Genomic DNA, 111,704 nt, shown 5'->3' on the forward strand with positions numbered 1-111,704 from the left:
TCTTACTAGCTTTAGGTTTAAAACAACTTTCTAAAATTGAAGATCATCGTGTTCATACTATTATTTCTAACGCAATTGTTGATGTTTGTAGAGGCGAGCTCTTCCAATTCCAAGACCAATTTAATAGTCATCAAAATATTACGAACTATTTGAGACGTATTAATAGAAAAACGGCGTTGCTTATTCAACTTTCAACAGAAGTTGGTGCAATAACATCACAAGCTGATAATGAGACGATTCGAAAATTAAAAATGATTGGTCATTATATTGGAATGAGTTTTCAAATTGTAGATGATATTTTAGATTTTACAAGTACTGAGAAAAAATTAGGTAAACCTGTGGGTAGTGATCTAATGAATGGTCATATTACATTACCAGTTTTATTAGAGATGAAAAAAGATCCGGTTTTCAAAAAACAAATTGCTGAATTATCACACCTGACAAATAAACATCAATTTGACCCACTTATTGATCAAATCAAGAATTCAAATAGTATCACACAATCTCAAGAAGTGAGCGATCATTATTTAAATAAAGCACTCGACTTAATTGATCAATTAGAGGAACCAAATGCTCAAAATTTATTTAGAAAGCTTATTAAAAGAATGCGTTCTAGAAATACATAAAAATAGAAAAAAGTTGAAAGCGCTTTAATAACCTGTTAGTATTTAGTAGTAGTAGGTTGTTTGCTATTAAATGTATTTATACATATTAAATCAATTTTTTAATTAGGGGGATTTGTATAATGGAACGCACTTTTTTAATGATTAAGCCAGATGCAGTACAACGTAATTTAATAGGAGAAATTATTTCTAGAATTGAAAGAAAAGGTTTAAAAATAGTTGGCGGTAAATTTATAATTCCAACTAAAGATACTGTTAACATACATTATGCTGAACATACAGAGAAGCCGTTTTTTCATAAACTTGTTTCTTTTTTAACTTCTGGACCTGTGTTTGCCATGGTTGTTGAAGGAGAAGACGCAGTTGCGGTATCTAGACATATTATCGGAAAAACAAATCCCACTAAAGCCGATCCTGGTACTATAAGAGGCGATTATGGTTTAACAGTAGGGAGAAATATTATTCACGGATCAGACTCTGTAGAATCTGCTGAAAGAGAAATCAATTTATGGTTTAATGATGATGAAATATATAGCTACGAAGCTAATAGAGAAAATTGGCTTTATGAAGAATAATTTTTAAAAAGTAGAATAAATTGGAATTTATTTTCAATTCAACCATTGACTGCCGACATGTTAGAAAGTACCTAAGACAACTGTTGTCTTAGGTACTTTTTTATATAAAATTATTTGAATTTTCAAACACCAATTATTCTACACTAGTTATGTAATTTCATTGAATATGGTATGATAACAAATAATACATAATACTATTTAAAGTGATAAAGGAAAGGAGCTATTAATCATGAGATATTTAACTTCAGGAGAATCACATGGTCCACAACTAACCGTGATTATTGAAGGTGTTCCAGCTAACTTAGAAATGAGAGCTGAGGAAATAAATAAAGAAATGTTTAAACGTCAAGGTGGATACGGTAGAGGACGTCGAATGCAAATTGAAAAAGATGCGGTAGAAATTGTTTCTGGTGTAAGAAATGGCTTTACTTTAGGTAGTCCAATTACAATTGTAGTTAAAAATGATGATTTTACTCATTGGAGAAATATTATGGGTATTGAACCAATTAGTGACGAGGCACGTGAAAATATGAAACGTACAATTACAAAGCCAAGACCTGGTCATGCAGACTTAATTGGCGGAATGAAATATAATCATCGTGATTTGAGAAATGTACTTGAACGTTCTTCTGCAAGAGAAACAGCTGCACGTGTAGCTGTAGGAGCAGTGTCCAAAATTTTACTTTCTCAACTAGACATTCATATGTATAGTCGTGTTGTAGAAATTGGTGGAATTAAAGATGTAGGGTTATACGATACAGAAACATTTAAACAAAATATCGATAAAAATGATGTACGTGTGATTGATGAATCGATTGCTCAAAAAATGAGAGATAAAATCGATGAAGCTAAAAAGGAAGGCGACTCTATAGGTGGCGTAGTTCAAGTTATGGTTGAAAATATGCCAGTTGCAGTAGGTAGCTACGTGCATTATGATCGTAAACTCGATGGACGCATTGCACAAGGTGTTGTAAGTATTAATGCCTTCAAAGGTGTCAGCTTTGGCGAAGGGTTTAAAGCTGCTGAAAAACCTGGAAGCGAAATTCAAGATGAAATTTTATATCATTCTGACAGAGGTTATTATAGAGGATCTAATCATTTAGGTGGCTTTGAAGGTGGAATGACTAATGGTATGCCTATCATTGTAAATGGCGTTATGAAACCTATTCCAACTTTATATAAACCTTTAAATTCAGTAGATATTAATATTAAAGAAGATTTTAAAGCAACTATAGAACGTTCAGATAGTTGTGCAGTTCCAGCAGCAAGCGTTGTTTGCGAACATGTCGTTGCATTTGAAGTTGCTAAAGCTCTTTTAGAAGAGTTCCAATCTAATCATATCGATCAACTTAAAGAACAAATTGAAGAACGTAGAAAGTTAAATATAGAATTTTAAACATCTTTAATTAACCTTTAGAAATGAGGTATATCATGCAATTACAAACCACATATCACAGTGATAATTATCCAATTATTGTAGAACATCATGCATTTAAATATTTATCCGATTATATTCAAGATTACGATAAAGTATTCTTAATTATAGATGAATTTGTTGATTTTAATTTTAGAGATAAATTTGAAATATTATGTCACAATTCAAACATTCAAAAAGTTATCGTTCCTGCCGGTGAAAAAATGAAAACGTTTAATCATTATCAATCAATCATGGAACAACTACTAGGAATGAACCTTACTCGTAATACATGTTTAGTGGCTATAGGTGGTGGGGCCACAGGAGATTTTACAGGATTCTTAGCTTCTACATTATTAAGAGGTGTTGATTTTATACAAGTACCTACAACGATATTAGCGCATGACTCAAGTGTAGGAGGCAAAGTTGGAATAAATTCTTCCCATGGTAAAAATCTTATAGGCGCATTTTATAGACCTAAAGCAGTCATATATGATTTAGATTTCTTAAAAACTTTACCTTATCATGAAATTTTAAGTGGATACGCTGAGGTGTATAAGCATGCTTTATTGACTGGCACAGTTGCTACAGAAGATATTGAAAAACACTTTTCAGATAGGAAAACACTTGAATCACTTAAAGATATAGATCAATTTATTTTTAAGGGTATAAAAACAAAACTAAACATTATTATAAAAGATGAAAAAGAAAGTAATGTTAGAAAATATTTAAATTTAGGCCATACCTTTGGACATGCAGTAGAATATAAGTATAAAATACCTCATGGTCATGCCATTATGATTGGGATGATTTATCAGTTTATTGTGGCAAATCATCTTCTTGGCACACAATTTGATATTCAACATTATATTAATTATATGAATCAATTAAATTATCCGCTGGATTTAATCCAGCAGATTGGTTTTGAAGAAATGTATCAATATATGTTATCAGATAAAAAGAATAACGGTGAAGGTATTCAAATGGTTCTACTCGAGAAATTAGGTAAACCTAATGTATATCATGTAGAAAAAAATATATTGAAGCAATCATTTAAACAACTACAATTATTAGTAGAGTAGGTGAAATACTGTGACAACAAGTCAAACAATAGATATTCATGGTCCATTAAAGGGTGAGATAGAAGTACCTGGAGATAAATCTATGACGCATAGAGCAATTATGCTATCGTCACTCGCTAAAGGTAAATCAATTATTGAACAACCGCTTCTAGGTGAAGATTGTTTACGTACAATTGAAATTTTTAAACTCTTAGGTGTTGAGATTGAAATTGAAGAACATCGTCTTATTGTTAATTCTCCAGGATATCAACATTTCAATATACCACATCAAACGTTATATACTGGAAATTCTGGTACAACAACGCGCTTACTTGCTGGTCTTTTAAGTGGATTGGGCATAGAGTGTGTCTTATCTGGAGATACATCGATAGGAAAACGACCTATGGATCGTATTTTAAAACCTTTAAAATTAATGAATGCAAATATTAATGGTATTGAAAATAACTATACACCACTTATTATTAAGCCTTCAGCCATTAATGGTATCAATTATCAAATGGAAGTCGCAAGTGCTCAAGTTAAAAGTGCAATTTTGTTTGCAAGTCTATTTTCAAAAGAAGCATCACAAATTACAGAATTAGACATAAGTAGAAATCATACTGAAACGATGTTTAAACATTATCAAATTCCAATACAAGTAAATCAAAAAGTGATTACAACATCTCCTTATGCTATAAGCAATATTCAACCTAAAGACTTTGTAGTACCAGGAGATATTTCTTCAGCTGCTTTCTTTATTGTAGCTGCTTTGATTTCTCCAGGAAGTGATATTACAATTCATAATGTTGGCATCAATCCTACACGTTCAGGTATTATAGATATCGTTGAACAAATGAATGGTAACATTGAATTATTTAATGTTACAGAGTCTTCAGAACCAACTGCGTCGATTAGAGTTCAGTATACGAACAACTTGAAACCAATCACAATTGAAGGAGATTTAATTCCTAAAGCAATTGATGAATTGCCAATTATTGCTTTGTTATGCACTCAAGCTTCTGGTACAAGTATGATTAAGGACGCAGAGGAATTAAAGGTAAAAGAAACTAATCGTATTGATACAACTGCAGATATGCTTAATTTACTAGGTTTTAAATTACAAGCTACAGAGGATGGATTAATTATTCATCCCTCTGAATTAACTAGAAATGCTATAGTAGATAGCTTAACTGACCACAGAATTGGCATGATGCTTGCAGTCGCATCTATTTTAAGTGATTCGCCATTAACGATACGTCAGTTTGATGCAGTAAATGTATCATTCCCTGGTTTCTTGCCGAAATTAAAGCTTTTAGAAAATGAGGGATAAAATATTATGGAAGATATCTATAAATTAATAGACGATATCAATCTTCAAAAATTAGATCATTTAGATACACGTGTAAATGAAGCATTAACATCCAATAATGATGATGCTTTATTTATTTTAGGAGAAACATTATATAACTTTGGATTAACACCTCAAGGTCTTGAAGTGTTTAGAACGTTATATCATAAGTATCCAGATGAAAGTGAACTATTAATTTATTTTATCGAAGGCCTTATGTCTGAAAATCAGACAGACGAAGCATTAGAATATTTAAATCAAGTTGAATTGTCACCTGAAAAATTAATGTTAGAAGCCGACTTATATCAACAAATCAATATGACTGAAGTTGCTATTGATAAGTTAACTGAAGCGCGTGAATTAGAACCTAATGACCCAATTATTCATTTTGCTTTAGCAGAATTACTTTATTTTGATGGACAATACCTTCGTGCTACACGAGAATATGAAGTTGTTTTAGATACAGGCGAATATGAAATAAATGGAATTAATTTATTTTCAAGAATGGCTGATTGTGCGTTACAAAGTGGAAATTATAGTGATGCTATACAGTTATTTGATGAGATTAGTGAAGATGAAATGATCTCTGATGACTTTTTCAAAAAAGCAATCGCATATGAAAAAAATGATCTAACTCAAGAAGCTATAAAAATTATGACTACACTTCTTTCTAAAGACCCAGACTTTATTCAAGGTTACTTTTATTTACAATCTTTATATGAAAATGAAAAAAATTATCCAGATGCGATTGAAACAGGTAAAGAAGGGTTACGTCTTAATCAATTTTATAAAGAACTCATGGTTTCTACCGGTAGTTTAGAAATTGAACATGGAGATGCGAATGAGGGGGTAGAACTTCTTAAAAAAGCACTTGAAGTAGATAATGCTTACCATGAACCTTTACTTATCTTAAGTGATTTATTCCGCCAAGAAGAAGACTATGAAGCCATCATTTCACTTCTATCTTATGTAGATGAAGAAGATCTTGACCCTGTCTTTATGTGGCATTTAGCACATGCATATGGGGAAGAAGAAAGAGATACTGAAGCCCAACATTTCTATGAATTGGCTTATCCAACATTAAAATCTCAGAGTCTATTCTTAAGCGATTATTATTTCTATTTAATTGAAATTGGCCAAAAAGACAAAGCTAAAGTATTACTTAACGAGTTACTAATTATCGATCCAACTAATGAAACTTGGAATGAAGAATTGAGCAGATTGAATGACTAGAGTGGGTGTTAAAATTGAATGACACATTAGTTAAAATGAAACAAAGCTATATTGAATATGCTTTGTTTCATTATCATTTTAAGTCCAGAATTAGTGTGTGGCTATTAAATTATTTAAAAGCCTCACCACCAAAATTAAATTGTAGTCATTTTGTAAATAAGAAAATTAAAAGTCATATAACCCTTGAAATTGGCCTAAAACACTCCAATTTCTCTGCGATTAAATTAACAAAAGACGATCAAACATTAATTAATACAAATGAAATATTCAATTATATAGCTTCTAAAGATATTTGTATTGATATATTCATTCACTTTGAATACAACGATAAGCAAGATGGGCGATTAAATGAGCTTATAATTCAACAATTAATATATTCTGATCAATATCTTGCATATCTTAATAATATATATCACTTAAGTCTTGACCTAAATAAAAAGTATTCACTAATCGAACAATTAGAACATCATATCGATGTAAGTTTACAAATGAAAGATCAACAACGTTTTTATCAATTATCACAAATTTTGAGTGTATTAACTCATCACTCATAGATCAAAATTAAAGGAATTATAACTTATGCCTACTTTAAGACAACTATGGGAATTATCATTATATCAACGTTCCATACTCGTAATATTGCTTATATGTAATGTTTTAGGCACCATTTATGGTTTTATATGGTATGGTGATCAATTACTTAAGACACAATGGCATTATCTAATTTTTGTACCAGATAGTCCTATTGCATCGCTATTGTTATGTATATCAATTTGTTTAATTATTTTAAATAAACAAAATAGTATTATTGAAGGACTAGCATTTGTAACATTATTTAAATATGGTTTATGGGCTGTCATTATGAATTTGATAATGATGGTTAATAATGACGATATAACTATTATGAATGTACTTTTAATTATTAGTCATGGAATTATGGTACTTGAAAGTATCTATTTTTATCCACGATTCAAAATTTCTATGCTCAGTTTGTTTATTTCTATGATATGGATATTTAACAATGATTATGTAGATTATATATTAAAGAAATATCCTTATTATGATTTTATACAGCAACACATTCCTTTAGTTGCTTTTATCGCGCTATGGCTAAGTATTATGTCACTTATCCTTTATTATAGTTTTAATAAATTAATAAAGGTTAAATTATTTGATAAAAAATTCGATAGTCAGTAGAATATGATTAAAGGAGAGTGAAATTGATTGTCTATAGTGTCTTATATTATATATATCGTCATTATTATGCTCATTCCAATGTGGGCACAACACAAAGTAAAATCAAATTATGAAAAATATTCACAAGTAAGATCAACAAGTGGTAAGACAGGTCGTGAAGTAGCAGAAGAAATTCTTCATGCTAATGGAATTTACGATGTAGATGTAGTTAAGGGCGAAGGCTTTTTAACAGACCACTATGATCCAAATAAGAAAGTAGTTTGTTTATCTCCTGCAAACTTTGATCGTCCTTCAGTAGCTGGTACAGCTATTGCGGCACACGAAGTTGGACACGCTATTCAACACCAACAAGGTTATGCGTTTTTACGTTTTAGAACTGCTTTAGTACCTTTAGCAAATATTGGTAGTTCATTAAGCTATATCATTATTATGGCTGGTATCTTTTTAACAGCATTAGGTAGTGCTTTTGGCTCAACTGCATTATGGATTGGTGCTGGGTTAATGTCACTAGCAGTTTTATTCTCAATCGTGACATTACCAGTTGAATTTGATGCAAGTTCAAGAGCGATGAAACAAATTACTGCACTTAATATTGTGAATGAAAAAGAATATAAACATGCGAGAAAGGTATTATCAGCAGCAGCTATGACTTATGTAGCAGCAACAGCTACAGCTGTAGCCGAACTTGTTAGAATTATTTTACTGGCACGTGCAAGTGATAACTAAACTACCTTTATAAACTAACTTAATTTTAAATCTTGTGTAACAACATTTAAGATTTTCAAGGAGTTATATCGAGCGAAATATGAATTCAAAAATGAATTCTGTTTCGCTCTTTTTTTATATCTCATAGAATAGAATTGATAAAATGCATTAACAACTAATTTGAGATATACTTAGAAAGAAACGGAAAAAAGGAGAATGATGATGAAATCTTTAAATCAAATGCAAAAAGAAGTAGATGACTATATTAGTCAATTTAAAGCGGGTTATTTTTCTCCATTAGCTAATTTAGCCCGTCTAACAGAAGAAGTGGGCGAACTTGCAAGAGAAATCAATCATTATTACGGTGAAAAGCAAAAGAAACCAACGGAAGAAGAAAACTCTGTTAAAGCTGAATTAGGAGATAATTTATTTGTTTTACTTTGCATTGCTAATTCACTTGGTATTGATATGACAGAAAGTTTTAATGATACAATGGATAAATTTAATACTAGAGATAAAAATCGATTTGAACGTAAATAATGGATAGAAAGGGGGTTATTTTATGAAAATAGGTATTACATGTTATCCGTCAATGGGTGGCTCAGGTATCATAGCAACTGAATTAGGTATAAAAATGGCAGAAAGGGGACATGAAGTTCACTTTATTACGTCAAATATTCCTTTTAGAATTCGTAAGCCTTTGCCTAACATTACTATCCATCAAGTCGAAGTAAATCAATATGCAGTATTTCAATATCCACCGTATGATATTACATTGAGCACAAAAATATCTGAAGTTATTAAAGAATATGATTTAGATATCTTGCATATGCATTATGCTGTACCACACGCTGTATGTGGTATTTTAGCACGTCAAATGTCTGGAAAAGATATAAAAATTATGACAACATTACATGGTACTGATATCACAGTGTTAGGCTATGATCATTCACTTAAAGGCGCTATTAAATTTGGCATTGAACAAAGTGACCTCGTGACTAGTGTCAGTCATTCATTAGCTAAACAAACACAGTCAATTATTGAAACAGATAAAGAGATTATTCCTATTTATAATTTTGTTCGAGAAAAAGAATTTCCTACACAACATGAAAATCAATATAAAGCGCTTTACGATATAAAGCCTGAGGAAAAAGTTCTTATACATGTATCAAACTTTAGAAAAGTCAAACGTATTGACACTATTTTAGAAACTTTCGCTAAAGTTCATAAACATATACCAAGCAAGTTGATCTTATTAGGTGATGGTCCAGAACTTTTAGATATGCGTAAAATAGCAAGGTCATTACATATCGAAGATGATGTATTATTTTTAGGTAAACAAGATCAAGTTAGTAAATTCTATCAAATGGCTGATTTAGTTTTGCTGTTAAGTGAAAAAGAAAGTTTTGGCCTTACACTATTAGAGGCAATGACTACAGGAGTCGTACCTATAGGTTCAAATGCTGGTGGTATCAAAGAAGTCATCAAACATGGTGAAACAGGTTATATTGTAGATGTAGGAGATAGTGAACAAGCAAGTCATTATGCACTAAAATTATTAACAGATGAGCAACTTTATCAAGAATTACAAAGTAATATGCTTAAAGATATTAAACAACGATTTAGTTCTGAACTTATCGTCGATCAATATGAATATTACTATAAAAAAATGTTGAATTAAAAAAGAGGATTAATATGGGTAATGAATTATTTGAAACAGCTTTGCCAATTCTAAATCAAATAGAAAAACATCATTTCGAAGCTTATTTTGTAGGCGGGGCAGTCAGAGATTACATTATGCATCGTACAATTCATGATATTGATATCACTACAAGTGCGATGCCAGATGAAATTGAAGATATATTTGAACACACTATTCCAATTGGAAAAGAGCATGGCACAATCAATGTTGTTTTCAACAATGAAAATTACGAAGTGACAACATTTAGATCAGAAGGTGATTATTTAGATCACCGTCGTCCAAGTGAAGTTCATTTTGTGAGAAATCTCTATGAAGATGTACAACGTAGAGATTTCACTATCAATGCTATTGCTATGGATAAAAATTATAAAATATTTGATTACTTTGGTGGTCAAAAGGATATACAATCAAAATTGATACGTACGGTAGGGAATCCAAGTGAACGATTTAAAGAAGATGCATTAAGAATTATTCGTGGCCTTAGATTTCAGTCACAACTTACATTTGATATTCATACTGAAACCTTTGAAGCAATGCAATTAACTTGTTCGGACGTTAAATATTTATCAATCGAGCGAATTGTTGTAGAATTTAAAAAATTAATCTTAGGAAGTAATGTTAAACAGAGTTATCATAATTTATTATCTTTAAAAATTTTTAATTATATTCCATTTTTTAATGAATTAGATATGACATGTGTTTACATCAATGAACCTCTTGAATTTGAACAATGGTTAGCCATCTTACTTATAAAAAATAATAATCTTCCTTCTTTAAAGCAATTAAAAATTAGTAATAAAGAAAAATCAGATATACATACATATATTGCTATCATTGAAACATTACCTCAAATTACTACTAAAGATGCTTTGAAATTATTTGTTTATGATTATAGTGACTATTATATCTTAAAGGTTTTAAATATTTATTCTGTACTTCAAAATAATCAAATTCCTACCGCTTCAGAACTTATTATCAATTCTCTTTCTATTAAACAAGTCGTTCAACACCTTCAATTACATGAACGTAAAGAAATGGATGTGAATGGAAGAGATTTACTTGCACATTTTAATAAAAATGGTGGCCCTTGGTTAAAAAATGTATTGAGAGAAATAGAATGTGCGATAGTTACTGATAAAATCAAAAATAATAAAGAAGAAATTTTGAAATGGGTGAATGAAAATGTCAAAATATAGTCAAGATGTCGTTAAAATGTTATATGAGCATCAATCAGAATATATTTCTGGTCAATACATTGCGAATCAGCTTAATATATCGAGAGCTGCTGTGAAAAAAGTAATTGATCAATTAAAAGCAGATGGATGTGATATTGACTCAATTAATCATAAAGGACATAAGCTTAATGCATCGCCAAATCGTTGGTATAGAGGCATTATCAATAAAGTACTAGAGTCTAATCATTTAGTATCCAAAATTGAAGTATATGATAGTGTTGAATCTACTCAAACTATTGCTAAACAAGGCCTTGTTGATAATCAACATACCATGTTAATTTTAAGTGATGAACAAACAAAAGGTCGTGGTCGTTTCAATCGTAATTGGTCTTCTTCAAAAGGAAAAGGGTTATGGATGTCTGTTGTTTTAAGACCTAATGTCTCATTTGCAATGATTCCAAAATTTAATCTTTTTATAGCTTTAGGAATTAGAGATGCTATCCAAGCATTTTCTAGAGACAAAGTAGAGATTAAATGGCCAAATGATATTTATATTAATGATAAAAAAGTATGTGGATTTTTAACAGAAATGGTAGCAAATGCTGATGCAGTTGAGGCCATAATATGTGGTATTGGTATTAATTTAAACCATCAAGAAGAAGATTTTTCTGATATTATACGTCATCGTGCTACAAGCATTCGCCTGCACCATTCAGAAGAAATCAATCGATATCAATTTTTGAAACGTTTAATTGAGGAAATTGAAAAGCGTTACCATCAATTTCTTAACTCTTCATTTGAAACGATTAGAGATGAATACATTCGTACATCTAATATTTGGCATCGTAAGTTAACATTTACTGAAAATGGAGAACAATTTATAGGTGAAGCTATTGATATTAATAATGACGGCTTTTTAATTGTCAAAGATGAAGATAATCAGACGAGACGACTTATAAGCGCAGATATAGATATATAAGCATACGGATAGAATTAGGAGAGATAGATATGGCATATACAAGTTTTGCGGTAGTAGATTTAGAAACAACCGGAAACCAACTTGAACATGATGAAATTATACAAATTGGTATTACATTTGTACGTGATAATAAAATATCAGGAACTTATCATTCAATGATTCGTACTGATTTGGAAATCCCACCATTTATCCAAGCTTTGACTTCTATCGAAGAAACTATGCTAGAACAAGCACCGTATTTTCATGAAATTGCTGATGACATATATGAACAACTCAAAGATTGTATATTTGTAGCCCACAATGTTGATTTTGATTTAAATTTCATTAAAAAGGCTTTTGAAAAAAGTAATATTCATTTTAAACCTAAAAAGGTGCTTGATACCCTAGAATTATTTAAAATTGCATTTCCTACTGAAAAAAGTTACCAATTAAGTGAATTAGCAAATGCTCATAATATACCTCTGACAAATGCACATCGAGCAGATGAGGATGCAACAACAACGGCCTATTTAATGATTAAAGCTTTTAAAAAGTTTGAGTCATTACCTATAGATACCTTAAAGCAATTATATTATTTAAGTAAACATTTAAAATATGATTTATTTAACATTTTATTTGAAATGGTCAGACAACATCATAATCATGATATAGATTATCAGTATACTCAATTTGAACAGATTATCTATAAAAAACAACAAGACTTAAAAGTGCCACAAATTGAATTTAAAGGTTCATTAAAAGATTTATATCTAGAAGTTACAACAGCACTTGAACTTACTTATCGCCCACAACAACTCTATTTGTCAGAAATTATTTTAGAGCAGTTAATGCATAATGATAAGGCACTTATTGAAGCACCTTTAGGAAGTGGTAAATCATTAGCATACTTATTAGCTGCATTGATGTATAACATTGAAACAGGCAGACATGTAATGATTTCAACAAACACGAAATTACTTCAACATCAATTACTTCAAAAAGATATTCCTAGTATTAATCGCGCGCTAGATTTCAAAATTAATGCTGCACTTATTAAAAGTAAAACAGACTATATTTCACTAGGATTGATAAGTCAAATTTTAAAAGATGATACAGCTAACTATGAAGTGAATATTTTAAAAATGCAATTACTTATATGGATATTAGAAACAAATACTGGAGATATACAAGAGTTAAATTTAAAAGGTGGTCAGAAAATGTATTTTGACCAAAAATTAGAAACTTATGTTCCAGTAAGACACGATATTCATTACTATAATTATATAAAACGTAATGCTCAAAATATTCAAATTGGTATTACTAATCATGCGCATCTTATTCATTCAGATCAAGAAAATTCAATCTATCAGTTATTTGATGATTGTATTATTGATGAAGCACATCGTTTACCTGATTATGCTCTTAATCAAGTAACCAATGAATTAAACTATTCTGATATCAAATATCAGTTAGGTTTAATAGGAAAAAATGAAAATGAAAAGCTTCTTAAATTAGTAGATCATTTAGAACAACAACGTATTTTGGAACGATTAGATATTCCACCTATTGACGTGTTTGGTTTAAAATCTAATATTTCTGATTTACACGAACTAAATGAAACCCTATTTAATCATATTTTTGATATTGTTCAACACTCAGACGTACATGATGATGATGTACATCGATATCATTATGTATTCGACTTTGATTCTACACGTATTCTAAAAGATTTACATGCAATTGTAGACAAAATCAATAAAACTTTAGAATTTTTTAATGGTATTAACCATAAAACAATCAAATCTATACGTAAGCAATTACTTTATATTAACGATAATTACAGACATATAGAACAAAGTTTAAAACAAAATCATACTGCCTTCATATCTATCAAAAATTTGAATCAAAAATCGACCATACGTCTAATTGTAAAAGATTATGAAGTACGGGATATTTTAACAAAGCAAGTGCTCGAGAAATTTAAATCATTAACATTTATTTCAGGCACACTTACATTTAACCATTCGTTTGAGGCATTTAAAAACTGGTTTAAAGAAGATGTAGAATTTAATACTTATGAAGTACAGTCATCACTTCAAAATCATAAATCAACAAATATTTATATTCCAAGTGATGTTGTTTCTTATGATTTTAAAAATACAGAGGATTATGTAGCGTCTATTGTAGACTATATTCAAGAGTACGTCACTATAACACAATCTAAATGTCTCGTACTTTTCACCAGTTATCGAATGATGCATATAGTACAAGAGCTATTAAATGAATTACCAATATTTGACGATTATGTTATTTTGACCCAACAACAAAATCAAAACTATAAAATCGTTCAACAATTTAATCACTTTGATAAAGCTATTTTGTTAGGTACATCAACATTTTTTGAAGGATTTGACTATCAATCTAACGGTATTAAATGTGTGATGATTGCTAAATTACCATTCATGAATAAATATAATACAAAGCATTGGCTAATGGATTCAGAATTTGAATCTACATTTAAAGATTATGTCTTACCTGATGCTGTAACGCGTTTTAGACAAGGTCTAGGCAGATTGATTCGTAACGAAGACGATAAGGGACTCATTGTTTCCTTTGATGATCGTTTAACAAATAGTAACTATAAGCATTTTTTTGAACAATCGTTAGAATCTTATTCTCAAAAAAAAGGGGATATTCAACAATTTAGTAAATTACTTTACCGCATGCAGGCAAGTAAACTGAAAAATAGAAAAAAATAGTTTATTTTAAATAATGAGAACACTATTCAGGTGCTAGAAGTTCACTTTCTATTTTGATAAAATAAATAAGTATTGTATAAAAAGAAAATAAAGTAGGAGTTTGATTATGAAAACAACAATTAAACAAGCAAAACAATACATTAATCAAGAAGTCACAATTGGCGCTTGGTTAACAAATAAACGTTCAAGCGGTAAAATTGCATTTTTACAATTACGTGATGGTAGTGGATTTATGCAAGGCGTTGTCGTTAAATCAGAAGTCGATGAAGAAACATTTAAACTTGCTAAAGACATTACACAAGAATCATCACTATATGTCATAGGTACGATTACAGAAGATAATCGTTCTGATTTAGGCTATGAAATGCAAGTAAAATCAATTGAAGTCATTCATGAAGCTCACGATTATCCAATTACACCTAAAAACCATGGTACAGAATTCTTAATGGATCATCGTCACTTATGGTTAAGATCTAAAAAGCAACATGCAGTAATGAAAATTAGAAATGAAATCATTAGAGCAACATATGAATTTTTTAATGAAAATGGCTTTACTAAAATTGATCCGCCTATCTTAACTGCAAGTGCACCAGAAGGTACTAGTGAATTATTCCATACTAAATACTTTGATCAAGATGCATTTTTATCTCAAAGTGGTCAATTATATATGGAAGCAGCAGCTATGGCACATGGACGTGTCTTCTCATTTGGACCAACATTTAGAGCTGAAAAATCTAAAACAAGACGTCATTTAATTGAGTTCTGGATGATTGAACCTGAAATGGCATTCACAAATCACGAAGAAAGTTTACAGGTTCAAGAACAATATGTATCTCATATCGTAAAATCTGTATTAGAACATTGTAAATTAGAATTAAAAGCGCTAGATAGAGATACAAGTAAATTAGAAAAAGTATCTGCGCCATTCCCACGCATCTCTTATGATGATGCTATCAAGTTCTTAAAAGAAGAAGGATTTGATGACATTGAATGGGGTGAAGACTTTGGTGCGCCTCATGAAACAGCTATAGCCAATCATTATGATTTACCAGTATTTATTACAAACTATCCAACTAAAATTAAACCATTCTATATGCAGCCTAACCCTGACAACGAAGACACAGTTTTATGTGCAGATTTAATTGCCCCAGAAGGTTATGGTGAAATTATTGGTGGTTCTGAACGTATCAATGATTTAGAATTATTAGAACAACGTATCGATGAACATCAACTTGATACAGAAAGTTATAACTACTATTTAGACTTACGTCGTTATGGTAGCGTGCCACACAGTGGTTTTGGTTTAGGTTTAGAACGCACAGTTGCATGGATTTCAGGCGTTGAACACGTGAGAGAAACATCACCATTCCCACGTTTATTAAATCGTTTATATCCATAAAATATCACGTTTTATAAATCATACATGGGGAGTGAGACTAAATGATGTTATTCATGTCTCACTCCCACTTTTTAAAATAAGAAAGAGAGGGGTATCATGGACACACATCAACTTAAAACTCGTCCTGTTGTAGTTAGAAGGGAACTTTTCGATCATTACAATGAATTAGGTTTAAATGAAAAAGATTTAGTCATTTTGATTAAGTTGATTTATGCCGCTGAAGTTTCTAATAAACAACCCTCAATAGAATTTTTGCAAAAAGGTTCAAATATGGAGTCGAGAGAAATAACATCAATTATTCAAAATTTAATTCAGCGTGATTTACTTGCACTGCATGTAAGTAAAGATGAGGAAGGAAAATTTACTGAATATATGAATTTAAATCGTTTTTACGAAAAGTTAAGTAATATTTTAACTCAAGAAAAAAATGAAACTACACATCATCAAACGCAACAAAACTTTAAGGAATTATTTCAATATATTGAACAGTTGTTTTCGAGACCATTATCACCATATGAAATCGAAACGCTCAACCAATGGATTGATGTAGACCAACATGATTACACTTTAATACGTGCTGCATTAGATGAAGCATATAGTCATGATAAATTAAGCTTTAAATATGTTGATCGTATCTTATTAAATTGGAAGAAAAACAATGTAACAACTTTAGAAGAATCTAACAAAGTGAGAGAAAAATTCAATAAACCTAAATTAACTCATACTGTAAAACATATACCTAAATTTGACTGGTTAAATGGAGAGAATCTAGATGGTAAGTAAGAAAAAAGCATTAGAAATGATTGATGTTATTGCAGATATGTTTCCTGATGCAGAATGTGAATTAAAACATGATAATCCGTTTGAATTAACAATAGCTGTATTATTATCTGCGCAATGTACAGATAATTTAGTTAATAAAGTGACACGTTCACTTTTTAAAAAATATAAAACACCTGAAGATTATTTAAAAGTAGATATAGAAGAATTGCAGAATGATATAAAATCAATAGGTTTATATCGTAATAAAGCAAAAAATATTAAAAAATTGTGCCAATCCTTACTCGACCAGTACGATGGACAAGTTCCTCATACACATAAAGATTTAGAAAGTTTAGCTGGAGTCGGACGAAAAACAGCGAACGTTGTCATGAGTGTAGCTTTTGATGAGCCTTCTTTGGCAGTAGACACCCACGTTGAACGTGTTTCAAAGCGTTTAGGTATTAATAAGTGGAAAGATAATGTTAAACAAGTAGAAGAACGTTTGTGTGATATTATTCCAAAAGAAAGATGGAGTAAAAGTCATCATCAACTTATCTTTTTTGGACGTTATCATTGTATTGCTCGAAAACCAAAATGTAATATTTGTCCATTACTTGAAGATTGTAGAGAAGGGCAAAAACGCATGAAAGCAATGAAAAAGGAAGTCGGATCAAATGATTAATAAATCACAATTTGAATCGCTAGAAAATGAACTTGATAGCTATGCTAAGAAAAGACAACTAAATTCTGATTTAGCCAAACAATATATCGATGATTATTTTGAACTGCTTCTTTTGTTCTTTAGACAAATTAATGAAATAGAGTCTATTGATTTAAATCATTTAGACCAATATCCCGTTGTTCCTATGAATTTTTTAGAACGATATCAATATATGTTAAAAAGAAAATACCACTTTATGGGGTATAGTCAAATGAAAACATTAAAAAATGAGCTTATTAAAATGAATGCTTCATATCAAATTAGAAGAAAAAGTCAAAATAATAATTAATATGAAAGATAGTCTAGAGCAAAGTTGTTCTAGACTTTTTTAAATTTTAAAAAAAACGACATAGCCTTATAAAAGACTATGTCGTTTTTAAAGCTATTACGACGCTTTTCTAAAATTAAAAATTGCATTTGCTTTAAATATGTTAGATAAACCATTATTGTTATTTGTATTATCATTATTACTATTTTGTTGAGTTGATGTGGTACTATTGTTAGCGCTGTTATTCGTAGTTGAATTATTTGCTGAATTACCAGTTGTATTACCTGTATTCGTTGTTGGTGTAGTATTTGAGCTATTATCACTGGTAGAAGTAGAATTACTTGAATCGTTTGATGAGCTACTATCTGAACTACTAGTAGACTTGTTATCATATTTACTTCCTGACGTTGTATTATTATCTGGATGATCTTTAACAGATAGTGTACTTGCCCCTGAACCAACAACTGAATCAGGTTTTTTGAAGTCTCCGTCATTACTTGAAGTAATATCTGACATCACATCTTTATATAGATATTGTGCATATTCTTGTTCAGAATGTCCTAAGAATGAATCTTCACCGCCTTTTTTAATTTGGCTGAAGCCCATCCATATTGACATTGTATATTTAGGTGTAAAACCATTCATCCAAATATCTTTGCCTGCATTGTCAGGTAAGTTATATTGATTATTAACTTCTGTACCATAAGTACTTGTACCTGTTTTAGCACCCATATTAACGCCAGCAACACCGTGACCATAAGCAGAACCATATGGTTTAAATGTACCAGTTAACATTTCTGCAAGCATGTAAGCAGTATAATCTTCCATCGCTTTATGACTTGTATGATCAAATTCGATAGTTTCATCATCAGATGTTACAACTTTGCGAATTGAATGTGCATTATTGTAAGTACCACCATTAGCTATTGATGCGAATGCTGATGCTAATTGAGTAGGTGAGAATTCAGAAGCACCGCCACCTAAAATTTCAGATGGCCCTAAATCAATTTCATAATCTAAACCAACTTTAGACGCAAAATCTTTTGGAGCATCTTTACCTGCATTTGATGATACTTGTTGCCAAGCTTTTAAAGCAGGAATATTAAAACTTTGTCTTAATGCATCGTATGCAGATACTGTACCATGACCTTGCCCATCATAGTTACGGAATGTACCACCATCAATGGAATAACTTGATTCATCTTGCATTGCGTGGTTTGTAGCCCATTGCATATTTTCAATTGCTGGACCGTATGATAAGAATGGTTTCAGTGATGAACCAGTCAAGTGTGTATCTGTAGCAGCGTTACGATCAACGACATCTCTATAATTTCGCCCACCAGAAATGGCTACAACGCCTCCTGTTTTACTATCAAGAATGGTTGAACCCACTTGTTGATCATCATTTTTATAGTAATCACCATTATCAATGCGATCTTGAAGCGTTTTTTGAACGTTTTTATCTATATTTGTATAAATCTTAATACCACTTTGCATTAAATCACTATAGTTTTTATTTTTAAAGTGTTTATTGCCTATTAATTCAGCTTTAACAAAATTAACGTAAGAATCATACTCACTATTAGAATCATCATTAGATATTTGACGTTCTTTTGTTGTACGTTTTACTAAATTATCTTCTAATGAAGTAGCTTTAGCTTCTTTCCACTGTTTATCAGAGATTCTATGATGGTAGTGCATTAAGTATAAAACAGTTTCTTTACGATTTTCAGCTTCTTTCGGGTTATCATAAATGTTATACAGGTTAGGAACTTGTGGTAAACCAGCTAGATAGGCTTCTTCAGCTAAATTAAGTTCATTTAAATTTTTATTAAAGTAATATTTAGCTGCAGCCCTAACGCCATATACACCATCTGAGTAATAAATTTTATTTAAGTACATTTGGAAAATATCATCTTTACTGTACTCTTGCTCTAAACGATAAGATAGATAAGCTTCTTGCGCTTTACGTCCAATAGATTTCTTTTCTGAAAGGAACGAACGCTTAACCACTTGTTGTGTTAAAGTAGACGCCCCTTGAGAACCAAAACCACCAGTTACGTTCTTACCAATAGCACCAAATAAACGTTTATAGTCTAAAGCACCATGTTCATAGAAGCGATTATCCTCAGTTGCTAACACGGCATTTTTCATATTTTTAGGAACATCTTTCAATTCAACATGTTCTCTACGTGCACCATTGTCTAATTTCTTAACCAAGTCACCGTTTTTATCATAAATTTCAGCAGGCTTTGGATCTTGTAATTTAGACTCATTAAATGCTGGAGCTTTCCAAGCATAGTATGCAAATAGAAGTATACCGAGTAGAAGTAACACGATAAAGGCAATGAACAAAAAGCCTATAATCTTAATAATCGTTCTTTTTACATTCTTATTCTTTTTTGATTTGGATTTCCCATTTTTGCCTTTATTCGGTTGGGAAGATCCTTTATTTTCCGTCATACGCGGTCCTCACTTTCATCTAATATCAACTTATCAACAGCCTTGAGATAATTCAATCTAGGTTGATACTGATAAGGAATATAGTAACTATTTTTTTTGATTTCTTCAACTGTTATTGATTTTTTTATTTCCTTTTTATATCTTTCCCAAAAAGGTTCAAACTTCGAAAAAGGTAATAGATATACCTCATCAAGCACTTTAAATCTAATCAATAAAAAGACGAGTCCTTTTTGTAGAAAACAACTTTTCATATGTTCTACTTGATGATCATGGATATTATTTAAAGGGAAAGACGTTTTATTTTTGGTTTCTTTCGCTTCAAAATCAATATAATAGCCTCGATAAACGCCATTATAATCAGTTGTAGAAGGTGTACGAAAGTATGCTTCATTAATTACAGCTTTACTTCTTTTAGGATAATGAACATTTACAATTTGAATAGGAGTAGGTTTCTTATGTATAACAGCCTCACCATGCTTAAAATAATAATTGTTAGATTGCTCAATATCTTTTTCGAGAGTCATACCTCGTCCACCATATTTAATGTTACTAGAAGCCTCACTTTGATTACTTCCAACCTTAGTAGGATTTAGTTTGAATGGTTTTCCATTTGGATAATTTATCATACTCACCACACAAATTTAATATTACACTTTCAATGTCTAAGAGAATAATATTAAACTATAATATGATAATAATGAAATGAGCATAATATTTATATTATACTACACATAATTAAATATATTCATTAATTATCTATTCTATTTTAACGTGCTTTAACAGTGAAAACAATATGTTTAAAAATTTGTAATAATGTAAAATTTATATCTAAACAATACTCTATAATAATTGTAATAAATTGTAAGAATATAGGAGGCATCGTTATGTACACATTAATTAATGAACTACTTAAAGAATTACAGTACATGGCGTCAAGCTATAATGAAATAAAATTGACACAGTCAGAGAAGCAATTTCATCGAGATGTTGTTCCTTATGTAAAAAAAATTGATGGTTTAACTGAAGAATTATCTCATTATGATGATGAACTAATCCAATTTCCTTATATGAATAAAGAAAAATTAGAAATGTTAGTTAAACATATTAAGGAATTATCTGTAGAGTGTCACTACAATAAAACAAGTAAGAAGTTATTTAATGAAAAATTGAAATCCGTTAATTATGATCTTACCAATTTGTTTAAATATATCAAAGATAAAGAGGAATCAATGCATTGAAAACAGTATATGTGACTGGATATAAATCATTTGAGTTAAATATATTTAAAGATGATATGAAAGAAGTGGATTACCTTAAACAATTTATAGAACATAAATTGTTACAGTATATTGACGAAGGGCTAGAATGGGTACTTATTCAAGGACAAATCGGTATTGAATTATGGGCAGCTGAAGTAGTATTAAAATTACAAGACACATATCCCGAGTTAAAATTAGGTATTATCACACCATTTTATGGTCATACCTCCAAGTGGAATGAACACAATATAGCAAAGTATGAATCTATTGCTAGTAATGCACAATTTCTAGATAGTGTATTTCATTCTGAATATCAAGGACCTTTTCAATTTAAACAAACAGACCAATTCATATTAGATCATACAGATATGACGTTATTAATTTATGATGATGAACAAGAAGGAAGTCCAAAATATTTTAAGAGGATGTTAGTTGATTTTATGGAAAAAACGACTTATAATTGTGATATTGTGACATTTGATGAACTTACTGACTTTATTAACGATTTACAATGGCAACAAGACCAAAGTTTTGAATGAGGTGGAAATTAATGGCAGATGTTTCTTTAAAGCTTTCAGCAAAAGATATCTATGAAAAAGACTTTGAAAAAACGATGGCTCGCGGCTATCGTCGTGAAGAAGTCGATGCTTTTTTAGATGATATCATTACTGATTATCAGAAAATGGCTGATATGAATAACGAAGTAGTCAGACTATCTGAGGAAAATAATAAACTTAAAAAAGAAGTTGAAGAATTGAGAATCAGAGTTGCAACTTCACGTCCTTCTGATAATAAGTCATTTGCTTCAAGTAATTCGAAATCAGCGAATAATAACGTAGATATTTTAAAAAGAATTTCTAATCTTGAAAAAGCTGTTTTTGGTAAATAATACATTGGTATCTTAAAGATATAAGCTTGTTACGAAGCATGCTTGATTGCTATTATGTTGGATTTTGATAGCTAATTATTTATCTATTTAAAATTCTATTAAATATTTTAAAATTATGTTATACTCACACAAGTGATATTTTGGGTAATCGCTATAGAAATATAGAGGAAAGTCCATGCTCACACAATCTGAGATGATTGTAGTGTTCGTGCTTGATGAAACAATAAGTCAAGGCATTAATTTGACGGCAATGAAATAACCTAAGTCATTAATTGATACGGTTAAAATAGTTTGAAAGTGCCACAGTGACGTAGCTTTTATAGAAATATAAAAGGTGGAACGCGGTAAACCCCTCGAGTGAGCAATCCAAATTTGGTAGGAGCACTTGTTTAGCGGAATTCAACGTATAAACGAGACATCTTTACTCGCATAGTAAAGATTTGTAGACAGATGGTTACCACCAAAGTACCAGTACAACTAGTGTACGTTATGAGTACAATGGTACAGAACATGGCTTATAGAGATATCACGGACTAGTTTAGCTCTCCCTTTTTATGGAGAGCTTTTTTATATTGTATACATAATTATTTTAATATTTGTTAATATACTAATATGATATGAGACAAAGGAGATGAAATAATGTATCAATTATTAGCAGTGTGTCCAATGGGTCTTGAAGCCGTAGTTGCTAAAGAAATACAAGAACTTGGTTATGATACGCAAGTTGAAAATGGACGTATTTTCTTTGAAGGTGATGCTAATGCCATTGTAAAATGTAATTTATGGCTACGTACAGCTGATCGATTAAAAATAGTAGTAGGTCGCTTCAATGCTAAAACATTCGATGAACTTTTTGAAAAGACAAAAGCATTACCTTGGGAAACAATTATCGATAAAGAGGGGCAATTTCCTGTCCAAGGTCGTAGTGTAAAATCTACACTTCATAGCGTTCCTGATTGTCAAGCCATTACTAAAAAAGCTATCGTTGAACGTCTTAAAAAAGCTTATAATGAAAAAGGATGGTTAAATGAAAGTGGTGCGAAATATCCTGTTGAAGTAGCCATTCTTAAAGATAATGTCCTACTTACCATTGATACGTCAGGTTCAGGGCTAAATCGTAGAGGGTACCGTATTGCACAAGGTGAAGCACCTATTAAAGAAACATTAGCAGCTAGCTTAGTACGTTTAGCCAATTGGAAAGGTGATACACCCTTTATTGATCCATTCTGTGGTTCTGGAACAATTGCTATTGAAGCATGTTTAATTGCTCAAAATATTGCGCCAGGTTTTAATAGAGAATTTGTATCAGAGGAATGGAATATCATGCCTCCTAATATTTATGACGTCATGCGTGATGAAGCTGATCAACAAGCTGACTATGATAAAGATATTCAAGTGTATGCGTCTGATATAGATCCAGAAATGGTTGAAATTGCTAAACGTAATGCTGAAGAAGTAGGCCTAGGTGATATTATTCAATTTAGTGTTAAGGATGTTAATACATTAACTATCGACCAAGAAGGGCCTGTAGCGTTAGTTGGTAACCCACCATACGGCGAACGTATTGGAGATAGAGATGAAGTAGAAGAAATGTATCGATATGTAGGTAAACTAATGAAACAACACCCGTATTTATCAACATATATCCTTACAAGTAATAAAGAATTTGAGTATTTAGTTGATCGTAAAGCAACAAAACGTCGAAAACTTTTTAATGGTTATATCGAATGCATGTATTATCAATACTGGGGAAAAAAGCCTAATATTGATAAATAAATTGATTTGAAGATTTATTTGAAAATAATTAATTTTGTAAATTTTTCTTAATAAATTAGATAATATTTATTTAAAATTTATGTATTTATTAGCACTATAATAGTGACTATTGTAAAGTTATTAGTAAGCGTGTTAAAAACACAGCACATTTAAACAGTATAGTAAGGAGAGTAAGTTATGCAAACAGTTTTAATTGTAGGGGCTAACGGAAAAGTATCAATTGAAGCAACTAAAATTTTCTTAGAGAATTCTAGTTTTAATGTTGATTTATTTTTAAGAAATGCCCACCGTATTCCTGATTACGCTTCTAATCGTATCACTGTCTTTGAAGGTGATGCTAAAAATGTTGAAGATTTAGAAAAAGCATTAGATCAAGTAGATATTGTTTTTGCAAGTTTATCAGGATCCCTAGATAGAGAAGCACAAGCCATTATAGATGCCATGAACAAAAAGAATGTTAAACGTTTAATATTTGTGGCGGCTCCTGGTATTTATGACGAATTACCAGATAAATTCAATACATTTAACAAAGAACAATTTGGTGAAAAATTAACTAAATATCGTAAAGCAGCTGATTTAATTGAAGCGTCTGACTTAGATTATACAATTATTCGTCCTGCTTGGTTAACATTTAAAAATGAATCAGATTATGAAATTACTCAAAAAGGCGATACCTTTAAAGGAACAGAAGTTTCTAGAAGAAGTGTAGCCAATTTAGCAGTACGTATAGCGAAACAACCTGAACTTTATTCTAGACAAAATATTGGAGTAAATAAACCAAATACTGATGGCGATAAACCAGCTTGGTTTAACTAATTCATTCTATATAGGTTTTTATTATTTCTTATGATAAAATTTAATAAACACAGCTAAAGATATTTTAGTTTTATCACCCTAAAAGTGAGGTTATAATTCTTTTTAGTTTTATAACCTTAATTTTTTTATATTTTAGAGTGAGTGAAATAAAGGGGATAACATTATGCAAAATAATGAACAATTAGATGTATTATACAAACTAAAAAAAGAAATAGAAAAATCGAATAACGACGCATTAGTACATACGATAAATCAAGTGATTAAAAAAGTATATTTAAATCAATATACTTTATCATTTGTTGGACATTTTTCAGCTGGTAAATCAACATTAATCAATTTATTATTAGAACAAGATATATTGCCTAGTTCACCTGTACCAACGACGAGTAATACGGCTATAGTTTCTGTTTCAAAAGAAGAAGAGATTATTGCTAATTTAGAATATCAAAACTATGTTAAGTTAAAAACGTATGATGATGTAAAAATAATGAACCGATTAAATATGGATGTGGAATCTATTGAAATAAAGTTCCCTTCAAATAAGTTTAATTCTGGTTTTACATTACAAGACACTCCAGGAGTAGATTCAAATGTTTCTACACACCAATCCACTACTGAACAATTTTTATATACAAGCAATATGATTGTGTATACAGTTGATTATAATCATGTTCAGTCTGCACTCAATTTCCAATTTATGAAACGCATGAATCAAGTAGGCATACCTATTATTTTTGTTATCAATCAAATTGATAAGCATAATGAGAATGAAATTTCTTTTGATACATTTAAACAAAAAGTAGAACAATCTATACAAGATTGGGATATTAAAGTCGATCAACTATTTTATGTTAGTAAATTTGATCATCCAAACAATCAACTTCATTTATTCTCAGAGTTTTTAGAAGAAAAAGATAAACTACGTGAACCTATTGAAGATTTTGTAACACGTATCATTGAATTTATACATCGTACTCAGCTTTCATATATTCAAGAGCATATGCAAAATATACTTGACGACTTAAATATCAATGAATCCGAATTTGAAGAATCCTATAAACAATTTCAACAGAATCAAGCTATAAGTGAAGAAGCACAATTATTAAATCATTCTTCTCAATTATTAATGTACTTAAAAGAAAAACGGAAAAATATATTAGATAATGCTTATATTATGACTCATGATATGCGAGAAGATATTCATTATTATCTTGAAAGCATGGCTTTAGACTTCAAAGTGGGTGGTCTTCTAAATAAAAAAAAGAAAACAGAAGAAGAGAGAGCAAAACGTTTACAAAATGTTGTAGACCGTTTACAAGAAAAAGTGAATCGACACATTCGTCAACCCATGCGTGAAGATTTATCTTTTATAACTCGCTTTATCCATCATTCTGAAGTGAATCAACGAATTTTAAATCAACATTATCAAATTGAACCTACTTTAATTTCTAATTTATATCAAGTACAAACAAGCATTAATAATACCTATGTGCTCACATTTAGTGATGACGTTGTAAAAGCAATTGCACGCGCTGTCGAAAAACAATCAGATTCATTATTTAAAGATATTATTGAACATACTGAAGCAACGGAATTATCTAACATAGATAATAATGATGCACATTTATATGAACAGTATCTTGAGTTCAAGAATTTAAAACAGTCATTAACAACTGAAAATTATAAACATTATTATATACATATGAATGACTCACTCGATAAATTAATTGATCGAACAGAAATACATTATGAACTTAATCAATCAACCATATCTTCAACAAATGATTTAGACGAAGATATTACATCAACTAAGGCTACGAGAACTCATCACTTTGATATTCAGAAAGCACTGGCTATCATTGAGCCTGTTCCTTTATTCAATAAAACAAAGCAAGACATCAAAGAAACATTGCAACGTATAGATAATAAAATTGTAAAAATAGGTGTGTTCGGTACATTTAGTGCAGGAAAAAGTAGCTTGATTAATGGTTTACTTGGAGATCATTATCTTGTAAGCTCACCTAATCCAACAACGGCAGCTACAACTGAAATCTCATATGGTCATGATAGTCAAATTACTTTGAAAACAAATACGCAATTGTTAAATGAATTAAATCAATTGCTTGAATATCAAAACGTTTCTTTTAACTCTTTAGAAGAATTTATGAATAGTAATATTGAGTCTTTAAAACAACAATTAGAAAAAAATCAATTGGCTTTTATAACATCAGTAGAGAAGCACTTTTCAATGTACCAAGATATGCTAAAAGAAGGTATAACACATACTATTTCACAACATGAAATTAAGCAATGGAGTGCTGAAGACGAATACGCTACATTTGTTAAAACCGTTCATATACACCTTCCACTGGATTGGTTAAAAGACAAAATTATCGTTGATTCATTAGGGTTACATTCTAATAATCAACGACATACAAATGAAACTGAACAAATCTTAACTTCTTCAGACCTAATTTTATATGTGAGCTATTTTAATCACTCATTTACTGATAATGACAAAGCATTTATTGAACATATGAAAGATATTAACCAATTAAATGAAGCACAGACATTTAAAATGATTATTAATGCGGTAGATTTAGCTGAAACTAATGAAGATTTAATAGCAGTGGAGCAGTATGTAAAAGATGCTCTATCTCAAGTGAATCTGCCATCTGAATTATTCGGTGTATCAAGTAAACGTGCATTGGAGACTAAAGATGAAGGCATTCTTAAATTAAAAGAAAGTATTAATCATTTTGTCGAAACTGAATCGAAAACGATTTTAGAAAAGCAAATGGTTCATCAAATCGGACAAATGCGCGATAACTTTAATCAAATCATCTATGAATTTAAAACAAATCAAACACGTATGTTAGAACGACAACAACAACTTGAAACTTATAAAGATAAAACACCATTAACTAACCAAATGATTCATACAAGTGAGCAGCATACTAAAAATGAGGTTGAAGAACAAATCTATCATTTAAATAAACGATTACAGCTTCAATTATTAGATGAGGTTAAAAAAGTATATAATAGTCAAATGACACAAAATAATGATTTTAATGATGAAAAGAAACGTGCTACGAAAATGTACTTAGATCAAGTTCATCAACGATTATATTTAGAACAAACTTTATTAGTCGAAAGAATAAAAACATACTTTACTTCTCAATTAGATCAACAAATAGCACCAACAATTCAAAAATTAAATTCAGTTCATGTACTTATCCAATCTCATTTTAAAATAACAGCGCCGTTTACTGATGATGCACTATTACGTATTAGTTTAGAAGAGATGCTTTCAGTTTTACCTAAACAGTTGTCTAAACGTAAAATTTTAAATGCAAATGCGCAAAGAGAACTACAAGAAATGATTTGTTCAAATACATTAGAACTACTACAACCATCACTAAACGCATTAAAACAACAATTAGATTATTATGTTTCTAACTTAACTCACGACGCGAACATCGAACTTAATCAGTTAAATAATAATGTTTTAGAACAAATCAATGACTTATTATCTAAACGTATCGATGATTCACTCATTGAACAATTAGAAACAGTAAATCAACAATTGGACCCACTTTTAAATTAGAAAGAAGGATTAATATATGACTCAACGTGTCTTACTTGTAGATGGAATGGCGCTCTTATTTAGACATTTTTATGCTACAAGTCTACACAATCAATTTATGTATAATTCTAAAGGCATTCCAACCAATGGGATTCAGGGTTTTGTTAGACATATCTTTACAGCAATTAAGGATATTAAACCAAGCCATGTTGCGATATGTTGGGATATGGGGAAAGCGACCTTTAGAAATGCTATGTATACTTCTTATAAACAAAATAGACCTGCACCACCAGAAGAATTGATACCTCAATTCGATTACGTAAAAGACATTTCAGAACAATTTGGTTTTGTGAATATCGGTGTTGCAAATTATGAGGCAGACGATGTCATAGGAACACTCGCTAAAATATATTCAAAAGATAATGAAGTACATATTGTAACTGGAGATAGAGATATTTTACAATGTATCAATGAACAAGTAGAAGTCTGGTTAATCAGAAAAGGTTTTAATATTTATCATCATTATACTCTTAATCGTTTTAATGAAGAGTATGCATTACATCCACTTCAACTTATTGATATTAAAGCATTTATGGGAGATTCAGCAGATGGGTATCCTGGTGTTAAAGGTATTGGAGAAAAAACCGCCATTAAATTAATACAATCTTATGGTAGCGTTGAAAACGTACTAGACAATATCGAATCACTTACACCTAATCAACAGAAAAAAATTGCAATTGATAAAGAAAATTTGATTCTATCCAAACAATTAGCGAAAATCTATACAGATGTGCCTATTGATACAACTGCATTATATGAAGAAATGAAGTATACACATTCATTGAATCATATTCTTTCAATTTGTAATGAACACGAACTTTATGTCTCTGGTAAATATCTTGCTTCAAAATTTTAATGTAAAACAGATAAAAAAAGAAGATAAAAGAATTCAACATAAATTCTTTTATCTTCTTTTTTACATTATTATTGTTTATTCTTAATTAATTTGTATAGAGCTTGTTGTGCTAATTGATTTGCTTCTTTATTTTTATCTCTTGAAACCCATTTTACAAATAGCAAATCAAAACTTGCTTCTAAAATCTCCATATTTTCAAAAAATGGTTTGAAACGCGCATTTTTTACATAACCTTGATTCACGCTATCTTCTATCAATTTAGAATCTGTATGCAATAAAGCATTTGAAACATTTAATTCACGAGCATGCTCTAATGCATGAATGAATGCAGACCATTCAGCACTATGGTTGTCCAATTCTCCTAAATCATGTGTATAATTATATTTAATATCATTTTCTTTAATTACTATCCCACACGTACTACGTCCCGGATTGCCACTCGTCGCAGCATCAAAAAATATTTTAGCCATTAAAAACACCTCTAGTTTAAGCATTAATTAAACACTATTTGTCTATTTAAAAATAGCATATTGCTTAGTAAATCTAAACAATATGCATGTATGATTGTTTTAATAACTTTCGTCTAATTTTTGAATTTTTCCATTTCGATAGAATGACTTCGCAATATAACCAAATGGAACATTGAAAACCGTTGAGACTAATTTTAAAACATACGTAGTAATAAAGATTTCAAATACAACACTTGCAGGCAATGTACCAATAAATGCGATAGTTACAAATAATGCAGTATCAATAATTGAACTTAATACCGTACTTCCATAAGCTCTAATAATAAATGTTTTATCTGATTGGAAAACTTTTTTTATCATTGAAAAGATGAACACATCTACATGTTGCCCTATAATATAAGCAATAATTGAACCTAAAGCAATTCTCGGCACTAAATCAAAAATCGTAGATAATGCTTTTTGAGATATATCTTCTGGTGCGGGTATAAAATGTAATGACATTTGCATTACAATTATCATAACAAGAGTTGATGAGAAGCCTAACCATACAGCACGTTTAGCAACTTTTCGTCCATAAATATCATTTAAAATATCTGTAGCTAGGTAGATAGAGGCAAACATTACATTACCTAGAGTTGCTGAGATACCAAAAATATCAACCGTTTTGATGACTTGGATATTAGCAATAATTGTACCGATAGCTACCCAAGCGATAAGACCTTGTTTACCAAAACAACGATACATTAAAACCATTACAATAAATGTTACAAAAAAAGTAGCAATGCCAAAAAATTCATTATACATCATTTATCCTCCTAAATTTTGATAATGCGGGTGTTTAGAAACCGCTAAGCAACTTTAATATTTTATAGTAAAAGTAATTCAAATTCAATACTCATTAATCAATTCATATTATAAATAATAAAAAATAAAATCGATTATTTTAAAATGATCATCATATAAGTTATAATAACTCCATATTTATAAAATTAAGTATAAGGAGTGAAAGTTATACTTACACATTCCGAACAAAATGCAATAGAAAAAATTGATAAATTAATGAATACTTATTGTGATAAATGTTTACTGAAAACACACATTAGAAAAACAGAAGGAAAAACACAAGCACATCATTTTTGTATTTCTGAATGTTCAATAGGTAAGCAAATTAAGCAATTAGGCAATGAACTTCAATAGGAGGGAATTTTATGCATATAAAGTCAATTGAAGACACACCAAATTATAATACGATTAAAATTAATTTAAGTGAAAAACGTAAAGATAATCAATCAAATACGTATACATCTGCTCAAGATGGGCAACCTGATTTTATTAATCGATTATTTGATATCGAAGGAGTAAAGTCAGTTTTTTATGTCATGGATTTTATTTCAGTAGATAAAGAGGAATATGCCAATTGGGATGATCTTGTACCTAAAATTGAAGACACATTTTAATTTTAGGAGGAACAGTAGTGGAAATATTAAAAATTGAACCAACACCAAGCCCAAATACAATGAAAATCGTTTTAAGTGAAAAACGTGCTGATAATCAGTCGAACACATATACAGAAGTCAAAACATCTCAACCTGATTTTATTAATGACTTATTACAAATTAAAGATGTTAAATCTATATTTCATGTAATTGACTTTTTAGCTATTGATAAGTATCCGAAAGCAAATTGGGAAGAGGTATTACCTCAAATTACTGCGTCACTTCAAAAAGAGGAAACTATTAGTCAATCATCTCAGCTTGATGAACACTATGGAGAAGTGAAAGCAGAGATACTCACTTTTAAAAATATCCCATATCAAATTAAATTAACAAATGCTCATGAAGAAATACGTAAACAACTACCTGATATCTTTATTAATAGTATGCTTAAAGCACAAGAAGATGATGATAATGTTATTTTTCTTAGAAAATGGAAAGAGCTTGGTTTACGTTATGGAGAACTTTCTTTAGTTATGGAAGAAGTTTATGAAGAAATCATTGCATTGTATCCAAAAAGTCGATTGGAACAATTAGTCGTTCAAGCTTTATCTACGCAAACGAAAAGTACATCTCATTTTTATCAACATGTTTCATACGAGGAGTACTTGAATGAATCAGACTGGAAAGTACGTCTCAGAATGTTAACAGAATTTCCAACACCAACACTTGAGGATATTCCACTCTTAGAGCAAGCCTTAAATGAAAATAAGTTACCATTAAGACGTCAAGCGATTGTTTTATTTGGTATGATTGAAAGTAAAGAAATATTGCCATATTTGTATAAAGGATTAAATGATAAGCATCCTGCTATTCGACGTACAGCTGGAGACTGTATCAGTGATTTAGGTTATAAAGAAGCTTTGCCAGAAATGGAAAAAGCACTTGATGATCCACAAAAAATTGTTCGTTGGAGAGCTGCAATGTTTTTATTTGAAGAAGGTAGCAAAGCGCAACTAGCATCTCTAAGGGCGCATGCAAACGACAATGCTTACGAAGTAAAACTTCAAGTGGAAATGGCAATTTCTAGAATTGAAAATGGCGATGAAGCATTAGGTTCCGTATGGAAACAAATCGCTAATCGTAATAAACATTAAAGGAGTTTTTTATATGAATCCGTATGAACAATATATGCATGAACTAGCACAACAAATGCGTTCTGAATTAACTGATAATGGTTTTACAAGTTTAGAATCAAGTGAAGATGTATCAAACTATATGAACAATGTTAAAGATGACGAAACAACATTTGTTGTTATTAATTCTACATGTGGTTGTGCTGCTGGTTTAGCGAGACCTGCCGCTGTAGCAGTTGCTGATCAAAATGATAAAAAGCCAACACATAAAGTCACAGTGTTCGCTGGACAAGATAAAGAAGCAACGCAAACAATGCGCGATTATATCCAACAAGTACCTTCAAGCCCTTCGTATGCTTTATTTAAAGGTACAGAATTAAAACATTTTATTCCGCGTGAACATATTGAAGGTAGAGATATTCAAGATATTTGTATGGATATTAAAGATGCTTTCGACGAAAATTGTTAATATTATTAGATTAATTTACTCTATCTTAATATGCATCTCCAATAATAAATTATCTCAGTTTGATAATTTATTATTGGAGATTTTTAAATATTAAAATGTTTTGAAATAATATATACTCAATAATATAATTCATTCAATATCTTTCTATTTTCTAGTATAATGATAATTAATATAAAATTTAGGAGAGATGTACATATGCTCAATCCTTTTGATTCGGCGTATCACGATTTATGTAATGACATTTTAGAAATTGGTAATCAACGTGATGATAGAACACATACAGGTACCATTTCTAAATTTGGACATCAAATCCGCTTCGATTTAACGAAGGGATTCCCTTTACTCACTACAAAAAAAGTATCTTTCAAACTTATTGCTACTGAGTTATTGTGGTTTATAAAAGGAGATACTAATATTCAGTATTTATTAAAATATAATAATAATATTTGGAATGAATGGGCTTTTGAAAAATATATTCAATCTGAAGATTATCATGGTCCAGATATGACAAATTTTGGACATCGTTCTCAAAAAGATAAAAATTTCAATAAAATGTATCAACAGGAAATGAAAAAATTTAAAGAGAAAGTGTTAAATGATGATACTTTTGCTAAAAAATATGGTGATTTAGGAAATGTCTATGGAAAACAATGGCGTGATTGGGTAGATCAATATGGTAATCATTTCGATCAGCTTAAAACAGTTATTCAGCAAATTAAGACAAATCCTAATTCGAGAAGACACATTGTTTCAGCATGGAATCCGACTGAAATTGATAGTATGGCATTACCACCATGTCATACAATGTTTCAATTCTACGTACAAGATGGCAAATTAAGTTGTCAACTTTATCAACGTAGTGCAGATATTTTCCTAGGTGTACCTTTTAATATTGCAAGTTATGCATTACTTACGCATTTAATTGCTAAAGAATGTAATTTAGAAGTTGGAGAATTCATTCATACTTTTGGAGATGCACATATTTATTCTAATCATATAGAGGCAATCAAGACTCAACTTTCTAGAGAAAGTTTTGCACCTCCTACATTAAAAATAAACTCTGAACAATCAATCTTTGATATTAATTATGAAGATTTAGAACTTGTAGATTATCAATCTCATCCAGCAATTAAAGCGCCCATTGCTGTGTAATCTATCTTTAATTAAAAATAAACTAAAAGGGGATATGATAAATGACCTTGTCAATTTTAGTGGCACATGATCAACAACGTGTCATTGGTTATAAAAATGCTCTACCATGGCATATTCCAAATGATTTAAAACATGTAAAACAACTCTCAACTGGCCATACACTTGTAATGGGTAGAAAAACATTTGAATCTATTGGCAAACCATTACCAAATAGAAAAAATGTAGTTTTAACTCGTGATAACAATTTTAAACCTGACGGCGTTGAAGTGATTCACACAATAGATGATATCTACAACTTAGAGGGTCATGTTTTTATTTTCGGTGGCCAAACATTATTTGAAGTAATGATTGATAAAGTTGACGATATGTATATCACTGTAGTAGACGGAAAACATCAAGGTGATACATTTTTCCCTCCCTACACATTTGAAGATTGGACGGTTGTATCTTCTGAAGAGGGTCAACTTGATGAAAAAAATACTATTCCACATACCTTTTTACATTTAGTGCGAAAATAAAATAAACTAAGAGGAGAAATTATGACTAAACAAGTAATCGTTACAGACTCTACCTCAGATTTATCAGCTGAATATTTAAATCAACATAACATCCATGTCGTTCCATTAAATTTAACCATTGATAAAGAATCATTTGTAGATCAAATAGATATCTCATCTGAGGAGTACATTAAACGTATTGAAGAAAACGCTGACGTCAAAACGAGTCAGCCATCAATTGGTAAATTTATTGAATTATATGAACAACTTGATAATGACAATGACGATGTAGAAATCTTTAGTATTCATATGTCTTCAGGATTAAGTGGAACATATCAGACTGCTTTACAAGCGAGCAATATGGTTGAAGCAAAAGTAAATGTGATTGATTCAAAATCAATTTCATTTGGATTAGCATACCAAATTCAACGTTTAGTAGAGCTTATAAATACTAATCTTTCAAGTATAGAAATTATTAAACATATTTCAGACTTGCAGAAAAATATTAAACTATTTGTTGTTATTGGCCAACTCAATCAATTAATTAAAGGTGGACGCATCAGTAAAACAAAAGGTTTAATCGGAAATATTATGAAAATAAAACCGATAGGAACACTTAGAGAGGGATATTTAGAAATCGTACATAATGCACGTACTCAAAATTCTAGTATTCAATATCTAAAAAAAGAAATTGCTAAATTTATTGAAAATCATACTATTCAATCGATTGGTATTGCACATGCAAATACGATTGAATTCGTTGAAAAAGTAAAAAATCAATTTAACGAAGCATTTGGACAACAAAGCTATGATGTTAATGTAACGACACCAGTCATTTCTACACACACTGGTCAAGGCGCTATCGGTCTTGTCGTAGTTAGAGGATAATAGTTAATAATAGGTGACTTAAGTTATTGACCTCTGAGTTAATTACTTTAATTTAATATCATTATATCGTAAATTTAAAGAAAGATAGAGGAGGTAATATAATGGCATATGCAACTTTAGCAGGAGGATGTTTCTGGTGTATGGTTAAACCCTTTACATCTTACCCAGGTATTGAAGATGTCGTATCAGGTTATAGCGGCGGAAATATAGAAAATCCAACGTATGAACAAGTATGTTCAAATCAAACTGGTCATAGAGAAGCAGTTCAAATTACTTATAATCCAGATATTACGTCATTTGAAAATATTTTAGATGTTTACTTTAAACTATTTGACCCGACAGATAATAAAGGGCAATTTTTTGATAGAGGCGAAAGCTATGAACCAGCAATATTTTATCACGATGAACAACAAAAAAAGGCTGCCGAATTAAAAATCCAACAATTAAATGAAGAAGGTATTTTTAAAAAACCAATCATCACACCCGTTCTTCCTTACAAAAACTTTTATCCAGCAGAAGATTACCATCAAGACTATTATAAAAAAAATCCTATGCATTATGAGCAATATCAACGCGGTTCTGGTAGAAAAGCATTTATAGAATCACATTGGGGGTCTCAAAATGATTAAAAAAGATAAAAGCGAATTAAATGATATGGAGTATCTCGTTACTCAAGAAAATGGTACAGAACCTCCTTTTCAAAATGAATATTGGAATCATTTTGATAAAGGTATATACGTAGATAAAATTTCTGGTAAGCCTTTATTTACTTCTGAAGAGAAATTTGAATCTGATTGTGGTTGGCCAAGTTTCTCAAAAGCATTAGATGATGATGAAATTGTTGAACTCGTAGATAAATCATTTGGTATGATTCGAACTGAAGTTAGATCAGAAGATGCTAACAGTCATTTAGGTCACGTATTCAATGATGGCCCAAAAGAAAGTGGCGGATTGCGTTATTGTATTAATTCTGCAGCCATTCAATTTATTCCATACGAAAAATTAGAAGAATTAGGATATGGCGATTTGATTCAACATTTTAATAAATAGGAGCGATGAAGAATGTTTAAAAAATTATTTGGTAAAGATAAAGAAGTCAATAAAGAAACTCAACTATATGCACCATTAACAGGTGAATATGTCAAAATTGAAGATATACCAGATCCTGTATTTGCCCAAAAAATGATGGGTGAAGGTTTTGGTATTAATCCTACTGAAGGTGAAGTAGTTTCCCCAGTTGCTGGAAAAGTTGATAATGTTTTTCCAACAAAACATGCAATTGGTTTAAAAACTAAAAATGGTCTTGAAATTTTAGTGCACATTGGTTTAGATACTGTGCAGTTAGATGGAAAAGGCTTTAATGTACTTGTTAGCAGTGGTGATACAGTACAAGTAGGCGACCCTCTACTCAAATTCGATTTAGAATTTATTAGAAATAATGCCAAATCAGTTATTTCACCTATTATTATTACAAATTCTGATCAAACAGAATCTATTTCACTCGATGATGTTAAAGCTGTTATTAAAGGTGAAACTAAAGTTGTCGATGTGACAATGAGCTAATGAAAGATCATTCATTTTATCAATTTGCCTTAACGGCTAGAGGACGTAAAGATGATAAAGGTGAATTAGCCGAAGACATTTTCAATGACTTATCGTTTCCAAAACACGAAAGTGACTTCAACATATTATCAGACTATATCGAAATGCAAAGTGACATTACGTTACCTATGTCCGTATTTGATGATTTATATGAAGAATATACAGAATGGTTAAAATTCTAATTTAAATTCGTTTTATGTCTAAATATGATATGGAGTGGTGTTATAAAATCTTAATTTTAGATTTATATGCCACTCTTTTTATTTTTATCTAATTAAAAATAAAATTTCTTATAATTTGCGTTCGCTTAAAAATAAAGACATACTAGGTATGTCTTTATAAAAAGTGATCAAAGACAAGATGTAATTAGAGGAAGTGATTTTATGAATAATCATTCTGAGGAGCACCATGATGGACAATCAGATGAGAAAAGACTTGCATCTACTAAAAAAAAGATGCATTTGAAAATATGGCAGTTTATCTTAATTTTATTAAGTGTTATTATCATTACAACGATTATAGCTGTATTTGCGACGATAGGAATCAATCATAAGTTAAGTGGTTTAACTAAAGAAGAGCGTCAAGAAATGAAAAAAATAGAATTTGCATATAAAACGTTAGATACAGACTATTACAAAAAACAAAACTCAAGTAAACTTTCTGAAGCTGCGATTAATGGTATGGTAAAAGAATTAAAAGACCCATATTCTGAATACATGACAAAGTCTGAAACAAAGAGCTTTAATGAAGATGTATCTGGAGATTTTGTAGGTATTGGTGCAGAAATGCAAAAGAAAAATAAAGATATTATGATTACAAGTCCTATGAAAGATTCTCCTGCTGAAAAAGCTGGCCTTCAACCTAAAGATATTGTCACAAAAGTTAATGGCAAGTCAGTGGTAGGTAAACCTTTAGATCAAGTTGTTAAAGTGGTAAGAGGGAAAGAAGGCTCAAATGTTAAGTTAACTATTAAACGCGGTTCTGAAGAAAAAGATATTAACATTAAACGTGGTAAAATTCATGTTAAAAGTGTGGAATATAAGAAAAAAGGTAACATAGGTGTATTTACAATTACTAAATTCCAACAGAATACTGCGGGTGAATTAAAATCTGCAATGATAAAAGCTCATGATGCTGGTGTTCGAAATATCATCTTAGACTTGCGTAATAATCCAGGTGGATTATTAGATGAGGCAGTTAAAATGGCTAATATTTTTATTGATAAAGGTCAAACTGTTGTTCAACTTGAAAAAGGCAATGATAAAGAAGCAATTAAAACTTCAAATGATGCTTTAAAAGATGTTAAAGATATGAAAGTGAGTATTTTAGTAAATGAAGGTTCCGCAAGTGCGTCAGAAGTCTTTACAGGAGCAATGAAAGATCATCATAAAGCTAAAGTGTATGGCTCAAAAACATTTGGTAAAGGAATCGTTCAAACCACACGAGAACTTAAAGATGGCTCATTATTAAAATATACACAAATGAAATGGTTAACACCTGATGATCATTATATTCATGGAAAAGGTATTAGACCAGATGTTACAATTGATTCTCCAAAGTATCAATCATTAAGTGTTATTCCGTCTGATAAAACATATTCTGTTGGCGATAATAATAAAAATGTTAAATCAATAAAAATTGGTTTAGATGCTTTAGGTTATTATAACGGAGATGAATCAAACCAATTTGATAATCAATTAGCTAATGCTATTAAACTATTCCAATCAGATAATCAACTATCTGAAACGGGAAAATTTGATACCAAAACAAATGAAAAATTCACTCAATTATTAGTTGAAAAATCAAATAATGAAGACACGGTCTTAGACAAATTATTAAAATTAATAAAATAGAAAGGAGTATCTATTATATGATTAGACTAGGTAAACATGACGATATTAATCAAATCGAAACATTAGTGTCAGAAGCAAAAGATTTAATGAAATCATTTGGGAATAATCAGTGGGACGATAAGTACCCAGCTTCTGAACATTTTAAGGCAGATATTGATACTAAGACGTTGTATGTTTTAGAAGAAAATAACACTATTTATGGATTTATTGTTGTCGACCAACAACAATCAGAGTGGTATGATAATTTAGAATGGCCAATTGATAGAAATAACGCTTATGTTATTCATAGATTAGTTGGTTCTAAAGATTATAAAGGTGCAGCAACTCAATTATTTGATTTTGCAGTTAAATTAGCAGAAGAACATCATATCCATGTGATTCTAACAGATACTTTTGCATTAAATAAACCTGCTCAAGGTTTATTCGAGAAATTTGGTTTCCAAAAGGTAGGAGAAGCAGAAATTGACTATCATCCATTCGATAGAGGCGCACCATTCTATGCATATTATAAAAACATATAAGAATAGAGGTTAATAATCATGTCTAAAATTGCGTTTACCGGAGGCGGCACAGTAGGCCATGTGTCTGTGAACTTAAGTTTAATTCCAACTGCATTAGAAAAAGGACATCAAGTTTTTTATATTGGCTCTAAAAACGGAATTGAACGAGAAATGATTGAATCACAAATTTCGAATATTAAATATTACCCAATTTCAAGTGGTAAACTACGTCGTTATTTATCTTTTGAAAATGCAAAAGATGTTTTTAAAGTATTAAAAGGTATCTTAGATGCCCGTCGCGTTCTAAAAAAAGAAAAGCCTGACTTATTATTTTCTAAGGGGGGATTTGTTTCTGTTCCTGTTGTTATAGCAGCACGTTCATTGAATATTCCTACCATTATTCATGAATCAGATTTAACTCCTGGTTTAGCAAATAAAATATCTTTAAAATTTTCAAAAAAAATATATACAACATTTGAAGATACGCTTAAATATCTACCTAAAGATAAAGCTGATTTTGTAGGAGCAACAATTAGAGAAGATTTAAAAGAAGGTAATCAACAAAAAGGTTATGAAATAACAGGGTTTGATTCAGATAAAAAAGTATTACTTGTTATGGGTGGTAGCCTAGGTAGTAAAAAATTAAATGATATTATTAGAGAGAATCTTGAAGCTTTACTACATGATTATCAAATCATTCATTTGACGGGGCATGGATTAGTAGATGAGTCTTATAAACAAAAAGGATATATCCAATATGAATTTGTTAAAGAAGAATTAACGCATTTATTATCGATTACAGACACAGTCGTAAGTCGTGCAGGTTCTAATGCTATCTATGAATTCTTGACTTTAAGAATCCCAATGTTGCTAATACCACTAGGACTTGATCAATCTAGAGGAGATCAAATTGACAATGCTAAATATTTTGAATCCAAAGGATTTGGAAAAATGATTCCAGAAGATCAACTTACACAATTCAAATTACTCGAACAACTAAAACAAATTGAGTCTCACCGTAATGATATTATTCATCAAATGGAATCTTATAAAGAAAGTTATACTAAAGAAGACTTATTTAATAAAATCTTGAACGATGCGCTTTAATATAGGAGGACCAATTGATGAATAGAACGAAACGCATTACATTGCTCATTGTTTTTACATTAATCTTTGGCATCATTGCATTTTTCCATGAATCACGTTTAGGCAAATGGATTGATAATGAAGTATATGAATTTATTTATGCATCGGAGAGTTTTATTACTACATCTATTTTATTAGGTGCAACAAAAATTGGGGAAGTATGGGCAATGGTTTGTTTGTCATTAATGCTTGTTGCTTATTTAATGCTTAAACGTTACAAAATTGAAGCTTTATTTTTTGTTATCACTATGTCACTATCAGGTATATTAAATCCTTTACTAAAAAATATTTTTGATCGCGAACGTCCAACATTACTACGTTTAATTGATATTTCTGGATTTAGTTTTCCTAGTGGACATGCAATGGGTTCGACTTCATTTTTTGGAAGTGCAATGTATATTGCCCAACGTAGAGCATCAGGAAGTACAAAAGGTGTTATTATCGGACTATGTGCGGCACTTATTTTACTCATTTCTATTTCAAGAGTTTATTTAGGCGTACATTATCCAACTGATATTATTGCAGGAATCATCGGAGGTGCTTTCTGTATCGTTCTTTCAACTTTAGTATTAAAAGGATTACATGAGCCTACAATCTTATAAACAATAAATAAGTGCGCCTTATTTGGCGCACTTATTTATTGTTTACGTATCGTTTTAAAACGAACGTTTATTAATATTTACGGACACATAAATTAAGGGGGGAATGGCTTGAAAATGATTATAATTCTAAGTCTTTTGAATTATAGGGGAAACTTAGATTTAATTGACAATCATTTTCAATTAATATTATAACTTATTGATAATGATTGTCAATTAAAATTTTACTTTTTATTTTATTCATTCTAGTAACAAATAATTTTTATGATAAAATATTGGTTATATTACGAGAAGTCATACGTTTATTAAAAAAGAGGTGTCTGAAAAAATGACTCATATTTTAATCGTAGAAGATGAACAAAATTTAGCCAGATTTCTTGAATTAGAATTAACACATGATGGTTATAAAGTAGACATCGAATATGATGGGGGACCTGGTTTAGAAAAAGCTTTAAATAACGATTTTGATTTAATTATTTTAGATTTAATGTTACCAAATATAAATGGACTAGAAATTTGTCGACGTGTACGCCAAGTGCAATCAACACCAATTATTATTATCACTGCTAAAAGTGATACTTACGATAAAGTGACTGGATTAGATTATGGTGCAGATGACTATATAGTAAAGCCCTTTGAAATTGAGGAGCTTTTTGCAAGAATTCGTGCTGTATTACGTCGTCAGCCTCATAAAGATATTATCGATATCAATGGTATCAGAATAGATATTGATGCTTTTAAAGTAACTGTTGATGGTAAGCAATTAGATTTTACTAAAACTGAATATGATTTATTGTATCTATTAGCAACGAATCGCAATCACGTATTACAACGTGAACAAATTTTAAATCATGTATGGGGATACAATAGTGAAGTAGAAACGAATGTGGTTGATGTATACATCAGATATTTAAGAAATAAATTGAAACCTTTTAATAAAGAGAAAGTCATTGAAACTGTTCGCGGTGTAGGATATGTGATTCGATAATGAAAAATCATACATTACAATATAAATGGATGACTATCACTACATTGATTATGTTTACGACAATTATTTTATTTTGCCTGATTATTATATTCTTCTTAAAAGATACTTTAAGAGAAGGAGAAGTGGATGAAGCAGAACATAGTTTAAGTGATATTGTCAATTTAATTCAAACGCGCCCAATTAATAATATATCGATATTAGATTTAAGTGCTTCATTAGAAAATTATGAAGAAGTCATTATTTACAATCATACAGGTCAAAGAATAATGAAATCATCTAATGAAAGTACAATTCAGTTTATACCTAACTACAATTTACAAAAGAGCGATCGAATTCAGGTAATGCGAAATAATGGAAGAGAATATTTAGTTATTACTGAACCACTTCATAGTCCAAACTTTAAAGGTTATAGCGTACTTATTCATTCTCTTGAGCATTATAACAACTTAGTAAAATCACTTTATATTATTGCTGTTGTTTTTGGTCTACTTGCTACAGTGATTACGGCATGTATTAGCTATTTCATTTCTAAAAACATTACAAAACCGCTAGTAACAATGTCTAATAAAATGAATCAAATACGACGCGATGGTTTTCAAAATAAATTAGAACTTGATACAAGTTATGAAGAAACAGACAATTTAATAGAAACTTTCAACGAAATGATGTATCAAATTGAAGCCTCTTTTAATCAACAAAGACAATTTGTTGAAGATGCTTCTCATGAGTTAAGAACACCACTTCAAATCATTCAAGGCCATTTAAATTTAATTAAACGCTGGGGTAAGAAAGATCCTGCCATTTTAGAAGAGTCTTTAAATATTTCACTAGAAGAAATGAATCGAATTACAAAGCTAGTAGAAGAATTATTATTATTAACCAAAGATAAAGTAAATATGCAATCCTTAGAAAAAGAGGACGTTGATATCAATGAAGAAATTCAATCACGAATTAAGGCACTTCAACAACTACATCCAGATTATCTATTTGAGATTGAATTAGAACAAAAACCTTTAGTTTTGGAAATTAATCGTCATCAATTTGAACAATTAATCTTAATTTTTATAGACAATGCTATGAAATATGATAAAGAGAGAAAGCATATATGTATTAAAACACAATTGCGTAATAAACAAATAAGTATTGAAATTACCGATCATGGCTTAGGCATACCAAAAGAAGATCAAGAATTTATTTTTGATCGTTTCTATAGAGTAGATAAATCTAGAGCAAGAAGCCAAGGTGGTAATGGTTTAGGGCTTTCAATTGCCGAAAAGATTGTGAGTCAATATGGAGGTTACATTTCTGTAGATAGTGAACTTAATAAATTCACAACATTTAAAATCAATTTTAAATAAAAACACAGATGATAATAATCTGTGTTTTTTTATTAATATAAAATTAAAAAAATTTATCTTTATTGAATTTTTTCTTTTTACATAATATTCAGTCAATAGTCTTTATCAATAGTCAAAATAGTGCTATGATAGTTTTGTAAGCGGTTTAACTATTTTGTGGAGGGTATAAAATGGCAAAGGATAAAAGGGATGTTACGGAAGCTCCAGTAAATTTTGGGGCAAATTTGGGTCTTATGCTCGATTTATATGATGATTATCTTCAAGACCCAACTTCTGTCTCAGATGATTTACAAGTGCTTTTTAGTACAATAAAAAATGGCGAAGCACAAATTAAAGCTAAGTCTACCACAGATGGGAGTGGTACTTCAGCAGATGATAGCACAATCAAACGTGTCATGCGATTAATTGATAATATTAGACAATATGGTCATCTAAAGGCTGATATTTATCCTGTAAATGCGCCTAAAAGAACGCATGTCCCAAAATTAGAAATTGAAGATTTTAATTTAGATAAAGAGACATTAGAAAATATTTCATCTGGTATCGTATCAGATCACTTTAGTGATATATACGATAATGCTTATGAAGCGTTAAAGCGTATGGAAAAGCGTTATAAAGGCTCTATTGCGTTTGAGTACAATCATATTAACAATAATAAAGAACGTACTTGGCTAAAACGTCGTATTGAAACACCTTATAAAGCTACTATTAATAGTGATGAAAAAATCAACTTATTTAAAACACTTGCTCATGTTGAAGGTTTTGAAAAATATCTACATAAGAACTTTGTCGGAGCAAAACGTTTCTCAATTGAAGGTGTAGATACATTAGTGCCAATGTTGCAACATACATTGAAGCGTGCTGCTCAAGAGGACATTCAGAATATTCAAATTGGAATGGCACATAGGGGACGTCTCAATGTTTTAACACATGTATTAGAAAAACCTTATGAAATGATGATTTCAGAATTTATGCACACGGATCCAATGAAATTCTTACCTGAAGATGGCAGTTTAAAACTTACTGCTGGTTGGACAGGAGACGTTAAATATCACTTAGGTGGCGTAAAAACTACTTCTTCATATGGTATTGAACAACGTATTTCTTTAGCAAACAATCCTAGTCACCTAGAAATTGTAGCACCTGTAGTTATAGGAAAAACACGTGCTGCTCAAGATGATACACATCATGCGGGCGGACCAACTACAGATTTTCATCACGGTATGCCAATTATTATTCATGGAGATGCTGCATATCCTGGTCAAGGTATCAATTTTGAAACAATGAATTTAAGTAATTTAGATGGTTATTCAACTGGCGGAGCACTACATATAATTACAAATAACCGAATTGGTTTTACAACTGAACCTATTGATGGTCGTTCTACAACGTATTCATCAGACATCGCTAAGGGTTATGATGTACCTATTCTTCATGTGAATGCAGATGATGTAGAAGCGACAATTGAAGCCATTGATATTGCTATGGAATTTAGAAAAGAATTCCACAAAGACTTTGTCATTGATTTAGTAGGTTATCGTCGATATGGACATAATGAGATGGATGAACCATCTATTACAAATCCAACATTATATTATAATATTAGAAAGCATGATTCAGTTGAAGTGATTTATGGAAATAAACTTGTAGATGAAGGTATTTTAACGAAAGAACAAATGTCTGAAATGATTGATTCTGTACAAAAAGAAATGCGTACTGCTCAAGATAAAATTGATAAATCAGATAAAATGAATAGTACTGCAATGAATAAACCAGAATCGCTTCAGTTGTCTTTACAAAGTGATGAAAAAGAGTTTAGCTTTGAACATTTGAAAGAAATTAATGATGCAATGTTAAACTATCCTGAAGATTTCCATGTATTTAGAAAATTAAATAAAGTATTAGAAAAACGTAGAGAGCCTTTTGAAAATGAAAATGGTCTAGTTGATTGGGCTCAAGCAGAACAATTAGCTTTTGCAACAATTGTTCAAGATGGCATATCAATTCGTTTGACAGGTCAAGATAGTGAACGTGGTACATTCAGTCACAGACATGCTGTACTACATGATGAAGACAATGGCAATACGTATACACCGCTTCACCATGTACCAAGTCAAAAAGCAACATTTGAAGTGCATAACAGTCCATTATCAGAAGCTGCAGTCGTAGGCTTTGAATATGGATATAATGTTGAAAATAAAAATAGTATGAATATTTGGGAAGCCCAATATGGAGATTTTTCAAATATGGCACAAATGATGTTTGATAATTTTATGTCATCTGCCAGAGCCAAATGGGGCGAGCGTAGTGGTCTAACTTTATTCTTACCACACGCTTTTGAAGGTCAAGGTCCTGAACATTCATCAGCACGTTTAGAAAGATTCTTACAACTGGCGGCTGAAAATAATAGTACAGTGGTCAATCTATCAAGTTCTAGTAATTACTTCCATTTATTACGTGCACAAGCTAAAAGTTTAAATACTGAAGCGATGAGACCATTAATTGTGATGTCACCTAAGAGTTTGCTAAGAAATAAAACAGTGGCTAAGCCAATTAGTGAATTTACAACTGGCGGTTTCAAACCAATTATTGTTGAAGATGCTCAAAAAGCTAAAGTAACAGAAGTCATTTTAGCTTCTGGAAAAATGTTTATTGATTTAAAAGAAACATTAGCAAAAGAACCTAATGAAAATATACAACTTATTGCTGTGGAAAGATTATATCCTTTCCCAGAGGAGGACATTAAAAAAGCTTTAGAAGAATTACCAAATTTAGAATCTGTTGCTTGGGTTCAAGAAGAACCTAAAAACCAAGGCGCATGGTTATTTGTTTACCCATATCTTAAATCTATTGTTGGACATCAATTTAATTTAAGTTATCAGGGTAGAATACAACGTGCAGCACCTGCCGAAGGTGATGGAGAAATTCACAAACTTGTTCAACATAAAATTATTGAAAATAGTGTCAAAAATAACTAGGGGGAAATATAATGGCAGAGGTAAAAGTTCCAGAATTAGCAGAATCAATTACAGAAGGTACAGTTGCAGAGTGGCTAAAAAACATAGGGGATAATGTTGAAAAAGGAGAAGCTATTCTTGAATTAGAAACTGACAAAGTGAATGTTGAAGTTGTATCTGAAGAAGATGGTATACTTCAAGAACAACTTGCATCTGAAGGCGACACTGTAGAAGTGGGCCAAGCTATTGCAATTGTCGGTGAAGGTAAAGGTAGTACAAGTAGTTCAAGCGAATCACAAAATAACGATTCAAATTCTGAAAATGAAAACACAAAAACAGATTCTGCAGAAACTAATTATTCAACACCACGCACTTCTACTGAAGCACAAGGTAGCGATACAAGTTCAAATGACGACTCAGAATCAATCAATAATAAAAGAGTGAATGCAACACCATCAGCACGTCGTCATGCTCGTAAAAATGGTATTGATTTAAATGAAGTAGCTGGAAAAGGTAGCGATGTGATAAGAAAAGAAGATGTTGATAATAGTCAAAAACCAAGTCAATCTAATCAAAATACTCAACCTAATTCACAACAAGAAACATCTAAAAAATCAACTGTTAATACGCCTAATAAACCAGTGATCCGTGAAAAAATGTCTAGAAGAAAGAAAACAGCTGCAAAAAAATTATTAGAAGTATCTAATAATACCGCAATGCTCACAACATTTAATGAAGTTGATATGACAAATGTAATGGAATTAAGAAAACGTAAAAAAGAACAATTTATTAAAGATCATGACGGCACTAAATTAGGATTTATGTCATTCTTTACTAAGGCAGCAGTAGCAGCACTCAAAAAATATCCAGAAGTTAATGCTGAAATTGATGGAGACGATATGATTACTAAACAATACTATGATATTGGTATTGCTGTTTCAACAGATGATGGCTTATTAGTACCATTCGTTAGAGATTGTGATAAGAAAAACTTTGCTGAGCTAGAAAAATCTATTGCAGATTTAGCAGTAAAAGCACGTGATAAAAAACTTGGATTAGATGATATGGTAAATGGTTCATTTACAATCACTAATGGTGGTGTATTTGGTTCTATGATGAGTACACCAATTATTAATGGTAATCAAGCTGCTATCTTAGGTATGCATTCAATTATTACTCGTCCAATTGCTATTGATAAAGATACAATCGAGAACAGACCAATGATGTATATTGCATTAAGCTATGACCATAGAATTATCGATGGAAAAGAAGCAGTTGGATTCTTAAAAACAATTAAAGAGCTTATCGAGAGTCCAGAAGACTTATTATTAGAATCTTAATTCCATTTATTAAAGAGCTAAATATATTGAAATCTTAACCATAAATTGATATAGAGTAGAATAAATTCATTATGAATTTATTCTACTTTTTTATGTTTTAGTTATATTAGCATTTAAAACATAATTACACTAGAATATTTTAATAATATCATTAGTTAAAAATAAATATGTAATATAGAAATAAAAGGAGATAACGTAAATGAATCATAACAATGAGAATATAAAAAATAGTAGAGAAGTGCATACCTCATTATCTATTTATGACTTTTTCAAAGCAGAAGCTAACATGTATAAAATGATAAATTAAGTACTGTAGTTGGACAAAAATTAACAAATATTTTTAAGGATATTCCAAACGAATTCATAAAAAAATAATAGTCATTAAAGCTACAATAATTTAAAAACGAACTTTATATAATTTTTTTAATTTCATTTTCAAACAGTTAAATAACCTATGACACACCCCCCTATCTATATAAAACAAGGTAGGGGAGTGGAATAACATATATATTATCTTATAAATATCTTATTTATTATACATACTTTAATTAATTATAATGTTTTTATTTACGTATATTTTATAATAAAAAACAACTCTCTTATTTAAGAGTTCAACATATTATTCATATATAAAATACGTTATAATAATTAAGAAAAGATATATAAATGGGAGTGTCGATGAATGAGTGGACTAAGAAGTGTTACGATTGGAACAAGTGATCTCTCAAAAACACAGAATTTATTTCATAATATTTTAGGTCTTAATGTTGTAACAAAAAGACAGGCATTACGTTTTGGCGATGCTGAATTAAATCCTGGTACAAGACTTCACTTTGTAGAAGTTCCTAATCCTAATTATAGAAATGTACATATATCAAGCGTGGGATTAAGAACACCATCGAATGCTGGTTTAGAAGAATACCAACAAATATTAGAAAAAAATAATATTCAATTTAGTTCAATCACTGAATTAAACGGTAATCAGCACTTTAATTTTAAAGATGATAATCATCAAATTTTTGATATCTATTCTAATGAATTAAATGTTGGCGTTGGATTAGGGACACCCACATTTGAAAGTGCTGTTAATCCTCTTCATCAAATTCAAGGATTGGGACCAGTAATTATTAAAGTAAACGAATTATTGGTTACAACTTCTATCTTTAAAAATGTATTTAATTTAACGCATTATGCTGAATATGAATCTACTGAATTTCCTGATCAAACTGTCCAAGTATTTAAAATCGGAGATGGTGGACTTGGTGGAGAAATTCATTTATATCAATCTAATGAACAAGTTGAATTAAAAGAAGAAGGAATTGTGGAACAAATTGAATTCAGTACAAATTCAACTGAAGACTTTGAACATGCACAAAAAGAACTGGATGAAATAGGTATTCCTTATCAAATATTAAATCAAGGTGATGCTCAATCGTTACGCATTACTGAAGGTAGCGGCATCTCTTTCATATATACTTTAGAAAAAAATTAATATAAATCATTTTATTGGAGGATTTAAAATGGGAATGTTACATGAAGATTGGAAATCACGCACACCAATTAAACAAGTGATGGTAGTTAATACTGATGCAAAAAAATTCACAGTATCAGATATGCTTACTATTGGAAAACAATATGATGTCATCAATGAAACTGAAGAATATTATCAAATCATTGATAACTCTGGTCTAGTAGGTGGTTATTACAAAGATTATTTTAAAGAAGTTTAAATACATTCAATTTCTAAAAAGATAACGATTAAGTTAAGACTCAGAGTGATGTGCCAATATCTATACATTTATACACGCTCTTGGTCTATTTTTTCATCTTATAAAGGAGAATATTAAAATGCCAAATAATCATTATATCAATTCAGATCAATCTGTATTCAATGATGCAAAAGCATTGTTTAATTTAAATAAAAATATTTTATTAAAAGGCCCTACAGGCTCTGGTAAAACACGATTAGCTGAAACTTTAAGTGAAGTGGTCCAAACGCCGATGCATCAAGTTAACTGTTCTGTTGATTTAGACGCAGAGAGCTTATTAGGTTTTAAAACAATAAAAACAAATGAACAAGGTCAACAAGAAATTATTTTTATTGACGGCCCAGTTATAAAAGCCATGCGAGAAGGTCATATCTTATATATTGATGAAATCAATATGGCTAAACCTGAAACATTACCTATTTTAAATGGCGTATTAGACTATAGACGTCAGTTAACCAATCCTTTTACTGGAGAAGTAATTAAAGCAGCCCCTGGTTTCAATGTAATTGCTGCGATAAATGAAGGCTATGTTGGGACATTACCAATGAATGAAGCATTAAAAAACCGCTTTATTGTCATACAAGTTGATTACATTGGAGGAGACATTCTTAAAGATGTCATTAAACAACAAAGCCAGCTTCAAGATGATGATATAATTAAAAAAATCATTAAATTTAATGAAGACTTACGTACAATGTCAAAACAAGGACAAATTTCAGAAGAAGCAGCTAGTATTCGTGCGTTAATTGACTTAAGTGACTTAATTACAGTTATGCCAATAGAGAGAGCAATTAAGCGTACAATTATCGATAAACTTGAAGATGAACGCGAACAGCAAGCCATCATAAATGCAATCGAACTAAACTTTTAGAGAGGGATTATTATGAGTGATCGTTTTATAAAATTTAATGATGAGCAGCTAGATGCTAAGCAAGTCATGATGTTACAAGATTTAGCGCGCTTACTACTGAAAAACGAACAAACTAAAGTAAAAATTCAAAAGTTCCCTTATTATGATCCTATTAATAATACTTTAATTACAAGTTGGTTTTGGTCTCATCGTCCAAAAGATATTGAAAGTGCAGGGTTAAAAACAGATGTTATGCTCGCTGCATATGGTTATAACATGATGGACGAAGTTATCGTAAATGAAGTCCTTCATGATAATGAATTTAGCCATCCCAAATTTTATCATCAACTCTTTAGATTGCTAGAAGATATGCGCATTTTTAATTTTATTAAAGAGGATCGGCCTAGCACTGCTAAACAAATTGATTTAAGAGTGAAAACTCGATTATCTTATACGGAATCACAAATTAAATTCTATAAAACAAAAACGGTATATACAGATTTACTTTTCTTATATTTAGAGCGCGCATTTTTAAGTCAAAACTTCTTTGATATACCCACGATACATCCACAATTAGATGACATATTAAATCATATGTTTCAATATTTACCTGATTTTTTCCAAAATGAATCATCTGAAGATAATATGTATCTTGCACAACGTATCATGTTCCAAATCGATGAAATGTTATCACATGATATGTTAAATGAATATTATCATCTTCCTAGAAAAGTATATGAAACTATTCATGAAATGTCTTATGAGGATATTAAACGTATGGATGCAAGTAACGTTGATGGGCAAGATAATACAAACGAAGAAACTGACACTACATCAGCCGAAGCTGAAACAAACGCTCAAGATAGTAAATCTGAAGGTGGCGCTTATCTTGAAATGGAATTACATGAAGGTGAAAATAGTGACGTTATGAGTGATAACGACACTGCACGTGAAGGTGATTCAACTGACGATATGACAGATATGATGACGAAAAAAGGACGTGGCTCTAATCATTCACTTGATCGTGACGAAGGCGGTTCTATAGGTTCTAATCCATCATTTGCTTTACGTGGTATTAATGAAAATGTCGAAATAGAATGGAAAGTGCCTGATATAGAGCCAGAGTATATTTCAAGCTACCAACAAGTTAAAAATGAAGTACAATTTGAAACTAAAGATTTAATTCAGATTATAAAGAAAACCATCGATAGAGAACACGTGGACGAACGTCATAATTTGACTAAAGGTCGTCTTCAACGTGATTTAACCAATTGGTTTATTGATGATCAATATAAATTGTTTTATAAAAAACAAGACCTTAGTAAAACATTCGATGCGACTTTTACATTACTAATTGATGTATCTGCTAGTATGTTTGATAAAATGGAAGAAACGATTAAAGGCGTCGTATTATTTCATGAAACATTAAAAGCACTCAACGTTAAACATGAGATACTTGCTTTTAATGAAGATGCTTTTGACTCTGATGATCGAAAACAACCTAATATCATTGATGAAATCGTTCATTACGATCGCTCCATCATGGAAAAAAGTGGACCACGCATTATGTCATTACATCCTCAAGATGATAATAGAGATGGCGTAGCTATACGAATTGCAAGTGAACGTTTATTAAGAAGAAGTCATCAACAACGTTTCTTAATTATCTTTTCAGATGGGGAACCTTCAGCATATAACTATGCTCAAGACGGTATTTTAGATACGTATGAAGCTGTGGAAATGGCACGTAAATTTGGAATCGAAGTATTTAATGTCTTTTTAAGCCAAGATCCAATTACTGAAGATATTGAAGAAACCATTCATAATATTTATGGACAATTTGCATTATTTGTAGAAGGTGTTGAAAATTTACCGAGTCACTTATCACCATTGCTAAAAAAATTGTTATTAAAATCTTTCTAATCATAATCAATAATTAAACTGTATATTGATTTATAATATTCAAATTTTTGTGACATACATAGACTTGTAAATTCTTTTTGTGCTAGAATGTTAAATATTGCAAACATATACATAAAAAGGAGCAAGTCTATGAATAAACATACTTGGATTATCGGCTTTACGCTATTTGCTATGTTTTTTGGCGCAGGTAATCTAATTTTCCCTCCTAATTTAGGGCAAGAAAGTGGTGCCTATTTTTGGCCAGCAATTTTAGCTTTTTGTTTGACTGGAATAGGCTTACCATTACTTGGAGTAGTCGTTGGGGCACTTGATAAACAAGGATATATTGGTGCCTTTAATAAACTGTCACCGAGATTTTCAGTTGTCTTTCTAATTATTATTTATTTAACCATTGGACCTCTATTTGCTATACCACGTACTGCATCTACGTCTTTTGAAATGACTATTACACCTATTACTCATTCAAATAGTAATATGTCTTTATTCATTTTTACACTTATTTATTTTATGATTGTTTTATATTTATGTATTAATCCTGGTAAAATAGTAGATCGAATTGGATCTTTATTAACTCCTTTATTATTAATTACAATTTTGGCTATAATTATTAAAGGATTTGTAGATTATAAGGGACACGGTTTATCTCATGGAAATCCAGAAACATATTCTTCAAATATAGAAAGTTTTTCACACGGCTTTATTGAAGGATATTTAACAATGGATGCAATTGCTGCAATTGCATTTTCAATGATTGTGGTTAATGCCATTAAAGCAACAGGAGTTAAACACACCAATCAAATATTTAAACAAACAGTTATAGCTGGGTTTATTGCCGCCTTAGCATTAATTTTTATATATGTTTCTTTAGGTTATATTGGTAATCATATGGGAATAAATCAAAATACGATTACATCTCTAATGGCTAAAAATCAAAATATAGGAACTTATTTACTTACTACAATGGCTACAAATGGCTTTGGTGTTTTAGGAAAATACTTACTAGGTATCATTGTTGCCTTAGCTTGTTTAACTACAGCTTGTGGACTTATTGTATCTGTGAGTCAATACTTTAATAGTATATTTTCAAAAATTAGTTATAAGGTATATGTTATAGGTTTTACAATTATCAGTTTTATATTGGCTAATTTAGGATTAAATTCTGTTATAAACATGTCTGTTCCTGTATTAAGTATTATTTATCCTGTAGCCATTACTATGATTATTTTAATCTTACTTGCGCGTTTTATTCCAACTAAACCTATTGCGCAACAAATACCTATTATTATTGTTAGTCTTGTTTCAATTGTAAGTACAATAAATACGTTAGGTTTAATAAAATTAAATGTTATAAATCATTTACCCCTTAAGCAATATTCTTTAGAATGGTTACCTATAGCTATTATTTCAATCATAATTGGGTATATCGTATCTAAGTTTATAAATCAATCGTATATTGTTTATCAAAAGGAATAGATATACTAAACACCGGTTACTTCTTTAAATGAGAGCAATCGGTGTTTTAATTTTATCTATTCTTTTTTCATAGTAAGTAAACGTTCTTTTAATTCATTCTCGAGTTGTGATAATTCTCTTTCAGCTTGTTGACGTTTTTGACGTCCATTATATTGAATTTGCAGTGTTTGTTCAATCGTTTCAATGATGTCATTTTGAGTCGCTTTAAGCGTTTCGATATCTACGATACCACGTTCATTTTCAGTAGCCGTTTCAATTGCATTTTGTTTTAACATGGCTGCATTTCGAGTAAGCAAGTCATTTGTGGTATCAGTAACTGCACGCTGAGCTGTTACTGCATTTTTTTGTCTCATTAAAGTGAGGGCAATAGCCATCTGATTTTTCCATAAAGGAATACTTGTGAGAATAGAACTTTGAATTTTTTCAGCTAATGCTTGATTCACATTTTGAATCATACGAATTTGCGGCGCTGTTTGAATTGCAATTTGACGTGATAATTGTAAGTCATAAATTTTTTTATCTAATCGATCAACAAATTGCTCCATATCAGCGACACTTTGAATATCCATTTGATTACCAGATTGTTCTGCATGTTGACGCAATTTAGGTAATTCATTAGCATTTATGTCTTGTTTTTTATGCTGTGCAGCAGCAATATATAGAGAAACATCATCAAAATATACTTTATTTTGTTCATAAAGATGGTCGAGTAACTGAATGTCTTTAGTTAAATTTCCTTTATGCTTATCCAATTGAATGGTGATTCTATCAACTTGTGAACTTACAGATTGCATTCTAGAGAATACTTCATTTATTGAAGCTTTTGTTCGTCTAAATAAACGTTTAAGTTTAGATTGATTGTCTTGATTCAAGTCATCAGGATTAACTTCTCTTAACTTAGACATTAATTGATTTAAAGTATCACCAATAGGACCCACATCTTTCGATTGAACGTCATCTAACATTTGATGTGAAAATTGAGACATGTTCTGCTGTAGATGTGTCCCAAAAGATAATAGGCCTTCACTATCTAATGGTTTGATTTGTTGACTAATTGAATCAATTTTTTTTAAATCTTGTTCGTTAAATTGTTGTTCAAAGTCTTGCTTAACATTTTGAGTTGAAACATCATGCGGTTGATGTTCTATATAATCATCTAATGGATGTGAGTTAATAAATTGGTCTTTTTGATTCATTTAAAAATTCTCTCCATTCTTATCTTAACTTTAAATTATTATTTTTTATATCGTTTTTGTTGTAACCGATTAAGTTCTATTTCAATATCTAAACGCTCATAATCATCTTCATTAAGTCTTTTTAAATCTGCAATAAGTGTACGTTTCACTTCATCTAAAGTAATACGTGTTTGCTCTAATTTTTGCTTTTCTTTATCAGATTTTTTTGGCATTTTAGATAAACGGGTATATGCATCAATTAAATTTAGTGCATTATCTATATGCGAATAAAAAAAACTCTCTACCTTGAAGAATGATGAAGGTTTCTGTTTAACAGCAAAATGAATAGACTTAGAAATTTTATAAATATCATTAATTTGACGAAAATCTTTAATCGATCTGATATTAATATATGATTTTAAAATATTACGAATTTTATTATGTGATTGATTGAGTTGCTGATTAACAAAACGATAGTCTCTACGTGATAATCCAATTTCATTTAAATATTTTTTGGATGTCAATCTTTGAGTAGGAAAATAAGATACAAAAAACATTCCAATACCTATTAGGGCATCAAGTATAAAGGATAAATCAAATCCAAATACACTTGTCACCCATGAGATAATAGCTATTGGAATTCCTACTAAAACACCCAGAAGTCGAGAAAGGTTATATCTCAATATTCATCTTCCTTTATTTAATAAATCGTTTTAAATTCTGAGTATCTATTTGTTACGTCTAAATCTTCAATACTATAATCAGAAACTGAAGATGCAGGAGAAGCACCAGCAATCACTTTATCAATAAATGATTTTATTTGTTCCTCGTCACCTTGAGCATATATATCTACATAATCCTCAACATTTTGAACAGTACCAAATATATCAAGTTTTTTTGCAATTAATTCAGTATGATGACGGAACCCTACACCTTGGACAGTTCCAAATACTTGTATATGTTTACGTTGCATCATTATCACCTCTACATTATATTATACGTATTTTTCCTACAAAAAACTAATAATTAATATACATATCATTTCTATCTCAATTAAAAGAACAAAGTCTTTAAGCTTGAATTCGTCTAAAAAAAAGTTACAATATTGATTAGAGTTTTAATTTGAGAGGGGACTTAGTCATGTGGACAGTTGCAAAGATTCGTGCTGACTACGAGGGATGGTGGTTATTTAGCGACTGGACAGAAAAAATCGTAGAACAACATCATTATAGTAACTATGAAGAAATGTTAAAAGATTATCAATCAATTATTAAAAAAAGTAAAAAATATTATAATAACTATGTTATTGGGAAATATAATATTTATGCATTTTATAATAATTGTGATTTAAATTTTTGTGAAGATTGTGATGAAGATTTACAAATATTTTATAGTTTTATTGTTTTAAATAATAAAGAAGTTTATTATAATCTACCAAAAATTAATTAAAAGAGAATTTTCTATAATTGTATTGCAATTTAGTTCAAACTAACATATAATAGTTATCAAGCAATAGTTTTATTCCATATTGCAAAGAATATCTGTAATATTGATTGATAGCATTTTGTTATTTATACATATTTATAACACGTATTTTTTGTAATATGCGAATAATGCATATTGAATGAATTTTAGTCTTGGAGGTTTCACAATTATGAAACAAGGTACAGTTAAATGGTTTAACGCTGAAAAAGGTTTTGGCTTCATCGAAGTTGAAGGAGAAAACGACGTATTCGTACACTTCTCAGCAATTAACCAAGAAGGTTATAAATCATTAGAAGAAGGTCAATCAGTTGAGTTTGAAGTAGTTGAAGGCGATCGCGGTCCTCAAGCTGCAAACGTTGTTAAACTATAATTTATAGATTGCAAAAATTGACTTTAGTAACACCTTACCAAGATGTAGGGTGTTTTTTATATATAATTGAGATTGGGACATAATCCAAAAAAATAGCCAGTAAATGAGTTTTTTGAAACTCATTTACTGGCTTCTTTATTTATGATACTTTCTGTTGTTGGATCATTTTCTTAAAGAACAGCTTCATCCTATTCCTTCAAGTGTTTCACCAAAATATTTTATCTTCAATTAAAACAATTCTTGATATCTGAATTCAATGAATTCAGATATCATCATGGTGCAACATTAACGGGTAAGTATAAACTTTTTCGTTATTTTATTTTGTATCATTAATTATTAATTGACGTAATGATTGACGTTTAATAACTTCACGTGCTTTTCCATCTTTTAAGAAGAAAACAGGTGGTTTTTGCATCTGATTATAATTAGATGCCATAGAGTAATGGTATGCGCCAGTAGATAAAATGGCTAAATAATCTCCACGTTTTACAGAAGAAGGTAACATAGCATCTCGGATAATAATGTCTCCAGATTCACATAACTTTCCGGCAATAGTTACCGTTTCGTCTGCCTCCTCATGACGATTTACAAGTAATGCTTGATATTTTGCTCCATATAAAGCAGTTCTAATATGATCACTCATACCACCATCAATAGAAACATATTTATTTACTTCAGGAATGTCTTTAATTGTTCCAACTTCATATAAAGTAATGCCCGCTTCGCCAACAATTGAACGTCCTGGTTCAATACCAATTTCAGGAACGTCGTAGTTTAATTTTTCTGATTCAGATTTAATCGCATCTGTAATTTCAGCAATACCTTCTTCAATAGGGAAGCTCACATCACCTTCGACATATTTAATACCAAAACCACCACCTAAGTTAAGTAATTCAACTTGGATATGATGCTCATTAAGCCAATTTAAAACAATTTTAGCTGTTTCAATCATAGCTTCAGTACCCTCAATTTGTGATCCTACATGGAAATGTATTCCTTTTAAATGAAGATGCTTTGATGCTTTGACTTTTTCAACTGCTTGAATTGCAAGACCATGGCGAATTGAAAGACCAAATTTACTATCTTCTTGACCAGTTTGAATAAATTCATGGGTATGGGCCTCTACTCCAGGATTCACACGAATGACAACATTAACTGTATCACTTGCATAGCGATCGATTAATTCAATTTCTTCTAAAGAATCAATAACAAAGTAGCCAACGCCACTTTCTAAAGCATATTGTATTTCACGTTTCGTTTTATTATTGCCATGGAAGTGGATGCGACTAGGATCAAATTTAGCCTCTAATGCTGTATAAAGCTCACCTTCAGATACGACATCTAATTGTAAGTTTTCTTCTTGAACTAACTTTACCATTTGAATGCAAGTAAAGGCTTTAGAAGCATATGAAATATTGTATTTTAATCCACTTTTTTGAAAAGCATTATGAAATCGACGCATTTGATTGCGAATTTCATCTTCATCATAAACAATGGTAGGCGTATCAAAACTTTGAGCTAGTGTTTTCAAACTTGTACTCGCCATTGTTAATTCACCGTAATCATTATATTTAACTGACATTTTATCTAAACTCCTTTATAAGAGAATCATGATTCATCGCACTAAGTTGTTCTGAATTAGCTCCAACACCTTTGAATGTGTATTCATCAATGCGTATATCATTATTATATAGTATCACTTCATCTTGTGCATGAACATCATCATCGACTTCAACAAACATGTGACTCATCATTAATGCTCGAATAGGGTAACGTTTACCATTAATTAATGCTTCGTGTGTTGCACGTTTTTTTAAAATACCATCACCATAGCCAATATCAACAACTGCAAGATGTGTATGATCATGCATTGCTTCAAATGCAAAACTATAACCACAATAATCACCTTTATTTACTTCACGAACTTGAATTACATTTCCTTTTACGGTTAAGGCTTGTTCAATCTCATGTTCATCTAATTTGCTATATGGTCTTGAACCATATAAAGCGATACCTACACGTGCATGTGTATGATAGGGAAGAAGTTGTTGTCCTTCGCGATAATAACTCGCACTGTTTTGCGCATGGATAAGTTCAAATTGGTATCCTTCATTTAATAGTGTATTAACGACATTTAACCATGCTTCCCGTTCAATCTCATACTCTGGAACATCAAATTCATCTGCATACCCAAAATGCGTCCATAGGCCAACGATATTCATTTTACTTCCATTATCATTTTCATGATGATGAAGTACTTCTTTAATTTCATCAAGATTTTTGAAACCTGAACGATGGAGTAAATTTTCAAATTCTAAGTGAACATTAATATCTTTTAATTCACTTTTGTACTGATAATAATATTCTAAAGAGGGAAGCGTCATTTGAATATTATTATTTCGAACTGTATCAAAGTCATAAACTGCATTCATTAAAAAAATTGTAGCATGAGGCGCAAGTTTACGAACTCTCACTGCTTCTTTTAAGGAAGTAGTACTAAATGTATGGATACCCGCTTCTAAAAATGTTCTTACTGCAAACTCTAATCCATAATGATAAGCATTATTTTTTACAACTGCCATTATTGATTGATTATTCTTTACTTTAGTTGCATTTCTTAAAAATATTTTTGAATCAACTGACCAAACTGCTGTCAATTTAATTTACTCCTTTCCATAATGGTTCAATATTTGTTCATAGTAATTGGCAACATCAATAAGCACTTTTTCGTCAAAATTTAAATGCGATGTATGTAAGCCTGTGATAAAGCCTTTATCTTCATTTCGAGTTCCTACAAAAGCAAAGTAAGACGGTGCTAATTGTTGGCCATAAAAACTAAAGTCTTCGCCGAATAAAAATGGCAGAGGCTTTTCAATAACTTCTAAATTAGCAGATAGAATAGATTTTTCAACGATATGATGTAGTTTAGGACTATTCATTGTAGCAGGATATCCTTCTTCAAATTTGACTTCACAATCAACATTGAATAATAATTTCACACTTTTTGCAATTTTATTCATTTGATTTTTCACAATATTTAAATCAGTGGCATCATAAGTACGAATAGTTCCTTCTAAATAACCGTTACTAGGCACCGTGTTAATTGCTTCGCCTGCATTAAAGTGGCCCATATGAACAATATTACGTTTTAGTCCATTTAAATGATATTGCTGTATTTGACCAACTTGATTTAAAACATGAATCAGTGCTTCGCCACATGAATGACCTTGTTCTTTATCAGCTACATGACTAGATAATCCTTTTAAGAAAAAGCGATATTCAGTGGCACTTGCTGTAATTTCTTCATCGCGTATCACGATTTGTCCTTCCTCAGCGAAAGGATTTACATGAATGCCAAATACTGCTTCAATAGGATATTGATTAAAAGCACCTGCTTTAATTAAGCGATTTGCGCCTCCGCCTGTTTCTTCAGCTGGTTGGAAGATAAACACGACATTATGAGGTAATTGATGTTGATCAGCCATCGCCTTACATCGTTTAACAAATAACATCAATGCTGTTGTATGACCATCGTGACCACAAGCATGCATCACATTATCTGTTTGACTACGATAATCGACATTGTTTTCTTCAAAAATGGGTAGGGCGTCAATGTCTGCCCGAAATGCAATTGTATGGTCACTATTACCTTCTAAATATGCAATAGCACCCGTTTCAAGAGGTTGTTCGTAAGGTACATTTAATTCATCTAGAAATCGAGTAATATATTGAGTTGTCTCAAATTCGTGAAGACTTAATTCTGGATGTTGATGTAAATGTCTTCTATGTTGTGTGACAAATTCTAATTCGCTCATCTTAATCAATCCTTTATTCATTTATTATTCAACTTATGTATTCATTTAATCGTAAAGGCTGAGAACATATTGTCCCAGCCTTTAGCATTCAATTATTCAAGTTTGTCATTAATCATTTAATTTTCTTAACGCTGCAACAATTTCTCGTTTAGAGTCTTGAACTTCAGATGTTTGTTTAATGACTTTAGCAGGTGTCCCAGCTACAACCGCACCAGCAGGAACATCTTGAGTCACGATAGCACCAGCAGCTACAATAGCGCCTTCGCCAACTCTTACACCTTCTAGAATAACTGCGTTTGCGCCAATTAATACATTATCTTCGATTACTACTGGAGAAGCACTAGGTGGCTCAATAACGCCCGCTAATACTGCACCGGCACCTACATGAACATTTTTACCTGTTGTCGCACGACCACCTAATGTTGCATTCATATCAATCATAGTACCTTCACCTACAACAGCGCCAATATTGATTGTTGCTCCCATCATCACAACGGCACCGTTTTCGATAATAGCTTGTTCACGAATGAATGAACCTGGTTCAATACGTGCATTTGTATTGGTTAAGTCTTTTAAAGGAATAGCAGAATTACGACGGTCCATTTCAATTTCTAAGTCAGTAATATGTGATTGATTGGTTTCATAAAATGTTTTCCAATCATCCGCTTCACAAAATATTACTTTTGAATCATCAGATCCGAATACTTTAAATGTATTAGGAAAAGTGACGTCATTGAATTGTCCATTTACGTATACTTTTAATGGTGTTGATTTTTTAGCATCACTAATATATTGAATAATTTCTTGTGCAGATAAGTGTTGTACCATAGTTTAGAATCTCCTTAAGTTATTTTATAAGTTGTCAAATGTATAAAAACCATTTGATTTTGTGTTTAATTTTTCAGCAGCTGTAATTGCGCCATTTGCAAAAATGTCCTTAGATTGCGCTTTATGAGAAATGGTAATTGTTTCATCTGTGCCAGCAAATAAAACATCATGTTCGCCTACAATTGTACCGCCACGAACTGAATGAATACCGACTTCATCTTTTTCACGTTTTTCAGTTCGCTCATGTCGATCGTAAACAGGCGTTACATTTTCACGTAATTCTTTAATAACATCATAAAGTTTGACGAGTGTGCCACTTGGCGCATCTACTTTTTTATTATGATGAGCTTCAGTTAACTCAATATCATAATCGTGTAAAAGGGGAACAGCTGCTTCTAGAATTTTAGTTAATGCATGGACGCCATAACTCATATTTGCACTGAAAAAAACAGGCATACGTTCGCTTAATTGTTCTAATTTTTGAATCAATTTTTCTTTTTCACCAGTAGTAGCAATCACTAAAGGTAATTCAAAATCTTCATCTAATAAAGGTAATAATAGATTAGGATTAGAGAAGTCAATCGCTACATCGGCTTCATTTTGGGCGTCTGCAATATGATGATAAGTTTTATATGGTGAATGTTGATGTTCTTCTCGCTCAATTGTACCAACAATCTCATGACCTTTTTCTTCTGCTAATCTGGCAACGCGTTGATTCATTGTGCCATATCCAATGAGTAAAATTTTCATTTTTATTCCTCCGCTTTAAATGCTTTATAAGCATTCACTAATACATTTGTTTTTTCTTTCTCTAGTGGTAATAAAGGTAATCTTAATTCGTAATTTCCAAATCCTAAATGACTTGTTAGAGCTTTAATTGGAATAGGGTTGACATCAATTGAAAGTGCATCTAACAATTGACCAATTGGTTCAAAGTCTTTCTCAATTTCTTTCCCATTTTGTTTAGCATCATAGAGTGCTTGAAATTCTTTCGGAATAACGTTAGCAATGACAGAAATTACGCCATTACCTCCGCGATTATAGAATTCTACGACATTATCATCATTACCACTGTAAAGAGCAAATTCATCTTGATGAATACGTTTTTTCACTTCTTCGTAATAGTTAAAGTCATTTGTAGCATCTTTAATAGCTACAATATAATCATTATGACTTAATGTTTCGACTGTTTCAGGATCAATTGTCATATTCGTTCTTGAAGGTACATTATATAAAACAACAGGTAACTTAACTTCATTCGCGATAGTTTCAAAGTGTTTAATTAAGCCACGTTGATTCGTTTTATTATAGTAAGGTGTGATTAACATAATACCATCTACACCTAATTCTTTAGCACGTAATGAAGCTTGAATAGATTTAGCCGTATTATTTGTACCAGTTCCAGCGATAATAGCCACTTGATGATTAACTTGTTTAATCACTGCTTGAAGTACTGTTTCTTTCTCTTCTTCTGTTAAAGTAGGGCTCTCTGCTGTAGTACCGTTTACAATAATTGCTTTAACATTATTATCAAGTAAAAATTGAACATGTTGTTCTAACGCTTTATAGTCAACTTCATTATTAGTAAATGGAGTAGCAAGCGCTACACCTACACCTTCAAAAATATGTGCCATATTATCTAGCTCCTTTTAATTTAATGACTTGTTCTAACACTTGAACTGCATTTAAAGCTGCACCTTTAAGTAGGTTATCTGAAGTACACCAAACATGGAAAGTATTATCAAGTGAGTCATCACGACGAATTCTACCTACAAACACTTCATCTTTACCTGTTGAATTAATAGCTAAAGGATATTCATTATTTTCAGGATTATCTACTAAAACAACACGATTATCGTTTTCAAATAAATCTTTAATTTCTTGAACTGTTGCTTCTTTATCAAGAGTGACATCAATTTCTACGCTATGACTATCTTGAACAGGTACACGTGCACATGTTGCAGTCACACGTAAGTCAGGTTGTCCTAAAATTTTTCGTGTTTCATCAATCATTTTTTGCTCTTCTTTTGTATATCCATCTTCTAAGAAAACATCAATATGTGGTAAAACATTATTATAAATAGGATGTGGATAAGCTTCTGGAGCTTTACCATTCGCACCTTCAGCTAAGTCTCTCTTACCTTTAATCCCTGAACCTGAAACTGCTTGATATGTTGTATAAGCTACACGTTTTAATCCAAAAGCATCGTATAAAACTTTGAGTGGCACGACCGACTGAATTGTTGAGCAGTTAGGATTGGCAATGATACCACGTTTAAATTCTGGTTGATTAACTTCTGGTACAATTAAGTCCACATCGTTTGCCATACGCCATTGACTTGAATTATCAATAACAATTGCTCCAGCTTTTTCGAAAATAGGGGCAAATTGTTTACTTGTTCCGCCACCTGCACTCATTAGCACGTAATCAAATTTTTCACTTGCTGCTTCTTCTGTAAGTTCTTGAACTGTATATGTTTTCCCTTGAAACTCAATTTCTTTTCCTGCTGATCTTGCTGATGAGAATAATACTAACTCATCAAATTGAATATGTTTACGATCAATTGTTTCTAACATTTTTGTTCCGACTAATCCTGTTGCTCCAACTACTGCTAATCTTGTCATAAACGAATCACTCCATTTAAATATTAATTGAATTTTAAATTAATTATTTTAACTTAAGTTTAAATATCAAAAGCATCGTATAGAACTTCAACCGCTTTATTTCCATTTTTTGCATCAATAACATAAGAAATACTAATTTCAGAAGTTGTTGTTTGATAAAATGGAATATTAGAATTAATTAACGTAATAAATGCTTTTGAAGCTACACCAGACATATCACGCATTCCTGAACCAATTAACGAAATTTTGACGTATGCTTCATTAATTTTATAATCTAATGCATCAAATGTTGTAGAAAGTTCCTCTAAGATACTTGAAATTTGTTGTACATCACTATCCTTAATAGAAAAAGATAGTTGTAAACCTTCAACATTTACGATTTGAGAAATCATATCCACATTAACTGAACCTTCATCTAAAGCAGTAAATAATTGAGTTAGAAGGCGATTATCTGGAAGAGGATAACTAATTGTTACATGCATCATATGTGTATCTAATGCAACTCCAGTTACGGCTTTTTTTTCTAATATTTCTGTTCTTGGCATAATCCATGTTCCTTTCACATTTGATAACGTTCTACCTAAATACAAGGGGATATCATAATTTTTAGCAAGTTCTACACTTCTTGTTTCTAACACACCAGCACCTAAAGCGCTCATTTCCATCATTTCTTCATAAGACACATAATCTAAACGTTTTGCCTCACTCAAAATTCTTGGATCAGTAGCATAAACGCCATCAACATCAGTGTAAATTTCACAAGGGATTTGATTACTAGCTGCTAATGCAACAGCAGTCGTATCTGAACCACCACGACCAAGCGTAGTTAACTCTAATTCGTCGTTCACTCCTTGGAAACCTGCTACAACTAAAACATCCTTGTCTTTAAATTCCTTGTTAAATGTTTCAGGATTAATTTCTGCAATTCGACTTTTTAAATGATGACCTACTGTTTTGATACCTGCTTGATATCCAGTCATAGCTCTAGCACTTACGCCAATATCATTTAATACCATCGACAAATAAGAAACTGTTTGTTGTTCACCAGTTGTTAATAATAGAGCAAGTTCTTCATCTTTTGGTGTTGTTGTAAGATGAGAAACATTTTCCATTAATTGATCTGTTGTTTTGCCCATAGCACTTACGACAACAATAAGTTGTTCACCGTCATCTACACGGCGTTTAAGCATTTCTGCAATATTTTTTATCTTTGTAAAATCGGCGACAGATGAACCACCGAACTTCAAAACACGTCGTTTCAAGATTTTACCTCCTAGAATTTAGGGGCACACGTCATAAAAAAGAGCAAGTTCGGAATGTGCGAACTTGCTCGTAATTTATATACAAGTGATGCACTCCATTATTAAATAATAATGACAAACTCTCAGCTCTTAACCACAAAGTCCAACGAACGCTTACTGCGGTTGCAATTCGTTTCGGCATCGCACCCTTTCTATATTAGCCGTGGCAGACAGTATTCTAATATATACTAATGATTGATGCGCCTCATCAATTTCTTATTCAATTACTATGTTTTTAATTATACATAAGCCCCTTTTAACTGTAAACCGATTTTTGTGATTTTTTGAAATAAACTGAAAATTATTAAAGTAATATTACTGTTAAAGAAAAGAGATAGTAATAATAAGTAATTTGTGTAAATAATAACAATAATTCGAAAATAATAGTATTTTATAAAAAACTGTCGATAAAGTTCGTTATTTATCGACAGTTTTATGCATAGTTTAAATTTTAAAAATAGAAGATACCTTATTAAAATCCTGTTATTTTATTTTTGTAACACACCAATTTCTTTTAGATATTCTTCATATGGCAATTCTTTAGATAAACTACCTGGTTGGTTTAAGTCAATCACACGATTAGCGATCGTATTAATAAATTCAAAATCATATGAAGTAAAGATAATTGATCCTTTGAATGAAGCTAATCCATCATTAACAGCTGTAATGCTTTCTAAATCAAGATGATTCGTTGGCTCATCAAGTAGTAAAACATTGGCACTTGAAAGCATCATTTTACTTAACATACAACGTACTTTCTCTCCACCTGATAATACACTTGCTTTTTTCTTAACTTCTTCACCGCTAAATAGCATACGTCCTAAGAAGCCACGTAAAAATGTTTCAGTTTGTTCATCTTCAGGAGCATATTGACGTAACCATTCAACTAAATTCATATCTACGCCTTCGAAGAAATCAGAATTATCTTTAGGGAAATAGCTTAATGAAGTTGTCACTCCCCATTTAAATGAACCTTCATCTGGTTCCATTTCACCCGCAAGTATTTTTAATAGGGTAGTTTTAGCAATTTCACTATCGCCAATTAAAATAGCTTTATCATTTGGATTCATAGTGAATGAAATATTATCTAAAACTTTTTCACCATCAATTGTTTTTGAGATACCATCAACTACTAATAAATCGTTACCAATTTCTCTTTCTGGGGTGAATTTCACATAAGGATAACGTCTTGAAGATGGTTGAATATCATCAAGTTCAATTTTCTCTAATTGCTTCTTACGACTAGTTGCTTGTTTTGATTTTGACGCATTCGCAGAGAAACGAGCAATGAAGTCTTGTAATTCTTTAATTTTTTCTTCTTTTTTCTTGTTTTGTTCTTGAGCCATTTTTTGAGCAAGTTGACTTGATTGATACCAAAAATCATAGTTACCAACATAGACTTTGATTTTGCCAAAATCTAAATCTGCAATATGTGTACATACATTATTTAAGAAATGACGATCATGAGATACGACAATGACAGTATTTTCAAAGTTAATTAAAAAATCTTCTAACCAACTAATGGCAGGAATATCAAGACCATTGGTAGGCTCATCGAGTAATAAAACATCTGGATCTCCAAATAAACTTTGTGCCAATAATACTTTTACTTTTTGATTATTTTCTAACTCTGACATTTGCTTATCATGTAAATCTGGGGTAATACCAAGTCCTGATAGTAGGGAAGCTGCATCTGCTTCGGCATTCCATCCATTCATTTCAGCAAATTCACCTTCTAATTCAGCTGCACGAATGCCATCTTCATCACTGAAGTCAGGTTTCATATAAATTTCGTCTTTCTCTTTCATCACTTCAAATAGACGTTCATGACCTTTTACAACTACATCTAATACACGTTCATCTTCATAAGCAAAGTGATCTTGTTTTAATACTGCTAAACGTTCATCTTTCCCAAGAGAAACATGACCTGTTTGTGAATCAATTTCTCCAGATAAGATTTTTAAGAAAGTAGATTTACCTGCACCATTCGCACCGATAAGTCCATAACAATTACCTTCAGTAAATTTAATATTTACATCTTCAAATAGTTTACGATCACCAAAACGTAAACTTACATCCGTAACTTGTAACATTCATTTACTCCTTTATTCATCGTTTATCTAACGCAAAAAATTATATCATATAATGTTCCTATATTCGACCTTATATCATTTATGTCAATGATACTTTACAAAACTCATGTTATAATACTTAGAAATACACTGCTTAAAGGAGACAACTATGGCATTAGACAAAGATATCGTTGGTTCAATTGAATTTCTAGAAGTTCTTGGATTGGAAGGCTCTACTTATTTATTAAAAGGTCCAAATGGTGAACAAGTGAAGTTAAATCAGTCAGAAATCAATGAGGAAGATGAATTCGAAATTGGAGAAGAATATAGTTTCTTCATTTATCCAAACCGTTCAGGTGAATTATTTGCCACTCAAAATATGCCTGATATTACAAAAGATAAATATGATTTTGCAAAAGTATTAAAAACAGATAGAGATGGTGCAAGAGTAGATGTTGGTTTACCAAGAGAGGTGCTTATTCCATGGGAAGATTTACCTAAAGTTAAATCGTTATGGCCTCAATCAGGAGATTATGTATTAGTCACATTAAGAATCGATAGAGATCATCAAATGTTCGCACGTTTAGCTAGTGAAACAATTGTGGAAAAAATGTTTACACCTGTATCTAATGATGATATGCAAAATGAAGTATTAAAAGCAAGACCTTATCGTTTATTACGTATCGGTACTTTTTTATTAACTGAGGATGGTTACAAAGTATTTGTCCATGAGTCTGAACGTAAACATGAGCCAAGACTAGGCGAAGCTGTAGAAGTACGTATTATCGGGCATAATGAAAAAGGTGAATTGAACGGTTCATTCTTACCACTCGCACATGAACGTTTAGATGAAGATGGTCAAGTCATCTTTGATTTGTTAGTAGAGTATGATGGCGAACTTCCATTTTGGGATAAATCAAGTCCGGAAGCAATTAAAGAAGTATTCAACATGAGTAAAGGTTCATTTAAACGTGCAATTGGTCATTTATATAAAAGAAAAATTATAAATATTGAAACTGGAAAAATTACATTAACTAAAAAAGGTAAAACCCATAAAAAAACCATTGAAAGGTAACACTTTCGATGGTTTTTTTATGGGTTTTATTTATATAAAACATAAGTTTTTTGATAAATTAACAAAATATTTACAATTACTCTATTTTACATTAACAAAAAATATGTAATATAAGCATTGTAAGAAATACATATAACATTTTGGGTTATCTATAATTAGGAGGATGTTTTAATGAAGAAATGGCAATTAGTTGGTACAACTGTTTTAGGTGCTACTGTTCTTTTAGGCGCATGTGGCGGTGGAAATAGTGGCGGCAGTGGTTCAGGAGATGGAAAAGACCTTGAAGGTTCTGCAAAAGGTGAAGGTTCATCTACTGTTGCTCCAATCGTTGAAAAATTAAATGAAAAATGGGCTAAAGATCATCCAAGCGCAACTATTTCATCTGGTCAAGCAGGTACTGGTGCTGGTTTTGAAAAATTCATCGCTGGTGAAACAGACTTCTCACAAGCTTCTAGACCTATCAAAGATGAAGAAAAACAAAAATTAGAAGACAAAAACATTAAATATAAAGAATTTAAAATTGCACAAGATGGTGTAACTGTTGCTGTTAATAAAGATAATGACTTTGTAAAAGAATTATCTAAAGATCAATTGAAAAAAATCTACAGTGGCGAAGCTAAAACTTGGAAAGATGTAGATTCTAGCTGGCCTAACAAAGAAATCAAAGCTTTCTCTCCAAACTCAAGTCATGGTACTTATGACTTCTGGGAAGAAGAAGTTATGGATAAACAAGATATCAAAGCTCAAAAAAATGGAGATACTAACGTTATCGTTCAATCAGTTGAGAAAAATAAAGAAAGTATTGGTTACTTCGGTTATAACTTCTATAAACAAAATAAAGATAAATTAAAAGAAGTTAAAATTAAAGATGACGATGGTAAATCTGTAGAACCTACTAAAAAGACTATCCAAGATGGTTCTTATCCTTTAAGTAGACCATTATTCTTATATGTTAAAGAAAAATCATTAGAAGATAATGATGTTATGAGAGAATTCTTGAAATTCACTTTAGATGATAAAGGTAAATCAGCTGAAGATGCTGGATACGTTGCTTCACCAAGCAAAGTTTATAAAGATGGAATTAAAGAATTAGATAAATACAAAAAAGATTCTGACAAATAATAATCATTATTAATATAAAGGGCTGGGAATTAACAACTCATGTAAATGTTACATGAGTTGTTCAGGATATATACATGGGTGATTGTTAAAGTGTTTTAAATTAATTTGAACTCATTCGTTACCTGATAATTTCCTGCTCTTTTTTAAAATCTATTGGGAGAAATAAAAAGAGAGGGTTACATATGGCTTCTAACACTAATGTTAGAGAGATGATAGCTAAAAATAACGCTAAAAAAGGTGGATTTTCTGATAAAATCGTGCCAATTATTTTAGGGATTATTGCTGCCATCTCTATTTTAACAACTATCGGTATACTATTTACGTTAATCACTGAAACAATCACATTCTTTACACGTGTTTCAATTACTGAGTTTCTTTTTACTAAAGATTGGAGCCCTACAAGTTCTGATCCTAAATATGGTATTTGGGCTTTAATTCTTGGTACTTTAAAAATCACTTTCATTGGTACTTTAGTGGCTGTTCCTATCGGATTAGGGGCTGCAATCTACTTAAGTGAATATGCAAGCGATAAAGCAAGACGTATTATTAAGCCTATTCTTGAAATCTTAGCTGGTATTCCAACTATCGTATTCGGTTTCTTTGCTTTAACTTTTGTAACACCTTTATTAAGAACATTTATACCTCAACTCGATAGTTTTAACTCTATCAGTCCTGGTATCGTAGTTGGAATAATGATTGTTCCAATTATTACAAGTATGAGTGAAGACGCAATGGCTTCTGTACCTAATAAAATGCGGGAAGGTGCTTTTGGTTTAGGTTCAACTAAATTTGAAGTTGCAACTAAAGTCGTATTACCAGCTGCCGCTTCTGGTGTAATTGCTTCAATTGTACTTGGTATTTCTCGTGCTATTGGTGAAACAATGATCGTATCATTAGCTGCAGGTAGTTCACCGACATCATCTTTAACATTAACAAGCTCTATTCAAACAATGACAGGTTATATTGTTGAAATTGCTACAGGTGATGCGACATTCGGTTCAGATATTTACTATAGTATTTATGCAGTTGGCTTCACATTATTCATTTTCACATTAATTATGAACTTAATTTCATACTGGATATCTAAGCGTTATAGAGAGGAGTATTAATATGACAGCAACGACTGATCCAAGAGCTAAAGGTTTAGTTGACAAAAATAAAGTCGAAAAAAACCTATCTAGTCGTGATAAAAAAAATAGTCTTAATAAATGGCTATTCTTTGCATGTATTGTATTTGCTTTAATCGTTCTTGCCGCACTACTGATTCAAACACTTGTAAAAGGTGTAGGACATTTAACACCTGAATTCTTTACAAGTTTCTCATCTTCAACACCATCACAAGCTGGGATTAAAGGCGCATTAGCTGGTACATTATGGTTAATGATTACTATTATCCCAATTTCTATTATCTTAGGTGTTGGTACAGCAATTTATCTTGAAGAATACGCACGCGATAATATGTTTACAAGTTTCGTTAAAATTTGTATTTCTAACTTAGCTGGTGTCCCTTCAATTGTATTTGGTTTATTAGGTTTAACATTATTTGTACGTGGCGCTGGTATTGAATCATTATCTTTAGGAAATACTGTTATCGCTGCTGCTTTAACAATGTCATTACTTATCTTACCGATTATTATCGTTTCAAGTCAGGAAGCGATTCGTGCCGTACCTAATTCTGTAAGAGAAGCATCTTATGGTCTAGGTGGAAACAAATGGCAAACAATTAGAAAAGTGGTTTTACCCGCTGCTTTACCTGGTATTTTAACGGGATTTATTTTATCACTTTCACGTGCATTAGGTGAAACAGCACCATTAATCTTAATCGGTATTCCGACTATTTTCTTAGCAGTACCATCTGGTTTATTCTCAATGTTTACTGCTTTACCAACTCAAATTTATACTTGGGCTAAAATGCCACAAGCTGAATTCCAAAACGTGGCATCAGCAGGTATTATCGTATTACTTGTTATCTTATTATTAATGAACGGTTTAGCAATTTTCTTACGTAATAAATTTTCTAGAAAATATTAAGCATTTTATTATTAAAGTTATTTGGGATAGAGAGAAAGGTTTCTGCTTTCTCTCTTAAAATAAAAGGAGTTTTATATATGGCAAAAATCAATGTAGATGAAAAGAAAAAGAACGTTGAACAACATACAAATGATGTTGTTGATCAACACTCAAATCACACTCATCCAACAAACGACACACAACATAACGACAATCAGTCGCAAAAGACAACAATTGTAACAACTAATAATGAAAATAAAAAAGATATTAAACCTGACAGTGAAAGAAAAGTAGTTTATTCAACTCAAAATTTAGATTTATGGTATGGTGAAAATCATGCTTTACAAAACATCAATTTAGATATCTTAGAAAATAATGTCACTGCGATTATCGGACCTTCTGGTTGTGGTAAATCAACGTATATTAAAACATTAAATCGTATGGTTGAATTAGTACCATCAGTTAAAACTGCGGGTAAAATTTTATACAGAGGACAAAATATTTTTGATAGCAACTATTCAAAAGAAAAACTAAGAACGAATGTAGGAATGGTATTCCAACAACCAAATCCGTTTCCTAAATCAATTTATGACAATATTACTTATGGTCCAAAAATCCATGGTATTAAAGATAAAAAATTACTTGATGAAATTGTTGAAAAGTCATTACGTGGTGCTGCAATTTGGGATGAATTAAAAGACAGATTACATACAAATGCGTATGGATTATCAGGGGGACAACAACAACGTGTTTGTATTGCTAGATGTTTAGCAATTGAACCAGATGTTATTTTAATGGATGAACCTACGTCTGCATTAGATCCTATCTCTACTTTAAGAGTTGAAGAACTGGTTCAAGAATTAAAAGAAAATTATTCTATCATTATGGTTACACACAACATGCAACAAGCTGCACGTGTTTCTGATAAAACAGCATTCTTCCTTAATGGTTATGTAAATGAATATGACGATACTGATAAAATCTTCTCTAATCCTTCAGACAAACAAACAGAAGATTATATTTCTGGTCGTTTTGGTTAATGCTTAATGAAAATTATTAGACAAAAATATGAAGGCCAATTGGACGATTTAATTAAAGAACTTCGTCGTCTTGGTCTTCGTGTTTATTCAAATGTTAACAATGCTATTGAATCATTGAGTGAAGATGATAGAAACTTTGCTAGACACGTCATTGAAAAAGATAAAGAAATTAACAAATTTGATTATGACATTAACGAACAAGTAATCATGTTAATTACGAAACAACAACCCATTGCTACTGATTTAAGAATGATGATGGCAGCTTTAAAAATTTCTACTGATTTTGAAAGAATGGGGGATAATGCTGCAAATATCGCTCATATTCGACTAAGAGTAAAAATTACAGATCATTATGTCTTAACACGTTTAAAAACAATGGGTAAACTTGCATTATTAATGTTAGAAGACTTAAATACTGCTGTTAAAAATGAAGATTTAACATTGATTAAAGAAATTATCGAACGTGATAAAGATATTGACGATTTATACGTGAATATTGTTAACACAACTTATCTAATTGATAATGATCCATTTGTAGCTGGGCAAGCTCATTTAGCTGCACGTAACTTAGAAAGAGTAGGGGATCATGTAAGAAATATAGCAGAAAGTGTTTATTATTACTTTACTGGTGAACATTTTGATAAATATGATCGTTAAACTACTTTATAGTTGATAGTTTTATTCAAACTAAAAAAATCAAAGTAAAGGAGTGAGACACTATTCATTTTGAATAGTGTCTCACTCCTTTATAATACATTAATTATGTTCGATTTCATTTGTAAGTATTTCTACTTCATCTACTAATTCTGAAATATACGCAATAGTAGATTTAAGTGGGGCATTTGTTGTTATATCAACACCTGCTACTTTTGCAAGTTCAACTGGATTTTTACTTCCTCCAGCTTTTAACGTTTCTAACCATGCATCGACTGCTTTTTGTCCTTCTTTTTTAATTTTTTGAGAGACCACTGTGCCAATAGTTAATCCAGCTGAATACGTATATGAATATAATCCCATATAATAATGTGGTTGTCTCATCCAAGTTAATTCCATTCCATCAGTAAGTTCAACCGCATCACCAAAGAATTGTTCATAAACGTTTCTCATTAACTTATTAAGAACCGGTGCTGTTAAAGATTCACCGTTATCAACTTTTTTATATACTTCTCTTTGATATGCTGCTTCTAGTAAATGCGTGACCATATTATGATAATATGTGCGAGATATGATTGAGCCAATCACCCATCGTTTAAAACGTGCATCATTACTATTACTAAATAAGTAGTTTGCCATTAGCATTTCATTCATTGTAGAAGGCGCTTCTACAAAATACATAGATGCTTCTGAATCTAATAAATGTTGATGTTTTTGTGACAATGTAAAATGACCAGCGTGACCCAATTCATGCGCTAATACGAAGGTTTCTGCCATTTTACCTGTCCATGAAATAAATACATATGAATGCGTAAAATAAGGGCTAGCACAATACGCGCCAGTATCTTTACCTTTATTTTGAGCAAAATCAATCCATTGATGATTATAAGCATTATCAACCATTTTAATATAGTCATCGCCTAAAACACCTAAAGCACCGTGAATATATTGTTTTGAGTCTTCTATTGAAATATCTGGTTCATAACTTGGATCAACTGATATTTTTAAATCTTCAAATCGCATTTTATCTAAGTTATGAATTCTTTGCAGTATTTTGGCATATTTTTGCATCACAGGTGCTAAATCACTCATGATGACATCAATTTGTCTATCATACATTTCACGTGTAACTTCTTGTTCTTGTAGTAAATAATCTATAACAGAATCATAGCCTCTTAAATTAGCCTCAATTTTTTCTTGTTGTACATGTTGATTATATGTTGCAGCTGTTGTGTGTTGATATTTACGTAATGCATTACTAAAAGCTTCGAAACTTTTACGTCTAAACTCTGGATCTGAACTGTCTTCATATTCGTTTTCAAAAGTTGCATAATCTAAAGGATACGTTTCATGATTATGTTCAAACGATTCAAACGCAATATCAAGCATTTTAGTTGTTCCATAGAGTTCATAAGCACTTTGAAAAGTAGGTGACAAACTAGCAAGCACTTCTTCAACTTCTGAAGATAATTGATAAGGTTTACGTTTTATTAATTTTTCTAGATAATGAGGACTATTGAACTGCTCTTTTAGCTCTTTTAATTTATCATCAGAGAGTATCATTATTTCAGATTCAACAAATGATAATAAACTAGATATCTTACCATAAGATGTTGATAGTTTGGCATTTAACGTTTGCGCTAATTCGTTTGTAGTATCGACACTTAATCTAAGTTCAGCATAATTACCTAATCGATCAAATTGTATAAGTAAGTCTTCATATTCTTTAAGCGCATCTAGAATAATTTTAGTTTCTGATAAATTATTTTTATATTGTTGATTAAATTGAGCGGATTTCTCTAATACACCATTTAAAGTATTATAAAATGCTTCATCATTTGTAAATAAATCTTCTAAATTCCATTTTTCATTATCTGGAACATGTTTTCTGAGTGGTAAGCCTGTGTTCATTTTATTCACTCCTAAATAGTTAGTCTCATATATATTATACATAATATTATTTGTAAACTCAGTTTTAAGCCTTTAGTCTGAGTCATTTTAATAATTAAGAAGGTATAATTATTTATAAAAGTATTGTATATTACATATTATAAAATATAAAAGTTGAGGCGTTTTTTATGACAATATTTGATATGCCAAATTATCTTTGGATTACAATCGTGGCAATGATGATATTAACTGTCTTTTGTACATTAGTATTGAAAAAATGGTTTTCAGCAGCAGTAATTACCTTCGTTGTTTTAGCAGTATTAGCTTTCTTTATTCCTAATTTTTATAATATAACGTTCCAGCCTTTATTAGGCTATGCCGCTTTTCTTGCCATTATAAGTTTAATGATTAGTTTCCTTTTATGGTATTTTACAAGAGGATGGCGCCGAGAACGTAAAGAAAAGCAATTGGAAAAAGAGATGAAAAAATATGATCACGACGAGTACATGTATCATCGTCGTGATAGAAGATAAGTATAAGGGAGTAGGATAGAATTTATTTTGAATTCGTTATTCCACTCCCATTTATATTATTAATGATGTATAACATGATTATTTTTTTAAGGTTTTTTCAATTTTGTTTAATTGATGAATAGTTGTTTCAATACCACCTTCACTAAAATACCAAGCGTTAGCTTCAAATTGATATACTTGGTGATTTTTTATTGCTTTCATATCCTTTATCACTTTATTATTTAAAGTAGATTGGTGGCGATTTCTTTAATACGTGTATTAGACTTGAAATAAGTGCCTTATTGATTATTCGATGATTTTTTAAAAGGGTATATTGTTCATAATACCGAAAAGGTATATTTAGTAAAATCGTCTTAATAGACGATAATCAAACTTATAAGAATGAATCACTTTTTTATGATATTAAAGTCTTTCTTTGAAATAATTGTTCCAATATCGATAAGCCGTAAATTGATAAGGTAAAACAGCTAATAAATTATCTATCTGCTAAAATAATATAATATCCTGGATTATGTAAACTAGCTAAGCATTCAATAATTGATTCATTACTATATTAATTATCAAAATAAATTCTGTCATAAATATCAAACACTAAATTCATATTAGTGTTTGATACATCATATATTATGTATATGATTTTTATCCTAACAAATTATAACTAAGTCAATCATTTTAGATAGATCAATGTTAACCAAAGAATGATAACTAAAATATATCATTGCAGTGTCATTAAAATAGAATAGGTCCCCTAATTGTTATATACATAACTTCCTATAATATATATTATGTAAACTAAATTGTTGAAATCTGTATTTTTATATGAATATCTTCAATTTAAGCTTTTTAACAAAATACAGATGTTTAAAGTTTTAATATATTCCTTAACTCATTTACATATGCCCATGCATTCTAATTTTATGAGTATTTATTTAAAGTTATTATTTTTCTACAGTTCGGTAATCAATATCTAAAGTATTGAATCATGGTTGTCGACATTACGATTCATACAATCATTCTTAATTATTTGATAAATCAATCAAAGCGGAATGATTTCTATTAGATTAGTTATTTGATGATATAATAACTATGTATTTATCATTTGAATTATAAAACACTATAAAATTTATTTTTTATAAAATATTAAAAATAAATTTCTTTTGATGTATCATTGATAAAAATGATTGATATGCTATTATTAATTTGTAGGATGCAACTTGTATTTACAACTTAGAATTTACCTACACTATTTATAATTAGTCTCTATCACTAATTATAAAAAAGCATACTGGCAAGATTGCCAATATGCTTTTTATTCTAATTGTTATTTTTTAATCTTCTTACGTATACGATTCAATGTTTTAAATAGCCAATATTTAGGTTTATTAATTGGTTTATAGAAGTCTCCAATTAACTCCTCGATATACACATTAAACCCTCTTTTAAAGCGATAAACACCATAATCTTCACTATTTTCAGTAAAATCACCAGATAAACCGTAAAAATTATATCGATCATATCCATGGTCAAAGCAATAATTCATCATAAACCAATGCATCATGTATGGTCCCATATAATTATTGTATTTTTCTGATGAGCCACCTGAGAAATAGTTTACTTCATAAGCATTTGCAAAGTATACTCCAGAAGCTAAGTTTAAAATTTGTCCATCAGTTTGACGTAATTCACTTGCATGTAAGAGCTCTTTTTGGTCATGTTCTATTTGTTTATCTAATTCAGCAATTTTTTTCAGCTGTTTGTCACTTTTATTGTCTTTAGACATCATTTGATCACGACGCGTTTCTTTATCATTTAAAGAGGTTTGCAATGATTTAATATAGTCATCTAAATCAATATATGCTAATGGCACTAATGCTTTATCGCCGTATGTATCTATAAAATTATAAAAATATTCATCTGTTTTTGAAACAAAACCGGTACGTGCTTCTGTTTCACGATACAAGTCTAAGAAAATGTTTAGTTCATCTCTTTTAAGAAATCTTACTTTTACTCCATAGTTTATCGCTTTATTTATATTTCTTTTACGTTGACTATCAAACTGCTTTTTCAATGATGCAGGTGTTTCACCTTTTAGATAATTTACACCCATCCATCTCACTTGACTAGAGCGATCATATTTCGTAGTGAAACCATGATGTTCGTAACCATGTGATTTAAATAAATTAACTAAAGCATCATTTTTTTCGTGACTTTCAACCGGATTGATATCTTTATCATAAATTTGATAAATCCAATATGGATCAAGTTTTACATATAAACATTGATGTTGGTGTAGGTATTTTTCTAATTCTCTTAGGTAAAAATCAACAAGACCTAAATCGGAATAATCCATCACCGGTCCACGATTTGAATAGTATACATAACTTCCCATAGTTGGAATTTTTGAGAAAAGACTTGCAGCCATCACTTTATTACTTTCATCTTTTACGCCTAATAACACAACTTCAAATCCGTCATTTTCTCTAGTTTTTATATTTTCAGTAACTTGAAAGTAATGACTCTCTAATGATGGATTTTGTACGAAGGTTTCATATTCTTTAACTGTTAACTCTGTAAATTTCATATTCGCACTATTCCCCTCTTAATTCAATCTTTTTTTAATTTTTTTAAGTGTTGTATATAGTGAATACATTGGTTTATTTATAGGTTTAACGAAATCACCAACATATTCAATTACATCTGCATTAAATCCTTTTTTAAATTTTACAACACCTGCATCTTCAGCATCATCTGTAAAATGACCACTAATCCCATAAAAATTATAACGGTCAATGCCATGATCAATTGCATAATTAATCATAGTCCATTGAACTGCATAACTTCCAGCGAAGTGTCTATATTTATTTGACGTTCCACCTGCATAATATACAACTTCAAATGGATTAATAAAGAAGAATCCAGCAGATATTGGTAATTCGTTACCATGTTCTAATTGAAGTTGTGTTGCTTCATCAATTTTTTGCTCATTTGCTTTTAATTGCTGTTCTAAATTTATTTTTTTATTTTGTGCTTTTTTGTTATCTGGTCGTTTTTCAATATCTTTTAGAGCTTTGTTTAAGTCTTTATTTAATGTCTGACGTTCTGCATGAAGTTCTTCAAGATATTCATCAAATTTTATATATGCGAGAGGTACTAATACTCTATCTTTAAAATGATCAAATCGATTATAGTAAAAACTATCTTCTCTATCAGAAAATTCTTTAGTCTCTGATGTATCTTCCATAAATGATCTGAAAATAGGTAATTCTTCTTTAGTAAGAAATCTTACTTTAACACCATTTTTTTGGACTTTTTTAGTATTTCTTTTTCGTAAACTATCCATTCCATTTAATACATCTTTAGCAGTTTTATCCTTTAAATTTAAAACTGAATGGAACCGAATTTGTAATATTGGATCAAATCCTGTTGTAAACCCTTCGTGTTGATATCCTAATTGTTTCATTTTATCGAAGAACCAATCATTCCCAGCATTTCCTGTAATATCACCATCATGATTACGATATTGATAAGGCAAATAAGGGTCTATACGTACATATAAACAATGTTGTTGTTTTAAATATTTACTTAATTCGTTAAAGAAAAAGTGAACGAGTTCTTTGTTTTCATAATCAATGACTGGACCACGATTTGAATAAAAATATTTAAAAATTTTCATAACGGGTACAGCAGTTAGCATACAAGCAGCAATGACTTCATTATCTTTATTTTTAATTCCTACTAAATGAGTTTCAGTTTTCTCAGCAACTTTTAACTCATAATTTTCAGTCATCTGTGTAAAATGGCTATATGGCATTTTTTCAGTAAAATCGCCAAATTCTGTAGCTGTTAAATTTGTAAACTTCATTATCTCTATAACTCCTAATTTAGAATCTTTATTTAATTTGAGTTGACTAATTTTAAAATTTTAGCTTATGTATATGTTGTGAATACGCATCGGTCTAATCTCAATAAGTATACACTAGATAAGGTTAAAACTAAAATATAAACCTGTATACACTTCCAATTAACCTAAATGCTCTTAAATTCTTGGCTTCTATCTTCTACAAATAATAAGAGCTGAAAAAGAATGATTTTCAGCTCTTAAATTCATATCTAATTTCATTTTAAATCAATTAATACTACATTGCTACTAATTCTTAAGTATTTCATGCTATGAATACTCTAAATAGCTTTTATTTTATACTATGCTAATAGTTATTTAAAATTTGTCTAATCTCCCTTAAGTATTCTCCTGTTTGATTTAAGTCATCATTTTCAAATCTTCGAACGATTTCACTTCCAATAACAACACCATCTACATCTTTTACCAAATCTTTTATATGGTCTGTAGTTCTTATTCCAAATCCTGCTACAACTGGAAGAGCTGTAAAAGATTTAATCATTTTTATCTGGTCTTTAAGCTTTGGATGAAACGTTCCATCTTCTCCTGTAGTAGCATTCATCGTTACAGTATAGATAAATCCTTCAGCATGTTTTGCTATATTTTGTATACGATTTGTATCTGCCGTCATTGCTATTAATGAAATTATTTTTACTACTCTATTATCATTTAATTGTTGTTTTAATTGTTCTATTAATTCAAATGGTAAGTCTGGAATAATTACTCCATAAACACCAATATCATCGCATTTTTTAAAAAAGGCTTTTTCTCCATAACTTAAAATAACATTATAGTATGCCATTAGGACATATTTACAATTAATTTCGTTTTGATGTTTATCTAACTCATCAAATATATAGTCGATTGTTATATGATTTTGAAGTGCTTCATGACCAGCTTTCATAATGATAGGTCCATCAGCTACAGGATCTGAAAATGGAATACCAATTTCTATCATATCTGCTCCACTTTTATCAAGTAATTTTACATTTTCTAAAAATTGTCTATTACCCATGATATAAGGAATAAATAATTTACTCATTTTTATCCTCCTTTCTTTGTTGGATATATTGTTGAATCGTTTCCATATCTTTATCTCCACGTCCAGATATTGTCACTACTAATATATCGTTTTGTTTCATTTGAGGTGCTAATTTTTCTACATAACTTAATGCATGTGCACTTTCTATAGCGGGGATAATACCTTCTATTTTGGTGAAGCGGACAAGTGCTTCCATTGCTTCTTCATCGCTAGCACATTCATAGGTTACTCTTCCAATATCATGATAATATGAATGTTCAGGTCCAATACCTGGGTAATCTAATCCTGCTGAAATAGAATGTGCCAATTCAATTTGTCCATGTTCATCTTGGATTAAATACATTTTTGGTCCATGAAGCACACCAGCCTTTCCTTTCCCTATCGCAAGTGCATGTTGATTAGTATCCTTACCTCTGCCAGCTGCCTCCACCCCGTATAATTTCACATTATCTTTGATAAAAGGATAAAATGTTCCTATTGCATTAGAGCCTCCTCCTACACAAGCAACTACTGCATCTGGCAAACGATGTTCCTTCTCTAATATTTGTGATTTTATTTCTTGACCAATTACACTCTGAAAATCTCTAACCATCGTTGGAAATGGATCCGGCCCTAAAGCTGATCCTAATAGATAATGTGTATCTTCCACGTGACTTACCCAATACTGTAGCGCTTTATTAACTGCGTCAGATAAAGTTCCTTGACCTTCATCCACAGCTTCAACTTTAGCTCCTAATAATTCCATCCTAAATACATTAAGTTGTTGTCTTTTGATGTCTTCTCTTCCCATAAAAACAATCAATTCCATATCAAATAATGCAGCCACTGTGGCACTTGCAACTCCGTGTTGTCCAGCTCCCGTTTCTGCAACAAGTTTATGTTTACCCATTCGTTTAGCGAGCAATGCTTGACCTATAGCATTATTGATTTTATGGGCACCAGTATGATTTAAATCTTCTCTTTTCAAATAAATTTTAGCCCCACCTAATGTTTCTGTGTATGATTTCGCATAAGTCAATGGTGTTTCTCTCCCAACGTAATCCTTTAAATAATATGCTATCTCTTGTTGGAATTTAGGATCACTTTTGGCTTTTTTATACGCTCTCTTTAATTCAATGATAGCTGGCATTAATGTTTCCGGTACATATTGTCCTCCGTACTCACCAAAAAAACCTAGTTCATTTGCTTCAGTTTGTATCTGTTTCATATTCTAAGCTCCTTTTAACGTAATTTATAATTGTTTCCATTTTCAATTTATCCTTGCATTCATTTGTCTCTATACCACTGGATATATCATAGCCTTTATGTGATAAATCTAGCTTTTCAATCTGTTGAATAGCATTTATATTTATTCCTCCTGCAATAAGATAAGGAATGTCTTGGCTTACTGATTCTAATATTTTCCAATTAAACGTTTGACCCGTACCACCAAATTGAATTGAAGGAGTATCAATAATAAATAAATCCACCCATGGCTTATATTGATTAATATCTCTATTCAAATTTTCTGTGGCCGGCAACGCTTTAATTATCTTAATATTCTTAAAATTCAATTTAACTTTTTGGATTAATTCAATTGCTTCATTACCATGAAATTGAATGGCATTCACATTGGTTTGTTGCAACAATGTATTTAATTCTTTATATGTAGGATTCACAACAACTATAACTCGATGAATGTGCTTTGCTACAAATTGATTTAAATAGTTAATTTGTTCTATATTTAAATGACGTTTACTTTTTGGATAATGAATAAAACCTATCATATCTATATCTAAGGAATTGGCTTTTAAAATATCACTTTTTGTTTTAAAACCACAAAATTTTAGTATATTCATTTCTCTTTATTTAATTTTAATGAAGGTAATAACGATGATATATTATTACTATTCATTAAAGCTCCTCCCACAAGTAACCCGTCTATTCCACTACTTACAATTTTTTTTACATCATTTAAAGTTGTAATACCACTTTCAGAAATATAGTAATAACCTTCTTTTTTCATTTCCAAAATGTCATTAGTATGTTCTACTTTAGTAATAAATGTTTTTAAATCTCTATTATTTATACCAATAATTTTAGGTTTAATTTGATATGCGCGTTCTAATTCTTCTTTGTTATGGACTTCAACTAAGACTTCTAAGTTTTGAGATATTGCATAATGATATAAAGACTGAAGTGTATCATTGGTTAAAATATTTACTATTAATAAAATAATAGAAGCTCCAGCTCTCTTAGCAAGATCAATTTGAAGCGGATCAATGATAAAATCCTTACATAATACTGGTAAATATGTGAGTTGTGTTAACGTTTGTAGACGTTCAAAACTCCCTCCAAAATATTTTTCATCGGTTAAAATTGAAATAGCATTTGCTCCATGATTTTCATATTTAGCAATTTGATGCTCTAAGTTAATGTCCTTGAATGCTTTTACAGAAGGACTTTTAGATTTTATTTCTGCAATAATACTCAATGTTGATTCTCTTTTCAAAGTGGTTTCTAGAGCTGACTTATAAGATACATCAACTTTTTTAATATGTTTTATTTTATCGGTATAATACCCATCACTTAGTAATTGTTTTTTATACTGTACAATCTCATCTAATATTGTCACTTTTATTCCCCTTTCATCAACTGATATTGTTTTAAGGCTTTGCCACTATCAATTAAATCTTTTGCTAAATCAACGCCCTTTTTAATACTATCCACTCTATTTGATATATATAAGGCTAATGCTGCATTCAGCACTACGACATTTCTTTTAGGGGAATGATCTTTTCCACTTAATATATCAATGGTAATGTTTTTATTTTCTTCAGGTGTACCACCTTGAAGTTCTATATTATTCGCATTAGCAATGCCGTAATCTCGTGCATTTAAAACATAATGTGAAATAGTTCCATCTTCATGTAATTCATATATTTCGTTATCCCCAGATAACGTTGCTTCATCCATTCTATTCGCGCCATGAAGTACGATACCTCTTCGTCGTCCTAAATCTTTCATAGTTTTAATAATCATGGATAATTGGGAAGCATCGTATACCCCCATTACTTGATAATCTAATTTAAAAGGATTGATTAATAGTCCGACAATATTGAAAATAGTTGGTTCATGAATGAGTTTTCTAATAGGTTGAATATATTTCATAATTGGATAAGATTCCATAGCGCTGATAAATGCTAAATGTGTTTTAGATACTTGTTTGACTACATTTGCTACTTTCGTAGTAGGAATGTGTAATTGTTGTAATAAATCGGTACTTCCAGAATTAGATGTAATGCTTTTATTTCCATGTTTAATGACTGGAACATTTGCACTTGCTACTACAAATGATACTGTCGTTGAAATATTGAAACTATTTGATTTATCTCCTCCTGTTCCACAAACGCATATACTTCCTTTGTATTCAGGTTGAGTTGAATACATCGTATGAATAAGACTTTTCACTATATAAGTTAATTCTTTTTGTTGTATCGACTTATTTGTGAAAGCTTGTAATAACTTTACTTTATCTTGAATATTACATTCTGGATTGATGAGATATTGAATAAATTCAGTAGTTTCATGTTGTGAGAGTGTTACATGGCTTTGAATTTGGTTGAGTAATGTTAAGGTCATCATATTTACCTCTTTCCTTTACGATATCGATAAAATTTTTAATTATTTGTTGTCCTTGGTCTGTTGCAAACGACTCGGGATGATATTGAATACCAAAATGTAATCCATTTTTTGTTTCATAAGATTGAATGCAATCTTTTGTTCTTCCAGTAATTATTAATTGTGATGGAAAAGAGATTTCATCACTTATTAATGAATGGTAACGCATTATATTAAATTGATTTGCTAAGTTGTTATACAATTTAGTTTGTTGAATAACTGTTAATATATCGACTTTACCATGCATGACTTTTTCACCTTGAATAACATGGCCACCGTAATAGCATGTTATTGCTTGTGCACCTAAACATACGCCCAATATCGGTAAAGATTTATACCTTTCAATAATATTCAATAGATGGTTACTATCTAAAGGATGACCAGGTCCTGGAGATATGATGAGACCATCACTTTGGTTAACGTAATTAAGCACATCTTTATCATCTGGATATTTAACAATGACGTCGTCTAATTGACTTACTATATCAACTAAGTTATATGTAAATGAGTCATAATTATCAATGATTAAAATCATGGTGTTACCTCCAATAAACTTTTTGCTTTTAATAATGTTTCTTCTAATTCCTTTTCTGGTACTGAATCATAAACCACCCCACATCCTGCTTCGACTTTCACGGTAGTATCATCGATTAACATTGTTCTTATTGCTAAGGCAAAGTCTAAATTCTGATTGCAATTAATGTAGCCTACACCACCACTATATAGGCCACGTTTATATGGATATGTCTCATATATACGCCTAATTGCTCTAAGTTTTGGAGCTCCTGAAACAGTTCCTGTAGGTAATAAATTAGCAATTACTGTCATAGGAGATAATTCTCGCTTAATCTCACCTCTTACTTCGCTTACAATATGCATGACATGCTCATATTTTTCAATTTCCATTAATTTTGTAATTTTTGAACTACCGGTTCTACTGACTCTATGTATATCATTTCTGCCTAGATCAACAAGCATTCGATGTTCGCTTAATTCCTTTTCATCACTCAATAATTGCTCTGCATTTTGCTTATCTTCTTTTATGGTTTTACCTCTTTTAATTGTTCCAGCGATTGGATTCGTAATGACCGTTCCATCTTGTACAGCTACAAAACTCTCTGGAGAACTGCCTATAATAATTTGTGTATTCATATTAATATAGTACATATATGGACTTGGATTACGTCTTTTTAAGTTTTGGTATAATTGATAACTTAATTGCAATGTATTATTTTTAAAATAATGATTGTAGCTATATATTCTAGATGGTACAACTTGAAACATATCGCCTTCTTTTATAAGTTCTTTCAATTGTTTTATAGTATTTATAAATTCATCATCTGATACATTTGGCATGATATTTGAAGGCGTAGGAGGATGAATATAATCATCTGTATAAGCTTTAATTTGAGATAGTGCCTTTACTCTATTTTTTACTCTTTCTTCTAAATCTTTCTGTTCTACTTCTGAGAATTGATTTGTAGCAATAACATATAATTCATCTTTATAATGATCAAATACATATACATCTTCTATCATGTGAAATTCAATATCATTGCTATCCTTAATTTCTTGTATAGATTGCTGTTTTAACATTGGAAATTCATGTCTTATTAAGTCAAAACTACATGTACCAATAAAGCCAGATACAAATGGTAAATGTTTTAATTTTTCATCTGTAATCTGAATATTAAATTGATTGATATAATCTTTTAAGTATTCATAAGACTTTTCAGTAATTTCAATATTTTGTTTTTTTGTTTTTATCGTTAGTAAGTCGTTGTTTAACACAACAGAACCATAGCTTTCGAATGCTACAATAGAATATCTACCTTTAACTTGTTTTTGACTGGTACTTTCTAAAATAATTTTATTTTTCTTTAACTTTCCTAATACTTCGGGTGTAATATTAGCTCTAAGTATTTCATAATATATTTTCATTAAGCTTTAGTCCTTTCTCAAAAAAATATCAGCATCCTTATTTAAAAGGACGCTGACGCGCGGTACCACCTTAATTAACTAAATATTTTGAATTATCAAAATATTTAAAGTTCACTCATTTTTCATTTAATTTTTTATAAGTATAAACCCAATTTCATTATTAGTGATGTTAGTTTTCATCAACCACTAACTTTCTATGATTATCTAGCTAATAATTACTATATTTATACCAAAAAGACACCACGATTACGTTCCATAGATAAGGACGCGTTACCGTGGTGCCACCTTAATTAACATTACATGTTCACTTTACTGCTATTAAATTTAACCTTCTAAGTCCAATTCAAACATATGCTGTGCTAATTTACATCATCCATTAGCTTTCTATTTGCTACATCACATATCTTCTACTCAATTCTCAGAATTATTAAAATATTATTATAATTCAGTATAATACATAAATAAATCTTCCTTGTCAATATTTATTTCAATTTATTGATGACAAGCAATAGGCATATAATAAGTTTTGAGCGGCATGTATAGAATCAATATGTGTTCGTTCCAGTGCATGAGAGGACTCAATACCAGCTCCAAATAACCCATGTTTAATATCTGCTCCTGCTTTTAATGCTGCAGACGCATCTGACGTATAATAAGGATAAATATCTATTTTATACGGAATATGATTAAATTTACATAAGTTTACTAGATGTGTTTTTAATTCTTTATGATAAGGTCCAGACGCATCTTTAGCACAAATAGATACTGTATATTCGTCAGAAGATTGTCCCTCTCCAAGTGCTCCCATATCAAAAGCAATAAATTCTACAATTTTATTAGAAATAGATGCATTCGCTCCATATCCTATTTCCTCATTATTAGAAATATAAAATTGAATAGTATGTGGTAATTTAATTTGTTCATTTTTTATTCTTTCTAATAAATCTAATATCATTGCTACACTTGCTTTGTCATCTAAATGTCGGGATTTAATAAATCCAGATGATGTTATTTCTGTTCTTGGATCAAAGCTAATAAAATTACCTACTTCTATTCCTAAATCTTCTGTCTCTTGCTTAGAAGACGTTTTTTCGTCTATACGGACTTCCATGTGTTCAATATCTCTTGGGATTTTTTCATTTTCACGATATACATGAACACTTGTTTCATGTAAACATATTGTTCCTGTGTATGTTTCGCCAGAGTCTGTTTCAATCTGACAATATTCTCCTTCAATCGCATTATATTTAAATCCACCAATTAGATCGATTGTTAAACGACCATCTTCTTTAATTTCTTTTACCATTGCACCTAAAGTATCTACATGAGCAGTAATACAACGTTGACGCTCATTGTCTTCGCCCTCAACTGTGATAATTAAAGCACCTTTATTTGTTAATTGAGTTGAATATCCTAAATGTTCTACTTTTTGTTTTACATAACTTATTGCTTTATAAGCATTTCCCGAAGGACTATTAATGTTAGTTAAGTTTTGAATTAATTCTAATATCTTTGATTCCATTCAACTTCCCCCTTTATCAATTTAAATATATTTTAACTTAGATAAATAGCGAACTCTAATGAATAGTATTGTTTAAAATGAATGACTAATTTAAAATATAGATATTCTGAATATTTAGAAATAAGGAGAGCTCATATGAAAAATATTTTATTTGTTGGTTTAGGATTAATTGGTGGAAGCTTAGCTAGTAATTTAAAATTTTATCAATCTGATTTTATAATTTCTGCCTATGATACTGATGTAACTCAACTAGATAAAGCAATGTCTATTGGTATAATTGATAAAAAGATTAATGATTATGCACTTGGTGTTAAGGAAGCGGATATTATTATCTTTGCTACTCCAGTTCATCAAACAGCGATATATCTAAATTCATTACCTAATTATGAAACTAAATCACATTTGATTGTAACGGATACTGACAGTACAAAGCTTATCATTCAAAATTTTGAAAAACGTTTATTAGACTCAAATATCCATCTTGTTAGCGGGCATCCAATGGCTGGTAGCCATAAATCCGGTGTCCTTAATTCAAAAAAGCACTTATTTGAAAATGCATACTATATTTTAGTTTACGATGATGAACATAATACACAAGCAGCTAAAACATTACAAGATTTGCTCTCTCCTACACTAGCTAAATTTATTGTTACTAATGCAAAAGAACATGATTATGTAACGGGGATTGTCAGTCATGTTCCACATATTATTGCCTCTAGTTTAGTACACTTGAGTTCAAGCCATGCAAATGATCATGCTTTAGTCAAACAGCTTGCTGCTGGTGGATTTAGAAATATTACAAGAATTGCAAGTAGTAATGCCGAAATGTGGAAGGATATCTCACTTAGTAATAAACAAAATATCATTAGTTTACTAGAAGATATGCAAACCAATATTAAGGATATGATAGTTAAACTTAAAAATGAAGAAGAACAACAAATATATCAATTCTTTGAAGAAGCAAAAATATTTAGAGATCAATTACCTCTTAAACAACATGGTGTAGTCAATGTTGGGTATGATTTATATATTGATATTCCAGATAAAGCGGGTATGATTAATAAAATTACTTCTATACTTAGTTTACATAATATTTCTATAAGAAACTTAAAAATTTTAGAAGTTCGTGAGGATATTTTAGATGCTTTACAAGTTACCTTTAAAACTCCAAAAGATCGTGAATTAGGTATTGTTGCTTTAAATGAATTTGATACTTATATTCCATAAAAATGGAAGTGGGCCAAAATTCAAAATGAGTTTTGACCTACTTCCATTTATTTACATCTTATGACCTGCCATTAATCCTAATCTATTATGTTTTGTTCCAGATTCAGTATAAGAAATTGCTTTTGAAACGATGCCTTTACCATATTTTTTTTGTAACGTATCAATCGTTTTAGCTAAATTTTCATCTCTTTGTCTTTTATATTCATCTATAAATAAATTTAATTGTCGATTTTCTTCATTAATGAATTGTGTTAGTGAAACACTTAACGTACGATACAAAGCGTGTTTATCACACAACTGATTCGCATAATCATTAACGACTTTAAACATATCTTGTTCTAGATTTGTAGCATCAGTTAAAGTATGTTGTTTATGTATTCCTCCACCTTCAGTATATCCAAATGAAAAATGTATAGTACGTGCTAATTGCTTTCTTTCTCTTAATCTACAAGCAACATCTTCAATCAACTCTTGCATAACAATTTTTGTTTCATTAAATTGATAGTCTCTCATCAAAATTTGGCTTTTACATATAGCTGGATTGTGAATTTTACTTTTTTCTCTTATTTTACTTTGATCTATACCGTTAGCATGTAAATGCATATCAGTGCCTAATATACCAAAGTCTTTTTTTAAATATCTATGAGGATAATGTGCTAAATCACCTATTGTAATAATTCCTTTTTTATTTAACTTTATTTCTGTTTTTTTATTGATTCCCCAAAATGATTTTAATGGTGAGATACACCATAATTTATCGGGGATATCATGATATCGCCACTCAGTAATACCTTCTTTTATGTGTTTAGCTTCGACATCCATAGCTACTTTACTAAGTAACAAGTTAGATCCAATACCTATCGTGCAGTATATTCCCGTCTTATCTAAAACTTCTTTTTGAAAACACTTAGCAAAAGAATATACTGTAGTATTAAAAAGATGGTAGCTATTTGTTACATCCATAAAAAATTCATCAATACTATACTGATGTAAATCTTCCTCTGGAACATATTTAAGAGCAATTTTAGAAATTTCTAATGATACTTCTAGATATCTTCTCATACTTGGATTAATAATATAAATATCATTACGTTGTGGAATTTCAAATAATCTAGATCCCGTTTTAATACCAAGTTCTTTTAATTTAGGTGTTGCTGCCAACACAACAGATCCTTGTCGCTTAGTGTCAGCTACCACTGCTAATTTTGTCGTTAAAGGATCTAACCCTTTTTCAATACAAGACACACTAGCATAAAAACTTTTCTGATCTACACATAGTATGTCTCTATCTTCAAGTAAATTATAATCATACATATCAATCCTCTCCTTAGATAATTCAATTATATAAGAACGTTTGTTCTCTTACAATATTAAAAAGAACAAATGTTCTGTTTAAATATCTTGAAGTTCATTTTTTAAAAATGATATACTAAGCACATAATTATATAAGGAGGAAAACATCATGCCGATTGTAAATGTAAAATTATTAGAAGGACGCTCAGATGAGCAATTAAAAAACTTAGTCACTGAGGTTACAAATGCAGTGGAGAAAACAACAGGTGCAAATAGAGAAGCAATCCATGTAGTTATTGATGAAATGCAGAAAAATCACTACGGTGTAGGTGGCGTAAGAAAATCAGAACAATAATATTATAATCTTTAAAGTTTACATAATAATATTATTGTAGTTAAAAAGATAATAAATAAGCAGACCAAAGTGGCCTGCTTATTTATTATCTTTTAAAAATGACTCTATTGCTTTTTTATTTTTCTCTTTATCAATATCTAATGCACTACCATCGTTATTAGTATTAATATTTTGATAAGAATTTTTTAACGGTACAGTTAGTGTTTCCACATTTTTATCGCCTCGTATTCCAAAACTTAGTCCTGTTTGGAAAATAGCTGAGTTTGGCATATCTGTATTAATATATCCTCTCAATATACCAGCTACTTTAGGTAATTTCACGATTGTACTTGGGGTAATTAATTCTTTCTTAAGTGTTTGCATAACTTGTTGTTGACGTCTCACGCGTCCAAAGTCCCCCTCTGGGTCATGTCTAAATCTAGCATAACCTAATAATTCTTTACCGTTTAATCGATGATGTCCTTTTTTCAATGAAACCCCAATATTTTCTGACATATCTTTTTCAACATCAATCGGCACACCATTAGGTTCTAATTCATCAATCATTTTTTCAAAGCCAGTGAAATCAATGACTGCATAGTATTCAGGATTAATACCTAAATTTTTATTTAATGTTTGTCTCAATAACTCTGGTCCACCAAGTGAGTATGCAGCGTTAATTTTATATTTGTCATAACCAGGAACTTCAGCATAAATATCACGCATAATTGACATCATTTTCATTTTTTTCTTAATATAGTCATACTGTACAACCATAATAGAGTCAGTTCTTGATTTTCCACCATTAGCTTGGTCAGCACCGAGCATTAATACTGTGATTTTCCCGTCATTTTTAACGGCTCCATTAAATTTATGAATTTTAATATTTTTTGCATGTTCTTGTGCATATTTCATCCCACTTTGATATCCGTGAACGACATACGTAATCATTACAATAAGTAAAACTACAATAATCAGTATTACAAAAGGTAATTTTCGAAGTTTTTTCTTCTTGCGTCGTTTAGAAGGTATCGTTGTCCCCGTTTGCCGTCTTAATATTGTATTATCCTTCTCTTCTGTCATATTTACCTACCTTACACTCTTTAAAATCTTCAAAATAATATTCGGATATACTATAATATATAAATAAGTTATATAAAATACCTTAAAAAATCAAGTGTTTTCAATAAATATTACAAAGGTGTTAGGAAAGGATGGCGTAAATGAATATTAATACAGCATACTTTGCAGGAGGCTGTTTCTGGTGTATGACAAAAACGTTTGATCAATTTGAAGGTATTGAATCAGTAACATCAGGTTTTATGGGAGGATCAGTTAAAAATCCAACCTATGAACAAGTAAAAAGCGGAACTACTGGACACTACGAAACTGTTAAAATAGAGTATGATGTTGCTTTATTTTCTTATCATAAATTATTAGAAATATTTTTTTCAGTCATTGATCCATTAGATGCTGGGGGTCAATTTCAAGATAGAGGGTCACAGTATCAAACAGCTATTTTTTATACAAATGATGATCAAAGAAAAGTTGCGATTAATTATATCAAAGATTTAGAACAAACGATGCATTCTGATAAAGCCATTGCTACTAAGGTTCTTCCCGCTTCAAATTTTTATAAAGCAGAAGAATATCATCAAAATTTCTATAAAAAAAATCCTGAACATTACGCACAAGAACAGCGAGATCGCGCAAATTATGATCCTCGTTCTAACTCATAATAAAAAAGATATCCGAATTCGGATATCTTTTTTATTTATGTCTAATCACTCGCATTACTTTTAACATACTGTACCATAGAGAACTATCTTTTCTATATACCAAAAATCGCGGTTCCCACTGAGGACTATATTTTTCTTTATATCTTCGTAACCCCTGAAAACGATATAAACCATTAAAATGTTCAAACACACGTCCCGCAATACGTTCTCGTAAATAAGAATAATCGAGTTGACCTACATTTGATAAGGTAGCCATACCCATGTTAAAAGCTTTATACCCTTTTTCTTTACCCCATAATAACATATGTAGATATAATCCATCCATTAGAGGTAAATCTAATTCAGGTAACCAACGAATTAAATCTACTGAAATTGCTTCGTTATAGTATGTTGGCATTAATGTACAAAAAGCAATAATCTTACCTTCTTCATTTTTCATAATTCCAATTGGCGCTTTATCTAAGTACTGTTCTGTAAATTGACCCACAGAAAAATGCATTTCAGTACGTCCATCGAGCCACTTATCACTTACTTTTCTAAGCTCTTCTATAAACGCTTTAGAAAATGGTGGTTCTATAATTTCAAATTTAATATTTAAATCATTAAATTTATTCAGTGTTGCTCTAAAACCACGTCGTTTTTTTCCAGAAGTAGTAAATTGTGTTAAATCAATAATAGCCTCTTCGCCTAATTTAAAAAATTGATTTCCAAAATTATGATACAACGGCATAAAACGATCAGATACTTGATAGAAAATGACATCATAACCTAACTTTTCAGCATAACGATAGAAATCATCCAGCAATGATTGGAATGATGCTGTATTTCCAATTGGATCTCCCAATACGACCAGCGCATTTGATTTATATCTATACATAAGAAAGGCTTGTTCACTGTCATGCATAAATACATCTTTATCACCACTATATATCAAATGACTTAAATAATTCCCTCCATATGTTTCTATAATTGATTTACATTGAGAAAATTCTTGGAATTGATGTGGGCGTTCAAAGCGACGACCAAATAACCATGCAATACCAACAATTAATAATATAACAACTACCACAGTTAACCAGAAATAGTATTTTAATAATGACGTATCCATTTCCAAGTGATATAAATCTAAAGCATATAAGGTTTCAGAAATAATGAAATGATTAATATATAAAACAATCACACTAATGACTAAGGTAAATATTAAGTTTTTTAATCTAAATGGACGTTTAAAAACTTTCGCACGTCGATAAGCTAAAATAAGTAAGATAAAAATAATGATGAGCCATGTAAGTAACATGATAGAAGCATACGTATGTAACGTTGCAAGAAATATTAAAACAAGTGAAATCATTGAATACATAATTGCTCTCTTACTTTGCTTATATATTCCCCTTACATTAACAAGTAATATTAAACATGCACTTGTATGAATAGACAACATGATATAGTAAATAAAATGATTAGCATCATATAATCCATCATAAACAATCGTCACATTATTAATAAAGAAAATAAAACTTGTTAATAGTGCAAGAATAGATAAAGCAAATGCTGGGATTTTTGAAATAATATCTTTTTGATAAGACAGTATGAATGAGGTGACATCTTTAGCAGGTACAAAATATTTAGATTCTTCAAAGTACTTACGTGCAGAATTGCCAAATTCAAACGTAGATAAAATTAAAGCAATGATAACAGGTACAAAATAATAAGCAAAACGATATAGCAGTAAGGCAATTAATATTTTTTCTTCAGGAATATCTAAGGATTTTAGTCCTAATAAAACAACTAAATCAAATGCCCCGAATCCACCTGGAATAAAACTAATCAGTCCAGAGAGTGCAGCAATAATAAAAATACCAAGTAATGTTGTAAAAGCTACATGAATATCAATAATCCATGCCGACAAGTAAAGTACAACAGCAGCGGCTATCCATTCAATACTTGAAACAAGCGTGCAATATATTCCTACCAATTTATTATGTTCAGTAACCGGTTTAACGACTGTATACACTATAAAAATAGGTAAAAATAAAGCGACTACGTACAATACCCATTTTACAAAACGTACTTTATCAAGAATATGAGAAGCATCGAAAATATGAAGTACGACTAAAATAGATAAGAAGCTTAAACCAGTTAACATTGAAACTAATATGATTGAAATAGCGTGAAGTAATCTTTTTCTATCAGAAGTATAATTTTTATAAATAAATGTTCTAAATCCTGCGCCTATAAATCCACCAAATCCAACAATAGCATTAAATGCATTAATAATATAACTCAAACGAAATACTTTGTTCAGTGGTATACTCAACTTTAAAGTTTTAACAAGAATGACATCATATAAACTTAAAAGTAGCATTGATGCGCCACCACATATAAATAAACCAATTAAAAACCATCGATTGATTTTACTAAATGCTTCTAATGTTTGTTTGAAGTTAATATGTGACAATTCATGATATAAAGTAGCAACTACTACAATAAAAAGTGTGACAGCAAATACCACTTTTAATATAGATATCAATCTATTTTTATGTTCTTCAGTCATTATTCATTATTATCCTTTACATTATATTAATATAAAATATATCATATCATATTCTAGGTATATATCTTTAGACTATTGAACTAACATAATTGTAAGATAAAAAGGAGTGGAAGAGAATTCATCGTCCTACTCTAGCAACGATGACTAGCACTATATTAAAAAGCCTAAGACAACTCATTAAGTTGTCTTAGGCTTTTTAATATAGTGATTTATTCTGGTTCTGTGTAATCTTTATGTTCTTCTTTTTTAATTTCATATTGACCTGCATCATCACCATAATATTTATTGTAACGACGTTTAAATAATAAGAAGATATGAGAAACTAATACTTTTAAAATAGCATAGCCAGGAATACCTAAAATAACTCCTACAATACCTAATAAATTACCCGCACTTAATAAAATAAAGATAATTGTTAGAGGATGAATTTTTAATGTTTTTCCCATAATATTAGGAGAAATAAAATGACCTTCAATAAATTGAACCAACGTCCACACAATAATCAATTTTAATAACATGAACGGTGAAGTAATAATCGCAATAATAATTGCCGGAGAAATTGCAATTGTTGGTCCTAAGTATGGGACTACACTCGTTACTGCAGCAATTGAAGCCAGAACTAATCCATAATCTAAACCAATAATAGAATAACCAATAAACAATAAAATACCAATACAAAATGATACGATAATTTGGCCTTGAATATATGAGCCGACCTGTACACTCATTTTTTCTAATAAATCATGATAGTCTTTTCTAAATTTAGGCGGCATAATTTTAGTTGTATAGTCTCTAAATTTAGTTCCATCTTTCAACATAAAGAATAATACAAATGGTGTAGTTGCAATCACAACACCGACATTCACAATAGCTTCTGCAAATGTTCTAATTTTAGTTCCAAATCCACTAAAATAATCTGACGTTAACGATGGAATCTTTTTAGAAGTAGAATCAAGCCATTCCTGAATTTGATTATAAAATGAAGATAAAATAGACATATGTGTCACTTTATCAATAGCTCTATTAAATTTTTCAATATATTTTGGGAAGTTACTTGCAAGTTGTTTAATTTGATCACCAATCACAGGAATTAATAAATCGATAATTAATGTTGCGCCTCCAATAATCACTAAAAAGACTATTATAATTGCTAATAATCTTGGAATATTATAACGTTCCATCAAATTAATTACTGGATTTAACAAATAATACAAAATAAGCGATAAAATAATTGGCGCTGCAATAGTATTAAAGATAATGACAAAAGGCTGAAAAACATAAGAAATTTTGTCAAAGATGAATATAGTAATACCAAGTAATACTAATGAAACTAGCGCAAATAATAAATCTTTACCACCCAAAAACTTCATAAAGCGTGTTTCAGAAAAGCTTAGCTTATTAGTTTTCTTTCCTTCATCCTTTTTGTGGTCCATTGACATATCATTTTCACCGTACCCTTTAATCTAAAATAAAATAATCTATATTATATCATACCATGTAGCTTATTCATTTTGTGTGTTATTTTGAGATTGAAAATGATAAATATGCAATGCTAAATAAACAATTTCTGAATCATCTATATCAATATCTAGATCTTTTTGAATAACTTTAGAAATCTTATATGCTGTACTATAACAATTAGGGTAATATGTTTTGACCATATTGATAAATTCATCTTGTGCATGAACGTATTCCTTTTTATTTAAACGACGAATTAGGAATTGAATATGTCTAATAAATCGTTGATATTGAACAGTTCGAGGGTTTACAGGATACCCTATGTCATTTTCGATAATTAATACACATTTACTTATCATTTTATTAATTAAAGATATTTCACTCATAGGTAAATCTTCTTTATTTGAAGCAATATGCAATGCTATAAAACCTATTTCATCATCAGGAAATGTGACGTCTAATTTCTCATTTAATCGCTGTATAACTTGTGTGGCAATATCATATGCCTCACTATATAAATGTTTAGTTTCCATTGCAAAGGGATTACTAATTATTTGATTTTGTTTTAAGCGTTTATATGCAAAAGTAATATGATCGGTTAAGGCAATGACTAGTTGTTTATCATCTTTCATATAAGTTGTACTTGTAATATAGTTAACTGATTCAATAATTGCCTGTAAGACCTCTTCATCAGCTATTTCAACTAGAGATTTGTAATATTCTTGTTGTTTTTTTTGATCTAATTTATACACTTTCTCAATAGAAGCATTATCATCTACGACCATTCCAGGCTTTTTATTAAAACCAATGCCTTTACCGATTAAAATAACTTCTTGATTACTATTGATGCATATGATGACGTTATTATTTAAAATTTTTGAAATATGATATTTGCTCATCATTATCATCCTTTTTTTACTATTAAAATTATATAGTTAAACATTATATTTGAAAAGTCATCCTTTTAAAAAACACTTCTTTCTCGCATTACTCTAAGAGATGGAGAAAAGAAGTGTTGATTTAAATTATTAATGTTTTTTAGATATTTTATCTTCGCGTCCCCAAGATTCAATACCAAATAAATTAATCTCAAGGTTTTCTGGTTTAAATACAGGTTTTAAACCGGCACGTTTTTGTTGAATATAATCTTTCATAACAGCAAATGCAATATTTGAAAGACCTATAATGGAAACAAGGTTTACAATGGCCATTAATCCCATAAATAAGTCCGCTGTACTCCATACGGTTTCAGTTTTAACAACTGCGCCTATAAATACTAATACAACAACTAAGCATCTAAAAATAAATAAAATTGCTTTATTTTTAGATAGAAATTCTATATTAGATTGTCCGTAATAGTAATTACCAACTACAGAAGAAAATGCAAATAGAGTAATCGCGACAGTTAAGAAGATACCACCTGGAGAACCAAGATGTTCATTCAATGCAGATTGTGTAACTTCTACACCTTGTGGCGCTTTTTCACCAAATTTTAAGCCTGAGTAAAGTAAAATCATAATAGCTGTTGCTGTACAAACAAGCATTGTATCGAAGAAAACACCTAAAGATTGAAGTAATCCTTGTTTTACTGGATGTGGTACAGCAGCAGTAGCAGCCGCATTGGGTGCTGAACCCATACCTGCTTCGTTAGAGAATAAGCCACGTTTTATACCTTGTAAAATCGCTGTACCTACCGCGCCACCAGCGACTTGTTCCATTCCGAACGCACTTTTAATAATTGTACCAATCATTGGAATGATTTGATCAAAATTCATTAGTAAGATAAATAAAACTATACCAACATAAACGATAGCCATTATTGGAACAATTAAAGATGACAACGTTGCAATACTACGTACACCACCGAAGATAATGATTGCTGTAATGACAGCCAAAATAATACCAGTAATGACTGGACTAATATGATATTGTGTTCTTAAAGATTCAGCAATAGTATTCGATTGAACAGTGTTAAATACAAATGCAAATGTAACAGTAATTAACACAGCAAATGTGATACCAAGCCATTTTTGATTTAAACCTTTGGTTATGTAATAAGCTGGACCTCCTCGGAAGCCACCTTCTTTATCATGAACTTTGTAAACTTGTGCAAGTGTTGCTTCTATAAATGCACTCGCAGATCCGATAAATGCGATAATCCACATCCAAAAAACTGCCCCAGGACCACCTAACACAATCGCTGTTGCTACACCAGCAATATTTCCTGTTCCAACACGGGAACCTGCACTAATAGCAAATGCTTGAAAAGGTGAAATACCTTTCTCTCCATTTTTCAGAGTTTCTGGTTTTTCAACTAATGCTCTAAACATTTCAGGTAACATTCGTAGCTGAACAAATTTAGAACTAATAGTAAAGAAGATACCTGCTGTCAATAGTAAACCTATTAAATACTGTGACCAGATTAAATCATTTCCAACTTGGACAACAGATTTAAACCAATCAGGTATTAAACTATCAAAATCTCTCAATTAAATCCCTCTCATCAAAAATTATCGTTATGATATACATTACAAGAGATTTATATTGTAGTATTAAAGGTCAAAATGTACATATTTTTCATGTTATCACTTTGATATACTTATCAACAATATAAATCTCTTGTGAGTTATAAATAGTTAAATATTAAATTAATTTTATCATCTTATGAATTACTTGAAAACAAAAATTTTAAAATCATATTAATTTATTATCATTGATTTTACATTTCCAAATTCATTTGTATCAATCACAAATGAACCATTTGTATATTGTTCAGAAAGATGAATATTAGAAATTTCACCTGTTTCAGCATGTTTATTTGAATAAAGTGTATAGTATGTTTCATCTCTGACAACATATGCAGCTACAATACGATGAGGATTTTTTTTCAATTCTTTTAAAAGTGTAATACCTCTTTGTGCGCGTTTGGCATCTTGTAATATATCTTTAGCAATACGTTTTACTGCTCCTCTTTGAGTAGCCATAATGATTGAATTATTCTTATCAACAGTATCAGTCATAATAACATAATCTTCATCTTTTAAATTGATAGATTTCACACCAGCCGCTCTTAATCCTGTATCTGAAAGTTCTTTTGTAGAATACGTTAATGACATGCCTTTATGTGTAATAACAGTAATCATTTGTTCTTGAGTTATGCGAAGTACATTTACCACTTCATCTTCATTTTTTAATTTTGTTGCAATAAGTGGCTTATTGAATCGCGTGGTTTTAAATAATGATTGATTACTCTTTTTAATCATGCCATTACGAGTTGCAATAATATAAAATGCTTTACCATCAAATGTTTTTTCGTTAAAAACATCTATAATTCTCTCATTTTCTTCTAAAGGTACAATTTGCGATACATGTTGACCTAGCTCTTTCCATCGCACATCTGCAATTTTATGAATTGGAATAAAGAGATATCTTCCTTTATTCGTAAATACTAAAGCTGTATCTTGAGTATTTACAGTTTGGTATTTGAGTAGACTATCTCCCTCTTTTAAACCTACTTCTGTCACACCACTTGCATTAAAGCTACGTGTAGACGTACGTTTTATATATCCATGTCTAGTCACACTTAAAACAACTTCTTCACTTGGTACAATAACTTCTTTATCAATTTTAATTTCTGATATTTCCGCTTCAATTGAAGATAAACGTGATGTTTTAAAACGTTTTCGAATCTCTGTAAGTTCTTTTTTAATAACGTTTAATAATGCGTCATGATTATCAAGAATATTTCGATACTCTTCTATTAATTTTTGTAATTCTTCATGTTCTTCTTCAAGTGCAACAATATCAGTATTAGTTAAACGATATAATTGAAGCATCACAATGGCTTCTGCTTGTGCTTCAGTAAAGTCAAATTCTTTTACTAAATTATCTTTTGCATCTTTTTTATTTTTAGAATGACGAATCAGCGCAATCACTTCATCTAATATAGATAAAGCTTTCATAAGACCTTCTACAATATGCATGCGCTTTTCAGCATGATTTAAATCATATTTTGTACGATTAGCTACAACTTCAATTTGATGATTTAAATAACTGTCAATAATTTCACGTAGCCCCATTAATTTTGGACGTCCATCACTAATAGCGACCATATTGAAATTATAAGTAATTTGTAAATCAGAATTTTTATATAAATAGTTTTTAATAGACTCTGAATTAACATCTTTTTTTAATTCAATAGCAATTCTTAAACCTGTACGATCCGTTTCATCACGTACTTCAATAATACCATCTACTTTTTTATCAGCACGAAGCTCATCAATACGTTTCACAAGTGAACTTTTATTCACTTCATAAGGAATTTCTGTCACAATTAATTGTTTACGTCCATTTCTTAACGCTTCTTCCTCTACTTTTGAACGAACAACAATTTTTCCTTTTCCTGTTTCATAGGCTTTCTTAATACCATCAATACCTTGAATAATACCGCCTGTTGGAAAATCAGGGCCTTTGATATATTTCATTAATTGATTTACTGAAATATTAGGATGATCAATATATTTTAATGTTGCTTGAATTACTTCACCTAAATTATGTGGAGGAATATCAGTAGCATATCCTGCCGAAATACCAGTCGAACCGTTTACTAGTAAGTTGGGAAATCTTGCCGGTAACACTATAGGTTCAAGTGTTGTGTCATCATAGTTTGGTACAAAGGACACTGTTTCCTTATTAATGTCACGAACCAACTCCTCAGAAAGTTGACTTAATTTCGCTTCTGTATAACGCATCGCAGCAGGTGGATCATTATCAATACTACCATTATTACCATGCATTTCGATTAATACATGACGCAACTTCCAATCTTGGCTTAAACGTACCATTGCATAATAAACTGAAGAATCACCATGTGGATGATATTGACCAATAACATCCCCAACTGTTTTCGCACTTTTACGGAAATTTTTATCATACGTATTGCCACTACTATACATAGCAAATAAAATTCTACGTTGTACAGGTTTTAAACCATCACGCACGTCTGGTAACGCACGTTCTTGAATAATATATTTACTATATCTTCCAAAGCGATCGCCAATAACATCTTCAAGTGATAGGTCTTGAATTATCTCACTCAATTGACTTCCTCCTCATCATATTCCTCAGTATCTAGTATTTGAACTTCTGTATTATCTAAAATACTTTGATCTTCTTGCATGCCAAATTCAACATGATTTTCAATCCATTCACGTCTTGGTGCAACTTTATCTCCCATTAATGTTGTTACACGTTTAGAAGAACGTACTTCATCATCGATTTGGACTCTAATCAACGTTCTTGTTTCAGGATTCATTGTAGTTTCCCACAATTGCTCAGGATTCATTTCACCTAAACCTTTATAGCGTTGTAAAATTAAACCTTTACCTAATTGTTTTTGAAGTTTTTCCAATTCATCATCTGTCCAAGCATATTCTACTTTTTTAGATTTTCCTTTACCTTTTTCTAATTTGTATAATGGAGGTAATGCAATAAAAACACGACCTGCTTGAACAAGAGGTCTCATATATTTGAAGAAAAATGTTAATAATAACACTTGGATATGGGCGCCATCTGTATCAGCGTCAGTCATAATAATAACTCTATTATAATTACTATCTTCTAATTTAAAATCATTACCAACACCCGCACCAATTGTATGAATAATTGTATTAATTTCTTCATTTTTGAAAATATCTTCAAGTTTTGCTTTTTCAGTATTAATCACTTTACCTCGTAAAGGTAAAATAGCCTGGAATTTTCTGTCTCTCCCAAGTTTAGCTGATCCCCCTGCTGAATCACCTTCGACAAGATATAATTCATTTTTCTCAGTATTCTTACTTTGAGCAGGCGTTAACTTTCCTGATAATAATGTATCTTTACGTTTGTTTTTCTTACCAGAACGTGCATCTTCCCGTGCCTTACGAGCCGCTTCTCTTGCCTGTTGCGCTTTAATAGCTTTCTTCACAAGTGATTTAGATAATTGCCCCTTTTCCTCTAAGTAATAAGGTAATTTTTCAGAAACAACAGAATCTACTGCACTACGCGCTTCAGATGTACCAAGCTTAGATTTAGTTTGTCCCTCAAATTGCAGTAGTTCTTCTGGAATACGTACAGAAATCACTGCTGTTAACCCTTCTCTAATATCATTACCATCTAAGTTTTTATCTTTATCTTTAAGTTCATTGATACGACGTGCATAGTCATTAAATACGCGTGTCATTGCTGTTTTAAATCCTACTTCATGAGTTCCGCCATCTTTTGTACGTACATTATTAACAAAACTTAATATACTTTCAGAATATTGATCATTATATTGAAAAGCAACATCTACTTCGATTCCATTTGCAGCACCTGTAAACGTTGTAACATCATGCAATACTTCTTTACCTTCATTGATATAACTTACAAATTCTTTAATACCTTCTTCGTAATGATAAACATCTTCACGTTCTTTTCCATCACGTAAATCTTTCAATGTAATTTTTAAGTTTTTTAATAAGAATGCAGATTCTTGTAAGCGCTCACTTAATGTATCAAAATTAAATGACGTTGTTGTCTTAAAAATACTTGAATCTGGTTTAAATGTGACTTTTGTACCTGTTTTCTTAGTTTTTCCTGCTTTCACTAAACCAGAGGTTGGAATACCACCATCTTTAAAAAATTGCTTATAAATTTGTCCATCTCGATGAATTTCAACTTCTAGCCATTCACTTAAAGCATTAACTACGGAAGCACCAACACCATGAAGTCCTCCAGAAGTTTTATATCCACCTTGTCCAAACTTACCTCCAGCATGTAACACAGTAAAAATAACTTCGACAGTAGGTTTACCAGACGCATGCATACCAGTTGGCATACCTCTCCCATTATCTTCCACTGAAATACTATTATCTTTATTGATTGTTACATCAATTTCATTACCATAACCATTTAAAACTTCATCGACGGAGTTATCGACAATTTCATATACTAAATGGTGTAATCCACGTTTATCAGTCGACCCAATATACATCCCTGGACGTTTTCTAACTGCCTCAAGTCCTTCTAATACTTGAATCGAATCATCTGAATAATGATTTGTTATTTTTGTTGCCAATGCGTTCGCCTCCTACAAACGTACGTTCGTTTTTTTAACTTTACAATAGTTATTCTTATATAAAACGCATTAAAATGCAAGTATGAGTTCTATAAGATAAACATTTAACTTAATATATAAGACGTTTTTTCAATTTTTAATCGTTGTCAGGAATACTTTGTGATAAAATATACCTACATTATATAAGGGATGTGTAAACAAATTATGATGATAGTTCTCATGTTGATTTTAAGCTATCTCATTGGAGCTATTCCAAATGGTTATGTTATAGGAAAAGTTTTTTTTAAAAAAGATATTAGAGAATTTGGAAGCGGTAATACCGGTGCCACGAATAGTTTTAGAGTTTTAGGAAAACCAGCTGGATTTATCGTTACTTTTTTAGATATATTTAAAGGATTCATTACTGTATTTTTCCCATTATGGTTCCCAGTACATGCGCATGGACCAATTAGTACATTCTTCACACATGGATTAATTGTCGGTATTTTTGCAATAATCGGTCACGTTTATCCTATTTATCTTAAATTTAAAGGGGGTAAGGCTGTAGCCACAAGTGCCGGAGTTGTATTAGGAGTTAATCCAATTTTACTTTTAATTTTAGCGGTCATATTCTTTGGAATTTTATATTTAACAAAGTATGTGTCATTATCTAGTATTATTGCGGCAATCAGCTGTGTGATAGGTTCATTAATTATTCATGATTACATATTATTTGGAATGAGTGCTTTTGTATCAATCATTTTAATATTTAGACACCGTTCTAATATTGTTAGAATTTTTAAAGGGGAAGAACCAAAAATTAAATGGATGTAAAATGGATAGTCTTGCACCAAATGTGAAGATTCATATTTAGTTCTATTAATTAAATATGATAAACGGTTCATATTTAATAGTGAGAACAATATGTTTTAATTCAAACAATTTTTGCATTATAAATATCATAATTATTAATATAAAGGATGGTTCTTACAATGAAAATCAAATTGACTGATGAAGCAGTTGAATGGTTTAAAAATGAATTAGATTTACCTGAAGAGAATAAAGTCTTACAATTTTATGTGAGGTATGGTGGAGAATTTCAACTTAAACAAGGTTTTAGCCCAGCATTTCGTGTGGAATTGAGCAATGATGTTGAGATAGGTTATCACGAAAATTATAATGATTTAATTGTTGTAGTTTCAGAAGATGACTTATGGTATTTTGAAGATCATAAAGTTCTAGTTGAAAAAGTAGACCATGAAGACGAAATTGTTTATTCTACAACTAATTAAAAAAAGACCATAAATATCTAATATTTACAGATATTTATGGTCTTATATTTATATATTCAAATCGCTACGTTGTGTGACTTCTAATTCCTTACCTTCGTTATTCAATGCTTCGACTTCACTATATACTTGATGCCATTCTGGAAAATAACGATCTAAACGAATTGGTCTGAAATCACTTGCTTTAATACATAATAGCTGAGTGGAACCTGTGGTAGCTAATTCTCCTTTTTCATTATATACTTCATAACAGTACGTTGAACGCAATCTTGAATAATGTTCTACCCATGTTTTCACTTTAACTTTTTCAGGATAAAAAATGGATTTCTTATATTGAACTTGTAAATCCACGACGGGTGAGATGATACCTTCTTTTTCCATATCTGCATAACTAAAACCTAATTTACGAATATAATCAGTACGAGCAACTTCAAACCATGTAGCATAATTCCCATGATAAATTACTCCCATTTTATCTGTTTCTTGGTATCTCGCTTCAATTTCAGTCATACTATAAATCATATTTATGTACCTCTTTCCAATTAAGTTCACTTTCAATATTAACATAAAAAGGATGATTGCTATAGAACTCCCATTTACTACTTTTATTACTGAAATAGCTCAATGACACGAATGAAGAAAAAATCCTTAGATGAGATTGCCATCTAAGGATTCAAAATACATTCAAATTTTTAAATACTTTTTCGAATAATTGTATTATTGAGCAAGTTTATTTCTTAATACCATTTGTAGAATGCCACCGTGACGATAATAGTCGATTTCAACTTGTGAATCAAAACGAACAATGACATCAAAATCAACCACTTCTCCATTTTCTTTTTTTGCATGAACTTTAATAATATCATGTGGTTGTACATCTTCGTTAATATCTACAGCAATCTCTTCTCTACCATTTAGACCAAGTGAATCAGCTGATTCTCCATCTTTAAATTGTAATGGTAATACACCCATCATAACTAAGTTAGAACGGTGAATACGTTCATAACTTTGTGCTATTACAGTTTTAACGCCCAATAAATTAGTACCTTTAGCAGCCCAGTCACGTGAAGATCCCATACCATAATCATTGCCTGCTAATACTGCTAAGCCAGTGCCATCTTCTTTATATTTCATTGCAGCATCATAAATTGGCATAATTTCATCAGTTGGCCAATATGTTGTAAAGCCACCTTCTGTACCTGGTGCTAATTGGTTTTTAATTCTAATATTCGCAAATGTACCACGCACCATAACTTCATGGTTACCACGACGAGAACCATATGAGTTAAAATCACGAATAGGCACGTCATGATTTAATAAGTATTTACCTGCTGGTGTATCTTTACCAATAGCACCTGCTGGAGAAATGTGGTCAGTTGTAACTGAGTCACCAAATTTACCCATTACACGTAAATCTTTTAATGGTTCAATGGTACCTGGTTTTTTTGATAAACCTTGGAAGAATGTTGGATTTTGAATATATGTTGAATTAGGATCGAAGTCATATAATGGAGAGTCAGTAACATCAATCTCATTCCACATTTCATTGTTGTTGTATACATTTTTATATTCTTCTTTAAATAATTCAGGTGTTACAACACTATCTACTGTATCAGCAACTTCTTTAATTGAAGGCCAAATATCATTTAAGTATACATCTTGACCATCTTTACCTTTACCAAGTGGTTCATTTTGTAAATCAATATCAACTGTACCAGCTAAAGCATACGCAACGACTAATTGAGGTGAAGCAAGATAGTTCGCTTTTACTAATGGATGGATTCGACCTTCAAAGTTACGGTTACCAGATAATACAGAAGTAACTAGTAAATCTTCTTTAGCAATAGCTTTTTCAATTTCTGACAATAGCGGTCCAGAGTTACCAATACAAGTTGTACATCCATAACCTACTAGATTAAATCCTAAATCATCAAGATATTTTTGTAATCCAGAATCACGTAAGTAACCTGTCACTACTTTTGAACCTGGTGCTAATGATGTTTTAACATATTCAGGCACTTTTAATCCTTTTTCAACTGCTTTTTTCGCAACTAAACCAGCACCTAACATAACGTAAGGATTCGATGTGTTTGTACATGAAGTAATCGCTGCAATTGCAATGTCTCCTGTTTTCATAGTTGTTTCAGAACCATCGTTAAATTGAATATTAGCTGATTTATCAAATTCGCTTTGATCCAAACCATGACCTTGGTTTCCAGCAGGAGCTGTTACAGATTTTTCGAATTCTTTTTTCATATCACTTAAGAAAATTAAATCTTGAGGACGTTTAGGACCAGATAGTGAAGCTTCAACTGTCGATAAATCTAAATGAATTACATCTGTATATTGTGGATCTTCTTTATCTGATGTAAAGAACATATTGTTTTGTTGTAAATAAGCTTTAACTAACTCAATATGCTCTTCAGAGCGGCCAGTTAATTTCATATATTTAAGTGACTCTTCATCAACGGGGAAGAAACCACATGTTGCACCATATTCAGGCGCCATGTTAGCAATAGTCGCTCGATCAGCTAATGGTAAATCGGTAACACCAGGACCGAAGAATTCTATAAATTTACCAACTACACCTTTTTTACGTAGCTCTTGAGTTACTCGTAATGCTAAGTCAGTGGCAGTTGATCCTTGAGGTAATGAATTAGTTAAGCGTACTCCAATCACTTCAGGAATTGGGAAATATGATGGTTGACCAAGCATACCTGCTTCAGCTTCAATACCACCAACACCCCAGCCTAATACACCAATACCATTTATCATAGTAGTATGTGAATCTGTACCAACAAGTGTATCTGGGAAAGCAGTTTGTTCACCGTCCACGTCTCTTACATGAACTACCTTAGCTAAATATTCTAAGTTAACTTGGTGTACGATACCTGTTGCAGGCGGTACAGCATTATAATTATTAAATGCTTTTGTAGCCCAGTTTAAAAATTGATAACGTTCATAGTTTCTTTCAAATTCTAATTTCATATTGCGTTCTAACGCACGTGGGTTTGCATAGCTATCTACTTGTACAGAGTGATCGATGACTAAATCAACCGGTACTTCTGGATTAATTTTATTAATATCTCCACCTACATCATTCATAGCTTTACGTAATGAAGCTAAGTCGACAACCGCAGGCACCCCTGTAAAATCTTGTAAGATTACGCGAGAAGGTTTGAAAGGTACTTCTCCTTCATTACCTTCTTTACCAAAATGGGCTAATGCTTTAATATGATCATCTGTAATAACAAAGTCATCTTCTTGTCTTAATACTGATTCTAGTAGAACACGAATAGAATAAGGTAACTTACTAATTTTAGTTAAACCTTGTTCTTCAAGACTTTTTAAATCATAATATGTATATGATTTACCTCGAACTTCAAATGATTTTTTTGCTTGTTCTTTAATGTTAGAAGCCATTTGATTATCCCCCTTGAATATTAAACATTCATAATTATATTCCTTTAATTAAATTGTATAATTATATGTTTTTTAAAACAACTATATATCACTAGAATTTGAGTAATTTGAATTTTGGTTTTATAATCAGTTAATATAAGAAATACTTATCATCATACATTTAAACTATAAGTATTTTTTATTAAATGAGAATTTTTTTCAATAAGCTAAATTAAATAAAAAGAAAAGTAGAATAGAAATTCATTTTGAATTTTTGGCTCCAATATCAATATATATTGGATGTGGATTTTCTTTTGAAAGTCTTTATATTTCGATCTAACCATATTAAAAAACGCCTAAGACAAATAAGTTGTCTTAGGCGTTTTTTTTTAATTATTGTTCTGCTTTCTCTGCATTACGTCGATTTTGACGTTTTTCTAATATATCAGATTCATAGTCTTTTTGTTGATATTCAATATATTCTTTTAGTCTATGTTTATTAGGCTGTAATGTTAATCCTAAGAATTTGCGTTCTTGGTTAGCATCTTTATAGAAACTAATCATCATTAGTATGACCACAAAGGAGAATGGTAATGCACTAATAATTGCAGCACTTTGTAGTGCGCCTAATGCTTCTGCACCATCTCCACCGCCTGCTAAGAGTAAGATGAAGGCAATAAGAGATTGTGCAATACCCCATGTTATTTTTACCATGTTAGATGGTTCTAATGAGCCATATGTTGTTTGCATACCTAATACAAATGTTGCTGAATCGGCTGATGTAATAAAGAATGAACCGATTAATACAAGTGCAATAAGTGATAAAACCATTCCTAAAGGTAAATGATTAAATACGCCAAAGAGTTGCGTTTCTGCTGACATCTTGAATAGTTCAGAATGTTTTTTACCCATTTCAATACCTAATACGCCAAACACACTGAACCATAAGAAACTTACTAGAGCCGGAACAAGTAATACACCTGAAATAAATTCACGAATTGAACGTCCTTTAGACACACGTGCAATAAATACACCTACGAATGGGCTCCAGCTTAACCACCAGCCCCAATAATATAGTGTCCAAGAAGACATCCATTCTCTTTTTTGAGAATTTAATGCTGCTGTATCAAAACTGTTGAATAAGAATGTATTAAACAAACTACCAATTGAACTTGTAAACATGTTCAAAATTAATACAGTCGGTCCAACAATTAAAGCAACAATCATTAATATTGTACCTAAACCAATATTGGTATTACTTAAATATTGAATTCCTTTACTTAGACCAGACCAAGCACTAATAATAAATAAAATTGTAACAACAACAATAATAATTGATTGAACCCATACATTATTTGGGATACCAAATAAGTAATTTAAACCACCGTTAATTTGTAATGCACCCATACCTAATGATACAGCTACCCCTACTACTGTAGCGAATACTGAAAGTACATCAATAATCGTACCAATAGGTCCTTCTACTTTATCTCCAAGCAATGGGCGTAATGTTCTAGAAACAAGTCCTGGTTCATCTTTTCTAAATTGAGCGTATGCTAAGGCAAGAGCTACGACACCATAAACTGCCCAAGCATGAAATCCCCAGTGGAAGAAAGTAGAACGAAGTGATTCAGTAAAGGCTTCTGTCGTTTTTGGACTAGCAGTTGGTGGTGCTGCGAAGTGTGACATAGGTTCTGCTGCACCATAGAATACTAAACCAATACCCATACCTGCACTAAATAGCATGGCAAACCATGAAATCGTATTAAACTCTGGTTTATCATCAGGTTTGCCAAGTTTTAATTTCCCAATTGGACTGAAAATTAAAAAGACACAGAAGAAAACAATAATAGTTGTAAGTATTAAATAATACCAACCAAGTTTATCAGTAATCCATCCACTTATTGAACTAGTAATTGAATCGAATTGTTCCGGTACAATTGCCCCAATTAGTACAATAATCGCTACGATAATCGCACTATAAATAAATACCGGCGAAAATTTCTTTCCTTTCTTACTTGATTCAGAAGAAGAATTCATAACTAATATAACTCCCTTCATCGTAATATTAAATTTTTTCAAAATGAAAAATACACAATTAATTATAAAAATAATTAATTAATTTTTCGGTAAACTACTTTAATATAATAACAAACATTTTAATCTTAATCAAATTTCATTAATTTTAATATTTACTAATTTATTTATGTTTTGTATGATATATTATATAAAAATAAAATAAATAGGAGATTACTATGCTAAAAGAATTTAAAGAGTTTGCATTTAAAGGAAATGTTTTAGATTTAGCAATTGCTGTAGTTATAGGAGCAGCATTTAATAAAATTGTATCATCCTTAGTAACTTATATTATCATGCCATTGATTGGTAAACTGTTCGGTTCGGTAGATTTTGCTAAAGATTGGCAACTTTGGGGCATTAAGTATGGTCTTTTCATTCAGTCAATTATTGATTTTATTATTGTTGCTTTTGCATTATTTATCTTTGTTAAGATTGCCAATACAATTATGAGAAAAGAAGAACCAGAAGAAGAAATTGATACAAATACGGTATTACTTACAGAAATTCGAGATCTTTTAAAAACAAATAAATAAATAAATAAAAAACCATTGGAATATTAATATGGACTGACCCCAATTAGTGGGAATTATATAAAAACACTTTCGTTGAATTCATATTAAAATGAATCATGCGGAGGTGTTTTTTCTATGAAATGAGTTGCTTATTCAGTAGAAACAAAGTATAGAGCTGTTGAAATGAAAGCAGCAGGATTTTCAACAAAAGAAATTATGGAAGAATTAAATATTAGAAATAGAACACAAGTGAAAACTTGGTGGCGATGGTATCGAAATGGGGAAAGTTATAGATTTTCACAACACGTTGGTAAACAATATACCTACGGTAAAGGATTAGAAGAGCTGTCAGAAGTAGAACAATTAAAATTAGAAAATAAGAGAAAAGATATAGAATTGGATATTTTAAAAAAGTACAAGGCATTGGAAAGGAAGTGGTACCAACAGTAGTCATAGATTTGGTGGATCAATTAAAAGGAAACTATTCAATCAAATTGATACTAGAAGTATTAAACATACCTAAATCAACATATTATCGATGGAAAAACAAAACCTATAAAAATGATACTGTAACACAAAAAGTCATTGAATTATGCGAAGCTAACCACTATACCTACGGTTATCGTAAGATTACAGCACTGATTAATCAATGTTATACATCACCAATTAATCATAA

The 111,704-nt window shown here is 30.7% G+C and carries 102 protein-coding genes, 1 other RNA gene, 2 pseudogenes and 1 riboswitch (1 of these 106 only partly in view); of the genes and pseudogenes, 66 read left to right on the forward strand and 39 right to left on the reverse strand.

What is annotated here, in order from left to right; all coding sequences use genetic code 11:
• The 18 genes from HMPREF2953_RS06050 to HMPREF2953_RS06135 form a co-directional block, all read left to right on the forward strand.
• A protein-coding gene (locus tag HMPREF2953_RS06050; protein ID WP_070672263.1) for a polyprenyl synthetase family protein crosses the window boundary here: on the forward strand, positions 1 to 626 show its 3' portion. 331 nt of this gene lie to the left of the window's left edge; the window shows 626 of its 957 coding nt (coding positions 332-957); its start codon lies off the left edge, out of view; it ends in the stop codon at positions 624 to 626.
• A gap of 119 nt (positions 627 to 745) precedes the next feature.
• Positions 746 to 1,198: a nucleoside-diphosphate kinase gene (gene ndk, locus HMPREF2953_RS06055; protein ID WP_049336194.1), complete on the forward strand. Its 453-nt coding sequence runs from the start codon at positions 746 to 748 to the stop codon at positions 1,196 to 1,198.
• Between the two features lie 229 nt (positions 1,199 to 1,427).
• Positions 1,428 to 2,594, forward strand: a complete 1,167-nt coding sequence (gene aroC / locus HMPREF2953_RS06060; RefSeq protein ID WP_070672265.1) for a chorismate synthase — start codon at positions 1,428 to 1,430, stop codon at positions 2,592 to 2,594.
• A gap of 35 nt (positions 2,595 to 2,629) precedes the next feature.
• Positions 2,630 to 3,694, forward strand: a complete 1,065-nt coding sequence (gene aroB, locus HMPREF2953_RS06065; protein WP_070672268.1) for a 3-dehydroquinate synthase — start codon at positions 2,630 to 2,632, stop codon at positions 3,692 to 3,694.
• A 10-nt stretch (positions 3,695 to 3,704) separates the two neighbouring features.
• Positions 3,705 to 5,003, forward strand: coding sequence for a 3-phosphoshikimate 1-carboxyvinyltransferase (aroA, locus tag HMPREF2953_RS06070; RefSeq protein ID WP_049336197.1), 1,299 nt, complete (start codon positions 3,705 to 3,707; stop codon positions 5,001 to 5,003).
• Between the two features lie 6 nt (positions 5,004 to 5,009).
• A complete protein-coding gene (locus tag HMPREF2953_RS06075; RefSeq protein ID WP_017176297.1) occupies positions 5,010 to 6,254 on the forward strand; it encodes a tetratricopeptide repeat protein in 1,245 nt (414 codons plus the stop codon).
• A 14-nt stretch (positions 6,255 to 6,268) separates the two neighbouring features.
• Positions 6,269 to 6,808: a YpiB family protein gene (locus tag HMPREF2953_RS06080; RefSeq protein ID WP_002449704.1), complete on the forward strand. Its 540-nt coding sequence runs from the start codon at positions 6,269 to 6,271 to the stop codon at positions 6,806 to 6,808.
• A 25-nt stretch (positions 6,809 to 6,833) separates the two neighbouring features.
• A complete protein-coding gene (locus HMPREF2953_RS06085; RefSeq protein WP_070672271.1) occupies positions 6,834 to 7,451 on the forward strand; it encodes a DUF1405 domain-containing protein in 618 nt (205 codons plus the stop codon).
• 27 nt (positions 7,452 to 7,478) lie between these two features.
• Positions 7,479 to 8,177 (forward strand): zinc metallopeptidase, encoded by a 699-nt coding sequence (locus tag HMPREF2953_RS06090; protein WP_002449792.1) that lies wholly within the window; start codon positions 7,479 to 7,481, stop codon positions 8,175 to 8,177.
• A 201-nt stretch (positions 8,178 to 8,378) separates the two neighbouring features.
• Positions 8,379 to 8,696 carry a nucleotide pyrophosphohydrolase gene (locus tag HMPREF2953_RS06095; protein WP_002449913.1) on the forward strand — a complete coding sequence of 106 codons (318 nt, stop codon included), beginning with the start codon at positions 8,379 to 8,381 and terminating at the stop codon, positions 8,694 to 8,696.
• A gap of 22 nt (positions 8,697 to 8,718) precedes the next feature.
• Positions 8,719 to 9,837 carry an N-acetyl-alpha-D-glucosaminyl L-malate synthase BshA gene (gene bshA / locus HMPREF2953_RS06100; protein WP_070672273.1) on the forward strand — a complete coding sequence of 373 codons (1,119 nt, stop codon included), beginning with the start codon at positions 8,719 to 8,721 and terminating at the stop codon, positions 9,835 to 9,837.
• A gap of 14 nt (positions 9,838 to 9,851) precedes the next feature.
• Complete coding sequence (locus HMPREF2953_RS06105; protein ID WP_070672275.1) at positions 9,852 to 11,054, forward strand: CCA tRNA nucleotidyltransferase; 1,203 nt, start codon at positions 9,852 to 9,854, stop codon at positions 11,052 to 11,054.
• Positions 11,041 to 12,012: a biotin--[acetyl-CoA-carboxylase] ligase gene (locus tag HMPREF2953_RS06110; RefSeq protein ID WP_070672277.1), complete on the forward strand. Its 972-nt coding sequence runs from the start codon at positions 11,041 to 11,043 to the stop codon at positions 12,010 to 12,012. The genes HMPREF2953_RS06105 and HMPREF2953_RS06110 overlap by 14 nt, the downstream gene beginning before the upstream one ends.
• A gap of 29 nt (positions 12,013 to 12,041) precedes the next feature.
• Positions 12,042 to 14,750, forward strand: coding sequence for a helicase C-terminal domain-containing protein (locus HMPREF2953_RS06115; RefSeq protein WP_070672280.1), 2,709 nt, complete (start codon positions 12,042 to 12,044; stop codon positions 14,748 to 14,750).
• Positions 14,751 to 14,856: 106 nt separating this feature from the next.
• Positions 14,857 to 16,149: an asparagine--tRNA ligase gene (gene asnS / locus HMPREF2953_RS06120; protein WP_070672283.1), complete on the forward strand. Its 1,293-nt coding sequence runs from the start codon at positions 14,857 to 14,859 to the stop codon at positions 16,147 to 16,149.
• Between the two features lie 96 nt (positions 16,150 to 16,245).
• A complete protein-coding gene (locus HMPREF2953_RS06125; RefSeq protein ID WP_070672287.1) occupies positions 16,246 to 16,932 on the forward strand; it encodes a DnaD domain-containing protein in 687 nt (228 codons plus the stop codon).
• Positions 16,922 to 17,593: an endonuclease III gene (nth, locus tag HMPREF2953_RS06130; RefSeq protein ID WP_070672290.1), complete on the forward strand. Its 672-nt coding sequence runs from the start codon at positions 16,922 to 16,924 to the stop codon at positions 17,591 to 17,593. The genes HMPREF2953_RS06125 and nth overlap by 11 nt, the downstream gene beginning before the upstream one ends.
• Positions 17,586 to 17,921 carry a YpoC family protein gene (locus HMPREF2953_RS06135; RefSeq protein WP_049336216.1) on the forward strand — a complete coding sequence of 112 codons (336 nt, stop codon included), beginning with the start codon at positions 17,586 to 17,588 and terminating at the stop codon, positions 17,919 to 17,921. The genes nth and HMPREF2953_RS06135 overlap by 8 nt, the downstream gene beginning before the upstream one ends.
• A gap of 96 nt (positions 17,922 to 18,017) precedes the next feature.
• Here the strand turns inward: HMPREF2953_RS06135 and HMPREF2953_RS06140 are convergent, their stop codons facing one another.
• The gene (locus HMPREF2953_RS06140) at positions 18,018 to 20,363 is read right to left on the reverse strand and encodes a transglycosylase domain-containing protein (RefSeq protein WP_070672293.1); all 2,346 of its coding nucleotides are present in this window, start codon (positions 20,361 to 20,363) and stop codon (positions 18,018 to 18,020) included.
• Positions 20,360 to 20,986 (reverse strand): Holliday junction resolvase RecU, encoded by a 627-nt coding sequence (recU, locus tag HMPREF2953_RS06145; protein ID WP_070672438.1) that lies wholly within the window; start codon positions 20,984 to 20,986, stop codon positions 20,360 to 20,362. Before recU ends, HMPREF2953_RS06140 begins: the two co-directional genes overlap by 4 nt.
• Positions 20,987 to 21,247: 261 nt before the next feature.
• On the opposite strand from recU, the gene HMPREF2953_RS06150 reads away from it, so the two are divergent.
• The 8 genes from HMPREF2953_RS06150 to HMPREF2953_RS06185 all read left to right on the forward strand — a co-directional run bounded on the left by HMPREF2953_RS06150 (position 21,248) and on the right by HMPREF2953_RS06185 (position 29,605).
• Positions 21,248 to 21,601 carry a DUF1798 family protein gene (locus tag HMPREF2953_RS06150; RefSeq protein WP_049336220.1) on the forward strand — a complete coding sequence of 118 codons (354 nt, stop codon included), beginning with the start codon at positions 21,248 to 21,250 and terminating at the stop codon, positions 21,599 to 21,601.
• Positions 21,598 to 22,161, forward strand: coding sequence for an SLOG family protein (locus HMPREF2953_RS06155; RefSeq protein WP_049336222.1), 564 nt, complete (start codon positions 21,598 to 21,600; stop codon positions 22,159 to 22,161). Before HMPREF2953_RS06150 ends, HMPREF2953_RS06155 begins: the two co-directional genes overlap by 4 nt.
• 11 nt (positions 22,162 to 22,172) lie before the next feature.
• Positions 22,173 to 22,511: a cell division regulator GpsB gene (gene gpsB, locus HMPREF2953_RS06160; RefSeq protein WP_002449866.1), complete on the forward strand. Its 339-nt coding sequence runs from the start codon at positions 22,173 to 22,175 to the stop codon at positions 22,509 to 22,511.
• A 136-nt stretch (positions 22,512 to 22,647) separates the two neighbouring features.
• Positions 22,648 to 23,034, forward strand: an RNA gene (gene rnpB / locus HMPREF2953_RS06165) — RNase P RNA component class B.
• 116 nt (positions 23,035 to 23,150) lie between these two features.
• Positions 23,151 to 24,287, forward strand: coding sequence for a THUMP domain-containing class I SAM-dependent RNA methyltransferase (locus HMPREF2953_RS06170; protein WP_070672296.1), 1,137 nt, complete (start codon positions 23,151 to 23,153; stop codon positions 24,285 to 24,287).
• 177 nt (positions 24,288 to 24,464) lie between these two features.
• Positions 24,465 to 25,103: an SDR family oxidoreductase gene (locus HMPREF2953_RS06175; RefSeq protein ID WP_002455331.1), complete on the forward strand. Its 639-nt coding sequence runs from the start codon at positions 24,465 to 24,467 to the stop codon at positions 25,101 to 25,103.
• Positions 25,104 to 25,266: 163 nt separating this feature from the next.
• A complete protein-coding gene (locus tag HMPREF2953_RS06180; protein ID WP_070672297.1) occupies positions 25,267 to 28,710 on the forward strand; it encodes a dynamin family protein in 3,444 nt (1,147 codons plus the stop codon).
• 16 nt (positions 28,711 to 28,726) lie between these two features.
• The gene (locus tag HMPREF2953_RS06185; RefSeq protein WP_070672300.1) at positions 28,727 to 29,605 is read left to right on the forward strand and encodes a 5'-3' exonuclease; all 879 of its coding nucleotides are present in this window, start codon (positions 28,727 to 28,729) and stop codon (positions 29,603 to 29,605) included.
• A 68-nt stretch (positions 29,606 to 29,673) separates the two neighbouring features.
• On the opposite strand, the gene HMPREF2953_RS06190 is transcribed toward HMPREF2953_RS06185, so the two are convergent.
• A complete protein-coding gene (locus HMPREF2953_RS06190; protein ID WP_070672303.1) occupies positions 29,674 to 30,075 on the reverse strand; it encodes a ribonuclease HI family protein in 402 nt (133 codons plus the stop codon).
• 99 nt (positions 30,076 to 30,174) lie between these two features.
• Positions 30,175 to 30,879 carry a queuosine precursor transporter gene (locus HMPREF2953_RS06195; RefSeq protein WP_070672308.1) on the reverse strand — a complete coding sequence of 235 codons (705 nt, stop codon included), beginning with the start codon at positions 30,877 to 30,879 and terminating at the stop codon, positions 30,175 to 30,177.
• 198 nt (positions 30,880 to 31,077) lie between these two features.
• On the opposite strand from HMPREF2953_RS06195, the gene HMPREF2953_RS06200 reads away from it, so the two are divergent.
• From HMPREF2953_RS06200 to brnQ, 24 genes are all read left to right on the forward strand, one after another.
• Positions 31,078 to 31,272: a zinc-finger domain-containing protein gene (locus tag HMPREF2953_RS06200; protein ID WP_049336232.1), complete on the forward strand. Its 195-nt coding sequence runs from the start codon at positions 31,078 to 31,080 to the stop codon at positions 31,270 to 31,272.
• Positions 31,273 to 31,283: 11 nt separating this feature from the next.
• The gene (locus tag HMPREF2953_RS06205; RefSeq protein ID WP_002449746.1) at positions 31,284 to 31,532 is read left to right on the forward strand and encodes a NifU N-terminal domain-containing protein; all 249 of its coding nucleotides are present in this window, start codon (positions 31,284 to 31,286) and stop codon (positions 31,530 to 31,532) included.
• 17 nt (positions 31,533 to 31,549) lie between these two features.
• A complete protein-coding gene (locus HMPREF2953_RS06210; protein WP_049336234.1) occupies positions 31,550 to 32,665 on the forward strand; it encodes a conserved virulence factor C family protein in 1,116 nt (371 codons plus the stop codon).
• 13 nt (positions 32,666 to 32,678) lie between these two features.
• The gene (gene brxA / locus HMPREF2953_RS06215; RefSeq protein WP_017176317.1) at positions 32,679 to 33,113 is read left to right on the forward strand and encodes a bacilliredoxin BrxA; all 435 of its coding nucleotides are present in this window, start codon (positions 32,679 to 32,681) and stop codon (positions 33,111 to 33,113) included.
• A gap of 195 nt (positions 33,114 to 33,308) precedes the next feature.
• Entirely contained in the window at positions 33,309 to 34,265 is a 957-nt protein-coding gene (locus HMPREF2953_RS06220) for a thymidylate synthase (RefSeq protein ID WP_070672310.1), read from the forward strand.
• A 41-nt stretch (positions 34,266 to 34,306) separates the two neighbouring features.
• Entirely contained in the window at positions 34,307 to 34,783 is a 477-nt protein-coding gene (locus HMPREF2953_RS06225; RefSeq protein WP_049336238.1) for a dihydrofolate reductase, read from the forward strand.
• 21 nt (positions 34,784 to 34,804) lie between these two features.
• The gene (locus tag HMPREF2953_RS06230) at positions 34,805 to 35,650 is read left to right on the forward strand and encodes a DegV family protein (RefSeq protein ID WP_049336240.1); all 846 of its coding nucleotides are present in this window, start codon (positions 34,805 to 34,807) and stop codon (positions 35,648 to 35,650) included.
• A 101-nt stretch (positions 35,651 to 35,751) separates the two neighbouring features.
• On the forward strand, positions 35,752 to 36,279 hold the full coding sequence (msrA, locus tag HMPREF2953_RS06235) for a peptide-methionine (S)-S-oxide reductase MsrA (RefSeq protein WP_017176321.1): 528 nt from the start codon (positions 35,752 to 35,754) through the stop codon (positions 36,277 to 36,279).
• Positions 36,272 to 36,700: a peptide-methionine (R)-S-oxide reductase MsrB gene (gene msrB, locus HMPREF2953_RS06240; protein ID WP_002449905.1), complete on the forward strand. Its 429-nt coding sequence runs from the start codon at positions 36,272 to 36,274 to the stop codon at positions 36,698 to 36,700. The genes msrA (HMPREF2953_RS06235) and msrB overlap by 8 nt, the downstream gene beginning before the upstream one ends.
• A 12-nt stretch (positions 36,701 to 36,712) precedes the next feature.
• Positions 36,713 to 37,213: a PTS sugar transporter subunit IIA gene (locus HMPREF2953_RS06245; protein ID WP_049336243.1), complete on the forward strand. Its 501-nt coding sequence runs from the start codon at positions 36,713 to 36,715 to the stop codon at positions 37,211 to 37,213.
• Positions 37,213 to 37,434, forward strand: coding sequence for a YozE family protein (locus HMPREF2953_RS06250; protein ID WP_019835251.1), 222 nt, complete (start codon positions 37,213 to 37,215; stop codon positions 37,432 to 37,434). Before HMPREF2953_RS06245 ends, HMPREF2953_RS06250 begins: the two co-directional genes overlap by 1 nt.
• A gap of 201 nt (positions 37,435 to 37,635) precedes the next feature.
• Entirely contained in the window at positions 37,636 to 39,105 is a 1,470-nt protein-coding gene (locus tag HMPREF2953_RS06255) for a S41 family peptidase (protein ID WP_049336245.1), read from the forward strand.
• A 17-nt stretch (positions 39,106 to 39,122) separates the two neighbouring features.
• Positions 39,123 to 39,626, forward strand: coding sequence for a GNAT family N-acetyltransferase (locus tag HMPREF2953_RS06260; RefSeq protein WP_070672318.1), 504 nt, complete (start codon positions 39,123 to 39,125; stop codon positions 39,624 to 39,626).
• 18 nt (positions 39,627 to 39,644) lie between these two features.
• Complete coding sequence (locus HMPREF2953_RS06265; RefSeq protein WP_049336249.1) at positions 39,645 to 40,712, forward strand: undecaprenyldiphospho-muramoylpentapeptide beta-N-acetylglucosaminyltransferase; 1,068 nt, start codon at positions 39,645 to 39,647, stop codon at positions 40,710 to 40,712.
• Between the two features lie 17 nt (positions 40,713 to 40,729).
• Positions 40,730 to 41,353 (forward strand): phosphatase PAP2 family protein, encoded by a 624-nt coding sequence (locus HMPREF2953_RS06270; protein WP_002455341.1) that lies wholly within the window; start codon positions 40,730 to 40,732, stop codon positions 41,351 to 41,353.
• A gap of 325 nt (positions 41,354 to 41,678) precedes the next feature.
• Entirely contained in the window at positions 41,679 to 42,338 is a 660-nt protein-coding gene (locus HMPREF2953_RS06275) for a response regulator transcription factor (RefSeq protein ID WP_070672321.1), read from the forward strand.
• 50 nt (positions 42,339 to 42,388) lie between these two features.
• On the forward strand, positions 42,389 to 43,696 hold the full coding sequence (locus HMPREF2953_RS06280; RefSeq protein WP_371091003.1) for a HAMP domain-containing sensor histidine kinase: 1,308 nt from the start codon (positions 42,389 to 42,391) through the stop codon (positions 43,694 to 43,696).
• A 170-nt stretch (positions 43,697 to 43,866) separates the two neighbouring features.
• Positions 43,867 to 46,674 (forward strand): 2-oxoglutarate dehydrogenase E1 component, encoded by a 2,808-nt coding sequence (locus tag HMPREF2953_RS06285; RefSeq protein WP_049336256.1) that lies wholly within the window; start codon positions 43,867 to 43,869, stop codon positions 46,672 to 46,674.
• 11 nt (positions 46,675 to 46,685) lie between these two features.
• Positions 46,686 to 47,993: a 2-oxoglutarate dehydrogenase complex dihydrolipoyllysine-residue succinyltransferase gene (odhB, locus tag HMPREF2953_RS06290; protein WP_070672324.1), complete on the forward strand. Its 1,308-nt coding sequence runs from the start codon at positions 46,686 to 46,688 to the stop codon at positions 47,991 to 47,993.
• Between the two features lie 682 nt (positions 47,994 to 48,675).
• Entirely contained in the window at positions 48,676 to 49,485 is an 810-nt protein-coding gene (locus HMPREF2953_RS06295; RefSeq protein ID WP_049336259.1) for a VOC family protein, read from the forward strand.
• A gap of 34 nt (positions 49,486 to 49,519) precedes the next feature.
• A complete protein-coding gene (locus tag HMPREF2953_RS06300) occupies positions 49,520 to 49,723 on the forward strand; it encodes a DUF6501 family protein (RefSeq protein ID WP_025987180.1) in 204 nt (67 codons plus the stop codon).
• A gap of 118 nt (positions 49,724 to 49,841) precedes the next feature.
• Entirely contained in the window at positions 49,842 to 50,633 is a 792-nt protein-coding gene (locus tag HMPREF2953_RS06305; protein ID WP_049336261.1) for an ATP-binding protein, read from the forward strand.
• A 12-nt stretch (positions 50,634 to 50,645) separates the two neighbouring features.
• Positions 50,646 to 52,535, forward strand: a complete 1,890-nt coding sequence (locus HMPREF2953_RS06310) for a vWA domain-containing protein (RefSeq protein WP_070672327.1) — start codon at positions 50,646 to 50,648, stop codon at positions 52,533 to 52,535.
• Positions 52,536 to 52,664: 129 nt separating this feature from the next.
• A complete protein-coding gene (brnQ, locus tag HMPREF2953_RS06315; protein ID WP_070672330.1) occupies positions 52,665 to 54,008 on the forward strand; it encodes a branched-chain amino acid-like transporter carrier protein BrnQ3 in 1,344 nt (447 codons plus the stop codon).
• A 56-nt stretch (positions 54,009 to 54,064) separates the two neighbouring features.
• Here the strand turns inward: brnQ and HMPREF2953_RS06320 are convergent, their stop codons facing one another.
• The 3 genes from HMPREF2953_RS06320 to HMPREF2953_RS06330 are packed head-to-tail and all read right to left on the reverse strand — an operon-like array spanning position 54,065 to position 56,156.
• Positions 54,065 to 55,204: a toxic anion resistance protein gene (locus HMPREF2953_RS06320; RefSeq protein WP_070672333.1), complete on the reverse strand. Its 1,140-nt coding sequence runs from the start codon at positions 55,202 to 55,204 to the stop codon at positions 54,065 to 54,067.
• Between the two features lie 38 nt (positions 55,205 to 55,242).
• The gene (locus tag HMPREF2953_RS06325) at positions 55,243 to 55,866 is read right to left on the reverse strand and encodes a 5-bromo-4-chloroindolyl phosphate hydrolysis family protein (protein ID WP_070672336.1); all 624 of its coding nucleotides are present in this window, start codon (positions 55,864 to 55,866) and stop codon (positions 55,243 to 55,245) included.
• Between the two features lie 17 nt (positions 55,867 to 55,883).
• Entirely contained in the window at positions 55,884 to 56,156 is a 273-nt protein-coding gene (locus HMPREF2953_RS06330) for an acylphosphatase (RefSeq protein ID WP_070672340.1), read from the reverse strand.
• 167 nt (positions 56,157 to 56,323) lie between these two features.
• On the opposite strand from HMPREF2953_RS06330, the gene msaA reads away from it, so the two are divergent.
• Both msaA and cspA read left to right on the forward strand, forming a co-directional pair.
• Complete coding sequence (gene msaA / locus HMPREF2953_RS06335) at positions 56,324 to 56,632, forward strand: regulatory protein MsaA (protein ID WP_002449871.1); 309 nt, start codon at positions 56,324 to 56,326, stop codon at positions 56,630 to 56,632.
• A gap of 205 nt (positions 56,633 to 56,837) precedes the next feature.
• Positions 56,838 to 57,038, forward strand: a complete 201-nt coding sequence (cspA, locus tag HMPREF2953_RS06340) for a cold shock protein CspA (RefSeq protein ID WP_001831260.1) — start codon at positions 56,838 to 56,840, stop codon at positions 57,036 to 57,038.
• Positions 57,039 to 57,354: 316 nt separating this feature from the next.
• Here the strand turns inward: cspA and lysA are convergent, their stop codons facing one another.
• From lysA to HMPREF2953_RS06385, 9 genes are all read right to left on the reverse strand, one after another.
• Positions 57,355 to 58,620: a diaminopimelate decarboxylase gene (lysA, locus tag HMPREF2953_RS06345; protein ID WP_070672342.1), complete on the reverse strand. Its 1,266-nt coding sequence runs from the start codon at positions 58,618 to 58,620 to the stop codon at positions 57,355 to 57,357.
• Between the two features lies 1 nt (position 58,621).
• Positions 58,622 to 59,695 carry an alanine racemase gene (locus HMPREF2953_RS06350; protein ID WP_070672345.1) on the reverse strand — a complete coding sequence of 358 codons (1,074 nt, stop codon included), beginning with the start codon at positions 59,693 to 59,695 and terminating at the stop codon, positions 58,622 to 58,624.
• Between the two features lie 6 nt (positions 59,696 to 59,701).
• On the reverse strand, positions 59,702 to 60,853 hold the full coding sequence (locus HMPREF2953_RS06355; RefSeq protein ID WP_070672347.1) for an amidohydrolase: 1,152 nt from the start codon (positions 60,851 to 60,853) through the stop codon (positions 59,702 to 59,704).
• Between the two features lie 108 nt (positions 60,854 to 60,961).
• Complete coding sequence (dapD, locus tag HMPREF2953_RS06360) at positions 60,962 to 61,681, reverse strand: 2,3,4,5-tetrahydropyridine-2,6-dicarboxylate N-acetyltransferase (protein WP_070672349.1); 720 nt, start codon at positions 61,679 to 61,681, stop codon at positions 60,962 to 60,964.
• 24 nt (positions 61,682 to 61,705) lie between these two features.
• Positions 61,706 to 62,431, reverse strand: coding sequence for a 4-hydroxy-tetrahydrodipicolinate reductase (dapB, locus tag HMPREF2953_RS06365; RefSeq protein WP_070672352.1), 726 nt, complete (start codon positions 62,429 to 62,431; stop codon positions 61,706 to 61,708).
• Positions 62,432 to 62,433: 2 nt separating this feature from the next.
• On the reverse strand, positions 62,434 to 63,315 hold the full coding sequence (gene dapA / locus HMPREF2953_RS06370; protein ID WP_070672355.1) for a 4-hydroxy-tetrahydrodipicolinate synthase: 882 nt from the start codon (positions 63,313 to 63,315) through the stop codon (positions 62,434 to 62,436).
• Between the two features lies 1 nt (position 63,316).
• On the reverse strand, positions 63,317 to 64,306 hold the full coding sequence (locus HMPREF2953_RS06375) for an aspartate-semialdehyde dehydrogenase (RefSeq protein ID WP_070672358.1): 990 nt from the start codon (positions 64,304 to 64,306) through the stop codon (positions 63,317 to 63,319).
• Between the two features lie 59 nt (positions 64,307 to 64,365).
• Positions 64,366 to 65,571, reverse strand: a complete 1,206-nt coding sequence (locus HMPREF2953_RS06380; RefSeq protein ID WP_176746035.1) for an aspartate kinase — start codon at positions 65,569 to 65,571, stop codon at positions 64,366 to 64,368.
• A gap of 77 nt (positions 65,572 to 65,648) precedes the next feature.
• A riboswitch (Lysine riboswitch) is annotated at positions 65,649 to 65,824 on the reverse strand.
• 271 nt (positions 65,825 to 66,095) lie between these two features.
• A complete protein-coding gene (locus tag HMPREF2953_RS06385) occupies positions 66,096 to 67,700 on the reverse strand; it encodes an ABC-F family ATP-binding cassette domain-containing protein (RefSeq protein ID WP_070672367.1) in 1,605 nt (534 codons plus the stop codon).
• Between the two features lie 148 nt (positions 67,701 to 67,848).
• On the opposite strand from HMPREF2953_RS06385, the gene cvfB reads away from it, so the two are divergent.
• The 6 genes from cvfB (at position 67,849) to phoU (ending at position 73,583) form a co-directional block, all read left to right on the forward strand.
• Positions 67,849 to 68,754, forward strand: a complete 906-nt coding sequence (cvfB, locus tag HMPREF2953_RS06390; protein WP_070672370.1) for an RNA-binding virulence regulatory protein CvfB — start codon at positions 67,849 to 67,851, stop codon at positions 68,752 to 68,754.
• Between the two features lie 171 nt (positions 68,755 to 68,925).
• Positions 68,926 to 69,876 carry a PstS family phosphate ABC transporter substrate-binding protein gene (locus tag HMPREF2953_RS06395; RefSeq protein WP_049336285.1) on the forward strand — a complete coding sequence of 317 codons (951 nt, stop codon included), beginning with the start codon at positions 68,926 to 68,928 and terminating at the stop codon, positions 69,874 to 69,876.
• Between the two features lie 182 nt (positions 69,877 to 70,058).
• On the forward strand, positions 70,059 to 70,985 hold the full coding sequence (gene pstC / locus HMPREF2953_RS06400) for a phosphate ABC transporter permease subunit PstC (RefSeq protein ID WP_002449801.1): 927 nt from the start codon (positions 70,059 to 70,061) through the stop codon (positions 70,983 to 70,985).
• Position 70,986: 1 nt separating this feature from the next.
• Entirely contained in the window at positions 70,987 to 71,907 is a 921-nt protein-coding gene (pstA, locus tag HMPREF2953_RS06405) for a phosphate ABC transporter permease PstA (protein WP_002449903.1), read from the forward strand.
• Positions 71,908 to 71,984: 77 nt separating this feature from the next.
• Complete coding sequence (gene pstB, locus HMPREF2953_RS06410) at positions 71,985 to 72,926, forward strand: phosphate ABC transporter ATP-binding protein PstB (RefSeq protein WP_070672373.1); 942 nt, start codon at positions 71,985 to 71,987, stop codon at positions 72,924 to 72,926.
• A 6-nt stretch (positions 72,927 to 72,932) separates the two neighbouring features.
• Positions 72,933 to 73,583, forward strand: coding sequence for a phosphate signaling complex protein PhoU (phoU, locus tag HMPREF2953_RS06415; protein WP_002455359.1), 651 nt, complete (start codon positions 72,933 to 72,935; stop codon positions 73,581 to 73,583).
• 99 nt (positions 73,584 to 73,682) lie between these two features.
• On the opposite strand, the gene pepF is transcribed toward phoU, so the two are convergent.
• The gene (gene pepF / locus HMPREF2953_RS06420) at positions 73,683 to 75,491 is read right to left on the reverse strand and encodes an oligoendopeptidase F (RefSeq protein ID WP_070672376.1); all 1,809 of its coding nucleotides are present in this window, start codon (positions 75,489 to 75,491) and stop codon (positions 73,683 to 73,685) included.
• A 167-nt stretch (positions 75,492 to 75,658) separates the two neighbouring features.
• On the opposite strand from pepF, the gene HMPREF2953_RS06425 reads away from it, so the two are divergent.
• On the forward strand, positions 75,659 to 76,003 hold the full coding sequence (locus tag HMPREF2953_RS06425) for a membrane protein (RefSeq protein ID WP_049336291.1): 345 nt from the start codon (positions 75,659 to 75,661) through the stop codon (positions 76,001 to 76,003).
• Between the two features lie 78 nt (positions 76,004 to 76,081).
• Here HMPREF2953_RS06425 and HMPREF2953_RS11285 read toward each other — a convergent pair.
• The 11 genes and pseudogenes from HMPREF2953_RS11285 to HMPREF2953_RS06475 form a co-directional block, all read right to left on the reverse strand.
• Positions 76,082 to 76,234 (reverse strand): annotated as a pseudogene (locus HMPREF2953_RS11285) (transferrin-binding protein); the annotation flags it as partial.
• 1,090 nt (positions 76,235 to 77,324) lie between these two features.
• Positions 77,325 to 78,584 (reverse strand): aminoacyltransferase, encoded by a 1,260-nt coding sequence (locus tag HMPREF2953_RS06430; RefSeq protein ID WP_049336293.1) that lies wholly within the window; start codon positions 78,582 to 78,584, stop codon positions 77,325 to 77,327.
• Positions 78,585 to 78,602: 18 nt separating this feature from the next.
• Positions 78,603 to 79,865 (reverse strand): aminoacyltransferase, encoded by a 1,263-nt coding sequence (locus HMPREF2953_RS06435; RefSeq protein ID WP_049336297.1) that lies wholly within the window; start codon positions 79,863 to 79,865, stop codon positions 78,603 to 78,605.
• Positions 79,866 to 80,208: 343 nt separating this feature from the next.
• Positions 80,209 to 80,943: a tryptophan synthase subunit alpha gene (gene trpA / locus HMPREF2953_RS06440; protein ID WP_070672378.1), complete on the reverse strand. Its 735-nt coding sequence runs from the start codon at positions 80,941 to 80,943 to the stop codon at positions 80,209 to 80,211.
• Complete coding sequence (gene trpB, locus HMPREF2953_RS06445; RefSeq protein WP_070672381.1) at positions 80,936 to 82,150, reverse strand: tryptophan synthase subunit beta; 1,215 nt, start codon at positions 82,148 to 82,150, stop codon at positions 80,936 to 80,938. Before trpB ends, trpA begins: the two co-directional genes overlap by 8 nt.
• Complete coding sequence (locus HMPREF2953_RS06450) at positions 82,131 to 82,781, reverse strand: phosphoribosylanthranilate isomerase (RefSeq protein ID WP_070672384.1); 651 nt, start codon at positions 82,779 to 82,781, stop codon at positions 82,131 to 82,133. Before HMPREF2953_RS06450 ends, trpB begins: the two co-directional genes overlap by 20 nt.
• The gene (gene trpC, locus HMPREF2953_RS06455; RefSeq protein ID WP_070672387.1) at positions 82,778 to 83,557 is read right to left on the reverse strand and encodes an indole-3-glycerol phosphate synthase TrpC; all 780 of its coding nucleotides are present in this window, start codon (positions 83,555 to 83,557) and stop codon (positions 82,778 to 82,780) included. Before trpC ends, HMPREF2953_RS06450 begins: the two co-directional genes overlap by 4 nt.
• A 2-nt stretch (positions 83,558 to 83,559) precedes the next feature.
• The gene (gene trpD, locus HMPREF2953_RS06460) at positions 83,560 to 84,564 is read right to left on the reverse strand and encodes an anthranilate phosphoribosyltransferase (RefSeq protein ID WP_176746034.1); all 1,005 of its coding nucleotides are present in this window, start codon (positions 84,562 to 84,564) and stop codon (positions 83,560 to 83,562) included.
• A complete protein-coding gene (locus HMPREF2953_RS06465; RefSeq protein WP_002449807.1) occupies positions 84,509 to 85,138 on the reverse strand; it encodes an anthranilate synthase component II in 630 nt (209 codons plus the stop codon). Before HMPREF2953_RS06465 ends, trpD begins: the two co-directional genes overlap by 56 nt.
• Positions 85,135 to 86,544, reverse strand: coding sequence for an anthranilate synthase component I (locus tag HMPREF2953_RS06470; protein WP_070672393.1), 1,410 nt, complete (start codon positions 86,542 to 86,544; stop codon positions 85,135 to 85,137). Before HMPREF2953_RS06470 ends, HMPREF2953_RS06465 begins: the two co-directional genes overlap by 4 nt.
• Before the next feature lie 487 nt (positions 86,545 to 87,031).
• Positions 87,032 to 88,066, reverse strand: coding sequence for a M42 family metallopeptidase (locus tag HMPREF2953_RS06475; protein WP_070672396.1), 1,035 nt, complete (start codon positions 88,064 to 88,066; stop codon positions 87,032 to 87,034).
• Between the two features lie 135 nt (positions 88,067 to 88,201).
• Between HMPREF2953_RS06475 and HMPREF2953_RS06480 the strand changes: the two genes are divergently transcribed.
• Positions 88,202 to 89,293: a prephenate dehydrogenase gene (locus HMPREF2953_RS06480; protein WP_070672398.1), complete on the forward strand. Its 1,092-nt coding sequence runs from the start codon at positions 88,202 to 88,204 to the stop codon at positions 89,291 to 89,293.
• A gap of 51 nt (positions 89,294 to 89,344) precedes the next feature.
• Here the strand turns inward: HMPREF2953_RS06480 and HMPREF2953_RS06485 are convergent, their stop codons facing one another.
• Positions 89,345 to 90,607 carry a Y-family DNA polymerase gene (locus HMPREF2953_RS06485; RefSeq protein ID WP_070672401.1) on the reverse strand — a complete coding sequence of 421 codons (1,263 nt, stop codon included), beginning with the start codon at positions 90,605 to 90,607 and terminating at the stop codon, positions 89,345 to 89,347.
• 148 nt (positions 90,608 to 90,755) lie between these two features.
• Here HMPREF2953_RS06485 and HMPREF2953_RS06490 point away from each other — a divergent pair, with 148 nt between their 5' ends.
• Positions 90,756 to 90,941 carry a 2-hydroxymuconate tautomerase gene (locus HMPREF2953_RS06490; RefSeq protein ID WP_070672405.1) on the forward strand — a complete coding sequence of 62 codons (186 nt, stop codon included), beginning with the start codon at positions 90,756 to 90,758 and terminating at the stop codon, positions 90,939 to 90,941.
• Between the two features lie 78 nt (positions 90,942 to 91,019).
• Here HMPREF2953_RS06490 and HMPREF2953_RS06495 read toward each other — a convergent pair whose 3' ends face one another.
• Positions 91,020 to 92,003 (reverse strand): LCP family protein, encoded by a 984-nt coding sequence (locus HMPREF2953_RS06495; protein ID WP_070672408.1) that lies wholly within the window; start codon positions 92,001 to 92,003, stop codon positions 91,020 to 91,022.
• Between the two features lie 140 nt (positions 92,004 to 92,143).
• Here HMPREF2953_RS06495 and msrA (HMPREF2953_RS06500) point away from each other — a divergent pair, with 140 nt between their 5' ends.
• Positions 92,144 to 92,659, forward strand: a complete 516-nt coding sequence (gene msrA / locus HMPREF2953_RS06500) for a peptide-methionine (S)-S-oxide reductase MsrA (protein ID WP_070672410.1) — start codon at positions 92,144 to 92,146, stop codon at positions 92,657 to 92,659.
• A gap of 31 nt (positions 92,660 to 92,690) precedes the next feature.
• Here the strand turns inward: msrA (HMPREF2953_RS06500) and mprF are convergent, their stop codons facing one another.
• The 6 genes from mprF to parE form a co-directional block, all read right to left on the reverse strand.
• Entirely contained in the window at positions 92,691 to 95,213 is a 2,523-nt protein-coding gene (gene mprF / locus HMPREF2953_RS06505) for a bifunctional lysylphosphatidylglycerol flippase/synthetase MprF (protein ID WP_070672413.1), read from the reverse strand.
• Between the two features lie 209 nt (positions 95,214 to 95,422).
• Positions 95,423 to 96,652, reverse strand: a complete 1,230-nt coding sequence (locus tag HMPREF2953_RS06510) for an AI-2E family transporter (RefSeq protein WP_049336319.1) — start codon at positions 96,650 to 96,652, stop codon at positions 95,423 to 95,425.
• 63 nt (positions 96,653 to 96,715) lie between these two features.
• Entirely contained in the window at positions 96,716 to 97,570 is an 855-nt protein-coding gene (gene glcT / locus HMPREF2953_RS06515) for a glucose PTS transporter transcription antiterminator GlcT (protein WP_049336322.1), read from the reverse strand.
• Positions 97,571 to 97,699: 129 nt separating this feature from the next.
• On the reverse strand, positions 97,700 to 99,160 hold the full coding sequence (locus tag HMPREF2953_RS06520; protein ID WP_049336324.1) for a glutamine transporter AlsT: 1,461 nt from the start codon (positions 99,158 to 99,160) through the stop codon (positions 97,700 to 97,702).
• 210 nt (positions 99,161 to 99,370) lie between these two features.
• Entirely contained in the window at positions 99,371 to 101,770 is a 2,400-nt protein-coding gene (gene parC / locus HMPREF2953_RS06525) for a DNA topoisomerase IV subunit A (RefSeq protein WP_070672416.1), read from the reverse strand.
• Positions 101,767 to 103,767 (reverse strand): DNA topoisomerase IV subunit B, encoded by a 2,001-nt coding sequence (parE, locus tag HMPREF2953_RS06530; protein ID WP_070672420.1) that lies wholly within the window; start codon positions 103,765 to 103,767, stop codon positions 101,767 to 101,769. Before parE ends, parC begins: the two co-directional genes overlap by 4 nt.
• A gap of 204 nt (positions 103,768 to 103,971) precedes the next feature.
• Here parE and plsY point away from each other — a divergent pair, with 204 nt between their 5' ends.
• Together plsY and HMPREF2953_RS06540 are read left to right on the forward strand one after the other, a co-directional pair.
• Positions 103,972 to 104,580 (forward strand): glycerol-3-phosphate 1-O-acyltransferase PlsY, encoded by a 609-nt coding sequence (gene plsY / locus HMPREF2953_RS06535; RefSeq protein ID WP_070672422.1) that lies wholly within the window; start codon positions 103,972 to 103,974, stop codon positions 104,578 to 104,580.
• Positions 104,581 to 104,738: 158 nt separating this feature from the next.
• The gene (locus HMPREF2953_RS06540; protein WP_069723831.1) at positions 104,739 to 105,038 is read left to right on the forward strand and encodes a HesB/YadR/YfhF family protein; all 300 of its coding nucleotides are present in this window, start codon (positions 104,739 to 104,741) and stop codon (positions 105,036 to 105,038) included.
• A 48-nt stretch (positions 105,039 to 105,086) separates the two neighbouring features.
• On the opposite strand, the gene menI is transcribed toward HMPREF2953_RS06540, so the two are convergent.
• From menI to HMPREF2953_RS06555, 3 genes are all read right to left on the reverse strand, one after another.
• The gene (menI, locus tag HMPREF2953_RS06545) at positions 105,087 to 105,557 is read right to left on the reverse strand and encodes a 1,4-dihydroxy-2-naphthoyl-CoA hydrolase MenI (RefSeq protein ID WP_017174672.1); all 471 of its coding nucleotides are present in this window, start codon (positions 105,555 to 105,557) and stop codon (positions 105,087 to 105,089) included.
• Positions 105,558 to 105,752: 195 nt separating this feature from the next.
• Positions 105,753 to 108,458, reverse strand: a complete 2,706-nt coding sequence (gene acnA / locus HMPREF2953_RS06550) for an aconitate hydratase AcnA (protein WP_070672425.1) — start codon at positions 108,456 to 108,458, stop codon at positions 105,753 to 105,755.
• Positions 108,459 to 108,830: 372 nt separating this feature from the next.
• The gene (locus tag HMPREF2953_RS06555; RefSeq protein WP_070672427.1) at positions 108,831 to 110,477 is read right to left on the reverse strand and encodes a glycine betaine uptake BCCT transporter; all 1,647 of its coding nucleotides are present in this window, start codon (positions 110,475 to 110,477) and stop codon (positions 108,831 to 108,833) included.
• A 215-nt stretch (positions 110,478 to 110,692) separates the two neighbouring features.
• On the opposite strand from HMPREF2953_RS06555, the gene mscL reads away from it, so the two are divergent.
• Positions 110,693 to 111,049, forward strand: a complete 357-nt coding sequence (gene mscL / locus HMPREF2953_RS06560; RefSeq protein WP_002455375.1) for a large conductance mechanosensitive channel protein MscL — start codon at positions 110,693 to 110,695, stop codon at positions 111,047 to 111,049.
• A 162-nt stretch (positions 111,050 to 111,211) separates the two neighbouring features.
• Positions 111,212 to 111,704, forward strand: a pseudogene (locus HMPREF2953_RS11050) (helix-turn-helix domain-containing protein); the annotation flags it as partial.

The sequence above is a fragment of the Staphylococcus sp. HMSC072E01 genome (assembly GCF_001814125.1).
GTDB lineage: Bacteria > Bacillota > Bacilli > Staphylococcales > Staphylococcaceae > Staphylococcus > Staphylococcus hominis.

Coding starts and splice junctions, on each gene's coding strand:
- ndk (WP_049336194.1), top strand. CDS start 746: ATGGAACGCACTTTTTTAATGATTAAGCCAGATGCAGTACAACGTAAT.
- aroC (WP_070672265.1), top strand. CDS start 1,428: ATGAGATATTTAACTTCAGGAGAATCACATGGTCCACAACTAACCGTG.
- aroB (WP_070672268.1), top strand. CDS start 2,630: ATGCAATTACAAACCACATATCACAGTGATAATTATCCAATTATTGTA.
- HMPREF2953_RS06075 (WP_017176297.1), top strand. CDS start 5,010: ATGGAAGATATCTATAAATTAATAGACGATATCAATCTTCAAAAATTA.
- HMPREF2953_RS06085 (WP_070672271.1), top strand. CDS start 6,834: ATGCCTACTTTAAGACAACTATGGGAATTATCATTATATCAACGTTCC.
- HMPREF2953_RS06095 (WP_002449913.1), top strand. CDS start 8,379: ATGAAATCTTTAAATCAAATGCAAAAAGAAGTAGATGACTATATTAGT.
- bshA (WP_070672273.1), top strand. CDS start 8,719: ATGAAAATAGGTATTACATGTTATCCGTCAATGGGTGGCTCAGGTATC.
- HMPREF2953_RS06105 (WP_070672275.1), top strand. CDS start 9,852: ATGGGTAATGAATTATTTGAAACAGCTTTGCCAATTCTAAATCAAATA.
- HMPREF2953_RS06110 (WP_070672277.1), top strand. CDS start 11,041: ATGTCAAAATATAGTCAAGATGTCGTTAAAATGTTATATGAGCATCAA.
- HMPREF2953_RS06115 (WP_070672280.1), top strand. CDS start 12,042: ATGGCATATACAAGTTTTGCGGTAGTAGATTTAGAAACAACCGGAAAC.
- asnS (WP_070672283.1), top strand. CDS start 14,857: ATGAAAACAACAATTAAACAAGCAAAACAATACATTAATCAAGAAGTC.
- HMPREF2953_RS06125 (WP_070672287.1), top strand. CDS start 16,246: ATGGACACACATCAACTTAAAACTCGTCCTGTTGTAGTTAGAAGGGAA.
- nth (WP_070672290.1), top strand. CDS start 16,922: ATGGTAAGTAAGAAAAAAGCATTAGAAATGATTGATGTTATTGCAGAT.
- HMPREF2953_RS06135 (WP_049336216.1), top strand. CDS start 17,586: ATGATTAATAAATCACAATTTGAATCGCTAGAAAATGAACTTGATAGC.
- HMPREF2953_RS06140 (WP_070672293.1), bottom strand. CDS start 20,363: ATGACGGAAAATAAAGGATCTTCCCAACCGAATAAAGGCAAAAATGGG.
- HMPREF2953_RS06150 (WP_049336220.1), top strand. CDS start 21,248: ATGTACACATTAATTAATGAACTACTTAAAGAATTACAGTACATGGCG.
- gpsB (WP_002449866.1), top strand. CDS start 22,173: ATGGCAGATGTTTCTTTAAAGCTTTCAGCAAAAGATATCTATGAAAAA.
- HMPREF2953_RS06170 (WP_070672296.1), top strand. CDS start 23,151: ATGTATCAATTATTAGCAGTGTGTCCAATGGGTCTTGAAGCCGTAGTT.
- HMPREF2953_RS06175 (WP_002455331.1), top strand. CDS start 24,465: ATGCAAACAGTTTTAATTGTAGGGGCTAACGGAAAAGTATCAATTGAA.
- HMPREF2953_RS06180 (WP_070672297.1), top strand. CDS start 25,267: ATGCAAAATAATGAACAATTAGATGTATTATACAAACTAAAAAAAGAA.
- HMPREF2953_RS06185 (WP_070672300.1), top strand. CDS start 28,727: ATGACTCAACGTGTCTTACTTGTAGATGGAATGGCGCTCTTATTTAGA.
- HMPREF2953_RS06190 (WP_070672303.1), bottom strand. CDS start 30,075: ATGGCTAAAATATTTTTTGATGCTGCGACGAGTGGCAATCCGGGACGT.
- HMPREF2953_RS06195 (WP_070672308.1), bottom strand. CDS start 30,879: ATGTATAATGAATTTTTTGGCATTGCTACTTTTTTTGTAACATTTATT.
- HMPREF2953_RS06205 (WP_002449746.1), top strand. CDS start 31,284: ATGCATATAAAGTCAATTGAAGACACACCAAATTATAATACGATTAAA.
- brxA (WP_017176317.1), top strand. CDS start 32,679: ATGAATCCGTATGAACAATATATGCATGAACTAGCACAACAAATGCGT.
- HMPREF2953_RS06220 (WP_070672310.1), top strand. CDS start 33,309: ATGCTCAATCCTTTTGATTCGGCGTATCACGATTTATGTAATGACATT.
- HMPREF2953_RS06225 (WP_049336238.1), top strand. CDS start 34,307: ATGACCTTGTCAATTTTAGTGGCACATGATCAACAACGTGTCATTGGT.
- HMPREF2953_RS06230 (WP_049336240.1), top strand. CDS start 34,805: ATGACTAAACAAGTAATCGTTACAGACTCTACCTCAGATTTATCAGCT.
- msrA (WP_017176321.1), top strand. CDS start 35,752: ATGGCATATGCAACTTTAGCAGGAGGATGTTTCTGGTGTATGGTTAAA.
- msrB (WP_002449905.1), top strand. CDS start 36,272: ATGATTAAAAAAGATAAAAGCGAATTAAATGATATGGAGTATCTCGTT.
- HMPREF2953_RS06245 (WP_049336243.1), top strand. CDS start 36,713: ATGTTTAAAAAATTATTTGGTAAAGATAAAGAAGTCAATAAAGAAACT.
- HMPREF2953_RS06250 (WP_019835251.1), top strand. CDS start 37,213: ATGAAAGATCATTCATTTTATCAATTTGCCTTAACGGCTAGAGGACGT.
- HMPREF2953_RS06255 (WP_049336245.1), top strand. CDS start 37,636: ATGAATAATCATTCTGAGGAGCACCATGATGGACAATCAGATGAGAAA.
- HMPREF2953_RS06260 (WP_070672318.1), top strand. CDS start 39,123: ATGATTAGACTAGGTAAACATGACGATATTAATCAAATCGAAACATTA.
- HMPREF2953_RS06265 (WP_049336249.1), top strand. CDS start 39,645: ATGTCTAAAATTGCGTTTACCGGAGGCGGCACAGTAGGCCATGTGTCT.
- HMPREF2953_RS06270 (WP_002455341.1), top strand. CDS start 40,730: ATGAATAGAACGAAACGCATTACATTGCTCATTGTTTTTACATTAATC.
- HMPREF2953_RS06275 (WP_070672321.1), top strand. CDS start 41,679: ATGACTCATATTTTAATCGTAGAAGATGAACAAAATTTAGCCAGATTT.
- HMPREF2953_RS06280 (WP_371091003.1), top strand. CDS start 42,389: ATGTTTACGACAATTATTTTATTTTGCCTGATTATTATATTCTTCTTA.
- HMPREF2953_RS06285 (WP_049336256.1), top strand. CDS start 43,867: ATGGCAAAGGATAAAAGGGATGTTACGGAAGCTCCAGTAAATTTTGGG.
- odhB (WP_070672324.1), top strand. CDS start 46,686: ATGGCAGAGGTAAAAGTTCCAGAATTAGCAGAATCAATTACAGAAGGT.
- HMPREF2953_RS06295 (WP_049336259.1), top strand. CDS start 48,676: ATGAGTGGACTAAGAAGTGTTACGATTGGAACAAGTGATCTCTCAAAA.
- HMPREF2953_RS06300 (WP_025987180.1), top strand. CDS start 49,520: ATGTTACATGAAGATTGGAAATCACGCACACCAATTAAACAAGTGATG.
- HMPREF2953_RS06305 (WP_049336261.1), top strand. CDS start 49,842: ATGCCAAATAATCATTATATCAATTCAGATCAATCTGTATTCAATGAT.
- HMPREF2953_RS06310 (WP_070672327.1), top strand. CDS start 50,646: ATGAGTGATCGTTTTATAAAATTTAATGATGAGCAGCTAGATGCTAAG.
- brnQ (WP_070672330.1), top strand. CDS start 52,665: ATGAATAAACATACTTGGATTATCGGCTTTACGCTATTTGCTATGTTT.
- HMPREF2953_RS06320 (WP_070672333.1), bottom strand. CDS start 55,204: ATGAATCAAAAAGACCAATTTATTAACTCACATCCATTAGATGATTAT.
- HMPREF2953_RS06330 (WP_070672340.1), bottom strand. CDS start 56,156: ATGCAACGTAAACATATACAAGTATTTGGAACTGTCCAAGGTGTAGGG.
- msaA (WP_002449871.1), top strand. CDS start 56,324: ATGTGGACAGTTGCAAAGATTCGTGCTGACTACGAGGGATGGTGGTTA.
- cspA (WP_001831260.1), top strand. CDS start 56,838: ATGAAACAAGGTACAGTTAAATGGTTTAACGCTGAAAAAGGTTTTGGC.
- lysA (WP_070672342.1), bottom strand. CDS start 58,620: ATGTCAGTTAAATATAATGATTACGGTGAATTAACAATGGCGAGTACA.
- HMPREF2953_RS06355 (WP_070672347.1), bottom strand. CDS start 60,853: ATGAGCGAATTAGAATTTGTCACACAACATAGAAGACATTTACATCAA.
- dapD (WP_070672349.1), bottom strand. CDS start 61,681: ATGGTACAACACTTATCTGCACAAGAAATTATTCAATATATTAGTGAT.
- dapB (WP_070672352.1), bottom strand. CDS start 62,431: ATGAAAATTTTACTCATTGGATATGGCACAATGAATCAACGCGTTGCC.
- dapA (WP_070672355.1), bottom strand. CDS start 63,315: ATGGCACATATTTTTGAAGGTGTAGGTGTAGCGCTTGCTACTCCATTT.
- HMPREF2953_RS06375 (WP_070672358.1), bottom strand. CDS start 64,306: ATGACAAGATTAGCAGTAGTTGGAGCAACAGGATTAGTCGGAACAAAA.
- HMPREF2953_RS06385 (WP_070672367.1), bottom strand. CDS start 67,700: ATGTTACAAGTTACGGATGTAAGTTTACGTTTTGGTGATCGTAAACTA.
- cvfB (WP_070672370.1), top strand. CDS start 67,849: ATGGCATTAGACAAAGATATCGTTGGTTCAATTGAATTTCTAGAAGTT.
- HMPREF2953_RS06395 (WP_049336285.1), top strand. CDS start 68,926: ATGAAGAAATGGCAATTAGTTGGTACAACTGTTTTAGGTGCTACTGTT.
- pstC (WP_002449801.1), top strand. CDS start 70,059: ATGGCTTCTAACACTAATGTTAGAGAGATGATAGCTAAAAATAACGCT.
- pstA (WP_002449903.1), top strand. CDS start 70,987: ATGACAGCAACGACTGATCCAAGAGCTAAAGGTTTAGTTGACAAAAAT.
- pstB (WP_070672373.1), top strand. CDS start 71,985: ATGGCAAAAATCAATGTAGATGAAAAGAAAAAGAACGTTGAACAACAT.
- phoU (WP_002455359.1), top strand. CDS start 72,933: ATGAAAATTATTAGACAAAAATATGAAGGCCAATTGGACGATTTAATT.
- pepF (WP_070672376.1), bottom strand. CDS start 75,491: ATGAACACAGGCTTACCACTCAGAAAACATGTTCCAGATAATGAAAAA.
- HMPREF2953_RS06425 (WP_049336291.1), top strand. CDS start 75,659: ATGACAATATTTGATATGCCAAATTATCTTTGGATTACAATCGTGGCA.
- HMPREF2953_RS06430 (WP_049336293.1), bottom strand. CDS start 78,584: ATGAAATTTACAGAGTTAACAGTTAAAGAATATGAAACCTTCGTACAA.
- HMPREF2953_RS06435 (WP_049336297.1), bottom strand. CDS start 79,865: ATGAAGTTTACAAATTTAACAGCTACAGAATTTGGCGATTTTACTGAA.
- trpA (WP_070672378.1), bottom strand. CDS start 80,943: ATGAGTAAATTATTTATTCCTTATATCATGGGTAATAGACAATTTTTA.
- trpB (WP_070672381.1), bottom strand. CDS start 82,150: ATGAAACAGATACAAACTGAAGCAAATGAACTAGGTTTTTTTGGTGAG.
- HMPREF2953_RS06450 (WP_070672384.1), bottom strand. CDS start 82,781: ATGAATATACTAAAATTTTGTGGTTTTAAAACAAAAAGTGATATTTTA.
- trpD (WP_176746034.1), bottom strand. CDS start 84,564: ATGACCTTAACATTACTCAACCAAATTCAAAGCCATGTAACACTCTCA.
- HMPREF2953_RS06465 (WP_002449807.1), bottom strand. CDS start 85,138: ATGATTTTAATCATTGATAATTATGACTCATTTACATATAACTTAGTT.
- HMPREF2953_RS06470 (WP_070672393.1), bottom strand. CDS start 86,544: ATGAAAATATATTATGAAATACTTAGAGCTAATATTACACCCGAAGTA.
- HMPREF2953_RS06475 (WP_070672396.1), bottom strand. CDS start 88,066: ATGGAATCAAAGATATTAGAATTAATTCAAAACTTAACTAACATTAAT.
- HMPREF2953_RS06480 (WP_070672398.1), top strand. CDS start 88,202: ATGAAAAATATTTTATTTGTTGGTTTAGGATTAATTGGTGGAAGCTTA.
- HMPREF2953_RS06485 (WP_070672401.1), bottom strand. CDS start 90,607: ATGTATGATTATAATTTACTTGAAGATAGAGACATACTATGTGTAGAT.
- HMPREF2953_RS06490 (WP_070672405.1), top strand. CDS start 90,756: ATGCCGATTGTAAATGTAAAATTATTAGAAGGACGCTCAGATGAGCAA.
- HMPREF2953_RS06495 (WP_070672408.1), bottom strand. CDS start 92,003: ATGACAGAAGAGAAGGATAATACAATATTAAGACGGCAAACGGGGACA.
- msrA (WP_070672410.1), top strand. CDS start 92,144: ATGAATATTAATACAGCATACTTTGCAGGAGGCTGTTTCTGGTGTATG.
- mprF (WP_070672413.1), bottom strand. CDS start 95,213: ATGACTGAAGAACATAAAAATAGATTGATATCTATATTAAAAGTGGTA.
- HMPREF2953_RS06510 (WP_049336319.1), bottom strand. CDS start 96,652: ATGTCAATGGACCACAAAAAGGATGAAGGAAAGAAAACTAATAAGCTA.
- glcT (WP_049336322.1), bottom strand. CDS start 97,570: ATGAGCAAATATCATATTTCAAAAATTTTAAATAATAACGTCATCATA.
- plsY (WP_070672422.1), top strand. CDS start 103,972: ATGATGATAGTTCTCATGTTGATTTTAAGCTATCTCATTGGAGCTATT.
- HMPREF2953_RS06540 (WP_069723831.1), top strand. CDS start 104,739: ATGAAAATCAAATTGACTGATGAAGCAGTTGAATGGTTTAAAAATGAA.
- menI (WP_017174672.1), bottom strand. CDS start 105,557: ATGATTTATAGTATGACTGAAATTGAAGCGAGATACCAAGAAACAGAT.
- acnA (WP_070672425.1), bottom strand. CDS start 108,458: ATGGCTTCTAACATTAAAGAACAAGCAAAAAAATCATTTGAAGTTCGA.
- HMPREF2953_RS06555 (WP_070672427.1), bottom strand. CDS start 110,477: ATGAATTCTTCTTCTGAATCAAGTAAGAAAGGAAAGAAATTTTCGCCG.
- mscL (WP_002455375.1), top strand. CDS start 110,693: ATGCTAAAAGAATTTAAAGAGTTTGCATTTAAAGGAAATGTTTTAGAT.